Below are 114687 nucleotides of genomic sequence, written 5' to 3' on the forward strand. Positions count from 1 at the left end.
CCATTTGGGACCGCCCACGGAGCCGAACAGAACGGCGTCCGCCTCTTCGCAGGCACGAATGGTTTCTTCGGGAAGAGCCTTGCCGCAGTGGTCAATGCCCGCACCCCCTACAAATGCCTCCTTGCGGCTTACGGTAAAGCCAAACTTGCCGCTTACGGCATCCAGAACCTTCAGAGCCTGTGCCATGACCTCGGGCCCGATGCCGTCGCCGGCCAAGACAGCAATATGATGGTGATGTTCACTCATGTCGCTGAAAGTCTGGTCATTCTCCCTTCAAAGGTCAAGAAAACACCGTTGCCATGACCGCGCCGCGGAAGCCTTTTTGCGTCAAAAAGCCTGCAAGAGTAAAAAAGTACTTGCCAAACGCCCGTACCTCCAGTAAAAATCCCTCCGCGTTCCATGGAATGCAAACTCCCCTGTAGCTCAGCGGTAGAGCGGGTGACTGTTAATCACTAGGTCGTTGGTTCGAGCCCAACCGGGGGAGCCACTAATTTTCTAAGCCCTGTAATTTTAATGGATTACAGGGCTTCTTTTTTGTCTGTTTTGAGGCTGGAAAGGTGAAAAACCGCGGAAAAACAACCATAAGTGCTGACAAAATGTCATTTTTTGATTCCGTTCTGGCATGAAATTGGCGTTTCGGGGAAAATCATAAAACGCCTAAAGTCTAATCTGACGGCATGATTAAGGCGTGTACCGGCATATTCATGTTTGGACAGCATCCCGGATTGCAAAAAGGGAAACACGTTTATTTTTCCTTCAGGAAGGAAATGATGGATGTATCGTCTGCCTGGAAGATGCGGTTCCGGAAAGAGTATTGGGGGAAAGATGTTGGAACCGGAAAATGGCTCTGAGTCGTACATTTTTTCGTTCACCTAATTTTAAGCAAGTTATGATTTTTGTATCTCCGATTTTGAAACCGTGCATTCCAACGCAGCGTCTTGAATGCTGCACATAGCGCGGATGTTGCGGAGAAGGAAAGGAGGTCATGGCGCAATGCATAAGGCATTTCTGGAATGGTGTTGCTCGCTAAAAAGCGCAGGTATTTTGAGAAGGAGGGTGATGACAATAAAATTACTGAAATAATTGCAGTAAAAACATTGACCCGCCGCAATAATTCAGTAGGTTGGTATTGTTGACGGAAAATAACGGACGATAAGCTGCTGCGCATTTGAAAACATGAAAAAACATGATGTTGCTTATTTATGCAGAAATGAAGGCGTTGCAACCCTGTTTGAAAGAACAGGGGATATCCCTATGAGCTGCAAGCTGCAAGAGTGGTTTCAGGGAAAATGCATGGCTTCCGGCAATCATATCCGGGCCGACGTGTTCCCGTCCGGCAGGGGGCTGGCGGCGGATGGCGAAAGACAGGCTTTGGAAAAGTTGTGAAAACATATCTGGATAAAAATGTTTATGAGGCGGCTTTAGAACGCATAGCCTATTGTTTCCAAGAGTTTGACAATGTCCTGGTGTCTTTTTCGGGCGGCAAGGACAGCGGCGTCATGCTTAATCTCTGCTATCGTTACGCCGCCGAACAGGGCCTTCTGGATAAGCTGTCCATGTATCACCTTGATTATGAGGCCCAATATCAAATGACGACCGAGTATGTCACCAGAACATTTCTGGAGCAATTCCCCGGCATTCGTAAGATGTGGTACTGTGTACCGATCAGGGCCCAGTCCGCATGCTCCCTGGGGGAACCTTACTGGACGCCGTGGAGCGCCGCCCAGAAAAAACTGTGGGTGCGACCCATGCCGGAAAATCCCTATGTAATCAACGAAAAGAATCTGGACGTCCCGTTCCGGCACGGTATGGTGGACTATGAATTCCAGGATAAGCTTTCACGCCATTTTGCCAAAAAACACGGAAATACTGCCGTCATGGTAGGGTTGCGGGCGGATGAAAGCCTCAACAGATACGCCGCCGTTGCCCGCGGCAATAAAAGGACGTCTTATGAGGGAAGGAAGTGGATTACACGGGCTGATGCCGTGACCGTCAGCGCCTACCCTCTTTATGACTGGCGCGTCAGTGACGTCTGGACGGCTAACGCCCGTTTTGGTTTTGACTATAACCGCCTTTACGATCTCCTGTACCAGGCAGGCCTTACGATCGGGCAAATGCGGGTGGCAAGCCCGTTTAATGACTGCGCCCAGGAAAGCCTGAAGCTTTACAAAGTTATTGATCCTGCCAACTGGGCGCGCATGGTCGGGCGCGTCAACGGCGTCAACTTCACGGGTTTGTACGGAGGTACGACGGCCATGGGCTGGAAAACCATCAAACTGCCGCCCGGCCATACCTGGAAGTCCTATTATGAATTCCTGCTTTCCACAATGAACGAGAAAACGGCGGAACACTACAACAATATTTTGGAGAGGTCTAAAAAGTACTGGATGAAAGGGGGCACCGTCGATCCCGGAACTGCCGATGAAGTGCTGGCCGCCTATCCTCTGGCGACCGTGACGGGAAAGTCGGGCCGTTACGTCGACCGCGACGTCATTCAGTTTATGGGCTATCCCGACGACATGCCGGTCAGCAATTTCCGGCAGGTGCCTTCCTACAAGCGCATGTGCATCTGCATCATGAAGAATGATTACTTTTGCAAGTACGCCGGGTTCGGTCCAACCAAGGGAGCGATTGCCCGGCGCCGGGCCGCCGTCAATAAATACCGCAATATTTTATGAAAACCTCCTATCAATCCCCCGTTTACAAAATCCGGCGCGTTCCCCTGGACCAGATACGTTCCAATGCCTATAACCCGAACAGCGTAGCTCCCCCCGAAATGAAGCTGCTCTACCAGAGCATCAAGGAGGACGGTTATACGATGCCTATCGTTTGTTATAAGCTGGAGGACGGGACCTATGAAATCGTGGACGGGTTCCACCGCTGCCAGATCATGAAGACTTACCGCGATATTTACGAACGGGAGGGTGGCATGATGCCGGTGGCCGTAATCGACAAGCCTCTTGGAAACCGCATGGCTTCCACCATCAGGCACAACCGTGCCCGGGGATCTCATAATATCGCCCTCATGACCAATATTATCCAGGAGTTGACGGAGGCGGGCATGTCGGATGCGTGGATACTCAAAAATCTGGGGATGGACGCGGAAGAATTGTTGCGCCTCAAGCAGCTCAGCGGGATTGCCTCCCTGTTCCGGGACGAGGAATTCAGCCGGGCATGGGAATCGAAATAATATCAACCCGGAATCCATGAATAAATATGTCGCTCAACTGCTGGAAGTCATTCAGAAGAAAACAGGCTGTGACACGAGCGGCGCCGTGCGCTGGCTGGCGAATCAGGCCGGGGTGTCGGAAAGAACGGCATGGTACTGGAAACAGCAGGAGAAACTGAGAAAGGCAACGGAAAAGAACCTCGGCAGAATAGCCGAAGAATTGAAAAAATGAGTGAAATGCCTCACGCCATGCCATTGAATGTTGCAGGGCGCCCGGTTCTTCTTGTTTAACATGCAGCTTTTCTAAATGGCAGCATGATTGGATTGTTGGGTGCGCCGGCGGGATGTTCTTCCGCTCCCGGCACGGCAGCGAATAAAGATGTTCCGGAGCGGGGCAATGATACAGCCTGTTTACCGTTGTTCCGGACAGGTTGGAATAGGTTCGGGAATTGTGTTCCTTCATGCCGGAAAACATGATGGCCTGTTCCAGAACAGGCTGTCCACAGATGACCGCATTCATCTGTTTCCGGCCGTGTGAACAGTGCGGGAACGGTTTCTCTAAAGAGTAGTTGCATCCTGATATTTTTTGGATTATATCATTTTTCATGAAATGGCTTTTGATTTTCCTGATAAGTCCCTGCATGGCTTTTGCTGAAAGTATCAGGGGAGTCGTGATTAACGTGATTGACGGCGACACGGTCATCCTTCTGGAAAAGACGCCTGAACAAATGCGTACGCACCGGATACGGCTTGAGGGAATTGATACGCCGGAAAGGGGGCAGGACGGGTATGAAGGCGCCAAGAAATACCTGGAAAAGCTGATTTGGGGAGAGACGGTTACAGTCCGGTATACCGAGAATGACAGGTACGGCCGTATTTTAGGGGAAATATGGCATGGAAAAATGTTCGTCAACGAAGAGATGGTGAAGGAAGGATGGGCGTGGATTTATAAAAATTTTTCCGCCAGCCGGAAGCTCGTTTCTCTTGAAAGGGATGCCAGAAAGGCCCAAAAAGGCATCTGGTCTGACCCGAATCCCATATCTCCGTGGGAATGGAAAGCAGCAAAAAGAAAGGAAAAATCTAAGGGGAAAAATACTGGGGAGATCCCTTATTAAATCGTTTTCCGGGAAAATGCCTCGTTCGTGATGCTGCTGGACAGGGGATTTTCAATAAGCAGGAAAAACGGATGCTTTTAACGGCGGGCGCGGTTCAGGAGCATTTCCGTTGTGGCCTGCCCGCCTGCTCCGGTTCAAAGATGGCGGGCAGCGGAGTGTTTGCCCTGGAGCCTTGCCAGGGCCATGTTTCAGGGTTGGCGCGGTAAGGCAGGAGATAATCCACAGCTTTTTGAATGGAAGCCCCGGCGGGTGTTTTCCGGTAACGGTAGTTCTTGTCGCCCATGCGTTCTGCAAGATGCACCAGGTATCCCCATGCCTGAAGAGTGTAAACGCTGTATTGCCAGGGTTCCGCCCGTTTGAGTTCTTCGGGCTGGGATCCGTCGGGAGCGATGTGGCGGTCCATGTTGGCGAAGGCTTCCGCCAGCCATTGGGCCGCTTCATGACTGCGGCCCAGGAAGGATGCCAAATGGGCGCATTGCGCCACATAAAACAGATAATGGTTGTTGCTGCACGTGTGTGCATGCCTGCCCTGCCTGCTGGTAGTCAGCCATGTGTAATACTGGTTCAGCCACGCATCCACCTGCTTCCATTCCTCTGCCGTTAGGGCATTGGAGCATTTCAACGCCGTCAAAGCTTCCAGGAATTCGGGAATGCGGTAAAGGTCGATGATGCCTCCTCCGCCTCCTTCCGTCCGGTTTCCGGGGCGAATTTGGGCATATTTCAGATGGGGCTGCATGCGGGTTGCCGGAGCAATGAACCAGGCTTTCAGCCATTGCCCGGCCCGGGAGGCGGCCTGCGGATCCCTGTCGAGTTTATACTGCCGTCCCAGGCTGCAGACCGTGCCGATGAAAGCGGCCATCCTGCCGCTGTCGTCCATGCTGCGGAGCCGTTTGTTCTTTTTGCCGTCAATGGGTTTGTAAGGACCGTCCGGATTGGCGGGGTCCGGCCAGTAATAAAGGGCATAGCTGACATATTCATTGGCCTGCGCTTTTTCTCCGAACAGGCTTTTTTTCTCTCCAAGGGTGATGACGGGTGCGTTCAGAGGACTGCCATGCACCATGGAAAAGAGAAGCGCCGTGAAAGGGAAAAAGATGAACCAAAACCTCCAAAATGCCATTACCCTATTCAAGCAGGAACCTTTTGCCGGGACAACCGGGAAATGGAGCAATGCCCTGATTTCCTTGCAGAGCCGTTTCCGGCCGCTTTCCCGGTCATCCGGGGGTGTGGCGCTGCGGAAAGAGATTCCGGAAAGTCAGTCCGGCCCTTTTCCCGGATTGCGGGTTTCCGCATCAGGCCAGATGCATGCCGCCGGTAACGCCAAAGACCTCCGCAGTAATGAAGCTGGATTCCTGGGAGGCGAGAAAGACGTATAGTCCGGAGAGTTCCACAGGTTGCCCTGCCCTTTTGAGAGGTGTTTTCCGTCCGAATTCCGGCAGGTCCTTCTGCAGCTGGCCTCCAGTTACTTGCAGGGCTGTCCAGATGGGGCCGGGAGCCACCACGTTGACCCGGATGCCTTTGGGGGCAACCTGCTTGGCCAGGGAGCGGCTGAACGCGATGATGGCCGCTTTTGTGGAAGCATAGTCCACCAGGTTCTTGCCGGGCTGGTAGGCCTGAATGGAGGAGCAGGTAATGATGCTCGTCCCCGGCTTGAGATGCGGAAGGGCTTCCTTGGCAATCCAGAACAGGGAGAACACGTTTACTTCAAATGTCTTGGTTAATTGTTCCGTGGTAATGTCCCGGATATCTTCCACCGCCACTTGTTTACCGGCTACCAGGGCCATGATGTCCAGTCCGCCAAGTTTTTCCAAGGCATCCCTGATGAGTTTTTTACAAAAGACTTCATCGCTGAGGTCCCCCGGCAGTAGGACGGCCTTCCGGCCCTCTTTTCTGATGAGTTCCGCCACTTCTTCGGCATCGCTTTGTTCTTCAGGAAGGTAGTTCAAGGCTACGTCGGCTCCTTCGCGTGCGTAGGCAATAGCCGCCGCCCGGCCTATTCCCGAGTCTCCCCCTGTGACCAGGGCTTTTCGTCCACGGAGCCTGTTGCAGCCATGGTAGCTTTGTTCCCCGGAATCCGGCACGGGCTTCATTCCGGATTGCAGTCCGGGGGCTTTCTGCTGCTGCTTTTCATATCTTTCCTGTTGGAATTCACCGCGCGGGTCCTGTATTTCGTTAGTGCCTTTTGTGCTCATTTTTTCGTCAGTCATATTTTGATGCGGAGTTGACGGAAGGGGAAAAGCGCTGCCATGCGGGAAATAGCCGGCAGCATTCCCTTTTCCGGCATTCTTCATTCCTGTCGTGATGACCAGGCTTCGGACAGCCTGTTCAGGGAAAGACATGTTTTTATTTCAATATGCCATTGATATTTATTTATATAGGAATTTTCTAAATGTTGTTTTTATTGGCCGGAGAAAGTTATTTGATTTTCAGATTTCCTGAATTTCCCCAATCCACTTTAGGGGAAAAACATCCTTGGGATGATTGATGATTTTAGAATAATTTAATTTCTTCTTCTGTTTTACCACCGTTTTTGATGCCGTCCGTAAGTGAAATATCCGGCTGTATCCGCCAGGAGCGTCGGAAGGGTGGGAATGTCTTTCATTTCTACGGGGGTGCCAGCCGAAGGCGCCGCAGAAAGCCGGTATCTGGATGGTGTCAGCCCGTCCCCAAACGGTTAAGACCGGGGAACGAAGGGAAAAGATATTTCTTTCCTTCCTGTTTACAGGCGGAAAAAAAGAAATGAAAGAAAACGGAATCAGCTTTCTTCCTGTTCCAGTTTCGCTTTCCTGGCCAGGATTTTTTTCATGACGGCACGGCGATCTCCTTCCGGTATTTCCACGGGGTTGCCGCGATAGTCGCTGGTCATGGCGGCCAGGGCCCCTCCTACGTGGCGCATGTTGAAAATCGGCAGTTTCCAGGTGGAAGGCTTTTCCGGATCGGGTACGTAGGCAAAGTCGGAAGCGGGATGTGCCTCCCCGTCCACTTTTTTTGTTTTGGATTCATGGTTGCGGTCCATGAGTAATGGACAACCGCCTTTACCGGCCATGGTGGAAAAGCTCCGGGATAAGACACGGAAATCCGCCTGCCCAACTTAATCAATATGGGAAAGCAGTTTATTCCGGGCTGTTTTCTTTTTTCCGCAGAGCGTGCCGGCACCGCCCGTTTTCCGCTTCCGCGTTTTACCCTTTACAAGAGGGCTGTGATAGATAAGCATGTCCTTATCAATTTATAATAATTCTTATTTATGGAAAATACATATCGTCATGCCCAGCTTCCGGAAGGGCGCGTTCCCGCCCTGCGCGTGGAACCAATGCCTGCGGATACCAATCAGAGCGGGGAAGTATTCGGCGGCTGGGTGATGAGCCAGGTGGACCTTGCGGGAGCCAATACCGCCATGCGCTATGCATTGAGCCGCTATATTGTGACGCGTGCGGTGAGCAGCCTGACGTTTGAAGCTCCTGTGCTGGTGGGCGATGTAGTGTCCTTTTATACGGATATTATCAAGGTGGGCCGCACCTCCGTCACCGTGAAGGTGGAGGTATATGCGGAACGTCTGACGAAGCTTTGCAATAACATTGCCAAAATTACAGAGGCGGAGCTGGTTTATGTAGCCCTGGGGGAGGATAAGAAACCGATTACCCTGGAAGAGTCCCGCGCCCGGTTTGCGCAGTGCTGTTCTCTTGAGACGGGAGATTCCTCTTCCTGTTCCTGAACAGGGGCGGGAATTTTCCTCTTCAAGCTGCTTTTTTCCGTTTGCGGGTGATTCCCTTGTCTTTGTCCACCAGGGCGAAGATGAAGGAACTGGCCGCGGCAATGGCGCCGATGGTGGCGAAAGTGGTATGAAAGGCGGTTTCCACAGCCTTTCCGGAGGTAGCCGAATGGCCGCCGAAGCTGTCCAGCAGCAGGGAGGCCGCGGCAATACTGACAGCAATGGAGAGCTGCATGATCGTGGAAAGCAGGGAGTTTCCGCTGCTGGCGTCTGCATTGGGGAGGTCAATCAGCGTCAGGGTGTTCATGCAGGTGAACTGAATGGAGTTGGCCCCGCCCAGCAGCGCGAGCATGCCCAGGAGAATAAGTTCATGGGTTCCGGGGCCTACAAAGTGGAAAGAGGCCAGCAGCGCTCCTATGGTGAAGGTATTGACGACCATGATGTTCCGGTAACCAAATTTCCCGAGCAGACGCGGCGCAACCGTTTTTGCCAGCAGATTGCTCAGGGCCAGCGGAATCAGGGACATGCCGGACTGAAGAGCGGAATAACCAAGCACCACCTGGAAGAAAAGCGGCATCAGGTACGGCAGGCAGCTTCCGCCCAGGCGGCAGACGATGTTGCCGGCGATTCCGATGGCAAAGTTTCTGATGCGGAACAGGGCCGGGCTGAAGATGGGGGCTTTTGAACGGAACGCCAGCACCCAGTACAGAAGTTGAAGAATGCCTCCGGCAGACGTGAGGATGACCATGCGCGGCTTATCGGTTATGCCTCCTGCGGAAGAGAGGCCCATCGTAGCCAGGACGGCGGAGGAGGAGAAAAGGAAGAAACCCGGCCAGTCGAATTTCTGTTCCCGGACCGCTTTCAGGTCCGGCATCAGCTTCCAGGTGGCCCACAGGCCCGCCATGCCTACCGGGATGTTGATCAGGAATATCCAGTGCCAGGAAGCGTACTGTACGATGATACCGCCCAGCACCGGCCCCAGAAGGGGGCCCAGCAGCGCCGGAATCGTTACAATGTTCAGGACATTGACGAACATGGAGCGGGGATAGGAGCGCAGGATGACAAGGCGCCCGACGGGCATCAGGAAGGCGCCGCCTATTCCCTGGATGACGCGGCATACCGTCATCATGGTAACGGAGGCGGAAAGGGCGCACAGCAGGGAGCCTACGGAAAAAACGGAGATGGCCAGCAGGAAAGTACGGCGTGAACCCAGTTTGTCGGATATCCATCCGGAGGCCGGCATCAGGACGCAGACGGTGAGCATGTAGGCCGTTACCAGGGAGTGGAGCTGCAGCGGATGGCTGTTGAAGCTGCGGGCAATGGTGGGAATGGCCGTGTTCAGGATGGTGGCATCCAGCATCTGCATAAAGAATGCCGATGCCACAAGAAAGGGCAGGTAGCGCAGAGCTTTGGAGGATGTCGGCAGTTTTTCCATGAAAGACCGCTGACAGTATCCGGCCTGGCCCCGCCCGGGGCAAGGCAGATGTTTGTTCCGCTTTACGCCCCGGGTTCCGGAGGATGCCGCTTCAGCACGCGTTTGGAAAGCCATGCGCGCACGGGCTCGTCATAAAGCTTCAGGCACCCGTAGGCTACGGCAATGCAGAGGAATAAGACGCCTGCCGCTACGGGGAGCGCACGGGAAAGAGGGACTTCCGCATCGTGAACCCAGGCCAGGTAGAGATATACGATAGGATAGTGGGTGATATAAAGGGGATAGGAGATGTTTCCCAAAAACCGGCTGGCTCTGGAAGAGATGTCTCCAGGGATGTCACTGGCTCCGAGGAAGACTATCACGGGAAAGATGACAATGATGCAGAAGGCGTCATACAGACCGTTCAGGCGGAAATGTTCCGCGCCTCCTACATGGGGCGCCGCCAGGGTTCCCGCCAGAAGCAGGCTGCACCACCAGAAACCATGCCTGATCCGTCCAGGTTTGCACAGGCGGAACAGGAGCAGACCGCCGAAGAAAGGGAACATGAGCCGTGTAAGCCCCACACGGCACTGTTCCGCATCCAGAGTCCAGCCGCCGATGTTGTTGCCCTGCGTGTAGCACTGGTGAATGAGGGCGCAGCCCGCCAGAAAGACCAGGACCGCCAGCCATCTGCTGGTAAATTTTCTGATGAGCATGGCATAAAGGATATTGGCGACGTATTCGAAGAAGAGGGACCAGGCCGGACCGTTCAGCGGGTGCATTTCCGACCATCCGCGCACATCCAGGGAAACGGGAACGGGCAGCAGCGTGAATCCCACGGTCATGACCAGCAGCATTTTCCATACGGGGGTTTGCGCAAGGTTCGGGAAGATTTCAGACCCCTGGAAGTAAAAGAGGATTCCCCCCAGCAGCATCCCCATGACCACCATGGGTTGAAGGCGCACCAGCCGCCGCTTGCAGAAGTTCCACAGGTTCATTTTTTCCCAGCGGTCGTCATAGGCGTATCCGATGACGAAGCCGGACAGCATGAAGAAGAAGTCCACGGACAGGTAGCCGTGGTTGATGATCTGGTCCGTATGGAACTGGAAGTCCCTGGCGCTGCCTTCAAACATGTGGAACAGGACCACCATGACGGCGGCCACCCCGCGGAGGCCGTCCAGAGCGGCGTAGTGCGGTTTGGGAGCCAGGACGGAGGCAGGGGCTGGAGTGCTCATAGTATATAATACGGCGGGAAGTGGCGGCGCTTGCATAAAAAAGCTGCCGCCTTTCCCCGAATTCCGCCTTCTGTCCGGCAGAAGGCGGATGAGAAAGTCCCGGATTTCCGTAGAGCGCCCGCCGGGCACGTTCAGCGTGACTGAAGCGAGACTCGGTTGATCAGAGGTTTGCTTTCCAGAAAGTCCCGGATGTTGTGCAGGGTGACTTCCGCAATATTGTGCAGGGCTTCTTTCGTGAAAAAGCCCTGGTGGGAAGTCAGGATGACGTTGTTGAAGGAAAGAAGACGGGCCAGAGTATCGTCATCAATAATCCTGTCGGATTTGTCTTCGTAGAAATATTCTCCCTCTTCTTCGTACACGTCCAGTCCGGCAGCTCCCACTTTTTTTGATTTCAGGCCGTCAATCAGCATTTCCGTGTTAATCAGCTTGCCGCGTCCCGTGTTGATGATCATCACTCCATCCTTCATTTTTCCAATGGAATCCGTATTAATCAGGTGTTCCGTTTCCGGAGTAAGGGGACAGTGCAGGGAGATGATATCGGACCGGGCGTACAGATCGTCCAGGGTGGTGTACGTAATGCCAGCTTCTTCCGCAAAGCGCTGGTCAGGGTGCAGGTCATAGGCCAGGATGTTCATCCCGAAGCCTTTGAGAATGCGGATGAGGATTCTGGCGATTTTTCCCGTTCCGATGATGCCGGCCGTTTTTCCATTCATGTCAAAGCCCATCAGGCCGTGAAGAGAAAAATTGCCGTCCCTGGTGCGCCAGTAGGCGCGGTGTATTTTGCGGTTCAGGGAAAGCATCAGGGCTACGGCATGTTCCGCCACCGCATAGGGAGAATATTGGGGCACCCGCACGACGGGCAGTTCCGCTTCTTCCGCAGCTTTCAGATCCACATTATTGAATCCGGCGCAACGCAGAGCCAGCAATTTGACGTCATTTTCCTTCAGGTTCCGTATTACTTCCCGGTTTGCCGTGTCATTGACGAAAATGCACGCTACGTCCGTACCGCGGGTCAGGGGCACGCTGTCCGGAGTGAGGTGCCCTTTGAAGTAACGGATGTCGTAATGGAATTCGCGTTCATTGACAGAATTGAAGGAATCCCGGTCGTAGGGCTTGGCGTCAAAGAACGCAATGCGGCAGGAATGGGCGGTCATAGGAAAGGATAGTGAGGTTATTCCGCAGGCGTTTTTTTCTTTGCGCTTCCCTGGCCGGCGACGGCCGCCATGCGTTTGCGGATTTCTTCCGGATCCCCAAGAAAGTAGTCTTTTTCCAGGTTCAGGGAGTCGTCAAATTCAAATACATAGGGGGTGGCGGTAGGAAGATTAAGGGAAAGCAGCTGTTCGTCAGGAATGTTTTTCAAATACTTGATCATGCCCCGCAATGTGTTGCCGTGGGCTACGATCAGGATATTGTCCAGCGTCCGTAGAGAAGGGAGAACTGTTCCTTCCCAGTAGGGCATCATGCGGGCAATAGTTTCTTTCAGTGATTCCGTTCGCGGAAGTTCGCTGTCCGGCACTCCCTTGTAGCGGGGATCCCATTTGGGGTTGGCGGGATCGTCCTCCGCCAGGGGAGGAGGCGCCACGTCATAACTGCGCCTCCAGATCAGTACCTGTTCGTCTCCGTATTTTTGAGCCGTTTCACTTTTATTCAGGCCCTGGAGCATGCCGTAGTGCTTTTCATTCAACCTCCAGCTTTTGGAGACGGGCAGCCAGTCCTGGTCCAAACGGTCCAGCACGCAGTTGAGCGTTTTCACGGCCCTCTTGAGATAAGAGGTGTAGGCATGGTCAAAGGCCATTCCCCTGTCTTTCAGAAGGTCGCCCGCGTGGTTGGCTTCCTGTATTCCCAATTCCGTCAGATCCACGTCCGTCCATCCGGTGAATCTGTTTTCACGGTTCCACGTGCTTTCTCCATGGCGAAGAAGAACAATTGTTTTCATATTGATCAATTTAGACAGGCGTCCTCCGGTTTTCATACAAAGGGATGAAGATATATGACATGATCACATTCCACGGAACGGAAGGCCTCCGTTCCGTCCGGCCCCGTCAGATTTCTGGCGGAGGGGAAGGGTATTCCGAAGATTCGGAGAAGAGAGAAAAAAATTGTTATTGGCAACCGTCTTCAAATGAATTAACTGTTCAACATGATGAAGCAATATAGTTTCAGTTGGTCTGCCGCACTGATGGCCGTCGGAGTGGGAGCATTGGCATGGGCTGGCCCTGAGGCTGTCCAGAATGTACAGAAACCCGCTCTTTCCGGAGGACCCCCCGTTGTGTTCGGGTTCGGCGGGGAAGGGAACCAGGAGTTCATGCTGAACGGGAAACCCTTCCAGATCCGCGGCGCGGAGATGCATCCCCAGCGCATTCCCCGGGAATACTGGAGGCACCGCATCAGGACCGCCAAGGCTATGGGGCTGAATACTATTGCATTTTACGTGTTCTGGAATGACCATGAGCAGCCGGACGGCAGCTTTGACTTTAAGACGGGCAATCGGGATCTGGAAGGGTTCCTCAAGTTATGCCAGGAGGAAGGCATGTGGGTTTTATTCCGCCCCGGCCCCTATGCATGCGGGGAATGGGATCTGGGTGGGCTGCCTCATTATTTGCTGAAGGATCCCAAGGCCAAGTTGAGAACTACGGAAGACGCCAAATTCATGAAGGCGCAGACGCGTTATCTGGAGGCCGTGGCTCGTGTGGCGGAGCCTTTTTTAGCCAAAAACGGGGGCCCCATTCTGATGACCCAGCTTGAAAACGAATACGGGAGCTACCAGCGTAAAGACCGCAAGTATATGGAATGGCTGAAGGCGTTCTGGAGCAGGAAGGGTTTTGGCCCCTTTTACACCTCCGACGGCGCGGGAGAACATTTTCTGAAAGGCGTGGTGCTTCCAGGCGTGGCCGTAGGGCTGGATCCGGGGCTGAACGACGGCCATTGGGCAGTGGCTAATAAATGCAATCCGGGAGTTCCCGTTTTTTCCTCGGAAACGTATCCGGGCTGGCTGCGGCACTGGGGGGAGGGGAATTGGGCTCCCACCCCTGGAGTGGTCAACCACGTCCGCTGGTTTATGGACAAGGGGCGTTCCTTCAGCTTGTTCGTTTTCCACGGAGGCACCAATTTCGGATTCTCGGCCGGAGCCAACAACGGAGGGCCGGGAAAATACCAGCCGGACCTGACGAGTTATGATTACGGTTCTCCCGTGGATGAGCAGGGGCGGATGAATGAATATTATGCCCAGATGAGGGACATCATTTTGAAAAAGTTGCCTCCCGAAGCCGCTGTGCCGGAACCTCCCGCGGACATTCCGGCCATGGAAATTCCGGAGTTTACGCCCGCAGTGCATGCCGGCCTTTGGGAGAACCTGCCCAAGCCTTTCCGGTCCAAGTTCCCGCAGCCTCCCTATTTTGAACAATGGAACCAGAACCAGGGTATTGCCGTTTACAGCACGGCCGTTCCGTCAGGACCGCCTGAAACGCTGGAATTTACCAATGTCAATGACTATGCCCAGGTGTATCTGGATGGAGAGCTGGTCGGCACGCTGGATCGGCGGCTGGGGCAGAAGAGCGTGAAACTGCCGGAGCGCAGGAAGCCGGGGACGCTGGAAGTTCTGGTAGAGGCCATGGGGCATATTAATTTTCATATCAGCATGGAGAGTGACCGCAAGGGGATTTACGGTCCTGTGAAACTGGGAACGCGGGAGTTAAAGAACTGGACGGTGAGGGCGCTTCCCCTGAAAGCTGATTCCATTGTGCGGGCTCCCAAAGGAAAGGGGCCTTCCCAGAAACGGGAAGGGGCGCATTTCCGGGCCGTTGTAAATATTGAAGAGCCTCAGGACACGTTTCTGGATATGTCCCGCTATGTCAAGGGGTATGTATGGGTGAACGGAATCAACGTGGGGCGCTATTGGAATGTGGGACCTCAGTTAAGGCTGTATGTCCCGGCCCCATTCCTGAAAAAAGGGGAGAATGTGATTGATATTCTGGACCTGCACGAAAAGGAGCCCAAGCCTGTCCGCGGCATGAAGGAACGCAACAAGGAACCCGGAAAGATAAATACCAAAAACCTGGACAACCAGTGGTAATGCTGGTGCGTTTTCCGCTTGCGGTTCCGGATTTTCCATGAATTTGAACTATGGGAAAGACCGCAAGCGGGGAGTAGATTTCCTGGCGCCGCAGTTTCCCGGGAATTCCGGTTTGAACATTTCTCCAGCCAATGCCGCAGGGCGGAGTGGCGGAACCGGGCTTGCCCGAAACGTTCATCCAACAGTTCGCCAAACGCTTTTTCTATTGTTGCCGGGCTGTCCGGAAGAGTGCGCTCCTGACTGGCCCGGCAATGGTTCCTGGCGTTTTTATTTCCATGGGAACGGCGGTTCCCATGACGGTTTTTCGCAGGGCATGAGGAAGAGCCGCCGATGGAACGGCGAGTCTCACAGCGTTCCGGCTTATGGTTTTTTCAGGATTTTGACGGATAGCCGACACTCTGGGCGTACAGGACTTTTTTGAGGACGGGGAGCTTCAGGCACTGCTGGATATAATTGGCGTTAATCATGGCGCGGAACACGGTGCCGAGCCCTTCGGAAGCACAGAAAAGGTAAACGTTTTCTCCAATAAACCCCGCATCCGTGCAGGCCGTGACCAGCTTTCTCCTGGCATCAAAGTCTCCCGGCTGTTTGGACTGGTCTACTACATAGACCAGGTTTAACGGCGCGGTAGCCGCGAATTCCTGTGTTCCCGTAGCGGCCCGCATGTCGCCCTGAACCACTTTCTCCAGCCGGTGGGTTTCCGGCCTGTAAAGATAGGTGCCCTGCGGCAGAACGACATAGATTTCTATTTCATTGGAATTCCGGGAAGACGGCGCCGTGCGGTAGTCGGGATCGTCCCGGTTGACGCCTTGCGCCGCCCAGAGCAGGGAGGACAGGATTTCCACCGGGATAGGTTTGTCTGCAAAGGACCTGGTGGAATGCCGTTCATGAAGAACCTGCATGAGGGGCTTTCCTCCCTTTTTATCTGGCGGAGGCAGCACGATGTCGTTACAGAGAGCCGTTCCGGAGAAGAGGATTCCCGAAATGACGGCCAGAAACGGACTGAGATGAGAGAAAGTGTTCATAGGCAACGGGAAAAACATATGTCAGCCAGGAATAATCAGCAGGATACTTGTGTTTTTCTCATGTTTTTGGAAACATGAAGAGGCCTGATACTATAAAATGGCTATGAAAATACAAGGAAAAATACTCTGGTTTGATTCTTAACGGGTTCCGGGAAAACGAACCTTCAGCAAAAGACCATTGTTTCAAGTTGACCTCGGAAAGGTATTGCGCTTTTATGTCACACGGAACAGGGATAAAACCGTCTCATCCCCCACCCCAATTTGCTTCAACGCGTTCAAGCTGCATCCCCATGAATCCTGTCAATCCTCTGCGTCCCGGTTTTCCCAAGCATAAAAAATCCTCTTCCGGCGGAATTATTATGACTATTGTCCTGGTGCTGGCTCTTGCCGCCGGAGGGGTGGCTTACCACCGGGTTTCCGTTCAACGTAAGGCTGCTGCCGCTGAGCTGGCGGCCAGAAAGGAGGCGGAAGCGAAAGCGGCGCGTGTGCGGAAAGCCGCGGAACTGGAAGCGGCGCGCAGGAAGGCGGAGGAACGGGCGCGCGCGGAGGCGGAGGAAAAAGCCCGTCTTGAGGCGGAACGCCTGGCTGCTGAGGAAGCCGCCGGAAAACGGCGGAACAAGGAACAGGAAGTGGCGGAGCCTTCCCCTGAGGAACCGAAGGAAGAACCCGTGGTCCAGGAGGAAGATCCGCGGCTGGAGATTTTCAAGAAGCCTGTTCTTCTGGTCAGCCTGAAGGCCAATAACGCCGCCAACAGAAAGTTGTTTACGGATGCTTTCAATCTGGCCCTGGAAACGGGCCGCTATGACTTGTATGCCGATTTCCTGCGCTCCAATCTGGAACGGGATGCCGTGAAGGTCATCAAATTCGGCAAATTTGACGCGTCCATGTACGATCAGAGCCCGTACCTCATGCGCGCCAATGAGCTGTACCAGCTCATCAGCAAAGTGGGAGCGGAAACCATCCAGGAACAAATCAAGGAGAGTTCCCCCAGGTATTTCTATCCATGGCTTTTTTCAGACCCTTCCGATCCCCTGAGACTTTTCCTGCGCACGATGGCGCGGGAGCAGACACCCGGGGAGGAGTGGGGAGGGATTTTGAGGAAGTGGGCGGGATTCTGGATGAAAACCTCCGCCATGCCCCGGAGCAGGTATTCCTCCCTGGCGCTGGCCTGCGCCATGCTGAATCCCCGCATCGCTTCCAGCCCGTCCAAGCTGAGGGCGTCTTCTTCCACCAATATTTCCACCACGCCTTTGACGCTGGAACAGGTATTCGAGTACTTCATGGAGATGGATGAAGCCCGTGAGCTTCTCACGGACATTTCCAAATTAAGCCCTTCCGAGCTGTTGTTTGTGGTGGATGTGCGTCTGCCGAGGTCGGAGATGGATTGGGCGCGCAAAAAGGTACGCCTTACCCGGAAAGGATGGGGCGGAGCCTATTCCATGATCCGTTACCGGATGGACCGCGCCGCACTGGGCAAGGACCCTTATACTAATTATACCTTCCAGGAGATTCTGGATGAAGGCGGCATTTGCATGGACCAGGCCTATTTTGCGGTGAATACCGCCAAATGCAACGGCATTCCCTCCGCCTATGTTACCGGGGACGGCAACCGCGGGCCGCATGCCTGGGTCAATCTGCTGACGACGGATGAAACCTGGCAGTCCTACGGCGGGTACGGATATAATACGGGGCATTTTTCTCATCCGCACAACTGCAAGTCAAAGCATGAATCCACCCTTCTCCAGGGTATGGACAAGAAGGTGAATGGCGTCCGGCTGGATACTTCCCTGGATTATCTTTCCCTGGCGGACCTGTTTGAGGAGATGCAGAAGCCGGATTGCGCCCGGGTAATGCTAGAAGCCGCTACGCAGGCCGCTCCCGGCAGCCCTCTGGGCTGGGAACGCCTGATTGCCCTGATGAGCCGCCCGGAGAGCGGCACGAAGCTGGAGGAATGGGAGGAGCTGGTGACCATGATCAAGCGCAAGTTCCGTTCCCGTCCGGATTACCTGGCCATGGCCGCCCGCGTGGAAGATGAGTATATTTTCCCCATGAGGGACGCTTCCACCAATAAGCGCCATGTTGCCCGCGATTTGAAGAAGCTGGAAAAGGAGACGGACGAGGGGCGCAGCGACCTGACTTCCGCCGCCATCAAACGGCAGGCGGATCTCCTGATGGAAAACGGGGACAAGGCCGGGGTGGCTGCCCTGTACCGGAAGTCCATGAAGGATTATGCTCGCCGCGCGGAAGTATTTGAAGCGCTGATGGGGCAATATTACGAGTACGTTTCCCAGGATCAGGATGCCGTGCTTCAGCTGGCCAAGGAGGCGGAGTCTTCCTACAACCGGTATATCCGGACTAAATCGGGCGATTATTTCAAGGTAAAAAAAGAAGCCGCCATCCAGCGGAGGATAGCCGGGTATTATGAAAAGGGGGGTAATGGGAAAAAAGCCGACTCCCTGCGCAAGGATGCGGAGAAGCGGGAGAAGAACAGCAAGAAGGGCATCCGGGAAGAAAATTAGTGCGGAGGTGCCTGCGGCCTTTCATTTTCGGGTGGGTTCGGCCGTATTCGTTTCCGGCTGCGGCATACCCGCGGAATGAACGTTTTTAGACTGGAATGCTGTCTTATCTTCAATTAATACATGACTTATATGGCAAGAGAACCTTACGCGAACTTCTGGCCCAAAGTGGCGGATACCGCTTTTGTGGCGGAAAGCGCTGATCTGATTGGAGATGTTACCATTGGGGAACATGCCAGCGTCTGGTACCATACCACGCTGCGCGCAGATATCAATAAGATCGTCATTGGTGATTACTCCAATATCCAGGACAACAGCTGCATCCACCTGGCAGACGATTTCGGCTGCTATGTAGGCAAGTACGTAACCGTGGGGCACGGCGTGATTCTGCACGCCTGCACGGTGGAGGATAATTGCCTGATAGGAATGGGGTCCATTATTCTGGATGGAGCGGTCATCGGCCAGGGGTCTGTGGTGGGAGCGGGCGCGCTCATTACCAAAGGTACCGTCATTCCTCCCAATTCCCTGGTGCTGGGTTCTCCTGCCAAGGTGGTGAAGGACCTGGGGCCGGAATCCGCGGATAATAACCACAAATGGGCGGAAAAATACGTCAAGGTGGCTGCCCGCTATACGGAACGGGTTATTAATCCCGGTTTTTAACATGTGATTTCCGCCCGCCATGCCGGATGAACATTTGATTACTCTGGAACCTTACGCCCTGCTTTACACCCGGGCCGGGGCGGGTGTGTGCCTGCGTGATCCGCTGACCGGCAAGGTGGGCGTCATTTTCATGGAGCTGACAGACGGCATGGCCCTGGAACGCTGCCTGAACGGGGAACGCCCGGTACGGCCGGACACGTCTTCCCTGCTGGCTCACTTTTTATCCGCCATGGAATGCCGGGTGAGGCTGGTGCTTATCAACGGCCGCAAGGATGAAGTCTTTTATGCCCGCGTGACCATAGAGGCTGCCAATGAGGTGATGGACAAGCTGGTGGAGCTGGACGCCCGCCCTTCAGACGCCCTGATGATGGCAGTCCGGTTTGGAACCGCAATCAAGGTTGTTCCCTCCGTATGGGAGAGCATGGAGAACATTCTGCCCCAACTGGAGCAACTGGATGCGGATTCCCCGGACAGCCGCGCTCCGGTATATGTGGGAGATTCGTAAAAATTGCCTTTTCCGACTTTTTGTTCCTGCATCCGCTTTCCTTCCGGCGGCATGGCTGTTGCATATAGGGGTTCTGCTTCTGGGAGGACCTACTTTTTAGAAAAAAAACTTGCTAAGGCACGGGAATCCTTATACATTCGCCGCACATCACTTCAAGTGGGTAGATTCCCGAGCGGTCAAAGGGGGCAGACTGTAAATCTGTTAGCATTTGCTTTCGAAGGTTCGAATCCTTCTCTACCCACCACTTTTCATTTTATGGCGCGTTCTTTCAGAGAGCGCGTTTTTTATTGTTTCATCATCCCCATGATACCGGGAAAGGAAAGAGGAAGCGGGGTTCTCCGAGCAGGATGCACAAAGTGTTTTTTTCTGCCGGATGCCGGCGGAGAGACGGTTTTGTGAATGACTTGTTCAGCCTATCGACAAGACATGCCGGTCATGTTAGATATCCTCCCTTGCCATTTTTCCACTCCTGCCGTTTTTGCTATGTTGACCACGCTTCTCATTCTGGGAATATCCGCCGTTTTATTTGTCCAGGGGAGGATTCGTTCTGATCTTGTCGCGCTGTGTTCCCTGCTCTGCCTGATTATGTTCGGGATTTTGAGCCCGGAACAGGCGCTTTCCGGCTTTTCCAATTCCATTGTGGTGATGATGGTGGGGCTTTTCGTGGTGGGAGGCGCCATTTTCCGGACGGGCCTGGCCAAGATGATGGGCGGCAGAATCATGAAACTGGCCGGCAGGAGCGAGTTGCGCCTGCTGGTTCTGACCATGCTTGTTACAGCCGGCATAGGCGCCTTTGTCAGCAATACGGGGACGGTGGCGCTGATGCTGCCTATTCTGGTGAGCCTGGCTGCGGACGGAGGCATTCAGACGAGCCGCCTGCTCATGCCCATGGCATTTGCCAGCAGTATGGGCGGCATGCTGACGCTGATCGGCACGCCCCCCAACCTTGTCGTCAACAACCAGCTTCAGGAGGCCGGAATGGAGGGGCTGGGCTTTTTTGCGTTCACCCCCATCGGCCTTGTCTGCATCGTGACGGGCATCCTGGTGCTGATCCCCCTCAGCAGGAAATTTCTGGGACGTCATGACGACAGGGCGGAACACGAGGCCAAGGGGAAATCCCTCAGCCAGTTGATAGATGAGTACCAGATTATTAATAATCTTTACCGCCTCCGGGTGTTGGAGGATTCCCCTCTGACGGAACATCCTCTGCATGATCTTCAGATACCGGACCTTTACCGCGTGAATATTGTGGAGGTGCGCCGCAGGCATTCCGGCCGGCATTCCTTCCTGCAGACGGTCAGCCAGACTATGGCGGGTTCAGATACGAGGGTGGCCCGGGGCGACGTCATTTATGTAATGGGAGAGTTTGAGGACGTGGCCCGTTTTGCCCGGGAATATGGGGCGGAGATGATTAACCGGAAGACGTCGGAAGATACGGATTCCCTGTTGAAAAGCAAATTGAAGTTTGACGAGATAGGCATTGCGGAAATGCTGCTCATGCGGAACTCGGACCTTATCAACATGCCCGTGAAATCTTCGGGGCTGCGCGCCAAGTACGGGGTCAATATTCTGGCCATCCAGCGAGACAACCATTACATTTTCCATAATTTGAAGGATGTGAAGCTCCAGTACGGAGATACGCTGCTGGTTCAGGGAACCTGGACGGATATTGCGCGCCTGAGTGAGAAAACCTTTGAATGGGTTGTAGTGGGCCAGCCTCTGACGGAAGCCTCCAAGGTGACCCTGACGCATAAGGCCCCCCTGGCCGCAGGCATTATGCTGCTGATGATTGCGGCCATGGTGTTCAACTGGGTGCCTGCTGTGGCGGCGGTATTGATTGCCGCCGTCCTGATGGTGTTGTGCGGCTGTCTGCGCAATGTGGAGGAGGCGTACCGGACGATCAACTGGGAGAGCATCGTGTTGATTGCCGCCATGCTGCCGATGTCCGTAGCGCTGGAGAAGACGGGAGCCTCAGAGGCCATTTCCCACGGGCTGGTGGCCGGACTGGGGGGATTCGGGCCGTTTGCCCTGATGGCGGGCGTCTATTTCACGGCGTCCCTGCTGACCATGTTTATCAGCAATACGGCTACGGCGGTGCTTCTGGCGCCTATCGCGCTGCAATCCTCGGCGAGTATGGGCATCAGCCCCTATCCGCTGCTGCTGGCGGTTTCCGTAGGCACCAGCATGTGTTTTGCCTCTCCCTTTTCCACGCCGCCCAATGCCCTGGTCATGCCGGCGGGGAAATATACGTTCATGGATTACGTGAAAGTGGGCGTTCCCCTGCAGGTGATTATGGGGCTGGTCATGGTCGTGGTGATTCCGCTATTTTTCCCGTTCGGGAAGGCTTGACCGGGGGGAGTTCATGCGGCGGAAAAGGGGCATGGCCGGGTAATTTGCATGTATTGCTAAAAAAAGAGAGACAACCGGCACGTGCGGGAGTAGAAAAGGATTATTCAAAAACCCCATTTAATCATGAAGTATTTGCTTATTGTTCTGGCCGTTGCGTTCGCCATGCCTTCCATGGCGGAGGAAGACGCTCCCAAGAGAATGACTTCTGCGGAGAAGAAAGCCGCTCTCCTTGAAAAATATGATATTAACAAGGATGGAAAGCTGGATTCCGAAGAGAAGGCCAAGATGAAGGAAGACCTGAAGAAGCAGCGGGAGGAGGAACGGGCCAAGAGGCACGCTTCCCGCAAAGCGGATTAAGTTTTTTCCGTTTTAATGGCCTGTTTCCCGTCCGGTTTGAATCGGTTTCAGACCGGGCTGGGCCGTTCCGTCTGCCGCAAGGCAGTTGGCGGAATATTGGCCGCCTATTTTTTTTACCGGCAGGGGGAATTTGTTCCCTCCTGTTGGCACGCGCCCGGAATCCAGGTTACACGCCGGGGCCGGTTCCGCGTCTGCCGAACGATCTGATTTTATAGGCCAGGGTGTCTGCCAATTCCCGAAGGGCATTGAGCGGATTTTTCCGCAGGACGTGACGTCCTTTCAGCATGGCTCCGGGCCGTATGGTTCCCGTTTCCCTGTGGTTGTGAATGACTGCCGCTGTTTGAGCGAACATGTTGTATTTTTCCAGCACCAGGCGCCTTGCCTCACGGATGGCGGGGAGCCGTTTTTCATATTCTCCGTCCTCCATGGCCTTGCGGATGATTTCAAGGGCTTTTTGCGGGTTGTCCAGCGGGATGGGGATGAAGCTTTCCTGCGGGAAGCATTCCGTTGCCAACGGATCCCCGGCGTAAAAGGGAAGGGTCATGGCGACAAAGGCATCAGACAGTTTTTCCGTCCAATGGTGGGGTTCCAGATGGTTTTCCACGCATAGATGATATTTGTAGTCATCCATGGCGACGGTTTTATTTTCTATTTCCCGGATGCCGTGTCCGAACCAGTCCAGTTCCGGCAGACGGTCCGCCAGGTAACGCGTAAGATCATAGCGCTTTTTATGCATGGTATGCGTATGCTGCTTGGCGGAGCAGATGGTGGAGAGCATTTTTGTCTTCGGGAATTCCTTCTGGTCCAGAATTTCCTGCATGGGCTTGATGTACAGCCATTCAAGACATCCGCGGCCCAGGGTGTGCCCGGGGTGCGGAAGGTCCCGGGCGGAGTGGGTGGTGAGAACGGTGCCGAATTGGCTGGTGTATGCCCTGCTGTAGATTTTGATGGAAGGGGGCTCCACCGTAATCAGGATAGTCTGGTCCGGAGGGCAGAGAAGGGGTTCCGTTTCATTTCTGATGGTGCCCACGGGAGTTCTGGGAAATTCGTCGTATACCAGAACCCATTCGTAATCCGTCATGGCGGCGTCCGTGCAGAACAGGCAGTCGCCCCACAACAGGGATTCCGTTTGATCCGGAGAGGCCTTCATGGATTTTCTGATGACCTTGATGCGTGTGGGGCGGGGGGAATCCGTCATGGGAGTACAGGCGTTGAAGAGGGGGGCGCGGTATGGCCTCCATATTCCGGGCTTTTATCCGGGACCATCGCGAAGGCTTTGCTGCCTGGCGCCAGTGTAGGGGGCCTGCATGCCTTGTCAATGTCAAAGGATTGGATGTTTTTCCGTGCGGTACTTCCGTCAGTTGGCTGCTGTTCTTTCCATTCCCGGGAAAAGCTGGTCGATGATGCCGCCGACCATTTTTTTTGCCCCATAGGGGGAAAGATGGTTGTCGTCGCAGTACATTAATTGGCCGCCGTCTTCCGCCTGCCACCGCCCATTTTTATGGAAGGTGCCGTGGAGGGGAATGAAGCGGCACAGGCCTGTGGATTCCATGTGCTCCAACAGGGCGAATACCGGACGCTGCCGCGTGTTGAAATCTCCGCCCAGCAGGCGGTCTGTCCGGTTGGCGTTCAGCAGGGCATTGCGCCGCATGAGCTTGCGCGGGCCGAAAGTCCATTCGGGAACGGGACCCAGCAGCACGATTTGCTTGCCGGCTTTCCGAAGGCGCGCGCAGGTGTGGCGCAGGCCATCTGCAACCAGTTGTTTCAGGCGCGTATCCCGGTGGTTGTTGACCAGTTCAATCCAGCGGTTGTGGATGAATACGGTCTGTACCTGGGGGGTATTTTCCAGCCAGTCCAGGATTAGTTCCATATTGTGTTCCCAATGGGGGTACATCAGGCGCAGGAGCGTTAGGGAAGAGGAGTCTCCGGAGCTGGAAATGCCGCTCAGCGGACACAGGCGCGCGCGGTAGAACAGGCCCGAACGCTGAAGAAGCCGGGCGGCCTCGTCAAACCCGGGGGAACTGGCCATGGCATGACTGTCCCCCATAAGCAGGAAGGAAGGGGCCTGCCCGGTTTTTCCCAGCAGGACAAAGGGGTAATCCGTCACATCCCCCAGCTCTGGATGATGGTGCTGGATGGCGTTTCCCTTTTCCACTACCGCCCGGTCGGGAGGCGTGATGCCGAAGGAGGGAGGGAAGGCCGGCCCTTTCCAGTATTCAGGGAATTCCATGTTGTTGGCCGCTACATGCCAGTAATCCCGCGCGCCGTCCGTCCATTTGAGCCATTCGCCGGCAAGTCCCAGCATGAGGCACCCTGCTGCCGTGGCCAGAAACGCTTTTTGGGGATTTTGCCATGAGACGGTCGTCCTGAAGGGAGTTTCCACGAATTTCCAGGAGAGGAAACCCAGAAGAAGGGAGAGAAGGAACATTCCCGCATAATCCCAGGGAGCGCATTCGTCGAAACAGATGTACGTCCAGTACACGATAACCGGCCAATGCCACAGGTACAGGGAGTAGGAGATTTTGCCGATGCCTGTGCTGAGCGGGTGCCTGAGGATACGCCCGGACCAGCCATGGTTCCCGTAACGGATAAGCAAAGCCGCCCCCGCGACGGAAGGGATGGCCGTGTATCCGGGAAAAGGAGTGGAAGGCGTATAGCAGGCAAATGGGAGCAGGATTCCGGCCCATCCCGCCGTCCGCAGCCATCCGGTTCCCCGGTTCTGTTCTGCGGCGGGAGCCAGAGCCAGAAGGCAGCCGGCCAGAAGTTCCCAGGCGCGGCAGTAAAGCAGATAGAAGGCCTTGTTATGTTCCAGATGCCCTATGTGGAAGGCGGCGGCGAAGAAGGAGAGACCCAGCGCCCCCCATAGAACGGGTTTGACGGCTTTTTCCCTGAATTTCCAGAGCAGCCACAGGGTAAGCGGAATCATCAGGTAAAATTGTTCTTCCACGCTCAGGGACCACAGGTTCAGCAAAGGGTTTTCTTCCGCCGCCGGGCTGAAGTAATCCCCTGTGGTTCTGCTGAAGTAAGTGTTGGTGATGAAAAGGGCGCTGGATCTCACCGTCCGGCCCAGAGTCCGCAGGTCATCGCAGTCCAGAACGACGCAGCCGAAAGCCAGCACGGCCGCAATCAGGCAGAAGTAGGCGGGCATGATGCGCCTGATTCTCCGGAGGTAAAAGGAGGTCAGGGAGAACGTTCCCTCCTTCAGGCTACGGATGAGGCCTCCGCCAATCAGATATCCGGAGATGACAAAGAAGATGTCCACGCCTGCATAGCCTCCAGGGCAGATCCCTTCCTGCAAATGGTACAGGACGACGGCCAGCACGGCAAAAGTACGCAGGCCGTCAATGTGCGGGAAATAGGTTCCGTGGATGGCGTCTCCGGCTTGGTGGGGAGAAGGTGAACAAAAGGGTTCAGAAAAGCATTTGCTCATGAAGCGGAAGGAAGTGGATGGGGACGGGGGAAGGCGGGCAGAGGAAATCCGGCATGGGGTTGAATTGCCCGGAAACGTTGGTTAGCGGCGCAGGCGGTTTTTCAGCCGCCGCCATGCCAGCTGCATCCTGTGGCCGCGTTTTAAAAAGCGCTGGTAGTAGGATACCCATGTTCCGTCACCTTTGCGGCGCGCTTCTTCCGGAGATTGGTCGAATATTTTGTAAAGCTTGACCGTTTCCCTTTCCGTCTCTTCCAGAAAGCGGGCTTCCTGTTCCGGGGTTTTCCAGGGGCGCGACATGATTTCACACCACAGGTTGTCGTCTTCGTCCACTTTTTGCACATAGGCCGCGGCGTCGTCCAGGGTTGGGAAGTCGTGGCAGTTGATGAATGAGGCGGAATTGAATTCCCGGCTGATGTCCGGATTTCCCCAGTAAATGGGAATGGTGCCCGCAAGCATGCTGGTGACGATTTTTTCACTGGTGTAGCCGGGGTACCATGCATTTTCAAAGGCAATGGAGAATTTATACGGCTTTTTCATTCTGATGGAGGATGCGTACCAGTCTTCCGCCCGGTGGCCGTCGCCCGGGGTGTTGTTAAGATGGGGCCCCAGGGAATTGACGAACCGGAAAGCGGAGAGCTTGTGGAACATGGCATCCCGGTTGGGATGGGATTTGCGGTTGGCGTAAATGAAGTTGCAGAAACCCGTTTTGGAGGCCAGGAGAGCATGGGCATCCAGGCCTTCCTTTCCGCCGTGCACTTCCTGCAAATGGTGGCGAAGGTAGGGAAGTTTGACAGTGCGGTCGCTTCCGGGCACCGTATCGAGCCCGATGTAATAGTCAAACAGCATGAAATCCGGCGCAATGGCTTCATGACAGCCGTACATGACGGTGATGTGGCCGGGGGCCCGTTCCAGAAAATCGTAAAAAGCCTCCCGGTTGACGTAAAACCAGGGGGTGGCGACCAGGTAATCAAAATAGGAATCGTCTTCCACCACATGATACCGGCTTTTCAGAAGCTGAAGCATTCCTTCCCTGCCGAAATCCGGAGTGGACTGTAAAAAGGAGATTTTAAGCGTTTTCATGGGGAGAGAAGGGTTGAAACGGTGCAGAGTGTATGAGGCGTCTTTTTCTTGTCAATGACAAAGGAAGATGCGCCCGGATGTACAGGAACAGGCAGTCCGTCAGTTGAACGCCGGCCGTTTTCACTCTTCGTAACGGTATTCCCGGAGCGTTTCCTCATACAGGGCGGCGTGCCGTGCGGCAATGACGGGGTAGGAGAATGTTTGTTCCGCGTGCCGGCGGCCTTCCTCCGCCAGGGTTTGCAGGAGTTTTCCGTCCTGGATGAGCCGTTCGCAGTGGGCGGCCATTTGGTTCAGGTCCCCCTGCGGAGCGACCAGCCCCGTCCTTCCGTCCAGAACCGCTTCCGGAACTCCTCCCGTCCGGAAGGTAACGGAAGGGGTTTTGCAGGCCATGGATTCCAGCGCTACGTTGGAAAGGACATCCTGAAGCGTGGGGTTCAGGAAAATGTCCGCCGCGCTGTAAAGCCCGGCCAGCTTGTTCATGTCCGTAATGAATCCGGCGCTTGTGCTGGGGAAGGGGTAGTCCACGCTTTTTTCCTGGTTGCCGAAGAGCAGGAGATGAAGATTCCGGTGCCCGCGCCGGTATAGTTCCTCCAGCACCAGGGGGATGAAATGGCCGCCTTTGACCGGATTGAACAGGCCGGTTGCGCCGCAGGCGATGACGAACGCTCCGGGCGGGATGCCCAGGCCGGCCCGGATGGCATTCCGGTCTTCCGCCGGACGGAAAAGGTCCGTGTCCACAGGATTGTAAATCTGTACGATTTTTCTTCCAGGGAACATGCAGCTTCTTTCCACTTCCCTTTTTAACCAGAGGGAGGGAGTTACGAGGGTAAGGGACGGGATGCGGCCGAAGGCGCGGCGTTTGCGGGAAAACAGCCACGCTGGAATGTTGCGGAAGAGGCGGGGAGCGCCAAGCTGGGGACAGTTGCCGCGGCATTCGTTTTGGAACAGGCTGCAGTCCATGGTGCAGTGACATCCCGCGGTGCAGGCAAACATGTCGTGCAGGGTATAGACCAATGGACGGCGGATATGGCGCAGCTGCGAGAAATCCACGGTTCTGCCGCCTATCCAGTGCAGATGCACCACATCGGCTTTTTCCATTTGGGCCGTGTCAAATCCCATGCCCAGCACGTTCAGGGAGAAAGGCAGGTCTTTTCTTCTTTCCGGCAGCAGAATGTCAAATCCATGGGCCAGATGGCGTCGCAAGGCGTCCGTAGCCCTTCTGGCGGGTGTCCTGTGGATTTCCAGGCCGTCAATTTTTTTGCGCCTCCGGAGCAGCAGGGTGGATTTCAGGCCGGGAATATGCCGGTTCAGAGCGTCGCTCAACCGGTAAGGGGCGGAGCTGGCCGAGACGCTATGGGAGACTTGAAATATTGTTCGGCATTGAGGAGAAGCCACATAGGAAAGTATGAGGATTAGGAATCCGCCGTCAAGCCTACAAATCTGAAAGAAAAACGTTTTGAGGAAATCCAGGTTGCCAGTATTCCATGAACTGCGGCAGGCTGTTCCCAGCATGACGGCCTTTTTATTTTCATTCCGGTATGAATGGGGGAAAGCCGGATTCCGGTGACAGCATAACTGTGAATAGGGGTGGGAGAATGTCGGCGGAGGATAGTGCGGGTGCGGAGTTTTGGAATGGAGGGATGTTTGCTTTCATGAAGGCAAAACATTCCTGATCAAATGAAAAGAGCTTGTCCAAATAACCGTCATTACATTCCGGAAACGGCAGCCGAAGGGGAAAGGAATTCTCGGGATGAAGCTGTGGAAAAGGACGGGAAAATAGTTCATGGTGCGTCAGATTGCCCCGTTTGGAAACGTCGTGCAGCCCGGTTGTTCCGAATGGGGAAGCTTTACCGGATTCCTAATCCGTTTCTTTTGGAAGAAAGAAGGAGCTGCCTGCATTTTTCCAGCCATCCCTTTTTCCCGGCCCGTGGGATTCCCATGTCCCGTCTGTCCTGGAATGGAAACAAGGAGAGCTGTTCCCAGTTTTCCGCATAGGTTTCCGATCCGTCGAGGGTGGTGATGCCCCTCAGTTTGCATAGGATGGAAAAGATGCTCTGGTCATACCGGTTTTCCACAAAACCCGGCAGGTTGGGGGAGGCGGAAGGAGTGTTGTCCGCAAGATGCAGATGGTCGTAAAAGACATGGAGCCAATCCCGGATCAGGCTTTCCGTAAGCGGGTTTTTTTTCAGGAAAACATGGCCGCCCGCAATTTGCTGGGTATGCGTGATATGCCCGTCTTCTTGGGAAACGCCGAAGTGGCGGAAGATATCTCCTTTGGTCCATTTGTATTCCGGCTGTCCGTTGGTGAAAACCAGCATGCCGCGGCTGTCGCGGTCCAGCATATTTACGTATTCCCGGAAGCGCTCCGTTCCGTTGGCGTTGATATGGCAGCCTGCATCCAGATAAAGGAGGCGGTCGCCTTCCTCCATTTCTTGGAGGACATGGTGGATGGACCAGGGTTTCTAGGACCAGTATCCGAATCCCCGGCAGGACGGCGTCAGGTACCGGCCCATGCGGCTGGTGAATTCTGCGGAAAGGTCGTGTTCCGTGAAGAGCGTGATCTCATCAAAAAAATCCAGCGCTTCCGCCTGCCTGCCCAGCCGCTCCAGGGCGGCCGACATGCGGGAGTCTGCAAATGAGAGAAAACGGTTCATTGATCCGGAATGGGAGGATAAGGCAATTTACAGGGAAGGCGGCGATGTGTCAAACGGCTCTTCCAGAGAAGCGTTTTCTTTTTGAAACCCATTGGGGCAGACTTGGGAAAAATGTTCCGCAAGCATTTTTTTGCAGGAGTAATAACGTCCTTTTTGTCCGGGAAGCAGGGAGCAGGCTGCCAGCAGAATGCGCCCCCAGCCGTTGGGGACCGGTTCCGCCGAGTTCAGCAGGTCCGCCAGTTGCCTGTCCCGTCCCGCCAGCGCGGAGAGGAAACGTTCTCCTTCCGCTTTCTGGTAGAACAGCTTCCATAAGTTCAGCGCAGAACGTTGCTGGACAGCGGTCATTTGATGGAAAAGGGGATGCTTGGAAACAAAAAAGGGCCTGATTTTCCGAACACCGTAAGCGAACAGTCCTTCATTTTGCCATCCTTGTTTCTGCCAGTAGTCCACAATGTACAGCAGCCGCTGGAATTCCTGCACGCATTTGGAGTAGGTGGGAACGTTGCAGCGGCGGGAGAGGGAGCCGTTGCGCATAAGGCGGTAGTAATACAGGCAGTCGGGAATGAACAGGAGACGGGAGGCATGGGGAACGGCCATCAGCCGGAAGGTTTCATCCTCTGCACCGGATTTCAGATGTACGTTGAAGCGGAGGCGGTGGGCGTCCAGCATGCTTTTCCGGAACAGTTTGCTCCACACGCAGATATCCATTTTCCCCCAGATGGAATCCCGGAAGAAGCTGGCCGGAGAGGCGTTCTCTTCAAAATGCCGGGAGGGTGATCTTCTTTTGGCTTCGATAAGCCGGTCTGACGAGTCTTCAAAAACATGGTTTCCGCATTCCACAATGTCTGCGTCATATTCCAGAGCCGCCGAAAAAAGGCGGGAATACATTTCCGGATCCATGTAGTCGTCCGGATCCGCAAAGCCGACATAAAGGCCGCGGGCGGCATCCAGCCCTGCATTCCTTGCTGCGGAAACGCCCGCGTTCCGCTGGTTCAGAAGGATGATTCTGCTGTCCTTTTCTTTCCAGCGCAGCAGATGTATCCAAGTCTCATCCGTGGAGCCGTCGTTGATGCAGATAATTTCAATGTTCCGGAGAGTCTGGCGTACCAGGCTATCCAGGCAGCTGTCCACGTAGGCGGCTACATTGTAGCAGGGAACAATGATGGAAACATCGGGGATCATAGGGGGTGGGAATGTGTGTAACGGATTTACAATCCGTGGTCAATGATAATTTTTGCAAGACAGGTCTTACCGAAAGTTTTTAACGTTGCCAGTATGAAAAGAGGATTTGAGGGGCGCATCCTCCGCAGGCTGCGCGGGGATTGCGTTCCAATGGTTTTCCGCATGGAACGGTCAGGGTTTGGAGTGTCCGGATTGTAAATTCGTTGAAAATTGGGAGCCGGGGAACGCCTCAAATGGCAGTTGCCTAGGGACGGGTGGATGTGGTACAAAAGGCCGTACAACTTTTTCATTGATTCTTCTCTTATGATTATTGTCACGGGTGGGGCCGGGTTTATCGGCTCAAACATTGTCGCCGCTCTGGAAAAAGCCGGTAAAAAGGATCTTGTGGTGGTGGACGAGCTGGGCTCTTCCGACAAGTGGAGGAACATTGCCAAGAGAGAGCTGTGCGCCGTGGTTTCTCCGGAAGGCATGCTTGATTATATGAAGGCGCATGCGGATGAGGTGGAGGCGGTCATTCACATGGGGGCCATTTCCGCCACCACGGAGACGGACGCCGATTTGATTATCCGGACGAATTTCACGCTGAGCTGGCATTTGTGGGAGTTTTGTTCCCTGTACGGCAAACGGTTTATTTACGCCTCCTCCGCAGCCACGTACGGGGACGGTTCCATGGGGTTTGACGATGACGCCTCCCTGGAGCACGTCAACGCGCTGCGCCCCCTGAACGCATACGGCTGGAGCAAGGCCCTGTTTGACCGTAAAGTGGCCCGGGAAGTGAAAGAAGGGCGTCCGGTTCCCCCCCAATACGCCGGGCTTAAATTTTTCAACGTGTACGGCCCTAATGAATACCATAAGGGCGGGCAGAAAAGCGTGGTGGCCCATATATTCCCCCAGGTGAAGGCCAATGAAACGGTGAAGCTGTTTAAATCTTACCATCCCGACTACCGTGACGGATGGCAGCTCCGGGATTTCGTGTGGGTGGGCGACTGCGTAGATGTGGTGCTTTGGCTGCTGGAGCATCCGGAGGTGAGCGGCCTGTTCAACGTAGGTTCCGGGAAGGCACGTTCTTTCCACGATCTGGCGAAGGCGGCATTCCATGCGCTGGGCCTCCAGGAAAAGATTGCCTACCGGGAGATGCCTGAAGAGCTCAGGGGGAAATATCAGTATTATACGCAGGCGGACCTTTCCAGGCTGCGCGCTGCCGGTTATGCAGCTCCCATGACTTCCTTGGAGGATGGCGTGCGCCGATACGTGCAGGAGTATCTGGACAGGGAAGACAGTTACGTTTAACCCGCATTCCTTTTTTCTCCCATGCCTGCACAGCGCATTCTGATCATCAAGCATGGAGCCCTTGGCGATGTGGTGCTCGCCATGGGGACGATGAAGCGGCTCCGCGAACTTCATCCGGAGGCGCATATCACCCTGATGACCATGGGAATGTTTGTTCCCATGGCGGAGCAGCTCGGAGTGTTTGACGATTTTATTGTGGACAACCGCCTGCCTTACTGGAAGCTGGGCGCCACCTGGAGAGCCGTCCGTTCCATTGTGAAAGGGAATTTTGATGTGGTGTACGATCTTCAGGAATCTTCCCGCACCAGGAAACGCTATTATCCCGCCGTGCGCTTCCTGCTGAACCATGACATGGACTGGGTGGCCTGCAATTCCGGAGAACGGCGCAAATTGCTGAAGAAGAAATCCTTCCGGTGGGGGAAGGTGGTACGGGAGCCGTTCCGTTTGGAACGCGTTCTGACGGATCTTTCTTTCATGCACGGGGAGGGGCTGCATTTTGACGAGCTTCCGGAACGTTATGTGATGATGATTCCGGGCTGTTCCCCCAACCATCCCTACAAGCGCTGGCCCGTGGAAAATTTCTGTGCCCTGGCGAAACGCCTGGCGGCGCGGGGCGTGTCCTCCGTTGTCATCGGCACCCGGGCGGAGGCTGTGGAAGTGGAGGCTATTGCCGCCAGCTCTCCCCTGGCTGTCAGTTTTCTGGGCAAGTCTTCCCTGATGGATATTCCCCAGATGGCTTTGCGTTCCCTGGCTTGTGTAGGCAATGATACGGGGCCTACACATATGTGTGCCTATGCCGGGGTGCCCGTGACCGCCATTTTCTGCCACCGGACGCGCAACTCCGCCATTACTGCGCGGTGCATTTCCAACCTGGTTTCCCCCGGCGCCATTGAGGAAATTACAGTGGACCAGGTATGGTCCGCGCTGGAGCCTTTTCTGCCGCCGCAGGAAGGATTTGAACAAATAAGGGCGGCAGATTTTCCGCATGGCTTATGACGGCTCCCGTGAACATTTCCGTGCTGGTTCCGGTTTACAATGTGGAGCCGTACCTGGCCCAGTGCCTGGAAAGCATTTGCTCTCAGACGCTTCGTGAACTGGAGGTAGTTTGCGTGGATGACGCTTCCACGGACGGTTCCCTGTCCATTCTGCGGGAATTCGCGGAGCGGGACCCGCGGGTGAAAGTGGTGCAGGCCCCGGAAAACGGCGGTTTATCCCGTTCCCGGAATCTGGCGATGAACCATGCTGTGGGAGAATATCTGTTTTTGGTGGATTCCGACGATTGGCTGGAGACGGATTTGCTGGAGGAGATGTATTCCCGTGCGAAGGCGCTGGATGCCGACAAGCTGGTATGCGGGTTCCGGTATTATTACGAGGCCGACCCCGACAGGGAAGACCGGTTCCTGCCGGAGGATATGGCCTCTCCGGAAAAGGGGTGGATTCCCTGCTCTCCGGAGACCATTGGGAAAATACATCATGGAGCGGGAGGTATGATGATCAGGCGTTCCATTGTGGAAAAGCATGGCATCCGGTTCCCCGAGGGCGTTGCCTGTGAAGACCTGTATTTCCATTACGCCGTTTTTCCGTGGTGCAGGAGAGTTTGCGTCGTCAGCAGGGCGGCTTACGTTTACCGCAAGCGGGCCGGGTCCATTACCAGTGGTTTTGCGTCCGGCAGTTCCCTCCAGTCGCTGGATTACCTGACGGTGGCGGAGCTGGTGCTGAAGGAATGGAAAGAAGCCGGAATTCTGGAGGAATACAGGACGGCATTTTTGAAAATGCTGGTAATGGGCGTGAGGAATATCCGCAAATACGCCCCTCATGCCGTTCAAAAGGAGGTTACCCGGAAGGTGGCCGATATGCTTTGTCAGGAAAATCTGTACCGTCCCGGAGAGGATGATTCCAGTCTGTCCCGCCGGGAAGGAAAATTGCTGAAAACCTGGATGGGCGGAAAATCCGGCTTGGACTTTTCCTATTACTGGAAGAAAATACGCAAGGCGGGAGCCCGGTTGCTGCGCCGCTGACATCACCCGAATGAATAATCCGATGAAAAAGAATGAATTTGCCGTCGTCCTGGCCAGTGACAATCGGGGAATCCTGCCTTTGAGCGTTACTGTTTTTTCTCTCCTGAATACTGCCGGTCCGGAGACTTTTTACAAAATTTACGTGCTTTCCGACGGTATTGACGGAGAGAACCGGGCAAGCGTGGAGCGTCTGGCCGCTCCGTTCGATTGCCGTCTGGAATTCATAGACGTTTCCGGCATTTTGGAAGAGCACGACTTTCCCCATACGGAACAATGGCCGGTGCCAGCCTGGGGACGCGTGTTCATCCCGGAATTATTGAAGGAAGAGCGGGGCAATATTCTGTATCTGGACATTGACGTTCTGGTTTGCCGGGATTTGACGGAGCTGTTCCGGACGAATATGGACGGAAAAGCAGTAGGGGTGGTGTTTGAGAATTTTTCCAGACCCGGTTCCCATTTTAACGAACGTCTTGAGATGCCGCTGACCTGCACGGGATATTTCAATTCCGGCGTGCTGCTGATGAATGTAGATGTCTTCCGGGAGAGGAATCTGGTCAGGGCTGTGCTGGATTATGCCGTCACTCACCGGGACAGGCTGACGTGTCCGGACCAGGATGCCTTGAACGGAGCCCTGTGCGAGCTGACCGTGCCGCTGCACCCGCGCTGGAACTGGCATGACGGCTTGACGCGCCGCATTTTGAAAAACGATCCCCGGGAACAGTTTTGGCGCGGCGTTACGCCGCGCCAGGCGGTGGAAGCGGCTTTGGAACCGGGCATTCTTCATTACCAGGGGGTGCACAAGCCCTGGCGGTATAATTGGCGTTATGAAGGGGAACGTTACGAACGGGTTATGCGTGAAGCCGGGCTGCTGCGCGGTCCGCTGCCCGGAAGAACGCTCCCGGCCGTCTTGAAAAAGCACCTTTACCGGCCTGTTTACCGGATGACGGCCAGAAAGATTTTAAGGCTGAAGGAAGGGTTTGATAACCGGCTCCTTTGAAACTATGGAACCCGGCCGTTCTTTTCCGTTTTCCTTATGGATTGCCGCCGGCGTGGAGCGGAGGGGGAGGGCACCGGGAAGGAAGGGACTGTATTTTAACGGGAGGAATGGGTCAATGCAGTTCCAGCAGATAGATTTCCGGCGGGCAGTTGAAGCGGAGGGGGAGTGTGCTTGTCCCCAGCCCCTTGGTGATCAGGTAGGTATTGCCGCCGGAGATATGCCAGGGATAGGTGTAGGGTAGGGCATGGTCCGGGCTGGCTTCAAACCGCAGGAGGCCGAAAGGAAGGCAAACCTGGCCTCCGTGGGTGTGCCCGCTGATGACGATGTCCACGTCTCCATGGGAAAGTATGCGGTCCGTTTCCGGACGGTGGGAAAGCAGGAAATGAGGGATGTCCGGCGACTGGCGTTTGGGCAGCCGTTTTCTGACATTGCGCGTCGTATCCAATATTCCGGAAAGCTGAAGCTGCCTTCCGTCCTTGAACGTGACAAGCGCGCTCTGGTCTTCCAGCACGGTGATTCCCGCCTGTTTCAGTTCCCTGCTCCAGTTGTTCCAGCCGAAGGTGAAATCATGATTTCCCTGAATAGCAAAGACCTCGCAGGGAGCCGTCAGGCCTTTCAGCAGCCGGGCGGCCGTGGCGGGATCCATGCTGGCGTTTTCGCTGCTTCCCCGGGCATAGTCCCCAACCAGCAGAATCAGGTCCGGCCGGAGCCGCATGATCCTCTGAACATAGCGAAGGGCCCTCACTTCATCAAACGCGGTGGGCATCAGGTGCAAATCGCCGGCAATAACGACTTTAACGGGTGTTCCCTTCCCTTTCCACTGGGGGACACGGTAGTCCACTTTCCTGACAAACAGAAGATTGGGTTCTATCAGGTACGCCCAGGTCATGCTGGCCACGCCGAGCGCGCAGAGGCTCAGCAGGAGAATGCCGAAAAACCGGAGTATTTTGACGGAAAAGGGCATGAAAAGGATACAGCTTGGCAGAGATTATAATTACAGATAACCCCGGGCGAGCGATTTATGCGTCTTGCCATTTTGGGAAAGGCGTCTCCTTGGGAGATTTTCGCAAATTTGATTGACGGGCGCCCGCATGGTATGCTTTTATGCTCCAAGATATTTCCATATCCTTTATCACCCATCATTTAACCACGCATATGAAGAAGATTACCGTTATGGCTCTTGCCGCTTTTGCGGCGAGCATCATGGCTTCCTGCTGCTGCCAGGATCAGGGTGCTCCGCCCCTGACCCCCCTGCCCAAGTTCAATGACCTGAACCAGCCCGCCGTGGATGTGGCTCCGGTGGTCATGAAGTCCAAGAAGTAATCCTCTTCCGGGATTAAGTACGACTTTTCAAGCCGCACTTGGTGATTGTCCAGGTGCGGCTTTTTCTATAAAAACACGGCAGTACATATGGAAGATTGGAAACATTGTCCCCAATTTGCGCCTTTGGCGGATCTGATCCGCAGCCATGGCAGTTTTGCGGTAATTGCGCATGTTCATCCGGACGGCGACGCTATCGGCTCCACGCTGGCTTTGGGGGAAGCCCTGAAGCAAATGGGAAAGAAGGTGGTGATGATGAACGAGGACGGGGTGCCTTCCAATCTGGCCTTTATGCCGGGTGTGGAAAATATTATTCCCACGCCTGATGAGCCGGTGGATGTGGAAGTAGCCATTTCCGTGGATAACGGCGCGCTCAAGAGGCTGGGAGAACGCAGCCTGGAGGCTTTGGCGGGAGTGAAGGTGTGGGCGAACATCGACCACCATCGGACGAACGAACTGTTTGGAGATGTGCAGTGCGTTTTGCCGGACGAATGCGCCACGGGGGCGGTTTTATATTACTTTTTCAAGTATCTGGGCATTCCCGTTACTCCGGTGATGCGAGACGCCCTTTACGTGGCCGTCAGCACGGATACGGGGTCTTTCCAGTACCAGATGACGACGGCGGCCGTCATGGAACTGGCTGCGGATTTGATCCGGATGGGCGTTGACGTCCAGGACATCAACCGCCAGCTTTACCAGGAAAAGCCGTGGGTGAAAATGCAGTTGATGCGTGAGGCGCTGAACGGAATGAAGCTGACGCCGGACGGCAGGATTTGCACGTTTTGCCTGACGAATGAGGCAAAAGCCCGGATTGGAAGCCGTCCGGAAGATACGGAAGGCCTGATTGACCTCCTGCGTTCCGTGCAGGGAGTCTGGCTGGCCGCTTATCTGGAAGAAACGGAGGACGATCCCCGCATCCGTATTTCCCTGAGATCCAAGACGCCTGAAATATCCGTCGCGGAGCTGGCCTCCCGTTTCGGCGGCGGCGGCCATTCCATGGCCGCCGGAGTGCGTATCCGGGGGCCTATTGAAGAAGTGCGCCTTACTATCCTGAAGGCTATGCGGGAAGAAGTGGAACGAGTGCTCCGACAGAAGATTTCATGAATGTTTCAGATTCCATCCAGGTTCCTTCGGGCGTCCTGTTGATTGACAAGGCGCGGGACATGACTTCCCACGATGTGGTGGCGATTGCGCGGCGTTCCCTGGGAATTAAGAAAATAGGCCACTGCGGCACGCTGGATCCCATGGCCACGGGGCTGCTGATGCTGGTGGTGGGAAAGGCGACCAAGCTTCAGGACAAGTTGATGTGTGAACACAAGGAATACGCCGGAACTCTCATGCTGGGCGTGGAGACTTCCTCCCAGGATGCCATGGGAGAAATAGTGGCGGAGTATTCCGTGGACGGAGTGACGGAACAGGCCGTGCGCGAGGCGTTTGACCGGTTTGACGGCGCTTTTGAACAAATCCCTCCGATGGTTTCCGCTATTAAAAAGGGCGGGGTTCCGCTGTACAAGCTGGCCCGGAAAGGTCAGGAAGTTGTGCGGGAACCGCGGCCTGTGGAAGTGTTTGGCCACGGAATTTCACGCGTGGCCATTCCGGAAGTGGATTTTACCGTTCAGTGTTCCAAAGGTTTTTATGTGCGGTCCTATGCTTATGATATTGGGAAGGCATTGGGCTGCGGAGCGCATTTGAGCGCCCTCCGGCGCACCAGGTCCGGTTCTTTTACGCTGGACCGCGCCATTACGGTGGACACCCTGAAAACCGCTCCCAGGGAGGAACTGTTCCGGGCCATGCTTTCCCTGAAGGAGCTGGCGGATATTCTGATTGCCGGGTAGCATATGGTCATTTACCGGGAATTCAAGGGATTGAAAAGCCTTGCCGCCCCCGTACACTGGGCCATGGGGATGTTTGACGGGGTGCATCTGGGACACGCCGGAGTGATTGCCGCGGCGGTGAAAGGGGCTGCTCTTGACGGAGGAATTCCCGCCGTGCTGACATTCCGCACTCATCCGCTGGCCCGGGTGAGGCCGGAAAGCGTGCCGCCCGCCATCATTGGGGAAGATGCTGAAAAATTTGCCTTGATGAAAGAGCTGGGAGTGAAGGCAGTGCTGTCGCTGGAATTTTCTTCCAGGCTGGCGTCCATGAGCCCGGAAGAGTTTATCGGGGAACTTTGTTCCTCCTGCCTGGTGGCTCAGATTGCCGTGGGAGAGGACTGGCATTTTGGCCGCGGCAGGGCAGGGAATGTAGAAACCCTGCGCCTGCTGTCCTGCCGCTACGGGTTCCGGGTGACGGCCGTTCCTTCTATTCTGCAGGACGGGGAGCGCATAAGCAGCACCCGGATCCGCGAAGCCGTGCGCGCGGCGGATTTTTTACAGGCTGCCGGCATGCTTGGCCGTCCCTACCGCTGGAAGGGGCCGGTGATTCACGGGCGCCAACTGGGGCGCCTGCTGGACTACCCCACGGCCAATATAAGACCCGGTTGCGGGTTGCAGCCTCCCCATGGCGTTTACGCCGTGCGCGCCCGGGTGGCCGGCAAAAAATACGGAGGCGTAGCCAATCTGGGAGTGCGCCCCACCGTGGAAGGTGAGACGGGGGAACTTTTGCTGGAAACGCATTTATTCGGCCACCCGGGGGATATTTACGGGCGGGAGATGGAAGTGGAACCGGTCCGTTTCCTAAGGCCGGAAATCAAATTCCCTTCTTTGGAAGAATTGAAAAGCCAGCTTGCCCGGGATGCCGCCCATGCCGCGGAAGTGCTGGAGGAGGGGGAGTAAGACACAGAAAACCGTAAAATGGAGGATGACGGCTTGACCGGAGGGGCGATCGGGGGTTTGTTGTTCGAACGTCATGTTGGTTGAGCAGTTAAAATCAAAAATTCATCGCGCCATGATTACCCGTGGCGATGTTCAATATGAAGGCAGTATTGAAATTCCTGCCGATCTGATGGCCGCCGTGGATTTGTGGCCCGGGGAAAAAGTTCTCGTGGCGTCCGTCACGTCCGGGAACCGTCTGGAAACATATGCTCTCCAGGGGCCTGCCGGCACGGGGAACATCATCATGAACGGCGGTGCGGCCCATTTAATCAAGACGGGCGAACGGGTGGTCATCATGAGTTTTGCCTTGTCGGACAAGCCCATCATCCCCAAGAAAATCGTCTGCAACGAGCATAACGAAATCATTTCCTAGACTTTACAAACCGTTCGAATTCACACATACTCCCCGCGCTCATGAACCTTTTTTTAGCAGATTCACTCAATATCAGCATTCAGTTGCTTTTTGCCGTTTTGGTGATTGTATCACTTCTCCTTCTGGGCGTAGTGCTTATGCAGAGGCCCAAGCAGGAAGGGCTGGGAGCCGCCTTTGGCGCAGCCATTACGGACCAGGCCTTTGGCGCCCGGACGACGGATGTGCTGAAAAAAGCCACGGTGTACTTCGGAACCGCGTTCATGGTTCTTTGCCTAGGGTTGGGCATGCTGATCAACCGGCAGCACGTTAAGAGTTCGGAAAGCCTGTTGAGCCCGGAAATGATGAAGGCTGCCGCCAGGCAGGAAGCCTCCGTTCCCGCCAAGACGCCGGAAGAACTCCAGCAGGAGGAGCTGCGCAGGCGCGCCGCTGAGGCGGAAGCCGCTTCTTCTCAGGCTCCGGCTCCCTCCGTGACCGAAGCCCCGGCCCCTGCTTCCACAGAAACCCCTGTCCCCTCCAACTAAAGGAGCATTCTTTTTAAACACCCCGGCGCCTTCCGGCAGCCGGGGTGTTTGTGCACCGGGGTTATTCCGTCTGCTGCCGTTTCGGGAACAGGCTTTGAAATTGGCGGCACCGGTTGTTTTCCGCTTGCCCTGAACCGTAATTGCGCTACTCTTGGCAAAGTATGAAGACACCTTTTTTGAACCGTAAATCCAAGGGATTCACGTTAATTGAATTGCTTGTGGTGATCGCCATTATCCTGACGCTGGCCGGCATCGCCATGACGGTGGTGAACGGCGTGATGGAAAAATCCAAGGTTACCACGGCGCGGAGCGACTGCAACGGCCTGCAGACGGCTGTGGAAAATTACATGCTGGACAACGGCCGCGTTCCCGTGGCCTGGAGCGGTCGGGAAATGACCAAGCAGGCCCACAAGGACGGACAGTATTACGTGACAACCGCCGTGGACGATGATAGCCGCATCATGAGCATCCTGACCAATTATATGGACCGGGCGGATGAGGACAGAAAGCTGAACCCCAAGAAAACGGCTTATTTCAATACGACGACTACGGATGTGGAAGGTGCTCCCGGCCTGTTTTTTGAAAGCCGCGGCCGTGTGGGCCTGATGGATCCCTGGGAATCTCCCTATTACATTGTTTTGAATGCCAACCCTGACGACCGTACTCCCCGTGTCCAGGTAGGTTCCCGGATGGTGACCAAGAACGTGGCCGTTTACAGCACCGGCAAGGACAAGCAGGGCAGCACGGCGGACGGCCATATCAACAATCCGGAATTGACGGAAGACAATGTGACTTCCTGGTAATGCATGACGGCGCCTCTTGTCGGGAGGCGTGGCCGCTTCATTTTGCGGGGCTTCCGGCTTATGGCCGTGAGGCCCCGCGGTATATTCAGGCATAAAGCCCGCAAACCGTATTTTTTTCTTTTCAACTTCTCTCAAAAACCTCTCAATAAGCCCCAGACATGAACTGGTTCAAAACAGACGACATACGCATTCAAGACATTGAGCCCCTGATTTCCCCCGCCATTTTAATCAAGGATTATCCGGCAACCACGGAGATTGCCAAAATGGTGGCTACGACCCGCAAGAATGCGGAGAACATCATTTCCGGCCACGACGACCGCCTGCTGGTGGTGGTGGGGCCATGCTCCATCCATGATCCCCAGGCTGCCGTGGATTATGCCTCCCGCCTGAAGGAACAAATGGCGCGCTTTGAAAAGGACCTGGTGATCATCATGCGCGTGTATTTTGAAAAGCCCCGCACCACCGTGGGCTGGAAGGGCCTCATCAACGACCCGTTCATGAACCATACCTTTGACATCAACCGCGGCCTCCACATGGCCCGCGGGCTGCTGCTGCGCCTGGGGGATATGGGAGTGCCCGCAGCTACCGAGTTCCTGGACACCATCACGCCGCAGTACATTGCGGACCTGATCACGTGGGGCGCCATCGGCGCGCGTACCACGGAAAGCCAGGTACACCGTGAACTGGCTTCCGGGCTTTCCATGCCTGTGGGATTCAAGAATGGCACCAGCGGCAGCCTGCAAATCGCTGTAGACGCCATTGTTTCCTCCTCCTGTCCGCACTGCTTCCTTTCCGTGACCAAGCAGGGAGTTTCCGCCATTGTTTCCACTACGGGCAATAAATCCTGCCACCTGATCCTGCGCGGTTCCTCCTTGGGGCCGAACTTTGATGAAGATCATGTAAAGGAAGCGGAAGAAGCCTTGCAGAAGGCCGGCATCAATAACCGCATCATGATAGACTGCTCCCACGGAAACAGTTGCAAGGATTATCGCAAACAGCCGGCTGTGGCCGCCAATATCGCGGAACAGATATCCAGCGGGTCCGAACAGGTTGTTGCCGTGATGATTGAAAGCAACATTGTGGAAGGAGCCCAGCCGTTGAGTTCCGACCTGGTGTACGGCAAGAGCATCACGGACCAGTGCATTGGCTGGGAGACGACGGAGGAAGTGCTGGAAACCCTTGCCGCCGCTGTCCGCAAACGCCGTGCCAAACGGCAGGAAGCGTAAAGCTTTCTCATATTCCGGAGGCGGAGGATTATCAACGGAGTTGGAGGCTGGAACGGCTATGCCTTGGCTGACGGGGCAGCCGGACACTGCGGGGTTCATTTTTCATATCCGGATGATTTTATTGGCTCTTTGGTGTTTTTTGCCGAAGAGTCAATACTCGTCCCCCCACAGATAGGAATGGCGTTCGGAAATCGTTTTGCCGCGGTTGTCCTTCAGGACGAGTTTCCATGCGAGGATTTCCCCTTTTCCCTTGGCTTCATCCCCGATAAATTCGAAAACGGAGTTTTGCGTGCCGCCTTTTCTCCCGGCAGGATAGGAAATGGATTTCGTCAGGACGGCTGAACCTGTTTTTCCCTGGCGATACATCATGACCAGGGTTGCCGCCTGTTCCGGATTGGCATCGTTCCAGGTGACGAAGTAGTATTGGCCCAGACGCTGAAGACGCTGTTGCTGGGAGACGGCGCCGTGCAGCAGGTAAGTGGCCTGGGTATGGTGCATGCCTACGTCTTCCGCAGGAACCACCGTGGTTTTTAAGGGAACCTCCCGCACATGTTTAATCCGGGAAACCTGCTCCGCGCAGGAAAACAGGACCGGCAGCAGGGCGGCGCAGAAAGGAGCAGGAAATTTCATGGATTCCATTCAATACATATCTGTCCGGGGAGTCAACCCAAAGGTGGGGAAGCTTCAGCATGAAAATGTGGTATGGAGACGGAAAGAATGCGGATATTTCAGCAGTAAGATTGTTCCGCCGCCAAATCCTGCGGATCGGCTTTTGCCATCAGGGGGCGGGACATCGGAAACAAGACGGAGTCATTCGGAAAACCGGAGGATTTTGGGCAGGCGGCACGCTTCAGGCTGTCCCGGGATTGATGCCGTGGTTCCACCCGTTAATACAATGGTACGACCAGGATGGAACCCAGGGTCAGCCAGCAGGGCAGCGTGAGGAAGGAAGCCACCGTCGTTGTCAGCAGGATTTGAGTGCCCAGATCCGGATGACCGCCGAAACGTTTGGCCAGAATGACCGGAATGACGGCGGAGGGAATGGCTGCCTGGATGATGATGACGCGCTTGATATAATCATCCACTGGCAGGAAATAAGCCATCAGGAGCAGCAGCGCGGGGGCCAGCCCCAGGCGCGTCAGCAGGCCGCAAATGATGGGTTTGGGTTCCCATTTCATGTTATGCCACAAATCGCGCATGGAACAGCCGAACAGAATCAGGCAGAGGGGAGTGGCGCAGTTGCCGATCATTTCAAGAGTCTTCATCAGGGGCGGTTGGGCTACATAGGTTCCCAAACCGGACCAGGCAAGAGCCAGGCCCACGATAACGGCCAGCAGGGGGCCGCGGAAGAAAACGCCCATATTCAGATTGCCCGGGCCGCCCGCGATGATGATGACGCCGATGCTCCAGACGACCAGTTCACACCCCACATTGTGGACGAAAAGGACGCCCAGCGTGGGATCGTTGCCGGCGGCAAACAGCATCTGGATGATGGGAATGACGAAAAAAGCGTAGTTCTGCACTCCCGCCGTCAGGGTGAACGTACGAAGGCCCGTGCCGATGCGCATGCGCAGCATTTTCGCGACCAGCCATGCGGCCGCGATGCCCAGCAGAAGTTCCAGGGCCCCGGCTGCGATGGCCTGGAGGGAAAAGGAAACGCTGCTGAGCGTCTCATTTCCGGAGAGTACCATGTACTTCATGATGCTGTGGAAGACGAGGCAGGGATAGGCCACATCCATCGCGATGCGCATGATGGGCGCGTCATGGTCTGCCTGGATGACTTGCTTGTGGCGCAGATAGAAACCCGTGGCAAAGAAAAGATAAACGGGAATGGTGGAGAGAAAGGTGGTGAGGATGACGGCGCCGGTATCCATGGCAGAAGGAACTGTTTTTGCGTTAAATGAGCGTATAAAAAACAGGAATTTATTTCCTGTTCCAAGATAGAATCAGATGAATATAGTTATAGAAGATAACTCTATAATTTTATTTGCATTGATATTTTGTATGCGATTTTTCAAGTTTGTATTTTTCCGGAAAATCCTGAATGAGTTTATAAAATTTGGAATAGTATTCTTTTAAAGAAAAATCAGGTTGTTTATTTTTAATATAAGATGATGCCCGAGATAAGGCTACCCATCCTTCTTTTTTGTGCGTTTCAAATGCCTCCTTAAGTAATTTATGAATAGACTCAGGGATTTTTTTTCGTTTTTCTGATCCAGATTGAGAAGGCTTATTTTGTAGTGTATTATCTATTTTAGAGTCAGCAGTTTTTAATAAAATAAATTCATTGCAGCTTTTTTTAAAAGCCTCTGGAGTTTTCTTCTCTCCGATACCAATTACATAAACACCATGTTCCCTGACATATAGGGAAACGGGAGTGAAATCACAGTCGCTCGAAACAATGGCAAGGGCATCGTAAGATGACTGATACAATAAATCCAAGGCGTCAATAGTCAACGCCATATCCGTCGAGTTTTTTTTAGGAGTATAATTAAATTGCTGCTCCGCTTTTATGCCAAACCGGTTTAGCGAGTCTTTCCAGTTTTTTAAACTTTCCTTGCTCCAGTCGCCATAGGCTCTTTGAATCACAATACGGCCATATGCAGATATTTCCTGAATGACGCTTTCAAGCTTATCCAGAGCGACGTTTTCAGCATCAATCAGAAGGGCCAGTTTTTGAAATTTTCCCATCATGTTTTCCTTATCCAAGTGAGGAGTGTCTTCTAATTATTTCTCAATGGACAGGAATAATGTCAATTCCTTTATGCTGGGAAAAACCTTTGAGGGATTGGCTTTTTTCAATCCGCTGACGTCTGCGGTCGTTGCCCAGGCGGCGGACAGGCAGGTCACCCCCGCTTTGTTGCAGGCGGCCACATCTGAAACCGCATCCCCGATATAGTAAAATTCGTCTTTGTTCAAGTGGAAGTCGTGCAGAAGCTCTTCAATGGCTTCTGCTTTATTGGGCCTGTCTTTCGCTCCGGTTTTGACGGAACAGAATAAATCCCGCATGCCGAATTGCTCAAGCGTGATACGGCAGCTTTTGTCTCCCTTCCCGGTAATCAGGGCGACAAGCACGCCAGCCTTTTGCAGGGTTTCTATCAATTCGCGTATGCCTTCATACGGAGCCGGGCATGATTGATGCATTTTTTCATAAACCGGGTAGAAATCATAGAGAGCTTCCCGCCATTTTTCTCCGGCGACTTTCTTGATCATTCCTACTTCATTCAGGCCGAAAGTCTGCGTGATTTCCCGTTCGCTCAACGTGTGGCCGGCGTAGGGAGAAACCGCTTTTTCAAATGCCCTGATGCACATGGGGACCGTGTCCCCTATGGTTCCGTCCAGATCAAAAGCGATCAGCTTGATCATTGTTCCCGACTTCCGTTGATTTTACGAATAACCTTGCAGGGGTTCCCCGCCGCCAGACTGTCGGGAGGAATATTTTTGGTGACCACGCTGCCGGCTCCGATGACGCTTCCTTTTCCGATGGTAATGCCGGGCAGGATAATGACGCCGCCGCCAATCCAGCAGCCGTCTTCTATTGTTACCGGAAGAGCGTAGGTATGGCGGATGTATTCAATTCCTTCATCCGTTTCCACGGGAGTGAGGCGTTCATTCAGATCAATGGGGTGCGTAGCGGTGTAAATCTGTACGTTGGGGGCGATCAGCACATTGTTGCCGATGGTGATCCTGTTGCAGTCCACGAACGTGCAGCCCGTATTGACGGTGACGTTGTTTCCGATATGGATGTTGCGGCCGTAATCGCAGATGAAGGAATGGCCGATGGAGACCTTGGCGCCGACGCTGCCCAGCATTTCCTGCAGCACCTGCCGCTTTTCCTCCTTATGGTCGTAAGGCAGGGAATTGTATTTCATCAGGAGCCGGTGCGTCTTGTTCTTGAATTCCAGAAACACCTTGTCATGGCAGTCATACCATTCGCCCGCCATGCATTTTTCCAGTTCAGTCATTATTTTCTCCTTTCTTGATCCTTATTACCGGAGAGGAGGAGCGGGGCACCCTGCTTAACGAGCGTCAACAGGGCGCGGAAGCTTTACTCCCACTCAATGGAAGCCGGGGGCTTGGTGGAAATGTCGTAAAGGACGCGGTTGATGCCCTTTACTTCATTGAGGATGCGGTTGCTGGTTTCCCTCAGCAGGGCCGGGGGGAGTTCCACCCAGTCCGCCGTCATGGCGTCTTCCGACACGATGGCGCGCAGGTTGGTGGCCCATTCATAGGAACGTTCGTCCCCCTTCACGCCCACCGTTTTTACGGGAATGAGGCCGGCGTAGGCCTGCCAGACTTTGTCGTACCAACCGTATTTCTTCAGGTTGCCGATGAAGATGGCATCGCATTCCCGGATGATGTCCAGGCGTTCTTTGGTGACCACGCCGGGGCAGCGCACGGCCAGGCCGGGGCCGGGGAAGGGGTGGCGCCACAGAATGTCATGCGGGATGCCCATGGAGGCGCCCAGTTCCCGCACCTCGTCCTTGAACAGTTCCGCCAGGGGTTCCAGTACTTTCCCCTGCGCCTGGAGTTCCAGCACGCGTTCCACGCGGTTGTGGTGGGTCTTGATGACGGAGGCCTTGGATTTGGCGTTGGAGGCGCTTTCGATCACGTCCGGGTACAGGGTGCCCTGGGCGAGCATTTCCGCGTCTCCCACGGCATCCCAGAAAACGTCGATGAACAGGCCTCCGATGATGCGGCGTTTCTTTTCCGGATCGCTTTCTCCGTCCAGAGCCGCCAGGAAGCGTTCGGAGGCATCCACCGTTTCAATTTCCACGTTCATACGGGCGAAATTGGCCCGCACTTCCTCTGCCTCGTTTTTGCGGAGCAGACCGTTATCCACAAAGATGGCGCGCATGTTCACGCCCGCTTCATGCAACAGAACGGCCAGAACGGTGCTGTCCACGCCGCCGGAGACGCCGCAGACCACCTGCCTGTTGCCTACGCGTTCCCGGATTTCCCGGATGAGTTCCCTTTTAAAGTCTCCGATGTCGAACTTTTTAAGATTGGCCGCACAGGAAAGGAAGTTGCGCAGGATGGTGCGCCCTTCATGGGAATGAGTCACTTCCGGATGAAATTGGATGCCGAAGGTGGTTTCTCCCCATTGGAGGGAGACAGGGACGCCTTCCGCATTGCGGGCGATTACGCGGCAGCCTTCCGCCAGATGGTCCACCGTGTCCGAATGGCTCATCCATACCTGGGAGGAAGGGGACATGTCCCGGTACAGGCCCGCACAGGTTTCCGGCAGCAGGGCGGCGGGGCCGTATTCCCGCTTGTTGCTGGCTTTTACGGTGCCGCCGTGCTTGATGTTCAGCAGCTGCATGCCGTAGCACACGCCCAAGACGGGGACATTCAGGCTTTGGAGCCATTCAAAGTCAATGTCCGGGGCGTCTGCGTCCGTGGTGCTTTTGGGGCCGCCGGAAAGGATGACGGCGCCGGGTTCGTGAATCTGGTCCAGGTCTTCCAGCGCATACAGCTTGGCCATGTAGCCCAGTTCGCGCACGCGGCGTACGATGAGCTGGGTGTATTGGGAGCCGAAGTCAATGACGGCTACGAGGTGCTTGTCGTCCATGTGAGGGAGGAGTTAACAGGAATAATTGACGGGTTCTTCCGTGATGGTGATATCGTGGGGATGGCTTTCCTTCAGCCCGCCGGAGGTGATTTGAACGAACCGGGCCTTGTTCCGGAGTTCCTCCAGATTGTGCGCGCCCAGATAACCCATGCCGGAGCGCAGGCCGCCCATGAGCTGGAATACCACGTCCGCCAGCATGCCTTTATACGGAACGCGCGCTTCCACGCCTTCCGCAACGAGCTTGCCGGAGCTGTTCTGACCGTAGCGGTCGCCGGAGCCGCGGCGCATGGCGCCCAGGGAGCCCATGCCGCGATACTGCTTGAAGTGGCGGCCCTGGTAATGAACCACCTTGCCGGGGCTTTCTTCCGTACCTGCCAGCAGTCCGCCCAGCATCACCAGGTCGGCGCCTGCGGCCAGGGCTTTGACAATGTCTCCGGAATAGCGGATGCCGCCGTCCGCAATGACGGTGACGCCCGCGGGACGCGCCACGGAGGCTACCTCCTGAATGGCGGTGAATTGGGGCATGCCCACGCCGGATATGACGCGGGTAGTGCAAATGGAGCCGGGGCCCACGCCCACCTTGATGGCCTGCACGCCCGCCTTGATGAGATCGGCCGCTCCTTCCGCCGTAACCACATTGCCGGCCACGATGGGACGGTCCGTCAGCTTGCGGAGGTTGGAAACCACGTCCATCACGCGGGTCGTGTGTCCTGTGGCGGCGTCAATGAACAGGGCGTCCGCTCCGGCGGAAATCAGGGCTTTGGCTCGGTCCAGATAATCGGGGCCGACACCCACGGCGGCGCCGCAGCGCAGGTGGCCGTGTTCATCCTTGGAAGCGTCTGCAAACATGGCGCGCTTCTGAATGTCCGTTTCCGTGATAAGGCCGGCCAGCACGCCGTGTTCATCCACCAAAGGAAGCTTTTCAATGCGGTGGGTGTAAAGGATGTGGCGCGCTTCCTCAATGGTCGTGGTGGGAGCCGCCGTGATCAGGCGGGCAAGGGGGGTCATGACATCCTTGACCCGGACATTCTGGTAATCGTCCACGCCGCGCATGTCGCGGCCGGTGATGATGCCTTCCAGCTTGCGGTTGGCATCCACGACGGGGAAGCCGGAATAGCCTTGGTCCATCATGATCTGGTGGACTTCTTCCAGCGTCATGTCCTTGTTGACCGTGACGGGGTTCGGGATAACCGCGTTTTCAAAACGCTTCACGCGGGAAACCATGGCCGCCTGGATGTCAATGGGGTTGTTGCGGTGGATGACGGCCAGGCCGCCTTCCCGCGCCAGGGCAATCGCCAGTTCCGATTCGGAAACGGTATCCATGGCCGCGGACAACACGGGGATTTTCATGTCAAAGCCGGGAACAAGCTGGGAACTGATGTCCGCGTCGCCGGGAAGAATCGCGCTCAGGCGGGGCAGCAGGAGCACGTCATCAAAACTTAATCCAAGAGGGAAATCTGCCATGCGATAATCTACAGCCGGACATCCTTTAACGCAAGCCGAAACACAGGAGAATCTTATTTTTGAATGAGCGGCGCAGTTTCTTTCTTTGCCCCATGCCATATTCGCGGGCGTTTCCGTTTCCCGTGCAGAAACTCTTCCCTCTTGAAATGGGGAGGCCGCCTGCCTATCCTGAAAAAGAAATGACGTCCATGAGTGCTCCCGAACCTTACCGAGTCCTGTTTGTCTGTCTGGGCAACATCTGCCGCTCTCCTGCCGCGGAAATCATTTTCAAAAAAATGGTCGCAGAACAAGGTCTGGAACATTTGATTGAGAGCGATTCCGCCGGAATGATCGGTTACCATCGGGGCTGCCCTCCGGATAGCCGGATGCTGACGGTGCTGAAAAAATACGGATATGAGGATCCGGGGCTTAAGTCGCGCCCCGTGCGGAAAGAGGATTTGGAACAATTTGACCTGATTGTGGGAATGGACCGTGAAAATCTGCGGGATTTGAAACGGTTGGATAAAAAGGGACAGTGGGCAGGCAAGATAGCGCCCATGTGTTTTTTCACGACTCGTTTTCCGGATGAAGAAGTGCCTGATCCCTATTATGGGGGGCAGGAAGGCTTTGAATATGTGGTAAAACTGCTTCAGGACGGTTGCGGCAATCTGCTGGAGCGTTTGAAGGAGCAGCTTTCCTTGTAAATTCAGGCGTGGAGGCTGGGAAAGTGGTGGTTTATCCTGCTTTCTCTCCATTCAGACATGCCGGGGTTGCTGAACATGCCCGCAGGCGATAACCGTTTTTATGGATTTTGGATTTCTTTTCCAATTCAGGGAGATCATGCTTTTTCCGTTGAAGAGTTCATGAATCCATGTTAAATGAAAAATTGCCGTGTTTCATGGCGCGCAGTTAAAGGCCATTTGGATATGTTGCTTCCGGAATTTTCCATATGGGCCAGAGTTTTCCATTCGGAAGTGCAGAGAAGAAATTTTTACCATTTATTGAACCACGGCTGAGGCCAGGGGGCATCCCGTGTTGGACGTGTTGAAACAGGAGGTTTTGTTGTTATGGATAAGGAACGGATAAAAATTATTGCAGTTTTTCCAAGATTGGGATGATGCAATGTTTGCGTTTCAATAGCTAATCCGATTCAAACCATGAAAGAACAATCCTTTGATAACGATGTCAATTCCCTGACGGGCATGAGCAATTCCAATAGCGGAGCTCCCTCCGCGATCGACGAACAAGCGCCAACGGACGCTTTTGAAAGAAGCTGGGACTGGGATTTTGAAGTCAGGGAGCTGGGGCCTGATGAAACGGCCGAATGCAAGGTGACCATGGGCGCCGACGATCTGGCTAACTTGACCGTGGATGGAGAAGAACGGCTGGACATCGGCCCGCGCGGACAGTACGGAGGCGGCAGTTACGAGCCGCAGACGGCTTCTTTCATCATTGAGCCCGGAATGCATCGGGCGCATGTGGACTATAGCAATATTTCCATTCCCAATGCCAATAACAACATTGCCAAATTCTCCTTTGACCTGAAGGTGGAAATTACCAACCGGCAAACGGGTTCTTCTTCTTCCTATGTGCCCCCGGAGGCGGAAACGGAGCCAGTGGACAACAACGACGAGGGCGACGATGATCCATGCGGAGGCTCCAGCAGCGGAAGCAGCAGTTCTCCCAACAGCAGTTCCAGCAATCCATGCCCTAATGGCGACAACGGCGGGGATGAGGATGAGACTGATCCGGACAATCCTTTTTCCCCGGATGACTGCATGGACAACCGGGGCGGTTCCCCCAGTACGTCTGCCGTGCGCAGCCTGGTTTCCTCCGCCTCCGCATATGGAAGGTTCTCTTCCGCAGGCAGACGGGTAACTGCCCAGACGCGGAAAACCAGCATGGTATGGCGCACCAGCTTCGGTTCCTTCCGCGGTATGGAAGGCGTGCCGTACGGGATGCTGGAAATTGTGGCTTATCACTTCTCTTCCAGGTTGTGGACGCCCGCAGCCCTGCAATACCTGCATCCCATGGCCAGCTGTATTCTGCCCCCTTCCGGTCGGGAGTTGGGGGCTGACATGGCATTCCAGATCCGGAACGGAGGCACCCGCGCCAACTATTACTGCTATGCCGGCGCGGCTAGTGCAGGCTCCATCGGCGGCTCGCGGAAAAGGACGGGTTCCGTTTCCATGGCGTATGCCGCGGCAGAGGGGCGTGTTGTCTCGGCTTCCGCCAGCGCGGCGGAAATGAGGGTCAGCAACGCCGGGGGCAATACAGTCATCTACGGCGGTTCTTCCGTTTCCGCTTTGGGCGCGGCCTCCGGCTACCGGACCAGGCTGGGTTCTTCATGGACGGCTCAGGATTTTGCCAATTACCTGGACATCGTCCGAAGCGCAGATGATGTCATCCGCCAGGTCTGGAACCTGTGGGACGGTCTGGCCAATATTGAGAACGTGACGAATACGGGCTATGTGATCGCCTTTTATCTGCCCGAGCAGGTGGGGGCCAAAAACGTTTCCACCGGTCTTTACGCCGTTACGGGGACGCCTTTTAAAACCTTCACCATTGAGGGCAATGCGGAGACCGGCAAGCTCACCGTCACGGAGCAGGCGGAAGGGCGCGCGCCTTACGTCACCCGCTACTGGCAGGGAACGGGAGGGGCCTGGTGCATGTCCCAGGGGGAAGGGGAAGACGCGATTTACACGATCCGTGAAAGGCAGGAGGTGTCTTCGGGGATTTGGAAACTCTTCACTACCGTGCAGCGCGGGGAAAACGGCGCTCCTATTTCCCGGGTGTGCGAAACCTATGAACAGGGCCGCAGCGGCAACCTGTGCACCAGCCGTATTGAGGCTTATGGAACCGACTATGCCCGTGAAACGACTTACGCTTATAACGCCGCGGGCAAACTGATCCGGGAGACGGTCCCCGACGGAAGTGAAAAGACCTGGTCTTACGACGCCTTCGGGCGTGAAACCGTCCGGATGGAACCCTGGGCGGGCGGGGGAAGGAAGGGCACCTACACCTATTACCGCTGCTCCGACCATGCCGATCCGGATATTGCGCACCAGTACGTGGTGCTCACGATGAACGCTGCCCGGCTGACGGATACGCATTACGCCTATACGGAAGCCAACCATGTGCGCCGTGTGGAAAAACGCACCACGGCGTTGGGCGCGGAGGGAGAGCAGCTGGAAGTGACGGAAACGTGGTTGCCGGCGGCGCCTAACGAATACGCCCGGGGGAGGCTGAAGATGAAGCAGTCCGCCAGCGGCGTGCAGACGGTCTATGGCTATGAGGCGGCCAGCCAGTACGGCGCCCTCTACAGGGAGACCAGGGAAACGCAGATAGCGGGGCAGGCCGTGCCGGGGCACAGCACGAGGAAAGTCACGTACGTTTCCGCTCACGGAAATAACACGCGCGTTGAGAAATACGCCTTGCTGACGGATGGAACCTGGACGCTGACGGATACGGCGGATTACGAATACGACAAGGAAAACCGATGGATTAAGCGTACGCGCGGCAACGGCAGGGTGACGGAACGGGAGATGATGTGCTGCGGCCCCTTGTGGGAAAAGGATGAAGACGGCATCATGACTACTTACTCCTACAATACGGCGCGCCAGCTGGTGGAAGTCAGCCGGTCGGAAGTCACGGACGGAGAAACAATCGTCACGCCTGAAACCATCGTCAGCTACACGCGGGACGCCTTCGGCAGAATCCTGCAAACGCGCCGGGACGTCGGCCCCATGACGACGACGGAAAGCAGGGCTTACGATTTGCTGGGGCAGCTGGTGCAGGAAACGGACGTATTAGGAAGGAGCAATACGCATGCCTACAGTGCGGACGGCCTGACGGAAACCGTCACCACGCCGACGGGCGCGACGCTCGTCACTATCCGCCATGCGGACGGAACCGTACTGGAACAGAGCGGCACGGGGCAGAGGCATCTCCTCTACCGTACGGAATACTCCGCGGAAGGCGTGGTCCGTTCCACGCTGCTTCCCCGGGCGGAGGGAGAACCGGCGCTGGTGGAACAAACCGTCACGGACGGCAGGGGCAACATGGTGCGCGTCTCCCGGGCGAACGCCAACGGCGGCCTTATTCATGACCGGCGCGCTTTTGATCTGAACAACAGGCTTTTGCGGCAGCAGGTGGATGGAATGGCTCCATTGCTTTATGACTATGACCCGTTTGGCAATATCGTCAAAACCACGCTCAAGCTGGCCGAAAACCCCACATCCGCCAACTCCCTAGTCACGGAGTACGCCTATGCCCGCCGGCAGCGGGAAGACGGCGTGTACCGGGTAACCACAGTCACGCGCTGCAACAGCCAGGGAACAACATATACGGAAAGCACGGCCGAACTGGTTTCCTTCCTGTCCCCCTTGCTGGCCGGAAAAAACATCTCCACCGATCCGCGGGGCAATGAAACCCTGCAATGGACGGAATACACAGCTCCGGCCGGCCGGACGGTAAAAACGCAGTCTCCGGCTTCTTCCGTCATTGCGGAAACTGTCGTCATAGACGGTTACGCCGTATCCCGGAAAGACCATGCGGGAGTTCTGACCACCTCTTCCCGCGCTTATACGGCCAGCGGCAGCACGGAGACTTATACGGACGCCCGCGGCAATGCCGCCGTTACCGTCTTTGACATCGCCGGCCGTGAAACAGCCAGGACGGATGCCGCCGGCAATACGACCGCCATCCAGTATGACCCGTCCACGGCTTCTCCCTCCTGCGTCACGGATGCTTTGGGCAACACGGCCTGCTACGCTTACGACCCGCGGGGACGCAAAACCGCCGAATACGGTACGGCCCTTCAGCCCTCCGTCTTTGGCTACGATGATGCGGACAGGCTGGTATCCCTCATGACGTTCCGCGTTCCGGGAGAAACCATCGCTGCCGATCCGCGGGAACGGACGGACGGGGACGTGACGGCGTGGAGCTATGACGACGCCTCCGGCCTGATGACGGTTAAAACCTATGCCGACGGCCATGGGGAAAGCTACTCTTACGATGACTGGAACAGGCTGGCGGTTAAACGACAGGCCCGGACGGCGGACGGGCAGGGAACGCCTCTGGCGACTTCTTATGCCTACGATTCGCAGACGGGCAACCTGGTCTCCGTCACTCACAACGACGCGACTCCTTCCATCACCTGTACCTACAATCACCTTAACCTGCTCACGCAGGTCACGGACGATTCCGGCACGAGGACGCTGGCTTACAACCAATATAATGAAGCGGAATCGGAAACTGCGGCAGGGCTGGCGGCAAGCGCGCTCAACTATCTGCGCGACGGTTTGGGGCGGCCTTCGGGTTACAGTCTGCATTACGGGGAGGGCGTTGTCCAGCAGACGGCCTGGGAATATGACGGTTGCGGACGTCTTTCTACGGTTTCGCTCAATAACGGCGCCGATCCCTTCGTCTATGGTTACCACGCCGTCAACGGACTGCTGGAAACGCTTGATTACCCCAATACCCTCCGGAGATGGTACACCCGGGAAGAAAAACGGGATCTGCTGACCAGAATCGACTATATGCGTCCCGGCAGCGTCAACTACCCGGCCAAAACCGACTACGCCTATGACGCGCTGGGGCGGCCCACAGAAAAGAAGGACTACTTCAATACCCCTGCTCCTGACCTGACGCACAGCTACAGCTACAACGGCCGCGGCGAACTGGCCGCCGACGCGATGAGCCGGGGGGGAACATATTCCTATGTGTATGACAACATCGGCAACCGCGTCACCTCCCGGGAAGGTTCGGGTGCGTCAGCGGCGGCGTACACGGCCAACAGCCTGAACCAGTACACGGCCATCACCCGGGAGGAAGAAGCGCCTTTCGCGCCTGGCTATGATGCCGACGGCAACCAGACAAAGATTCAAACGTCCACAGGAGAATGGGAAGTTTCTTATAATGCCCTGAACCAGGCGGCAAGGTTTATTCAGGGGAACAGGCGGGTGGAGTGCCGCTACGACTATCTGAACAGGCGGATTGAGAAAGCCGTCTATGAAGGAGAAGTCCTGATGTCGAAAAAACGATTCATTTATCACGGCTACCTGCAAATCGCGGAACTGGACGCCGCCGACGCGACGGAAACAGCAATGCCCGTACTGCGAAAAACCTATCTGTGGGATCCGCTGGAACCGGTAGCTACGCGCATTCTGGCCATGAGCCTCTTTGATGAAACGGGAACCTGGGCGGAAGACCTGTACTATACGCACGACCTGTTGAAAAACGCTACGGCGCTCTTCGGCATCCGAGCGGGCCGCCGCGCCTTGTACGAATACGGCCCGTATGGGAATATTCTCAGGATGGAAGGGAATGCCGCAGAGGATAATCCGTTCCGGTTCTCCAGCGAATACGCTGATGACGAACTGGGGCTGGTTTACTACAATTACCGCTATTATAATCCCCAAAATGGCAGGTGGATTAGTAGGGATCTTATTCCTTCAAGAAATCCATATTGCTTTTCTGAAAACTCACCATCCACATGGTTTGATGTCTTTGGTTTATACAAAGACTCTACCGTTGAGTGGCTCAAAGAAAATTGTAAGCATATTGTCAAGTATTCTTCCTTGTATAAAGTTGATCCGTATGCTCTTTCAATGGCTATGGCAGAAGAATATGATGATTATCAAAGTTGGCCAATTAAATGGGCGACAGATTGGGTGCAAGATAATATTATTGAAAACATACTTCCTGATAACGCTTACTTTTTTAAGGGAGATATTGGTCCTGTCAATATTCACTTTGCAACCGCCATTCGGTATGGACGGGAAAGTTTATTAGGCTCTTCAGCAACGTTTGGACAGGTAAAGGATTATATTCGAACTAATCAAGGAGCCATAGAATTTTCTGCTCTTATTATGAGTCATGTCATTGATGATTTAGGAAAGGCGTCGAACGGTGTTGTATATCCGCAAAATTCTGACCAACAATTAAAAAAATTACAAATAAATCAAATTCATGTGAATGCATTCCGACAGGGAGTAGAGGATTACCTCAGAAAAGTTCGAAAGAACAAAAAAGGTAATCCACAGTACGTGACGGATCCAGGCGTTAATACAGAAGAATTAAAGAATCGATATAGTCAAATACAGAGTGCTATCTGTGAATGCATTAAAAATAATCAATCATGAAATCTTACACCCCTTCACTAATCGGATGGATAGTACTGTTTCCTATAGCTTGTGTAACACTATTCGACAAAAACATTCGCTTTCCTGTCTCTCTATCTATAACATTAGGATTGGTAATGTTCCTCGGTCAATTCACAAGCCTGTTTTGGGGATTGTGTGGTATCATCGTGAATTCAAACAGAAAAGACGATCTTATTGCACTTATATTGTCAGGTACATGGCTTGTCATCATGATCATAGGGTTCGCGATAGGTTCTTAACACGAAGTAGTCGGCAAAATTTATTAATCCGTCTATGAAAGAGAGATCCTGATGTCGAAGAAACGGTTCATCTATCACGGCTACCTGCAAATCGCGGAACTGGACGCCGCCGTTGCGACGGAAACAGCAATGCCCGTACTGCGGAAAACCTACCTGTGGGATCTGCTGGAACCGGTGGCCACGCGCATCCTGGCCATGAGCCTCTTTGATGAAAAGGGAACCTGGGCGGAAGACCTGTACTGCACGCACGACCTGTTGAAAAACGCTACGGCGCTCTTCGGCATCCGAGCGGGACGCCGCGCTTTGTATGAATACGGCCCGTATGGGAATATTCTCAGGATGGAAGGGAATGCCGCAGAGGATAATCCGTTCCGGTTTTCCAGCGAATACGCTGATGACGAACTGGGGCTGGTTTACTACAATTACCGCTATTATAATCCCCAAAATGGCAGGTGGATTAGTAGGGATCCTATTATAGAGAAACAGAAAGATAATGTTTATTCATATGCGTATAACACACCTTCTATTTTGATTGATGTGCAGGGGCAATTCGCGTTTGCGATTGCTCTATTTAATCCTATAGGAGCGGCGGTGGTAGCGGCAGCGGCAGTAGGTGTAGCTGTTGCGGTAGTGGTGGTAGTTGCCGAAAAAGTAATAGATGAAATAAGCTCGGATACTACAAAGAAAACAGTTCCAGAAACAGTTCCAATAGCAATTCCTCAAAAACCTAGATATGGAAATTGTTCAAAACAAAGACATAGTGAATTAAATAAAGAGGTTGGTCGTAAGTGCAAAGGTTCATCAATGCATTGTAAAAACAAAAATATGTGTAAAAATGAAATAGAAAGAAATATAAAAAGATTTCAAGACTGTATTGATGCAAGAACAAAAATAAATAATGAGTGTTTCAATGGTGGAGATAATGCACATAATGATGAAATTGAGCGCGCTTTAGCGGGTAAAAAACGTTGCCAAGATAAACTCAATCAATTATTATAAAAATTTCCACAGTCAAAAAATTCATAAAATTAAATTTTTATCTATCGTGAATACTAATTTCCTATCCTATCAATCCTTTATTGATGCAATGAAGGTTATATATCCTGTATTTCCGCTTCCGAATAATAAACAATTCGAAATATGCATTGATTTGATCAAATCAGAATCTTTTGCGTTACCTGCAATTGAATTTTGTGAATATGTTCATATTCATAAAATAAATTGGTTAAAATGCTCGTGGGAACATGATTTAATGCCACTTGAATACGATACAACAATTTTGCCGAATTATATATTTTCGACATCTTTTCTTAGATATTATTTCCCGGCATGTTTAAATTTAACTATCAAATATTTTTTTGGGGATTATCATAAATATGAAGTTGGGAATATCGATTCATTTGTAGAACATACAATTGATGCTGTTATTGAAAATTATAAGGATTTGAATGAAAGTGAAAGAACGTTGTTGGGAAGAATATTAAAGATAATAGAAAACAATCCATTTTACGATTATAAAAATGAATGCATAAAATTAAAAGATAAAATTATGAATAATTAGATATAATAATTTATATTGTCATCCTCTCTTCAAGATTGAGAATATAGGATTTCCTTTATTATATTCATCATCATATCTAATGACCGTGTGGCATATATCCGATTTGACGTTTCGAAAGAAGATGTTCAAGCGACCCTCTTCATGTTCTTTTCTAGAAGAAACTACATATCAAATTCTTTTTAATGATTAATATAATATGTGCAGATCTAAATTAGAACAGCAACATTCAATAAGAACGGTCAATGGTTTTTACAAGATCTTGAACTAATAGTATTGTGAAGTAATATTACAATATGATCGGACAACGGAAACGATAACGCCCGTATTAAGAAAAACCTATCTGTGAAATCCTCTGGAGCAGGTAGCCACGCGCATCCTGGCCATGAGCCTCTTTGATGAAAAGGGAACCTGGGCGGAAGACCTGTACTGCACGCACGACCTGTTGAAAAACGCTACGGCGCTCTTCGGCATCCGAGCGGGACGCCGCGCCTTGTACGAATACGGCCCATATGGGAATATCCTCAGGATGGAAGGAAATGCCGCAGAGGACAATCCGTTCCGGTTCTCCAGCGAATACGCTGATGACGAACTGGGGCTGGTTTACTACAATTACCGCTATTATAATCCCCAAAATGGCAGGTGGATTAGTAGAGAGCCTGCTGGAGAAATAGATGGATGGAATTTGTATTCTTTTGTCAACAATAAATTGACTCAACATATTGATTTTTTAGGATTTCAGGCAATAGATGCGTCTTTGCTTGGTACTGGCCCAACAAATTCCGTCGGCGCAGCTACATTGATAGAACCTGCCAAAGTGGCACTGGCAGCAGGAGTAATAGCAGCGGCTGGAACAGTAGCCATAGTCTCTAAAGAATCCCTTCAAAGATCTATGATGAGAAGCGGAGTCAAGGTTGAAGAAATATTAAAAGAATTAAAACATCGGAAAGGGATGTGGGTATGTTACGTTCGAGGAAGCACTCTCCCGACGAAAGAAAATAAAGGAACATGTTGTCCAGAAGTTATTCATGGTTATGGTGTAGGAAAAACTCAAAACATTGCTCATGAGGCTGCAAAGAGATACGCTTCCTCTAGAACTCCTAAGGGATGCACAGCCAAACATGAATCTAACAACTATAAATGTGCAAAATGGTAAAATATGATGGAGTCAATCACAAAATATGAATTAGTTACAACTTTGGAATTCCAACTTGTAACAGAATCTTCTTTGCCTGATTGGATTGTTAGGCTAGATTTGTATAAAACTAAAAAAAATAAGGAGGTTCTTTATTATCCGCGAATTTTTAGTCGGGAACTCTATATGATTTCAAGACATGGAAAACGCTCGGTGTCTCATTGGTTGTGGACAGAAGAATCGTTTAGAGATTTATGCTGGGATGCTCATATTCGGGCGAAGGATGAAGATCATGCAGTACAAATTCTGGAGAGCTACCTCAATCATTGGATCAATAACAGGGAAATCCCACCTAATGTAAAAAACTGTATTATAGATGAAAATCCATTAAACCATGGCTGAATTAATTAAATCAGGGAGAAAAATCAGAACGGATTATTATTGGTTCAAAGAATTTTGTTTTTTGCCAGATGCAGGAAGAGATATTGAACGATTAAAAATAGAGACATTTTTATCATGTAAACAAGAGTATTATGCCCGTTGTTTTGTAGAAATGGAAATGGATTTATTCATCATGCATCCCATGATGCATGCTAACGTATCAGAAGGTATTGAAGTTGAATGTTCTATGATAGGAAATCTGATAAGTTCAAGTAGAGTTTGGTCGTGCTATCAGGCTCGGATTCATAGTTGTATTCGCAAGGGTATATTTTTAAAAAATGTTCGTAATTTTAGCGATGTTGTAAAAAAACAGGCTCGTAAAAAACGACGAAATTCTCGTTTCTTCTTTTGCAAGTAGCAATTGAAACTGACGTATGTAGACAAAGAAAAAAATACTAAGATTAGTATCATAAATGAGAGTAGAAGTATATATTCCATTTGAAAATAAGGAATGACAGTTTGCTTCATTTGGTTGTTTAATAGGATAAATGCTTTCTTTAGATACAGTCTCCCGGGAAATTTTTACAATGATTTGAACTAATGATATTATGAATTTATATTAACGGAGTTGTTGTATCCAGTTGGATTGATGGTTACTGCTGTTGCAGTAACCACCGTAGCCATTACTGAAGTTATTGCCCCAGGAACGACAGAAAAAGTTATTAAAAAAATATCTGAGAATGTAATTCCTAAAGTCGAGCCAATTGCCGTGCCTGTTTCAAATACAGTTCCCAAAGCAGATTGTGAAGAATTAAAGCGGAAAAAGAAAGAAGCTAAAGAAGCATCTCGAGGTCAATCATGCAAAAAATTATGTATCCCAGAGCATCCAACAGCTTCTGTTTGTGATGAATTTAAGAGACGGGCTCAAAAATTAAAAAATGCTGAAGAAGCAAGAAAAATGTATGATTCAAATTGCTTTGATGGTGGAGATAATGGACATATAGAGCAGTCTGAAGAGATAGGAAAAGGTGCCGAAAGATGTTGGAATTTATATAAAGAATGCAGGAAAAAATTACTATAATGGTGAATTATTATACTCATAAAAATTTGAATGATATGATTCGGGAAGTGGAAAGAGAATTTCCTTTAGAAAACTCTTTTTTTCCAACAAAAAACATTCGCAATCTTATTGCAAATCCTGATTATCCGGATGATGAAGGACGAGAATGCGGGGAACCGTTTTTAAACCAGCGCTGGATTGATGTTCCTGCGATACAATGGTACGATAATGCCGAATTTGTGAGTTTTGCTACAAGCAGAGCCCTTGCATATTTCTTCCCTTCTATTATAAGGAATTCTTATATGGAAGAAATATCAAGGGTGAATAATTATATGGCTGACGCTGAGGAATGGATGATGAATAAACTTATTGTCGTTTGTTTTTCGGAGAGAATACGTACTTATGTGCAAAAAGAAGTAAATTATATATACCGTTCTTATACAAAAAATCAGCTTGAAATTGTAAGGAAGTGGATATTGTTTCAAAATAAAGATAATTATTTTGCAGATAGCTGTAACAACGCTCTTAAAATATTAGATTCGGAAATTAAAAATAAAAATTAATTATAAACATTATAATAAATTCATATAAATGAAAAATATTAAAAATGAAAGAAAATGTTAAAATTTTTTCAGTAGTAATAATTACGGTATTAGTAAGAGATCGGGATGATAATATGCGTATCCATCTCTATAACCCTAACAGACCTGCAGGAAAAACAAATGTAACATTTATTAATGGAATAAGACAGTGACTATGAATATTATTTATTTATTTTTATTATTTTTTATTTCGGCGGGTAATATTTTATTTGCGGGAAACAATAATATTACCCCGTTGGATGCAGCTGTAGAAACCGCTTTGCATAAGATAAAAGAAATCAGTTCAGATATTGAAATAATAAATAAAAGTCTGTCTACATACATTCCCTTTTTATGTGAAGAGAGAAGTATTTTGCCTTTTCTTGGTTATGAATGTTGGGTTGAAGAACATCCTTGTTTAAAGGCTGAATTTCCTGATAAGTATGATATTTTATTTTTGAAAGCAGATGAAGAAAGAAAAAAATATAATATTTTATTTTTGAATGATAATAAAATATATTTTTATTATATATGTCTTCTTGAAAATAAAATGATGAAACAATATTCTATTATGGTTTCCGATTCTGAAGACGTCGTCAGTAGCGCTTTGATGAAAATAATGAAACAATATAAATTATCAAATATGATTAATCAGCAAGTGTCGTTAGAAAATCTGGAGTTTATAATTAATTTATTTGGGGCATATGGAAATGAAGTTTCTGGAACTCCTCTGGTTGCATACGGATACAATTCAAAAATTTTTGGAGTAGTTTTTGGGGGACTGTTATTACCACGTGAGGATTCAACAGCCTTTAAAATTTATTCACTATTCAACTCAATGATGGCATATTTTGAGAATTTGAAAAATAATGATATACCTAGATGTGATTCGTTATTTATTAATGGATTAAATTCAAATATTGAAAAAATCATTTTGAATAGTTCTCTCTTTGGAACTGCTAAAACTTTGGATGGTTGTCCCGGGAGCCGATGATGGAAAGGCTTCAGGAAAATCTGTGTGGCTATGTGGGAAATTTCCCCAGCGCTTTTATAGACGTACAAGGAAAGTTTGGGTTTGCATTGCCGGCGTTGTTGAATCCAGTTGGATTGACAGTTGCAGCTGTTGCAGTAACCACCGTAGCCATTACTGGAGTTATTGCTCCAGGAACGGCAGAAAAAGTTATTAAAAAATATCTGAGAATGTAATTCCTAAAGTCGAGCCAATTGCCGTGCCTTATCCAGATATTCCAAAACTTGGTGATTGTTCTGCTTCCGAACAAAAATATTTACAAGACAAAGTGAATAGAGCAAAGAAAGAGGTTGGTAAAAGTGGAAAGTGTACGGGCCATGACTGTTGCTATATATTAAAAATGAAAAAGAAAGCATGGTTAATGCTTGCTAGTGCTAGGAGTCATATTAATAATAAATGTTTTAAGGGTGGAAATAAAACTCATCACGAACAAGCGAAAGATGCTTGGAATAATTTATCAAAATGTGAAAAATTCATAGAAGAAAAATGAAATTATTAAAAAAAGAATCTTTAGAAATAAATTTTCCGATATTGCCGATTCCAAATAACATTAAAGATGAAAATGAATTTGAAGATATAACATATATTCAAGGGAAATCGTGGATATCTTTGAAAGCTAGTGATTGTAAATATATATGGGATTTTTTTCCTGTTTTCAGCAACGAGGCTTTTAGATATTATTTGCCTGCTGTTATTTATATTTCATTTGAAGAGCTGATTAAATTTCAAAAATTGAAAGATTCAGATCTCTTAGTAGATTGCACATGTCAGAATATGATCGGTAGAATGCGTGACGATTTGGATATCTTTAAAAAATTTTCTTCTGTTCAGTTACGAACCATTTTGGAATGGCTACTTGATCTTGGCGAGGAGAATAGCGGACTTAATCCATATGACTATAAAGAATGCGTTACTTGGTTATCATTATTAATAGAGGAGAAGAGCATTGAAACTATATAGAGTAATATTGTAATTATTTTTTTCTTTGTTATCAATGGATCCGGTTTAAGAGTTATAAAAAATTACGGAATTGTTTACTTTAGTCTTGTTTTATTGATTTTTCCGAATCAATTTATTGATTGTCAATAGTTAAAGTGTTTTGGAAACCTTACGGCAAGACTATTCCATGCAGTTCCGGGGAAATATCATTCAGGCATGAATTAATTAATGACATATTCTCTCTACATCATTGGATTTCCTTCACTTTACGGCGGTGCGGGGGCCGAGCTTTATCACCAGATTAAGGTTTGGAAGCAGATGGGGGTGGAAATGCATCTTATCCCCACCCAGAAAAATGCACACGGCGCCGGACTTTATCCGGAGATGGTGAAATTGGGTGTTGCGGTGCATGAAGGCTATGATTGGGAGGCCATTCCGGCAGGGGCTCCCGTCATCAGTTTTTGTAATGAAGAGTTTCTGGCTGCTCTCCCGAAGATACGAAAACGGACGGGAAGGACAGTTTTCGTCAATTGCATGACCTGGCTTTTCGGCAGGGAAAAGGAAGCCATGAGGCGGGGAGATATTTCCCTGTTTCTTTATCAAAATAGCAACGTAATGGGAAACGTCATGCCTCGCCTGAGAGCTTTAAATCCCGACCCGGCCATCCGGTTCATGACGTTTAGGCCGTATTTTGATGCGGCAGATTTTCCTTTTGCTGCAGGGCGTTCCACGGACTGGTTTGGAGCCGGACACATTTCCCGGCAGGATGAAGATAAGTTCAGCAAGGATACGTGGCATATCTACGAGCATTTTGCTTCTCCTGTCCGGAAGAAGGGCACTTTTCTCGGTTTTGACCGGCGGAGCGAGGCGAAGACCGGCAGGCCTCCCGATTGGGTGGAGACTTTCCATGATCAAAAGTCTTTGTCCCAACAGGAGTTTTACCGGCGCTGCCACATCGTTTTGCAGCCCACCGATACGACGGAGAATTGGCCGCGTGTGGGTTTTGAGGCCATGGCAAGCGGGAGTGTGCTTGTTGTGGACAGGCGCGGGGGGTGGGAACAAATGGTGGAACACGGGAAGACCGGATGGCTGTGCGAATGCCCCGGTGATTTCATCACGTACGCCACTAAGATGGCTTGGGAGCCCCACTACCGGGAAGACATGGCCGCTGCCGCCCGTGAGCGGGGCATGGCCCTGGGCGGCCAGGAAGCTTCCATGGAAAGCTGGCAGGAGGTGTTTGAGGCAATCAGCCGGATACCGGATTCGTGAAGTGCCGCTTTTGCTCTGACCGGAATGCGAACCGTTTCTTCCCTGCGGGTCAGATGAGCCATGTGCCGTATTGGCGGAGGTTCTTCTGCCTGTGCATGCTGTAGGCGATAATGTATTTGAGGAGGTCCTCCTGGGAGTAGCCGTGTTCTGCGGCCGCCAGGCAGATGGAGCCGCTTTTGCCCAGGTGGCAGCAGATGTTCATTTCCAGAATGCGCCGTTCTCCCGTCTCGAAGTCGATTCTATAGTCGATGCGGAAATAGTCCATCGGCCCCAGAGCGCTCCAGATTTTCCGGACGTCACAGGCGATGTCCTGCTCCATATCCTGAACGGAGACCAGTTGGTAGCCCAGATGGTCGTGCAGTTTCAGGTCTTCCGTGATGATGCTGCCCGGTTTGTCGGATTTCGGCTGCACATATCCCAGGATGACGGGGTTTTCCCCGCCCAGTACGGGAACGGTGACGTCAATGCCTTCGCAGTATTGTTCCACGAGCACTTCGTGCCCTTCTTCCATCAGGCGCCGGGCGCATGAGTCCACGGCTTTCCAGGAGCTGCAGATGCTGTCTTCCCGGATGCCGCCTGAAGCGGCTCCAAAACGCTTTTTGACAAAATAGGGGCCTGGGAAAGGGGCCTGGGCCGGAATACCTTTTTCTCCGGAAAGTCCAATGCCTTCCGGAACGTTCAATTCCAGGGAGCGGAATACCATTTTGGTCAGCAATTTGTCTTCCGCTATGGCGCGGATGTTGGGAGGGGCGCCCAGGTAGGGAATCTGAATGAATTCGCAGTAGGAAGAAATGAATATTTCAGGTCTGGACATGGCGAACCTGTTCATCAGGGAGAATACATAGTCCACGTTTCCCTTGGCGAATTGGACGGAATAGGGTTTGGAGGAGGAGACGACGTCATAGCCTATGTCCTGGATGGCTTTATAAATGTTGTAGTGGTACTGAGGGTAGCCTCCATTGCCTGTGTAGGGTTTTTTGGAGAAATCGGGAGCGTCGGGGGCATATGGAGCCAGGAACATGATCCTTGCCGGCTTGCCATATTGATTGAGTTGGATGTCTGGTATTTCAAACATGGCTTATGGCTATTACGTGTAATGTTTCTTGGATTATGGAATGGGCCGCCATGTTCAAATAATATAAAAAAGAAGGGACGGCATAGCCGTCCCCGGAGGTGGTGGAATAGAAGAGGGAGAACTTCTTCCTTATTTTCTGGACATTCCCCTGGCGACGCGCTGAACATATTGTTCCATGGCCGGAAGTTCCTGTTCAATGCATTCCACCAGTTTGAGCTGCGTACGGCAGCGGATGAGATTGTGGTTCGGCCGTGAGACCTTGAAGTATGGGTCGCCTTCCAGATAGTCCGTTAAGAAACGGATGCCGATTTCCAGCGTGATGAGTTTTCCTGAGAAGGCAAGCTGGTCTATTTCCGCCTGGGTCAGGAAACCGTGGGCAGCAGACAGATACCCTTCTACAATGGATTGGAACATGGGCATGCGCATGCGCACCTTGTCCAGGTCTTCTTCGTCTTCTTCCGTAGGCGGAGTGACGGTGCGCACCATATCTCCGAAGTCGTACAACACCAGGCCGGGCATGACCGTATCCAGGTCAATGACGCAGACGGCGTGGTCTGTGTCCTCATCCAGCATGACATTGTTGATTTTGGTGTCGTTATGAGTGATGCGGGTAGGAAGCACGCCTCTTTCCTGGAGATTCAGCAACCGATCCACATCCTGCTCACGGGCTTTAATGAATTCCAATTCAGGCAGACAGGTGGAAAGACGCCCCTGCGGATCCAGTTCCGCCACTTCCATCAGGCGGTTGAAGCGGTTCCGGGTATGATGGAAGCCAGGTATGGTTTCCACGATGTCGTCCGGGTTCATGTCACTGATCAAATCCTGGAAGGAGCCAAAGGCAAATCCCGCCTGGTAGGCCTGGCGGGTGTTTTCCACCACGTCGTAGGTGTGCGTGCCGGCTAGGTAGTTGTAACAGCGCCAGATGCCGTCGCCGGGGATGTCAATGTAGTTGCGTCCTCCCCGGGCCGGGTAGAGGTTGAGGGTTTGGCCGGCGGAATCTTTCAGGCGGCGCAGGACTTTCCAGTTGATGTGACGCGTGACTTTTTCCACATTGCGCATGACGGCTTTGGGGTCTTTGAAGACGTAATCGTTGATGCGCTGGAGGATATAGGAATCTTCCGTCCCGTCGCTTTTACGGTAGGTGGCCTTGTAAGTGGTGTTGATGTGCCCGCTGGGGATTTCCTTCCCGGTGACGAATTCCCCTTCAATGGCGAAGAGGTCTCCAATTCCGGCGATACGGCACAGAAGCTGGTCGGGAGCTGTCGTTACGGAGAGAGGGGCTGTCATGTCAAAGGTTGAAAGAAAGTTGAATGAATAAGTTAACGGATGAATTTATAACCTACAAGCTCATCAAGCCTGTTCCTGAGCCGGGAAATACCGTCTCCATTGAGCGCGGAAATGGGGATGACGTCCACTTTCGGGAAACGCATGCGGAAGTTAACCAGATTTTCTTCCGCTCCTTCCAGGTCCATTTTGTTGGCGACGACGAACCAGGGCTGTTTGGCCAGGTCTTCGCTGTACAGTTTAATTTCCGTGCGGAGATTCTGAAGGTCTTCAATGGGGTCGCGGCCTTCGCTGCCGGCCATGTCCAGAACGAAGACGAGCACTTTGCAGCGCGTGATGTGGCGCAGGAATTCATGTCCCAGGCCCCGGTTGTTGTGTGCGCCTTCAATGATGCCGGGAATGTCCGCCACAATGCAGCGGCGAAAGCTGTCGAATTCCACCACTCCAATGATAGGCTGAAGCGTGGTAAAAGGATAGCTGGCTACTTTGGGCTTGGCTTCCGAAATGTCTCCCAGCAATGTGCTTTTGCCCGCGTTGGGGTAGCCTACCAGCCCGGCGTCCGCAATGCGGCGCAATTCCATAAAGAAGACTCCTTCCTCCCCCTCCGTTCCCATCTCGGCTTCCGTAGGCGCCTGGTTGGTCGCGGAACGGAAATGCCAGTTTCCCTTGCCGCCGAGGCCGCCCTGGCACAGCGTGAACCGGGTGCCGATTTCCGTCAGATCCGCTATTTTTTCCAGTTCAATGCCTTCACCTTCCCGTTCCAGCCAGGTCGCCTCCGCCATGGAAGAGGCATTGCTGCGGTAGATAATGGTGCCGGGGGGCACTTTCCCGATGACGGATTTGCCGTTCTTGCCATGTTTCTTGGCGCTTTGTCCGCCTACCCCGTCCGTGGCGATTAATTTTGGATCATAAAAAAAAGAACGCAGGTCATTCGTGTGCGGATCCACTTCCAGAATGACGCTTCCGCCATCGCCTCCATCACCGCCGTCCGGGCCTCCCTTGGGCACGAATTTGGCCCTTCGGAAGCTGACCAGCCCGTTTCCTCCCTTTCCTGCCCTGGCGAATATGCGGATGTTGTCAACAAACATGGTCTGAATATGAAACATTTTCCTTCAAAACGCAAGACATGTGCAGGGCTGCACGGTTTTTCCACGGTGTAGGCCGCTGACTTTCCCGTGAAAGAGGATTTCGAATCATTACGGGAACTCCGGATGTTTTTACGATGCCCCGGATTGATTTGTGCCATGCTGGCTGTCTTCACAGTAATAAATGAAGAGAAAAATTCCTCTTATTAAAATAATCAGGGACAGCGGCAGCGACATGCCGCTTTTATTGGTGTCATGCAGACGTCTGCATGTAACGGACGGGGAAGGGAACCCAGGGTGAATAAACTCCATGCCAGAAGAGGAGCGGCAGATGCCAGACAGCAGAAAAAATTTCAGTTGAGTTCTTTTGATTTAAGCCGCTCCAGGCAAATAAAAAAATTATCGAGATAGTGAAGGACATGTCCAAAGGCAGGACGGCAGTTTGCGCGTATATCCAATCCATGTTCCGGGAGGGCGGCCCTCCCGGAAAACGGTATGTTTGAAAATGGCCTGTTTAGCGATTCCCAACAAGTTGTCCCCCTTGAAGATTGTCGTTTGCGCAGTGTTCGTGTCCGGCATGATCCGTCGCAGTTTCGGAAGGTCTGTTTCCAATCAGGAAAAAAATTGATTCAGTATTTCATGTAATGTTTTAAAATGAGTGGATTACTTATGGAAAACCTCTCTGGAGGCCACTGTAATTGCTTAAAATATGTTTCGAAAGTCTGCGGGAAAAATAAAAATTGAGGAGTATGAACCCATATCATGAATTTGCATGGAATTCTGTCTTTCTGGGGAAAGGCGGATATTGCCATTTTTCTTATACGTGATGGGCAAACGGTCTTTTGGATTGAAAATGAGTATGGGCGTGGCATGATTTCCGGGAATCATGCCACGCCTTTCCATCCACCTTCCCGACGGTTCTGAAAAAACCATAGTTCTTCCAAAGAACGGTGAATATTTCGCACGCATCGGACGTGACGAGCATTGCGAGATCGTGCTTCCCTTTCAGTCGGTTTCCGGAGAGCATGCCTTGCTTCAGTTTAAGGAAGGGGGATATGTCCTGGAAGACCTTGGCTCCACTAATGGAACTAAAATCAACGGCCTGACGCCGATGGTCGCCGCGACCCTTTACGATGGCGATGAAATCGCTTTGGGGGATGCCAGGCTCCGGTTTGCGGAAGAGCCATCTCCGGGATTTTCTGCCGAATCATCCGGGAGAGAAGAAGATGCCGTCCCTTCGATCGCTATGCGGAACTTACAGCAGTTGGCGGATGAAGCCGCCCGCACGACCCGGAATCATTATTTATGGATGGCTCTTTATGCCGTCCTGATATTTTTTCTGGCTGTGTTTGCCGGATTAACCTACAAACATTACAGGGTAACGGGTGAATTGCTGCCTCTTCAATGGCTGGATATTGAATCCCCCAAGGCCGCCTTGAAATCCATGCCTCTTCCTCAGACGGAAAACGGTATGCAGCACTGACCGGAATTTTTCAGTCCTGCCGTTTTATGGACTGGCCGGAGTATTTCCGGGCATGCGTTCCACATCCGTGAATAATGTGAAAGGAGTGGCGGAGCCCTGTTCCAATTCCAACAGGTATTGTTTAATGGTCAGGCCGCTTGCATATCCGGTCAGTTTGCCGTCGGCTCCGATGACTCGGTGGCAAGGGATGATGATGCCGACAGGGTTCCGATTGTTGGCCTGTCCTACTGCCCGGCATGCTGATGGGCGTCCTATTCGCCGGGCAATGTCTCCGTAACTTCTGGTTTCTCCATAGGGGATGGCTTGAAGGGCTTTCCAGACCGTTCGTTCAAATTCGGTTCCCTGGGGAGAAAGCGGCACGTCAAATACGCGGCGGGAACCTTGAAAATATTCATCCAGCTGGTCAGCCGTTTGACGCAGCAGGGGTGTTTCCTCCCATTCCAAATGCTCCGGCTGTGCCATGCGGCTGAAGAAAAGATGGGTGACGGCTGTGCCGTTTTCCACAATCACGACAGCGCCTGCAGGCGTCTGGTGGAGGAGCGCTCGGGCATGGGGAGGAAAAGTGGTTTTCATATCATGACCATAGCATGTGCCGGGTTAAAAGTTCTATTCATTTTGCAGGATATTTCGCCATTTGACAGGGGAAAGGAGGTATGAGGTCCCGAATGATGTATTTTGTTTGAAAGGCTGCGGAACTAGGTGCAGTATTGCTCCGTATGAAGAAGAGCCTATTTGCCGTGTTATTGACTGCATGCCTTTGCATGTCTGTAAAGGGAGAAGATTCCAAACCTCCGAGGACCCTCCCCGGCGGATGGGTTTATGTCTGGGGTGACGAGTTCAACGGTTCCAGGATAGACGCCAAAAAGTGGAAACCGGAGTTGGGAGTAATCCGTAACCAGGGATCCCAGCAGACTTATACAGGCCGACCCAAGAATATGAGATTGGAGGATGGCTGCCTGGTTTTGGAAACCCATTTTGAAAAGTTCGCCAATATCAATTACAAAAAAAGTTCGGCGGATTGGATCAAGAATACCAAGTTCATGCCCTATACCTCCGGTTCCGTTACGACGATCAAGACAAAAAATTTCATGTTCGGCAGACTGGAAGTGCGTGCCAAGGTTCCCAAAACCAAGGGCATCTGGCCAGCCATCTGGCTGCTTGGCAAGAATAAATGGGGCTGGCCCACCAATGGAGAGATTGATATGCTGGAGAATATTTCCCAACAGCCGGATGTGGTTTATTCCACTTTCCATTTGAGTCCGGACGGCGTGTCCAAAAGGGATGCTTCCCGCGGAGGGACTGTGAAGATAGATAATCTTTCCGATGATTTTCATACCTATGTCATGGAATGGGACAAGGATTCCATCAAGTTGATGGTGGATGACAAGCTGGTGAAGTCCATTGACCTTAATACCACCAATTATGCCAATGGGGCGGGGAATCCGTTCCGTACGCCGTTCTATCTCATTCTCAATTCCGCCGTGGGCGGCACCTGGTGCGAGAAAGCTCCTAAAGACGGGCAAGGGTATCCTGTAAAATTCCTGGTTGATTACGTTCGGTTCTATCAGACGAAAGAACATGCCCAGCAGGCTAAGCAGTTTGACCCGGAAACCGGCCTGCCCAAGAAGAAATAGCCTTTTTCCAGGTTGAGACATGTCCGGCGTGGCGGCCGGACATGCAATATGTCACTTGCCTTGTCATTTCACAAATGGCGCGGCTTTTCATATTGGATTCTTCTGCAGTGTTTCGGAACGGGAGGCCGTGAAGGTCACAAGTCTGCATTTCCAGAGGAGATTGCTGTATAGCTCCGCGGGAATGTGCTTACCTGTGTTTTCTTTTTTATATTTAACGGAATAGCGCAAAAAAACGGCTCCGCCGGATGACGGAGCCGTTTTCGTTGGTCCAAAAAAGGGTTGGCTGATTTTAACAGGATGTTCCCGTGGTCTGGGCCAGTTCCTGGAAACGGGCCAGGATTCGAGCTGTAACAGGACCGATTTTTCCAGAGCCCAGCTGATAGCCGTCCAGTTTGGTCACGGGAACGCATTCCGCGGCAGTGCCGGTCAGGAAGCATTCGTCCGCACAAGTGATGGTAAAGCGGTTCATGGTCTTTTCCTGAGCCGGGATTTGCAGCTCCCGGCAGATTTCCAGCACTACCCGGCGCGTGATGCCGTCCAGGCAGCCGTCCGTAACTGGCGGCGTGAACACGGTACCGTCCTTCACGATGAAAATGTTGTCGCCCGTGCATTCGGCCACATTACCCAGGTCGTTCAGCATCAGGGCTTCCGCCGCACCCTGGCGCACAGCTTCCATTTTGGCCAGGATGTTGTTGAGATAATTGAGCGACTTGACCTGCGGACAAACAGTGTCCGGACGGTTGCGGCGCACGGAGCTGGTAATCAGGGCCAGCCCGTTTTCATATACATTCGGATCGTACAGGGAGATTTTATCCGCAATGATGAAGACGCAGGACCGTTTGCAGTTGAATGGGTTAAGTCCCAGATTGCCGACGCCGCGGGTAACCACCAGACGGATATAGCCGTCGTTCAGGCCGGAGGCCGCGACCGTTTCGCATACGGCGTTGGAGAGTTCTTCCTGAGTGTAAGGAATATCCAGCAACAGATAATGGGAGCAGTTGTACAGGCGGTCCATGTGGTCTTCCAGGCGGAAAACGCGCTTATTATAGAACCGGATACCTTCAAAAATGCCGTCTCCATAGAGTGTGCCGTGGTCGAAAACCGAGGTTTTTGCTTCCTCCTGTTCCACCAGCTTTCCATCTAACCAAATCTTCATTGTTATCTAGAATTGAGAAATTACTTATGCCGGAACAGAATACTCCTATTTGAGGAGGGGGGGAAGCTATAAATGCGCCGGAGGAAAATAAAAGTTCCATCGCTTGCGGCAATGGCGGCAGGGAGGCTTGCAACCGCTGAAAATATAGTCGGTATTCATGGAGCAGACTTGACATTTATTTTCCGGTGTTTTTAGCTCTCGCGCGCAATGTCAGATCCTTCCAAGTTCCGCAACCTCGCCATTATCGCTCACGTTGACCATGGGAAGACGACCCTGGTTGACCAACTTTTGCAGGCGGGAGGCGCCTACCGTGCTAACCAGGCCGTGCAGGAACGCGCCATGGATTCCATGGATCTGGAACGAGAAAAGGGCATCACGATTAAGGCCAAGAATACATCCATCCTCTGGAATGGATATACGATCAATATTGTGGATACTCCCGGACACGCGGATTTCGGCGGGGAAGTGGAGCGCGTGATGAAAATGGTGGATGGCGTGCTTCTGGTGGTGGACGCTTTTGAAGGGCCGCAGGCTCAGACGCGTTTTGTGCTCCGCAAGGCCCTTCAGGAAGGTCTGATGCCCATTGTCGTCATTAACAAGATCGACCGTCCGCATGCCGATCCCGCCGCCGTGCATGACCAGGTGCTGGAGCTTTTTCTGGAGCTGGGCGCCACGGATGAACAATTTGAGGCCCCTTTCGTGTACGGTTCCGCCCGCGACGGTTACTTCATGAATTCCATGGAGGGGGAACCTCCTGTGGACTGCACTCCTCTTTTATTCAAGATTGTGGAACATATCCCCGCTCCGAAGGATGCCGATCCGGAGGGTGAATTCAAGATGCTCGTTTCCAATATTGACTGGGACGATTATGTGGGCCGTGTGGCTATCGGCCGCATTACTTCCGGCACTGTGAAGAAAGGGGATACCGTGTGGCTCCATCAGAGCGACGGCTCCTGCATTTCCGGAAAAGTGACCCGCATGTTTGAATATTCCGGCCTGAGCACTACGGATTCGGCCATCGGCGTGGCAGGCAACATCGTAGGGGTGGCGGGGTTTGAAAACGTCAATATCGGGGAAACCTTGGGCGGTTCCGCGGATACGGAGCCCCTTCCATTCGTGGCGATTGATCCTCCTACCATTTCCATGGAATTTTCCATCAACAACGGGCCTTTCGGAGGGCGCGACGGCAAGAATGTGACTTCCCGCGTGATACGCGACCGCCTGATGAGGGAAATGCGGACGAATATTTCCATCCAGGTGGAGGATACGGACAAGGCCGGCGTTTTCTCCGTTTCCGCCCGCGGCGCCATGCAGATCGCCGTGCTGGTGGAGACTATGCGCCGTGAAAATTATGAACTGTGCGTTTCCCGTCCCACCGTGATCATGAAGAGGGATGAAAACGACCGCCTTACGGAACCGTATGAAACGATGTACGTAGAAGTTCCGGACGAACATGCCAACGGCGTCATGAAGCTTCTTCACGCCCGCAAGGGACAGATGGAAGACATGGTATGCAGGGAAGGCACGGGCCATACTTTTATTCAGGCTTATATTCCCACCCGCGGTATTATCGGTTTTGAATTTGAGCTGGTCAATCTGACGTCCGGCCACGGTATTTTCTCCCACCTGTTCCGGGATTACGGCCCCTATGCCGGGGACATCACCACGCGTACCACCGGCACCCTGGTTTCCATGGAGACGGGCGTTTCCACTCCGTTCGCGCTGGTAGCGCTGGAAGAACGCGGGCGTCTGTTTGTGGGGCCGCAGGAAGATATTTACGAAGGCCAGATTGTAGGCGAAAACCCGCGGCAGATGGATATGCCGGTCAACCCGTGCAAGGAAAAGCATTTGAACAATATCCGCTCAGCCACGAAGGGAGACGGCATCCAGCTTTCCCCTCCCGTCATTTTTTCTCTGGAACGTGCCATTGAGTACATTGAACCTGATGAACTGGTGGAGGCTACGCCTCATTTTATCCGTCTGCGCAAGCGCATCCTGAACGCCAATGACCGCGTAAGGGAATCCCGCAAAGCAGGAAATTAAGGTTCCTGGAGCGCTGGGGAAAGGCTCCTGTGTTCAAAGCGGCGCCGGGGTAGGGCCGCGCTGCCGGGTTCCCTGCGGTCCGCTGAGCGGAGGAATGGCCTTGTTCTGTTATGAATAATTCCGGTTTTTCCTGTGCGGCTATCGTTTTATTTGTCCGCAGCGGTTTCCTTGCGGAAGAATGCGGGTTAATGGTCCCGTAATCGGAGAAGCCCAGGGGACAGAAAAGAAGAAGACGGGGAACGGTTCGTTTTCCCGTCGTCTCAGAGGGATAAATACTCGGTGAAAGCGTTTCCCGCCTTACCCTGTTGGCGGGTTTTTCCAGAAAAAATGCCCGGTTTCTTTTAAGAAACCGGGCATGGCATTAAACTCGTTGAGGGAACTCTTTTTAGATTTTGCCAAAGAGGGTCTTGCCGGCGGACATAAGGTTGTCGGCGGCTTCCTGAAGGCGGGCGGCGACTCCCTTTTCACCCTTGGCAAGATAGGAACGGGGATCGTAATCCTTCTTGTTGCCCACTTCGCCATCAATCTTGAGCACTCCGTTGATGTGTTCGCACATGTGGGAGACGATCGGGCGGGTGAAGGCGTATTGCGTGTCGGTGTCGATGTTCATCTTGACGACGCCGTAGGAAACGGCTTCGCGGATATCGGAAAGTTCGGAACCGGAACCGCCATGGAAGACGAGGGGCATGCGAGCCGCTTCTCCGTGTTTGGCTACCACGGCTTCCTGACCGTCCCGCAGGATGCTGGGTTTCAGTTTGACGTGGCCGGGCTTGTACACGCCGTGCACGTTGCCGAAAGTGGCGGCCAGCATGAATTTGCCGAGGGGCGCGAGGGCTTCATACGTCATCAGCATATCTTCCGGAGAAGTGTAAAGCTTGTCGGCGGGATGGCCGGAGTTGTCCACTCCGTCTTCTTCTCCGCCCACAACGCCGATTTCGATTTCAAGAACGATGCCCAGTTCGGCGCATTCCTTCAGCAGTTCCCGGGAAAGCTTGAGGTTTTCCGCCATGGGAAGCGTGGAGGCATCCAGCATGTGGGAATTGAAGAGGGGGGCTTCACCGCGTTCCACGCGGCGGCGGGATTCGGCAATCAGAGGACGCAGGAAAGTATCCACATGTTCGGGCTGGCAGTGGTCCGTGTGAAGGGCTACGAGAACGTTGTGCTTTTCAGCCAGACGGCGCGTTGCTTCCGCCAGAACAATGGCGCCAAGGGCGGAATTGCCTACGGAGCTGCCGGAGGCGAATTTGCCGCCACCGATGGAAACCTGGATGATACCGTCGCTTTTGGCTTCGGAAAAAGCGCGGAGAGCGCCGTTGATGACTTCGATCGTGGTCACGTTAACGGCCGGATAGGCGTAGCCTTCCTTTTTGGCCGTTTCAAGCATGGTAATGTATTGTTCTGGTGTGGCTATTGGCATAACGGGGATATGATAGGTGTTTTTTTTCAGGAGGGCAAGGCTGAACTCAGGCGCACGCCGGGGTTGCAGCGCTCTTGCGGGACATGTTCATGTTCGAATCATTGTGACTTGCGGCCGGACTGGTCCACCGGAGCCCGTACGGCAGTAGCGTGCGGCGTCTCCGGAAAGAAGCTCCGCGTGGCTTGGCGGACTTGAAAATTCTACCTTGTTTTCCATTCAGTACGGTTGAAAGGAAATGCCCCTCCTTCGTTTTACCGCTGGAAGGGCATTCTAAAGATGGGCGGGATGGGGATGTTATTCCGGAATGGATTCTCCCCGGATGAGGTCTTCCCAGCTCTGGCGGCTGCGAATGACGTTCCATTGGTCCCCGTCCACCAGGACTTCTTCCGCCATAGGCCGTGAATTGTAGTTGGAAGACATGGAAAAACCATAGGCTCCGGCGGACAGTACGGCCAGGAGTTCTCCCTGGCGCACGTCCGGCATGTCCCTGTTTTGGGCGAGGAAGTCTCCGGATTCACAGATGGGACCCACAACATCCGCTGTGACGCAGGATCCGGAGGGGTGTTCTCTGACCGGGATAATTTCATGATAGCCCTGGTAGAGGGCGGGGCGGATGAGGTCGTTCATCCCTGCATCCACAATTTTAAAGGTTTTGGCTTTCCCGTTTTTTTCATACAGGCAACGCGTGATGAGTGCTCCCGCATTTCCTACGATAAGACGGCCCGGTTCCACAATGATGTGTAATCCCAGAGGTTGCAGGGTGGGGACGACGGCCTGGGCGTAAGTGCTCAGCGTGAGCTGGGCGCAGTCCTCATTCCACCATTCCTGAACGCCGGAATCCAGCGTGCCCTGGTAAACGATGCCAATTCCTCCTCCGATGGAGAAAAATTCAATGCCGTGTTTTTCTTTCAGGGAAGCAGCCAGGGGGGCGACTTTCCTGACGGCTTCCAGGAAGGGTTTCGCCTGGGTAAGCTGGGAGCCGATATGCATTTGCAACCCTTTCAGATGAAGGTTCGGAAGTTCGCGGGCCGCCATCTCATAAAGAGATTCAATGCGTTCGAAGTCCACGCCGAATTTATTTTCAGCCTTGCCGGTAGTAATGTATTTGTGCGTTCCCGCCTCTACGTTGGGATTGACGCGCACGGCCACCGGAGCCTTGACTCCCATGGAGGCGGCAATGGCGTTAATGGCCCGCAGTTCCGCTTCGGATTCCACATTGAAGCAATAAATGCCCTGCGCCAGGGCATAACGGATTTCCTGCTCGGTTTTTCCTACGCCGGCATAAGTGCATTTGGACGGATCTCCCCCGGCTTTGAGGACGCGGAAGAGTTCTCCGCCGGAGACGATGTCGAATCCCGCCCCGTTGCGGGCCATGAGGTTCAGGATGGCGATGTTGGAGCAGGCCTTGACGGCGTAGGCCACTTCCGCGTTAAGCGGTGCCAGAGCTTCCCTGAGGCGGTGAAAGTGGTTTAAAATGGTTTGTTTGCTATAAACGTACAGGGGTGTGCTTTCCTTGTCCGCCAGTTCCTGAAGGTTGACGTTTTCACAGTAGAGCGTGCCGTTTTTGTAAGCGAATGAATGCATGGATTATTCCTTGGTTGTGCTTTCGTTGGTTTTCCCGGAATGGAGAGGGGGGAGAGGGAATCTGGGAGTGGGAGGGTTGTCAATGAGCTGGGCGATCCAGGCGAGATCCTTGGAGCTTTCCAGCCCGAGTTTAATCAACATGGTAATGGGTACGGCCAGCAGCATGCCGATGGGGCCCCATACCCAGCCCCAGAAGATGACGGAGAGCAGAACCATACTGGTCACAATGCCGAATTGTCGTCCCAACAGCATGGGTTCCAGGCAGTTTCCCAAGGCTGTGTTGATCACCAGGTAGCCGCCGGCAACAATGATGCCCGCAGTAGGGCTGATCAGAAGCATGGCGAGAAGTGTGGGGGGGATAGCCGCGATGATGGAGCCGAAGGTGGGAATGAAGTTGAGGGCGAAAGCCACGATGCCCCACAACAGCGGAAAGTCCACGTTCATGTAATAGCAAAGCAGGAAAGCCAGAAGCCCTGTAACTGCGCTGATGAAGGTTTTAATAATGAGATATTTCTGAACTCCGGCCAGGGCCTTGGAGAATTTGCGGATGCCTGTGTCGCTGTTATGCCCCAGTTTATTGATGTTCGCCCGGAAGCGGGGGGCTTCCCCCAGGAAGAAAGTCATCAGGATCAGAATCAGGGTGGTGAAGGTCAGCATGGAAGCTAACTGCCCCATCACCCCTGTGGAAAACGCCACGATGCGCTGGCCGTTGAGCAGGTCCGGAAATTCCTGAAGCATCTGGTCAGCCAGGTTGTTCCAGTCCTGTTCAATCAGGAAAGCGCGGAGTTCATGGATTTTCTCCATCATAAGAGGCTGGTATTTGACCGTGACCGTTTTGGCCAGATCCTGCCCCAGGTATTGGGCCAGATAGCCCAGGCCCACCAGAATGCCAAAGTCCATGATGACCGTGAAAGTCACTGCCAGCCAGTGCGGGAAGCAAAGACGGCTCTTGAAAAAAGTCGTCAGCGGATAACTGACGATTGCCAGAAAGCCGGATAAAACGATGGGCAGGAGCACCGGTTTTCCCGCCTGCAGCCCGGCCGTGATGATAATGACGCTGGCGAGCATGAGCAGAATTTTCAGGCCCTCTTTTCCGGATTCTTTCTGAAAAGTCATGGAAGGATTGATATTAACGGGGTGGGTAATGGTAGCCTGTTTTCTGCAGGATTGCAATCTTAAAGGCCTTCATTTTCATGATGTTCCCGGAAGAAACGTTCCAGGTCTTCAAAACGGGTCAGGAGAAAGTCCGGCTTTTTTTCCCTGAGGCCTTTGATGTCCGCCTCCGCGGCCCATCCTGCGGAGAGAATGCGGATAGGGACAGAGCGGCATGCGTCCACGTCTGTGGGGGCGTCTCCAATATAGATGGCTTCTGAGGCGACGGCATTCAGACGGGACAAAGCCCGTTTGATGCGGTCCGGTTTTACGCCTCCCTCCGGGGAGCCTGTTTCCAGAATAGGAAAAAATTCGGACAGATGAAAAAACTGGAGGGATATCTCTGCGCTTTCCAGGCGTTTGCCTGTGACCATGGCCAGCCGAATGCCGAGGTTGCGGAGAGTGCTCAGCAATTCGGCTGTTCCGGGAAAGGGGGCGGGAGCCAGGTCTGCGTGCAGCTTGCGGTAATAGTGGATAAATAGTTCCCTGCCGCGTTCATGCAGTTCCGGTTTCCCGGGAATCAATTTCTGGATAACTCCCAGATCGTCCGGGCCGAATTGGCGTTCGATTTCTTCATCCGTCAATATTCTGCCGTCCAGCTTCTGGATAGCGCGGCGAAAAGCCTCCCGGCACAGGGGTATGGTGTCGGCAAGAGTTCCGTCAAAATCAAAAATGGCGGTTTTGATCATCAGCCGTACCCTACATGCCGACAACGGACGGTTCAAGGGGAAAGCCGTGCCGGAATAGTCATGATGGGGCTGCAGGACGGATGAATAAGCAGGACGTGTCATCCCGTGCGGAAAGGTCAACGTTTCATTCCTGTAGTATCTCTAAATCCCTTATGTACGGGAAGGCCCCAAAAGAATATCTGTCCCTGTGGAGCGTCATTGCATTAGGAATAGGGTCCATGGTGGGAGCGGGAATTTTCGCCCTCATGGGGCAGGCGACCCTGATGGCGGGAAAAAATGTATATTGGTCCTTTATTCTGGGAGGCGTTGCTGCCCTGCTTTCCGGGTACACCTACGCCAAACTGGGTTCCCGTTATCCCGGTTCCGGAGGAATTATGGATTATTTCAACGAGGCTTTTTCCCATAAGACCCTGTCCGGCGCACTGACCCTTATTTACCTGGGAACGCTGGTCATTACCGTGGCCCTGGTGGCCAAATCCTTTGGAGCCTATGCGTCCCGCCTGTTTTTACCGGACAGGGCAGTCACCATTTATTCCACGGCCCTTTTTGCCAGCGTGGCTATTTTGCTGCTGGGGGCATTGAATATGGGGGGAGCCAGGGCCGTTGGAAAGTCGGAAGTAATCATGGTGGCATTCAAATTATTGATTTTGACGGTTTTAATGCTTGCCAGCTTCGGTTCTTCCGTGCCTGTGGGCGCGGATCCCATTCCGGTGAAAGGGCTGGACGGTTTGCTGGGCAGCGTGGGATTGACATTTTTCGCATTTGCCGGCTACGGAATGATGGCCAATACGGCGGGCAATCTGAAAAATCCTTCCAAGACGCTGCCAAGAGCCATTTTTATGGCTATTGGCCTTGTGCTGGCCTTGTACCTGATACTCTCCTACGTAGTACTGTCCAACGTTCCCGCTACTTCCCTGGAAAGCCATACGGAAACGGCCGTAGCGCAGGCCGCCTATCCGGTTTTGGGCATGTGGGGCTTCATGGCCGTATCCGTAGCGGCTCTCATTGCTACGGCATCAGCCATTAATGCCACCATGTTCAGCATGCTGGACATTTCCCGGGCTCTGGCGCGCAACGGCCAGCTGGGAGCTATTTTTAAACAGCCTTTCTGGGGCCACGGAACGGAGGGTTTTTTCTATCTTTTGCTGGGGATTCTGGTGATGACGAATGCCTTTAACCTGGTAGCCATCGCCAATTTGGCGGGGGCCTGTTTTCTGATCAGCTACCTGGCGGTGTTCGTCGCCCATTGGCGGCTCCGGAAAGAGACTCAGGGAAATGCGCTGCTTATCATCCTGGGCTTTCTTCTGATGCTGTTTATTCTGGGGGCGTTCTTTTACCAGATGTTCTTCAGCCAGCCTTATCTGATTCCGTTGATTGTGCTGTTTGTAGCCGCCTGCTTCATCCTGGAATTCCTGATACGCAGGAAGATTGCGAAAAATGTTCCCGGAGTTTCTTGACCCATGGGTGCGGGAGAAAACCGGGGCTTTTTCCCGGCCTTTTAATGCAGGAAGGAAGTCAGGGGGCTGGTGGCTGTAGCTTGGGAGGAAACGGCGGGAAGGCCGGACAGATAAGCCATGCGTCCGGCACGGCATGCCAGGGCGAACGCCTCCGCCATGGCGGAGGGAGAGCCGGAGGCGGCGATAGCCGTATTGACGAGCACGGCATCCGCTCCCATTTCCAGAGCCTCCGCCGCGTGGCTGGGCGCTCCCAGCCCCGCGTCCACCACCACGGGGACAATAGCCTGTTCAATGATGATGTTAATCAACTCCCGGGTCAGTACTCCCTTGTTGGTGCCGATGGGGGCGCCAAGAGGCATGACGGCCGCCGCTCCGGCTTCCTGAAGGCGTTTGGCGAGCACGGGGTCCGCGTTAATGTAGGGAAGCACGGTGAAGCCTTCCCTGACCAGGATTTCCGCCGCTTTCAGCGTTTCAATGGGGTCCGGCATCAGGTACTGGGCGTCCGGGTGAATCTCCAGCTTGATCCAGTTGGGCAGCCCGGCTGCTGCCGCCAGGCGCGCCAGGCGTACGGCTTCTTCTGCCGTAGTCGCTCCGCTGGTGTTGGGGAGAAGGAGGTATTTTTCCGGATCAATGAAATCCAGAATATTGGCGGCGGGATCGTGGGAACCCGTCAGATCCGCCCGGCGCAGAGCCACCGTCACAATTTGGGCGCCGGAGGCTTCCAGAGCTTCTTTCATGCTCTCATTGGAAGGAAATTTTCCCGTTCCCACCATCAGGCGGGAGGTGAACTGGCGTCCGGCTATCTGCAAAGGTGTGTCTGTCATTGCGGGATGGAGGGTACCTCCGCTTACCTTTTCAGGCAAGGGAGAATGAATAAGAGGGGGGCAGCATGACGGCTGAACGGAACATGGCCCGGGAAGGGCCATTCTTTATTCACCGCTGAAGGATGCGCTTCGTAATGCTCTGGGTTTTCCAAGGATTTCCTGATAAAGAACAGCCGCTTTCAGGGATTTGGGGTGGTGAAGGGAATTTTTCAGGGAAGGAGATTCCACTGCGGCTGATGACGGAAGAAGGTCGGGCAGATGTTCCTTCATCTCCCTCTTTTGCAAACGTTGCAGAGCCGCCTGTTCCGCATCGGAAAGAGAGCGCATGGATTGCCGGGCTTCTTCCGTAGCTTTTACGTAGCGTTCCAGCACATTTTGCGCCGTCTGCCGGGCTGTTTCCTCGGGTTGTGCAGCCGCCGGCGCCGGGATCGGCTGCGGTTTGCGGGCCACGGCGGGGGAGGGAAGCTCTACAGGAGGGGCTGAGGGCCGCGGTGCGCGGGCCGGTGCGGCAGGTTGGGTTTGCTGTGGCTGCGGGGTTGCCCGGCGCATTTCCGCAATGACTTCCCTTACGCGTTTTTCATGATGGTTCTCCGTGTCCGGAACGGACGGTTCCTCATCTTTTTCATCCGGTTTCAACAATTCGATTGCTTTTTTGATGAGGAAAATCACCCCGACAATCAGCCAGAACCAGAGTTTCAGGCTATTGTCATCGCCTCCGGAGGCGAGCATGTATGCCAGTGAATCCATAAAGGATAAAGGTTTCCGGAAAAAGCAGGCCTTTCCGGAAACCAGGGAATTTATTTATTTGATGGAAGAGGGAGGCGTATCCGGTTGAGCGATGGAATCTCTCATTTTGGTGTCAGCCACCACGTTTTGGTAACGGGCGTAGTCCAGCACTCCCAGATTGCCGTTGCGGAAGGCTTCCGCCATGGCCATGGGAATCTGGGCTTCCGCTTCCACCACCTTGGCGCGCATTTCCTGCGTTTTTGCAGCCATTTCCTGTTCCGTGGCTACGGCGGCGGCGCGGCGGACTTCCGCTTTGGCCTGGGCGATTTGTTTGTCCGCTTCCGCCTGCTCGGCCTGGAGGCGGGCGCCCACATTGCCGGCTACATCCACATCCGCAATGTCAATGGAAAGCACTTCAAACGCCGTGGCGGCGTCCACCCCCTTGTCGCTTACGGTACGGGAGATCACCTCCGGTTTTTCCAGAACATCCTTGTAGGAGGGGGCGGAACCTACGGCGGAGACGATGCCTTCCCCGACGCGGGCGACCACCGTTTCCTCCGTGGCGCCCCCTACGAAGAGATCCAGGTTGGTGCGCACCGTTACGCGGGCGCGCACCGCCACTGCAATGCCGTCACGGGCCACCGCCGTCAGGCGCGTTTGGCCGGAGCTGGGGTTCGGGCAGTCGATGACTCGGGGATTGATGGAGGTGCGCACGGCTTCCAGCACGGTCTTGGAAGTGCCTTTCACGGCCAGGTCAATGGCGCAGGCGCGGTCGTAGCTCAGCGGAATGCCGGCTTTCTCCGCCGCAATCAGGGCAAGCACGCAGTCCACGATGTCGCCGCCGGCCAGGAAGTGGGCCTCCAGCTCATCCGTGCTGATGTCCAGGCCCGCCTTGGCGGCCGTAATGCGGGTGTCCACCACCAGGGGATAGGGCACTTTCCGGAGCCACATCCCCAGCATGTTGCTCATGGAGACGGGCGCTTTCGCCAGACGGGCGCGCAGCCATGTCTTGAAGAATTTGGCGATGATGGCGAAAAAGATGACCAGAAAGATGACGAGGACGACGACCAGAATGGTCCCCCAGGCGGTTGCGTTGGAAATGTTTGCTGACAGCAGGTTGTTCATGTATCCTTCCATACCATATGAACCGAAGCAGGGTAAAGATATAATTGTGTTACCTGCGGTTTAAAGATATTGACCTTTCGGAGGATTCGTGGCAATGCACTTGGCCGTGCGCACCATTGATTTTGATTATCCGCTGCCGGAAGAACTGATAGCGGACCGTCCCCTTCCGGACCGCTCCGCGTCCCGGATGATGGTCATTCACCGGGATACGGGCATGATTGAACACAGGCATTTTTGCGATTTGCCGGAATATGTGCGGGAAGGGGATCATTTTATCCTGAATGATACCAGGGTGGTTCCGGCAAGATATTTTTCCAACGACGGTTCCATTGAAATAGTACGCGCGGAGGTTCTTAATCCCCTGTTGTGGAAGTGCATGGTGCGCCCCGGACGCAAAATGAAGCTTGGGCGTACGGTTGCGGTCGGAGAGGCGGTGGGCACCGTGGAAGGCATTGATGAGGAAGGGTACCGCCTTATCCGGTTTGACCGGGAAGTGGATGAGGAAAAATACGGGCGTCTGGCTCTTCCCCACTATATGAACCGGGAAAGCGACCCATCCGACAGGGAGCGTTACCAGACCGTTTACGCCAGACATGAAGGGGCCATTGCCGCTCCTACGGCCGGGCTGCATTTTACGCCGGAGCTGCTGGCATCCGTCCCCCACGATTTTCTAACCCTGCACGTGGGGGTAGGAACATTCCGTCCCGTCAAGGCGGACAGGATAGAAGACCATCAGATGCATACGGAGCATTTTTTTCTTCCTGAAGCCGCTGCCCGGGCAGTCAATAACGCCAGAAGGGTCATTGCCGTGGGCACCACCAGCGTGAGGGTGCTGGAACATGTGGCAACGGCGGAAGGTCTGCCGTTGAGGGAGTGTTCCGGTTCAACGAACATCTTCATCTATCCTCCCTACAACTACAAGGTGGTGGACGCCCTGATCACGAATTTCCATTTGCCGCAGAGCACGCTGCTGATGCTTGTCAGCGCCTTTGCGGGCAGGGAGCTGGTCATGAAAGCCTATCTGGAAGCCATCCGGGAACGGTACAGATTTTTCTCCTATGGAGACTGCATGTTGATTTTGTAAGGTCCCGGCGGTTTTTTCAAGTATCCTTTGGAAAAAGCGCGGATGGTTTTAAAGACTGTCTTCGGGAGGGTGCTGCGGGCGGAGGGACGGCGGCGGAACGCCGCCCGGGGAAGAATTGGAGTTCCGGCTTCTTCTGAGTTCCAGCAGGTTTTTTCCGTGGTTCCTGAGTTGGTGGAGGGTAATCAGCATATGCAGTATTTCTTCCAGCAGGATGTTCATCACGTTGGCATAATGACGGTCCGTGCTGTTCTGGCACAACCGGAGGAAATAGGCGGCTTCCAGTTCCGGAGCGTTCCATTTGTTCCGGATGATGCGGCTTCTGCGGGAGGCCCTGGGCCAGCAGGGATATCCCCGGTCCCTCAAATAAAGAAGGTAGCAGTCTTTTAACATGTCAAGCTGGAAGGTTGCGCCGGCACGTGCCGGCAGGGAGATGAAGGGGTGCATGTCTTTTACTCCCTCCAGCGTCATGTGGATGGTTGTTTCCGCAAGCACGGTCCAGTAGAGAATGGGTTCCGTTACGGCCCGGCTCCTCCTGCGGAACCGCAGGTAGAAATGGCGGCTGAGCTCCAGGACGGAAAGGGCTTTAATGTAATGCGTCAGAACCGCCCGGCCGTATTGCCGGAAAATGAACTGTTCCAGCCTTTGCTGGAGATGAGCGTCTCCCATTGCCATCTCCTTCTTAAGAAGGTTCCACTGTTCCTTGAATATGGCATCTTCAGTCATAGATTTGAAAAAATCAATTATTTCCAATATAAAATAAATTAATTTCCTGGAAATTCAAATGGAATTGGGGGTATTTTATCAATTTTTCCAAGTTCAGGGGTATGGGCATGGAGCATGGAAGAGCCTGAAAACGAAAGTGTCTGCCCGGCGGGCGTTCCTGCTTTGGATTTTCCGGGCCGGCGGATTATTTCCGTTGTCCGGCAGCAGGATGTAAAAATTGCCGATGGTGATGTATGGGTATTTGTCCGACCGCCAGTGCGGGACAATGACCCGGCAGCTTCCCGGGAATGAACAGGACGAATTTTACTAACACATTTGATAGGAATCCCGTATGGGAAAATTTAATTAGAAGCGGTCGCAAATAGGGTATGATGAAAATTTGCCGGGACCATTTTTCATGCAAAAAGTGCGACTGCATTTCCATGCGGCGCAATGCGTTCTTGTGAGGGAAAATAAAACGCGATAGCGTAAAAACGCGATAGCGTAAAAACGACTTGGCGGTCAAGAATACCCCTTATCCCTGTCACGCGCGTATGGATCACGATTTCAGCCTTATTCTCACTTTTGTCGGCGGATTGGCCGCTGCCCTTCTTTTCGGCCTTATTGCCAGAAAACTGCATTTATCCCCGCTGGTGGGCTACCTGCTGGCCGGGGTGGTGGTAGGGCCGTACTCGCCGGGATTTGTTGCGGATTCCCATACGGTGGAACAATTCGCGGAGCTGGGCGTTATCCTGCTGATGTTCGGGGTGGGGCTCCATTTCCATTTGAAGGATTTGATTGCCGTGCAAAAAGTGGCCGTGCCGGGAGCCGTTGTGCAGATATCCGTGGCTACCGTGCTGGGGGTGCTGGTCGGGTGGATGTTCGGATGGTCCGCGATTTCCGGACTGGTTTTTGGCATGGCGATTTCCGTGGCGAGTACCGTAGTGCTGACGCGGGTGCTGGAAGACAACCAGAACCTCCATACGCCCGGCGGCCATGTGGCCCTGGGATGGCTGGTAGTGGAAGACCTGTTTACCATTCTGCTGCTGGTTCTCATCCCCGCCGTGATGGAAGCGCGCCAGAGCGGCGCCGGAGACTGGGGCGGCATTCTTTCCGAGCTTGGCTGGATGTTCGTCAAGCTGGCCCTGCTGGTGGCCCTGACGCTGTTTGCCGGGAAAAAAGTCATTCCGCTGGTGCTGCGGTACGTGGCCCGAACGGGCGCGCGTGACTTGTTTACGCTGGCTGTGCTGGTCATTGCGCTGGGCGTGGCGGTGTGCTCCGCGGAATTCTTTGGCGCTTCCATGGTTTTGGGGGCGTTTTTGGCGGGGATGGTTGTAGGCCAGTCGGACTTCTGCGCGCGCGCGGCGGCGGAAGCCATGTTGATGAGGGATGCTTTTGCGGTTCTCTTCTTCGTTTCCGTGGGGATGATGTTTGACCCGATGTCCGTGGGGGATTGCTGGCCTCTGGCCCTGGCAACGCTGGGGGTGGTGATGATCGGCAAGCCGCTGGCGGCTTATGTGGTTGTTCGTTGCCTGAGGCGGCCGGTGCCGCTGGCGCTGAGCGTATCCGTGGCCTTGGCTCAAGTGGGTGAATTTTCTTTCATTCTCGCCGGAATAGGTCTCATGTACAACATCCTGCCTCCGGATGCCAATCAGGCCATCATTCTGGCGGCTGTCGTCTCCATTTCCTTAAATCCCATCCTGTATCGGCAGATTGGACCTGCAGTCAAATGGCTGCAAAAACGCGGCATAGGGCTTGCGGACCCGGGGGGCGTGAACAGCATGGCCTTGCCCGCTCCGGATGCGCGGCGCGTGGTATTGGTAGGGTTTGGCCCCACGGGGCGCATTCTTAAGAGGATATTGAATGACAACGGGGTGGAAGTCATCATCGTGGAAATGAACATAGACACGGTTACCGCTATACGGGAGCAGGGAGGGGATATTGTTTACGGGGATGCCAGCCAGCGGGAAATTCTGCGCCATGCGGGCATTGAATATGCGGAAAGCCTGATTCTCTCCGCTTCCATTCCGGACGCCAAGGAGATAGTAGGCGTGGCTCTGGAGCTTAACCCTCATATTGACGTGATGATTCACACCAAGTACATGAGGGACGTGGATATACTGAAGGAAGCCGGCGCTTCCCAGGTTTTTTCCTCGGAATCGGAAGTAGCCCTGTCCATGGCGGAATATTTCCTGCGGGAAGGCGGTGCAGACGACGAACAGATCGTTTCCGAGCGCCAGCGCATTCGCGCGGAGCTGGACAGGGAAATGCCCGGAGTTTCCGTTGCGGGCCATTCATAATCGTTGGCTCCGCTTTGTCCGGGCAGAGGTTCCCATGCCCGGAATGGACACCGTTTCCCCTTCCTGGATTCGGAACATGTTTTTACGGGAATCCGGCAACAGTCATTCAACTTCTGCCCTGCTTGGACGGTTTAAGAATGACGGTAACGCGCCCCAGGTGGTGCAGTGCGTTTTCTATCTGGTTTTCCAGCTGCGAGGCGATTTGGTGGCATTCCCGGATAGTCAGGGAGGCGTCCACGGAACACACGCAGGTCAAGGTTGGGAAATTGTCCTCCCTGGTCAGGTCCAGCTTGAGGATCTTGCGGATGTTTCTGTGCTGCTGGAGAATGAGATTTACCTTCAGGCGCACTTCCTCCGGAGAAACCTGTTCCGCAATGGCGCCTGTTTCCATGTCGCGGCAATCCGGTTCAATGCGGCAAATTACCTTTTCCGGCTTGAGTTCATGCAGAATGGAATCCCTGAAAGCCTCCACCACATGGTAGCCGCGTTCCAGGGGCCAATCCGCCGGAATTTCCACATCCATGAAATAACAGGGGGCCTGTTTGCCGTGGCCTGCATAAAAACCGTGAATGCGGACATGGTGGCGCAAGGCCAGCCGGTGGATAATCATGTCCGGCTCCATATTGGAAAGATTCTCCCGCGCCGGTTCGATATGGACGATGACGTCCGCTTCCGGCAATTCATGCTTTACAATGCCTTCAATGGATTCCGCCACATCATGGGCGTCATCCACGTGCAGTTCCGCAGGCGCTTCCACATCCAGCTCTACAAAGATGCGCGAGCCTCCGTCACGCAGGCGGATGCGTTTGACCGGATAATCCGGGGCATTCTTTTTCATGGCGTCCAGCACCTGACGCGTCAGGGAGGAAGAACCGCCGTCCATCAGGGCGTGGATGGAACGTTTGGCAAGGCCGAAAGCCACGGAACAAACCAGAGCCGCCACAAACAGGGCCGCAATGGCATCCGCCCTCTCCAGGAGGCCGTGCCAGGCTGATTCCGCAGGGACCAGATGGGCCAGCCAGATGCAGAAAAGACCCAGGAGCACGACTGCGGAAGACCAGATATCCGTGGTAAAGTGAAGTGCATCCGCTTCCAGGGCCTGGCTTTTGTGCTTTTTGGCTATCCGGCGGAGCATGGCGGAACGGTTCACATCTACCAGCAGGGAGACGGCCACTACGGCAAAAGCCCACCAGGTGAGGGTAATCTCCGCCTCATTGTAGAACAGACGGTCCACAGCCTCCCAGACAATCCAGGCGCAGGTAACTAAAAGGAGGGCTGTTTCCGCCAGGGCGGAAAGATTCTCCACCTTTTCGTGCCCGTAGGGGTGGCTTTCGTCCGCAGGGCGGGACGCCACTTTTACGGCGTAAAAAGTCATGGCCGCAGCCATCAGGTCCAGCCCGCTGTGCAGGGCTTCGGAAATGATGCCGAGGCTGCCGGTTACAATGCCGGCCCAGAGCTTGATGACCGTTAAAAAGGCGGACCACAGGACGGAGGAAAGGGCCGCATGTGATTTTTCCTGGTGCGCTGCTTGTTCCATAAGACAGGGAAAAAGAAAGAAGGGCATATCTAAGCCCGCCTCCCTTTCTTAGTCAATGATAACAGAGGCGGCGTTAGAACTCAGGCTTTGGCCCATGACGGAATCACCCCCTGCACCATCAGGGCTGGATGCGTAACAGGAGCCTGCTGTGCGGATATATTTTTTTATTTTCACTATTAAAGAAACAGTATTTATTATTTTAAATAATCAAAATATATTAAAAATTAATTGAAGGCGGTAGAAGATAACTCTGAAAGCAGCCGGTTGCCGTGACCTAAAAAAGTATTGCCAATGCTGGGGAATACGTTATTTTGCGTGTGTTGAGAGTGACTGCCAAGAGGTAGCCGGAGCTCCTGAAGGTGCGCGGCGTGTTCCCCGGCAGAGTATCCGGTACCTGTAATATATTTACGGATGGCCGCACCCTGATTCCCTTCCTGCGTGGTATTTGCAAATGACAATGTGTTCCCCGGGTTGTAGAACAGTTCCACTTGTTAGTTTGTCTCTTTTCACCTACACTTACTATTATTCCCAATTCTATGTCAGGACATAATAAATGGTCTAAGATCAAGTACGTTAAGGCTAAGGAAGACGCCAAGAAGGGCAAGGTTTTTGCCCGCTTTGCCCATGAAATCATGCTGGCCGCCAAAAGCGGCGGCGGAGATCCTGATCTGAATCCGCGCCTGCGCGCCGCCATTGACGGAGCCAAGGCCGTGTCCACCCCCAAGGAAAATATTGAACGCGCCATCAAAAAAGGCACCGGGGAACTGGGAGGAGCTACCATCCAGGAGATTACCTATGAAGGCTACGGCCCCTCAGGCACGGCTTTCCTGATTGAAGTGGCGACGGACAACACAAACCGTTCCGCTTCCGAGCTGCGTACCCTGTTCACCAAAAACGGAGGCAGCATCGGTACGCCCGGTTCCGTGGCTTACCAGTTTGAACGCAAGGGAGAGGCCCGCATCATGGCGGAAGGTCTTACGGAGGATTCCGCCATGGATCTGGCGCTGGAATGCGGCGCGGATGATGTGGAACAGGGGGATTCCGACAATGAATGGGTGTTTGTTACGAGCCCAACGGAGTTGAACAACGTGTGCGCCGCCCTGCGTGAAGCCGGGCATACGGTAATTTCCATGAAGCTGATTTCCGTGGCGCAGAATGCTTCCGTGATTAATGATCTGGAAACGGCGAAGGCCGCCCTGCGCCTGTATGAAGCGCTGGACGACTATGATGACGCGCTGAACGTCTTCTCCAATTTCGATGTGGCGGAAGAAATCCTTGAGCAGCTTGGTTAACGCTGTTGTCCTTCAGGAGACGCCTGTTGTTGCAGTTCAATTTTCTTTTCCATGTCTGATACCCCCCCAGATTTGACTCCGGAACAGGTTTCTCCGGAGCCGGCGCCCAAAAAACGTATTATCCGCAAAACCAAGTCTGCGGCGGAAGCTCCGGTAAAGCCCCAGACTGCTGCGGAAGTGCCCGGGACGGAACAGGATTCTTCCCCGGCTCCCCGCAAGAGGACGATAAGGAAGAAGGTTGCTGAATTGGCGGATGATGGGATGGAAAGTGTCGATATGCCGGGGAAGAAGACTTCCCGTAAGAGCAGTGCTGAAATCCCGGTGGAAGAAGCGCAGGATGTTCCTGCCAGGCCCCGGCGCGGACGCCCGCGCAAGAAGCCTGTGGAGGAGGTTCCGGAAACTGACGGCTCTGCGATTGCCTCCGGAACGGAAGCCGCCGTCAAGCCGGTGCGCAGGCGTGTTGCCAAGGCTGTTGCTCCGGAGAACGGTGATTCAGCCGGCCCTGAGGCGGAAATTGCCGTTCATGCAGCGCCCGCCGAGCCGGCTTCCGATTCTTCCGATTCTGTTCCGGAGCAGCCCGCAGAAGGCAGGCCGAAGGTTATTCGCCAGAGATTTGTGAGGAAACCGAGGGAACAGGAGCCGGAGGCGGATGCTTCCGTTCCGTCCATCAAGGTGGTGCAGGAAGGTGCGGCGGATTTTTCCGAAGATGCCGCCCGGGAGCCGCGTCGGACAAATGAGCCGCAAAGGCAGCGTTTTGACAGGCAGAACCGCCGGAATAACAACGACCGTTTCAACAAAAACCGGAATAACCGCCAGGATGGCCGCAATGGCAGAAACGGCAATGACCGGGTTAAAAACCGCTGGAATAATAATCAGGAGGGCGGAACCCCACAGAACAGCGCCCCCCGTGAACTGGCGCCGCCGGAACCGGTGGACGGGTTGCTGGAAATTACGAATAAGGGGTTCGGCTTTTTAAGGAAGCCGGATAATGATTTTGACGCTTTTGCGGAAGCCGTTTATGTGCCGCAGGATATGATCCGCAGGTTCGGTCTGCGTCCTGCCGTGTGGGTGCATGGGCAGGCCTGCCGTCATGACCGCGGCATTCTTCTGACGGAAATTGCCTCCGTTAACGGGGTTGCTCCAGAGAAAGCGCGCAAGAACCCGCACTTTGAAGAGCTCAAGGCGGTCAATCCTAATAAGCGCATTTCTTTTGAAACCCGGCCGGAGCGTTACACCACCCGCACATTGGATCTGATTGCTCCAATCGGGCGCGGCCAGCGCGGCCTGATTGTCTCTCCGCCCCGCGCAGGGAAGACGACGCTGCTTCAGCACATGGCGGAAGCCATTCTGGAGAATTACAGGGATTCCATTCACCTGATGGTGCTTCTGGTAGACGAGCGTCCGGAAGAAGTGACGGAGTTTAAACGTTCCCTCCCGGGAGCTGAAGTATACGCCTCTTCCAATGATGGAAGGGTGCGCGATCACTGCCGCATGGCGGAACTTTGCATTGAACGCGCCAAACGGCTTGTAGAGGCGGGGCAGCATGTTTTCCTGCTGATGGATTCCATTACTCGCCTGGCCCGCGCCTACAATAACGCTGACAAGGGAAGCGGCCGCACGATGTCCGGCGGCATTGATGCCCGCGCTCTGGAAATGCCCCGGCGCCTTTTTGCCGCCGCCCGCAATACGCGCCAGGCCGGTTCCCTGACTATCATTGCCACCGCCCTGGTGGAAACCAACAGCCGCATGGATGACCTGATTTTCCAGGAATTCAAGGGGACGGGCAATATGGAACTGGTGCTGAACCGCCGCATTGCGGAGCAATATATCTTCCCGGCCGTGGACATTCTGAAATCGGGGACGCGGAGGGAAGAGCTCATTATGCCGGAAGCATGGCTGTACAAGATGAATCTGATCCGCCGCGCTTTAGCCGGGCATAAACCCGTAGAAGCCATGGAACGGTTCCTGTTTTTCCTGAACAAATACCCCAGCAATACCCAGATGCTGCTGGATTTGAAACAGAAAGCGTAGGTTCCCCGATGGCGCAGAGCCTTGGAGGCTTGCGGAATTCCGGCCGGAAAAGCGGGAAGCATTTGTCTTTCCTGATGAGTCAGGAGCGTGCTTAAACGCCTTTTTTGCTGTTCCAGATGGCGATATGCAGACGGTCTGAAAAACGAAGACCGTAGCGGAGACACCATTCCACCGCCTGCGCACGCATGGCGTTCAACTCATCCCGTGTGGAGGCCAGGGGCATGATCAGAATTCGTTCCGGGGGAATGTCCGCTTCGGAAGCCCGCCGCAGAACGGCCCTGACATCGTCCTCGCACGCCACGACGAATTTGAACCAGGCTTTCTCCGTACCCGCCAGACAGCGCAGGATATCCGGTTTCCAAGTCTTAACGTCGTTATTGCCTGAATGGGGGAGTTTGGGAGATACGTTGAATTGCGTGACGCGTTTCAGCAGTTCCGTATCCGGCATGATGGTGCCGTTGGTTTCCATTTCCACGGCATGATCCGGCAACAGGCGCAGCAGGGCGGGAAGCGCCTTTTGCTGAATGAGCGGCTCCCCTCCGGTCAGGACCAGGCGGCGGCATGGATAATGGAGCACCAGTTCAGCCGCCTTTTCAGGCGCGAGGCGCATTCCGGGAACCGTTCCGTTCCAGGAATACGCCGTATCACACCAGGAACAGGCCAGATTGCAGCCTGCCAGACGCAGGAAAACGCAGGGTGTTCCCTGGGAGACTCCTTCCCCCTGAATGGAATGGAAAATTTCCGGTTGTCCGTGAATCTGGGCCAGTGTGAGCATGATCAGGCTGGCCTGAGACTATCATATCCCTGCCGTCCGTCAACGACTCCCTGAGGGAAGGCGGGTGCTTCCTTGTTCTCCGTGCATTTCATTTTCCGGCAGATGTTCAACTGTTGCTGCTGCGGAAGGCCGCACCCGTGAACAGGAGCAGGATAAATCCCGCGACGGAGGCTGCACCCGTGAACAGCTTCTGAAAGGAGGCATGGTCTTTTTCCTTCTTTGCCAGCTTTTTCACTTCTTCCCTGGAAGCTTTCCGCATGGCCGCGCGGGCTTCGTCATAGGCCCGGGATGCCTGTTCTTCTTTTTTACGGGCCTGTTCCAGAGTTTTCCGTACATCTCCGGACAGCTCCCTGTATTCGGCCACCGCCAGCAAGTCTTCATCGCCCGGTTCCGGGACAGCGGATTCGTCCCGGTCATCGTCGGCCAGAACCTTGTTTTTCTGTTCGGTGAGTTTCTCCTCCGCCTTCTGCATCAGGCGTTCCTGTTTGCCAGACTTTTCTTCCAGAGTTTCCAGCGCCGCATCTACGGCTTTTATTTTTTCCTTAGCAGCTGCGGTTTTCTGGCGGATAAGGTTCATCTGTGCCTGAAGTTCGGAAATATTTCCCTTCTGAGGGGCAATCCCGGACAATTTCTTCCTGCTTTTGGCCTCTTCCCGTTTTTGGGCCAGTTCGCGTTCCGCCTGTTCCAGTTCCGCCTGAATGCTCCTCTGCTGATCGGTCAGCCTGTCAAGCTGGGTTCTCATTCCCTCCTTTTTCCGGAGCAGTTCCTCCCTGGCGGATTTGGTGCTTTCCCTTTGCCTTTTCATGCGGCGGCGCAGCCGGTCAATCTTTTGGTCGTGTTCCTTCACTTCTTCCTGCTGGTCCGCCACGCTTTTTTGGTAGGCGGAATCCTGGATTTCCTGATGCTGTTGCCTTTTTTGTTGGAGATAAGCTTGCTGGAATCTCTCTATGTCTTCTTCCGCCGCCCGGGTGGCATCCTGGGCATCATCCAGCTTCTTTCGGGATTGGATAACGGCTTTTTCCAATATTGCGGCCTCCTGTTCCAATGTTGTTTTTTGGGCGGCCAGTTCCTTTCCTTCCGGGGAAATGCGGTTTTGATAGTACCAGACGGAAAATCCGGCGGTTAACAAGGTCAGGAGAAGCAGTACGTAGCGCATGGATATGTTCCGACGATTCGGTCAATGATATAAAAATGGGTAAGCCTTGTCAACATGGCAGAAATAAGAACCGCCCGCTTCCCTCCGGAGATGAAGGAAGCGGGCGGTCTGAAAAGCAGGTTTCCGGAAATGCGTCTTTCCCTGTTAAAGATTCAGGGAAAACGCAGAGATGGCATCTATCTCTTTCGCGATTTTATCCAGCAGTTCATCGGAAACCGGCTGGTTGGTCTTAATCACGGTCAGGGCCTCCCTGGTGGCGTGGTCGGCCGGGGCGGCGATGTTGTCAATGTTGATTCCATTGGAAGACAGGGCGGAGCCGATGAGGGCGATAATACCCGGGCGGTCCTTGTAGCGCAGGCATAATGTCGTGCCGCGCAGGTCCGCGTACAATCCGTTGAAATTGTTCAGGCGGGAGACCATGGGGATGCCTTCCGTCACCACGCCGCGCACGCTGGTGTGGAAATATTCCTCTTCCTCTTCCATGGCCACGTCCAGCGTGATGGAATCTTCATAAGGTTTGTCGTCTTTGGGTTCCCTCGCTTTGAAAACGATGCCGTGCTCCCGCAGGGATTCTTCCGCGGCGGCAGGCATGAGCCCTTTTTCCGCATGCGGCAGAAGGCCTTCCAGAATGGGGGCCGTAAACCATTTGCGGAAAATGCGCAGGTTGCCGTAAAAAGTGCATTCCACGCGGCGGATGGGCTTGTTGCCGCCGGCCTTGCGCGCCAGGGAGGCGAGCAGAAACGCCAGTTGAAGATGGGCCGGATTGAGGCCGCTGGGGGATTCCCCGTTCACCACGCAGGAGGTGTCGCCGTCGGAAAAGTAGGCGATCATCTGTTCTGCGGCGCGTTTGGCCGCTTTCGTATTGGCCTCCCGGGTGTTGGCTCCCAGGTGGGGAAGAATCAAATCCGCAATGGGGGCGGAAGGCTTCTCTCCGGGCGCGTCCTTGGGATGTACGTCCGTCAGGTAGCCGATGTTTTTGCCTGCGGCCTTGGCGGCGGCCAGCGCTTCTTCATCCACCACGCCGTAGCGGGAGCAGTTGATGAGCACTGCTCCGTCTTTCATTTTTCCAATGAGCTCCGCGTTCACCATGTGGTGGGTGGAGGGGCCGCCCGGAACGTGCAGGGTAATAATGTCGCACTGGGAGAAAATATCTTCAATGCTGGTAGGGGTGACGCCGATGTTCAGGGCGCGCTGGCGTGCCAGAAAGTGGTCGTAGCCCAGCAGAATGGGTTCAAATCCCTGAAGGCGCTTGACGAGGTTGCGGCCGATGTTGCCCAGGCCGATGATGCCCACCGTCTTTTTGGTCAGCTCGCTGCCCATGTATTTTTTCTTTTCCCACAGGCCTTCCCGGGTGGTGGCGTCCGCCTGGACGATGTGGCGGTAGTAGGCCAGAATCATGGCCATGACTTCTTCCGCCACAGCATTGGAGTTGGCCCCGGGGGTATTCATGACGTCCACGTTTTTTTTGCGGGCGTACACAATGTCAATGTTGTCGTAACCGGCTCCGGCGCGGACGACCAGCTTCAGGGAAGGAAGGGCGTCCATGATTTCCGGAGTGACTTTTTCGCTGCGGACGATCAGAGCCACGGCATCCGGATGGGCGGCTACCTGTTTTTCCAGAGGCGTATCAGCGTCCTGGATGACTTCATAGCCGGCCGTTTTAAGCGTGTTGGCCGCTACGTCGGAGAGTTTGGTAGGAATAAGGACCTTGTTCATGTTGGTACGGTGGAAAAGATTATTGTTCAATGGTATGGATAAAAAGCCCGCTGCGCAGCTTGGGTTCAAACCAGGTGGATTTGGGAGGCATGATTTCTCCGGCGTCCGCTACGCGGAAAAGGTCGGCCATGGTGACGGGATACAGGGAGAAAGCCAGCGCCATTTCCCCGGAACAGCGGCGTTCCAGTTCTCCCAGACCGCGGATTCCTCCTACGAAGTCGATGCGGTCGCTCGTGCGTGGATCGTCAATGCCCAGAATGGGAGCCAGCACATTCGCCTGGAGGATGGCGCAGTCCAGGCTTTCGATGGGATGGCCGGCCGGGAAGGTTCCCGGTTTGGCCGTGGCGGAATACCAGCGTCCATTCAGATACATGCCGAACTCATGCTTGGCGCGGGGGGCGTAGCCTTCTCCGGGAATGGTATCCACAGGATTTATGTCAAAGGAGGTACGGAGTTTTTTCATGAATTCCTCTTCAGTCAGGCCGTTCAGGTCGCGTATGACGCGGTTGTAGTCCATGATGAAAAGGTCTTCATCACAAAAGACGACAGCCATCAGGTAGTTGAATTCTTCCTGTCCCGTGTAGTCCGGGTGTCTCTGGCGGCGCCTGGCGGAAACGGCGGCGCTGGAAGCCGTGCGGTGGTGCCCGTCCGCAATGTAAAGGGCGTCCACTTCCTCAAAGCTTTTGCGGATGTCTTCCACCGTGCCGGGCTCGGAAACGGGCCACAGGATATGGGTGACGCCGTCCTCCGTGGTAAAATCATATTCGGGTTTGTGGAATTTAATCCATTCCCGGATGATGGCGGAAAGACCTTCATGTTTGCGGTAGGCCAGGAATACCGGTTCCGTCTGAGCGGAGCAGGCGTCAAAATGCTCAATCCGGTCAAGTTCCTTTTCCCTGCGGGTCAGTTCGTGTTTTTTAATGGCGCCGCTGGCATATTCATCCACGGAGGCGCAGCCGACGATGCCCGTCTGTACGCGCCCCCACATGATTTGTCGGTAGATGTAGAAAGACGGCCGTTCATCCCGGAAGAGGTAACCTTCGCGGACAAACCTTTCCAGGTTTTCCCGGGCCTTGGCGTAGGTTTCCGGGGCATGGATGGCGGCTTCGCTCGTGTCGATGTCGGAACGGCAGATATGGAGGAAAGAGGCGTCATTTCCGGAGGCCATTTCCTCGGCTTCCCGGTGGTTCATGACATCATAGGGGAGGGAGGAGACCCGCGCGGCCAGTTCCCGAGGAGGGCGCAGGGCGGGGAAGGGATGGAGAGTGGACATGGAAGGAAGAGTTCGGAAAGTCAGTAATGGGAAGGATGATATAGCGCACGAATGCTGGAAACAAGCCCGGCCAAAATGCATGCCGCAATGAACAGCAGCAAATAACGTGAAATGGAGTCCTGAAAGAACGGGTTGTCCCGGAAAGACCGTGCCTGATTGAAAGTTTGGACGATGACGAATGCCGCCGGGATGCGGAAAAGATCAAAGATGAACAAGTTCCGGGATATCCGCGATGTATCCTGTTCCCGGCGATTGTTCCGTTCATGTTCCGGCGGAGGCGTTCCGCCCTCTTTTCCGGACGGAGCCGGAAAAGAGGGCAGGGGCCTGGCTTATTTGAGCTTCAGGATATCCACGATGCTGGACGTGATGGAGCGCATGTCATCCATTGTCAGCTCGCCCATGTGGGCAATGCGGAACGTTTTGTTCTTCAAGTCCCCGTAACCGTTGCCGAGCTGCATGCCGCGTTCAATCAGGGAGTTGTTCAGGGCGGCGATGTCAATGTCCCTCGTGTTGCTGATCACCGTCAGGGTGCGGGAAAGGTGATCCCGGTTGGCAAAGACGCTGAAATATTCATCCGCCCAGGAACGCACGAATTCGGCCATGGCTTCATGACGCGCAAAGCGGTTTTCCACACCTTCCTGCATGATGCGCTGGAGCTGGAGGTCCATGGCGTACATGATGGAGATGCAGGGAGTGTTCGTGTACTGGTAGTCCTTCTTCTGAATAGTGTCGTAAATGGAACGCAGGTCAAAGTAGCAGCCGCGGTTGGGAACGGAGGCGGTGCGTTCGTACGCTTTTTGGGATAGCGTGCAGACAGCCATGCCGGGGGGAAGGGCAAGCGCCTTCTGGGTGGAGGTCACCAGTACGTCCACGCCCAGCTTGTCCGTTTCAATCCGGGAGCCGGCGGCGGAACTCACGGCGTCCATGCACCACACGACATCCGGGTATTTTTTAAGCACTTCCGCAATTTCCTCCACCGGGTTCTGGATGCCGGTGGACGTCTCATTGTGCGTGATGCAAATGGTGTCGTATTTGCCGGTGGAGAGGGCGGCGTCCACCATTTCCGGGGTAGTGGGCTGCCCCAGTTCGCTCTTGAAAATATCGGAGGGCACGCCGTTGCCCGTAGCGATCTTGTACCATTTGTCGCCGAAGGCGCCCACGGAAAAAATGGCGGCGCGTTTGGCGGTGCAGGAACGCACGGCGCCTTCCATCAGGCCCGTACCGGAGGAAGTGGAAAGCAGAATTTCCTGTTCTGTCAGCAGGATGCGGCGCAGATTGTTGGAAATGCGGCGCTGCAGGGCGGAGGCCGCTTTGGATCGGTGTCCCATCATTGGGCCGCTCATGGCGGCAAGTACTTCAGGTGCTACTTCAGTGGGTCCGGGAATGAATAATTTGGTTGCCATTTGTTTTTAAGAACTGGGTACGCATACTATAGCGTCTCCAAACGGTTTGACTATGAATTTTTGTTGAGCCTTACCGGGAAAACCTGCCGCAGCAGCGGAGAAAGCAAAGAGAGGATGTCTGTATTGGGCGGCACAGGTGGCCAGTTGGGAGTAATGCGGGCAGGATGCGGCGCTCCGCATGTTCCGTCATCCCATGCCGGCATGGTTCCTCCGGTGATCCTTTTCAACCGGATTTTCTGGCAGGAAATCAGGATGGAACGAGGCGGTGAACCTGTGCTGAAACGGTTCTCACGTTCTGCCGGTGAAACGGCTTTTTTCTCCTGTTCGGAAAGGCAGGGCGCAGGACTTGCCCTCTTTCCGCAGGAGGAATGTTTTTGAAATTTAGAGGCTGATCAGCTTGACGAGCCAGTAACCTCCGAAGAAAAGCCAGATATACAGGAAGCCTGCAAGCAGGAAAGGCCGCGCTCCGGCTTTCTTAAACTTCTCAAAGCTGGATTCCGCGCCCAGGGCCGTCATCGCCATGGTCAGCAGGAATGTATCCAGGGTGTTTATGGCGTCCACAAGTCCGGCAGGCAGCAGGTGCAGGGAATTAAAGCCAATGACGGCAAGGAACAGGAAGGCGAACCAGGGAATGGTAATTTTCCGTTTTTCCCCGTTTGCGCCGGAAGAGGGATCCCTCCGGGCCAGGACAATGCTCAGGACGACCAGCACCGGGGCCAGCATCATTACCCGGATCATTTTGACGATAATGGCCGGATCGGAAATAGCTTGCCCCATGGCGTTGCCGGCGCCCACCACATGCGCCACTTCATGAAGGGTGGCTCCGGTAAAAAGCCCCATTTGTTCCGGCGTCAGATCCAGTATTCCGGCCCGGTGCAGGGCTGGATACAGAAACATGGAGAGCGTGCCGAAGATGACCACGGTGGAAACGGCCACAGCGGCTTTGTAAGGTTTGCTTTTGACGACGGGTTCCGCCCCCAGAACGGCTGCTGCCCCGCAAATGGAACTGCCGATGGAGGTCAGCAGGGCCGTGTCCCTGTCCATTTTCAGCAGGCGCCCCAGCCCGGCTCCCAGAAGAATGGTGAGAGTGACCACAATAAGGTCGAGCGCCAGGGCGGAGCCGCCGATGTCGATGACACTTTGAAAAGTCAGTTTGAATCCGTACAGGACAATGCCTGTTCTCAAAACCTGCTTGGTGCAGAACTGAATGCCGGGAACCCATGTTTCCGGAAGGTGGTTGCGCAGGCTGTTGGCGTAAAGCATTCCCAGCACGATGCCGACGATCAGCGGGCTGAGGGAAAGATGTTTCACCCATTCAAAATCAGCAATGTAAAAAGCGGAAAAGGAAAACAGAACAATAAGCAGGATGCCGTGGAGGGGATTGGCTAGATGTTTGGGAGACATGGTCGGTAAATGATGGTTGCGGCTGCCCGTTGTATCTGGCCGGGAGCGTACCGGATTGGCTGCGGAATAATATACGATGCAGCCATTATAAAATCTAATTAAAAATTGTTATAGCCAATTAAATTTTGTTATAATAATATCGGCAGAACTTGATGAACAGTTCATTGATTCTGCTGTGGTCTCCATGTCCTGAGACGAAGTGGAAGGTGCGGCGAATTTCCAGGTGGCGGAGATGTATTTTCTTCAAACTTCCGCGTTTGAATTCTCCCCGGACAGCAAGGGAGGAGAGAAAAGAGCACGCCGGAGAATGCTCCAGATACATTTTGATGCTTTCCGTATTGCCCAGCATCATCAGAACATGGAGGCCGGAAACGGAGATCCCGTGTTTTTTCAGCGCTTCCTCCACCACCCGACGCGTGCCGGACCCCGGTTCACGCATGATCAGGGGCACATGGGAGAGTTGCGGGAGGGAAAGCCCTTCACTGGGCACGGCGGCCTGCATGCCTCCTGCCAGAATAATTTCGTCCTCCATAAATGGCTGGTAATGCAGGTCCGCGCGCGTTGCCGTGCCTTCCACGATGCCAAGCTGCACGGATTCATCCTGGACGGCCTGTTCTATTTCCTCCGTATTGCCGCTTTTCAGCCATATGCGTATTTCCGGGTAATGGCGGTTGAACAGGGCCAGCAGCGGAGGCAGCACATACTGGGACATGGTGGAGCTGGCTCCCAGGCTCAATTCGCCGGAAACAGGGGAATTGCGGCCAAAGGATATTTCTTCAGCCAGCGTTTCGTATTCCTTGAGGATGCGGCGGGAATGGGCCAGCAGGCGCACGCCTTCCGCCGTCAGGGCAATCCCTCGTCCCTCCCTTTTGAACAGACGGGCATCCAGCAGACGTTCCAGTTCCTTGATATGCCGGGTGACGGCCGGCTGCGTGATGAACAGTTCTTCCGCCGCGCGCGTAAAATTCAGGCGCCGTGCGACGGTTTCAAACACTTTCAGCCGGAAATCCGTAATCATGGAGAGGAAATAATATTCAACCATGCCGCCGGGGGGACGGCAAGCTCCTTTCCTCCGCATGATGGCGTACGGCGCTGGGAATGGCGCTCAAGCGCAAGACGCGCGGGTGCCCGTAATATTCCGGAACCGTACATCCTCTGAACGGCAGGTGGCGGAAGAGAGTCCAATGCCTATATGAAACTGCATTCCATGATTATTGCCGGCGGAGCCGGCCTTTTGTTGTTGGGGGCCTGTTCCCCCTCTTCCTATCAGACCACATTTCCGGAACCGGCCTATGTAAAGGTTTCCACCAATAACGGAGCTTATGCTCCTTATCCGGACGATCCTGTCGGCCAGCAGGAACTGGTGTACTGGTATAATTCCCTTGCCGCTCCAATGACGGTGGTTGCGGAGGTTCCTCCCACTCCCATTGTCACGACAGGTTCGGGGCCGGTTGTTCTTGATTCCAGCGATTTCTCCGCGAAATTGTACCGCGACAGAACGGAAATCAAAAAGAAGGATAAGGACGGCAATTGGGTTACCAGCGTGCGCCCCACCACCCCCGCAGACCAGCGCATGAGGAATTACGTGATGGCTTCCAAAAAAGCCCGTTAGATTTTTCCTCCGTTGACGAAAGACCTTTCCGGCCTGCGTTCCTCTCCGGAGGAAGCGGGCCCGGCTTGTTTACGGGCAGATTTTTCTTCCCATTCTTCCGGGCAAGTGGGGCGCCGGCGGATAATTTTTCCCGGCCAGGGCAAATAGGCGTCCGTGTAAAAGGTGGAACCGCAACCCCGGCATTCCAGCATGATGCCTGTATCCGGCCTTCTTTGTTCTTCCGGAGTTTGCGGAGCAGAATAAAGCCCGGCGTTTCCGCAGTGCGGGCAGCGGATGGAAAGGGGAATGGTGTGTTGAACAATCAGCGTTGCCGCGTAAGCGAGTGCCCAGGCAATGTAGCCCGCCCAGAAAGGCCATTCCGGATGAAGCAGCCAGACTGCTGCAACAAGGAGAGCGGAGCACAAGGCATACAGAAGGCTCCGCTTCTGCCTTCCGGCAAGGAGATGGAAGCAATAAACCGTATCCTGCATAAAAAGGAAGGAGATGAATTTACAGGTCATCCAGCGTCCATTCATCCTTCCATTCCAGGATAATCTGGTCACCCTCCCATTTCATGGGCAGCCACAGGTAACGGCCGTCAATGGCGTTTTTGGGTCGCCAGATGTCCGCCATGAAGATGAATTTTCCGGGTTTGCCCTGTACAGGCAGGATGAAAGTGCTCTGGCCGCCGAACGTGATGCCTGCCTTGGGCCCCACGCAGGGATTTTTCAATTCCATCCATGGGCCGGCGATGTTTTTGGCCACGGCGCTGCGGGCGGCGTTGGGAGCCCAGCCCGTGCATCCGGAAGCGATAAGATAGTATTTGCCCTTGTGTTTGCAAATAGCAGGAGCTTCCATGTAGCGGTTGATGAACGCCCGGACATATTTTCCCGTATGCCCCGTGTAATCCGGCGTCAGCTCCGCGATGTGAAGGGTGATATTGCCTTCCGAGGAATAGATGTGGTAGGCTTTTCCATTGTCGTCCACAAAAATGGTCATGTCCCGGCTCATCTGCCCGCCGGGATAGTCCCTGCGGATGATGCGGACGTAGTCGGGCATTTCCTTGGTGAATTCGGTCGTCTGATCCTTTTTATCCATGTTCAGGGGCCATTTGCCCGGATTGACTCGCCCGGCTTTCAGGAACTTGAATGGCCCTGTGGGTTTTGTTGCCGTTGCCACCCCCGCGTAAGCGGATCCATATCCTTTCCCCTTGAGTTCCAGGTGAAACCACATCACGTACTTTCCGGTCTTTTTGTTGTAAACCACTTTGGGGCGTTCCAGGATGCAGCCCTTGGCGATGGGGTGGGAATGGTCCCCCTCCACCACCTTCAGGGCGATTCCTTCGTCCTTCCAGTTATAGAGGTCTTTGGAGGAATAGCAGTGAACCCCTACCTGGGCATAGTTTCCTGCGTCCCCCTCCACCTTGTGTTCTCCGTACCAGTAATAGGTTCCCTTGTCGTACAGGATGCCGCCGCCGTGGGCGTTGATGTGCGCGCCGTTGTTGTCCGTCCAGATTTCTCCGGGTCTGAAGGAAGTATGTTTAATTGGGGTTTCTGCGGTGGAGACGGAAGCCGCACTGTAAAACAGGCAGAGCGCCAAAAGCGATTTCATGGTATTTATCATGGCCGGGATAGTGTGGAAATAGAGGATGGAGAAGGTTCCGGTTGGCCGTACAGCTTGTCCCAGGCGCGGGAAAGAGCGTACAGGGCATATCCGGTGCCGTAGAATTTGTGGTAATTATACAGGGGGTAGTCCCACCAGGCCCCGTCTGTTCCCTGGCGGGTGAGAATATCGTCCGCCAACAGGGATGCATGACGCTTTACCTGGTTTGGCGCCAGCATGTCCAGGCACATTCCTGAATAATAGTATCCGTAATAGAAAAAATAGCCGGAATTCTGGGCGAAACTCTCGTGGGGAGTTGGTTTATGCAGGGCCATCGTCAGCCATCCCCTGCGGCTCCACAGGCGGTCCAGGCCGTCCACAAGCTGGCGCAGGGAGATGTCCTCCGGTTCCCAGAGCCTGATGGCGTAATCACAGGCGGGAGTCCGGGCCAGGCTGCCGGTATGGCGGTTGATGGGCCTGCCGGGATAGAAGGAATGGGAAAGGGAATAAACATAGGTTCCCGCAGGCGTCCTCTGGGATTTGAGGAATTTCAGCGCGCGGGTGAATATCTTATCATCAAGGGAAAGGCCGAATGATTTTCCTGCCATCCAGGCGGAGATAAGGACGGTTCCCGTCAGGAAAGAGGTAGGCTGGGCCGCAGGGCGTTTGCTGAAGCCGGAATAAGTGAGGTAGCCCCAGCCCCCCATGGCGGAAGCCAGTTCATTAAGTTTTTTTACCTGGGAGCGGGCGCATTCCTTCAGTTCCCGGTAGCGAAGGCTGTCCGGGGCCAGTCTTGCAGCCCTCATGCTCATGGCATCCAGCACGTAAGTATGCGCCCAGGTGTTGTAAACGCACAGAGCGTCGCCGCGTTTCAGATGGGGCATCGTACGGATTAGATAGTCTTCAGCACGGGTCATGGCTTCCTGCACGGCGGGTTCATGATGCAGGGGGCTGGCGTTGAGCCCTGCAATGCACAGGGCGGTACTGGCTGTTTTGAAGGTGAGGGGCCCGTCCGGGTAGGGGCAGAGGATATTCCAGGTGCCGATTACCCGGTGGTCGCCCCAGGAGCCGTCCTTATTTTGCGTTTTCAGCAGGAAATCCACGCCGCGGCGGAATGCCCTGTCAAATTGTCCGGGTTTTGCGGGGGAAATATCCGGGATTTTGGCGATTGGAATAACATCCGTTTTTTCCTTTGGCACGGATTCCCCCTGCGCTGCGGGAAGATGCAGGCACAAGGTGGCGAGAAAAATGGTCGTCAGCGGGCGGAACATGGGTCATGAAGTTGTTGCCGCATCAGAGGGATACAGGGATTCTCTGACGCGGGAGACGGCATATAAGGCATATCCGGTGCCGTAGAATTTGTGGTAATTGTACAGGGGGTAATCCCACCAGGACCCGTCTTCTTCCTGCATGGGCAGGAGGTCGCTTGCCAGATGGGCCGCATGGCGCGCCAGGTGTTCCGGCGCCACTTCCTCCAGGCAGCGGGCGGCGTAATAATACCCGTAATAGAAAAAATAGCCCGCGTTCTGGGCAAAGCTTTCATGGGGAATGGGCTTCTTTACAGCCAGCGAAAGCCAGCCGCCGCGGCTCCAGATGCGTTCCAGGCCGTCTTCCAGCTGACTCCTGGAAATAAAGGACGGGTCATACCGCATCAGAGCCAGATCCCCGGCGGGAGTGCGGGCCAGGCTGCCGGTGTGACGGTTGATGGGCCTGCCGGGATAAAAGGAATGGGAAAGGGAATAGACGTAGCTGCCGGCGGGCGTCCTCAGTTTTTCCAGGCAGGCGACGGCGCGTTTGACGACGCGGGGTTCCGCTTTGAGGCCAAAGGCCTGTTCCGCGTCCTTGTAGGCAAGAAGGACTGTAGCCGTCAGGAAGGAAGTGGGTTCCCCAATGGGACGCTTGGAAAAAGTTTCAAATGTGTAATAGCCCCAGCCGCCCTGGACGTCCGCCATCTGGTCCAGCGCTTTGACTTGGAGGGAGGCCACCTTTTTGAGTTCTTCGCGCAAAGGGGCGTCCGCAGGAAGGTTCCGCGCCGCCCGGCTCAGGGCGGAGAGGCCGTAGGCATGGCCCCATACGCCAAGCACGGTACGAGTGTCTCCCCGTTTCAGGGTGGGCAGCGTGGTTAGCAGGTACTGCAGCGCCTTGTCCAGGGATGCCTTGACGGTGGGGTCTTCTTTCAGGGGACTGGTCAGGAGGCCGATCACGCACAAAGAGGTGGAGGCTGTCCTGAATGATCTGGGGCCTTCCGGATAAGGGCAGAGAACATTCAGACCCTTGGTGCGCGTATGGTTTCCCCAGGAACCGTCCCTGTTCTGTTCTTTCAACAGAAAGTCAGCCGCCTTCCGGATAGAAGCGTCCAGCGTTTCCCGGGAGGGAGGCGGAACATCCGGAACCCTGGCAATGGGAATGGTATCCCTTTTTTCCGTTTTTTCCGCCGGAACAGGAGCGCAGAGCGCCGTACTGGCTCCAAGGGCGGCAAGGAAAAGGACGGCTTTATTCATGGGGATCCGTTAAGGGAAATCAGGCCTGTTGGTCCTTGATGGTCACCTGGACGGGAAGGCCGGGGGCGAAAATCTGGCTGGCGGGAACCTTGGGCGTGATGATAATGCGGCGCTTGCCGTCTGCTCCCGGAATGGGGCTGGCTTCCGTAATAACGCCGGGAATCTGCATGTTCGTTATTTTGATGACGACGGTTTCCCCCACCTTGGGCGTAGCGGTGGAGTCCGGAAGAGTAGCCTGGACAATCAGTTCCGAGTCTGGCGGAACGATGGTGGCGATTTTGTCAAAAGCTCCCAGTTTGCCGCCGGGTTTCAGCTTTTCCGCCACCGGAATGGCCACCCACTTGTCCGCCACATATCCGCCGTACAGCAGGATGCCGTTTTCCGGGGCCTTGAAAGAGGCCATTTCCCGGTCTGCTTTCAGTTCATTGTACTTATTCTGAAGGCGTCTCAGGGAGACTTCCGCCTCCGTCAGGGCTATCTTTTTCTGTTCCAGGTCAAAATCCGCCTGCTTCCTTGCCTGTTCCAGATCCATCTGCTTTTCCTTGACTGCCGTAGCATAGTCTTCCCCCAGGCGATGAATATTGCGCAGCTTGGCCAGTTCCGCAACGAGTTTGGCTCCCTGAACGGCAAATTCGCTTTCCCCAAGTTCATTTTTCAGGCGTTTCAAAATGATCTCTTCCGTTTCTTCCGCCACCTGGTCATCCTTGTACATCTTGGTAAGCTGGTTCAGCTCTTCCTGTTTGTAGGACATGTGGCGCAGGGCTTTGTTGACGCGTTCCTCTTCTTCCGCCAGCATGCGGGCCTTCCGTTTTTCCAGAAAATCCTTTTGATCCTCTTCCGTCCGTGTCAGGGCCGTCTGATATTTTTGCAGGGCCAGGGCGGAACGTTCCTTCTGCTGGTCCAGGGCGTACCGGAGTTTCAGCACCTCCAGGTTCTTGCTCTTGATGGCGCGTTCATAATCTTCGATGCTATTGTCCAGTATGCGGAAGTCCGCCTGAGCTACGGATTCCCCTTTCTTGACGGAACTTCCCTGCGGCATGATGCCGAGCAGGAAAATGTCCGAGGTCCCCTTGGGGGAGAAGGAAATGGATTTGGTATTTTTTTTGGGAAGAAGAATGCCCGGGGCAATGGAATCCGCCAGGGAGGGCATTCCCAGGGACAGGGCGGCCAGAAGTCCGGCCATGGTAAGGGATGTGCAGTTCATAATAATAGGATGGAATCAGGACTGGTGAGCGGAGAAGGGGACGAAACGTCCCTTCTTTCCAAGAATAACGGTGTGAAAAGCGGTTTTCTTTCCTTTATGTGAGGCCGGAACGGCTTCCGTGCTTACTTCGAACCCCGCTTTTTGCAGTGTCCGGGAAAGTCGGGTGTCCGGGCGGGCTACCGTAATGACCAGCAGACCGCCCTGCTTGAGTGCGGCAAAATAGTCGGAAGCTTCGGCTACGCTCAGGTTCATGCGTTCGTGCGTGGAATGGGACAGAATGGCGTGGAAGCTTTTCGGATTCTTGCGGGCGATTTGAAGCGCCGGGGTAAATTCCACGCTGACGCGGGGATCGTGCAGGAATCCGGGCCGTTCCTGGTTCATCAGTTCCTTGTGCCAGTCGATAAGCGGTTTGCAGGGTTCCGCCACGATGAAGCGGGCCTTTTCCCTGCGAATTTGATCCATCAGGGCGAACAGGGTGAATCCCAGGCTGAGGCCGTCGAGAAGGAAGGAGGGCTGGTTGGCTCTTTTAACCGGAGCCGCCGCCATGGCTGCCGCCGCTTCATTGCTTCCGTGGGAAAAGCTGGACGCTGTCTGTACGCCGTCGCGCAAAAGAAAGTGGAAACCGTCCCGTTCCCATAGGTCGAGAACGGAGCCGTCGGGCAGGGTGGAGGAAGCTAGTTTGGTAATGGGTTTCATATGAGATAATGCCGGATACACAGCGTAGGAAAGAACGCTTTTCAGGGCAAGTCCGGACAGCGTGTTTGAGATAGAATACGCTTCAAATTAAAAAAAATTGCACGGAATTCAGGTTCTACGCATTCTTTTTCTTGATTTACGGGCTGAAATAAGCGAGAGCTATCGTTCAGCACAGTTATTTTTCCGATATGAGCAATCCACCTCCTCCCTCCATTCCGGGCGGTACTCCGCCTCCGCCCAGCATTCCGACTCCGCCGGCTGCTCCTTCCGTGCCCAAGGCTCCTGCCGCTCCTGCCGTTCCTCCGGTAGCCGCCGCTCCTGCGGCACCTGCTGCTCCGCCTGCCGCCGCTGCGCCCACTATTCCCCTTCGTCCCGCCGGTCTTGGCGGAGGCATCAAGCTTGGCGGAGGATTAAAGACGGTTGCCCTCGGCTCCGCCACTACGCCTGTGGCCCCCGTGGTTCCGCCTGCTGGCGCGGCGCCTGCCGCTGCCGCTCCTACTGTTCCTCTGACTCCTCCCGGAGCAGGCATGGCGACAGCACAGCTTCCGCAGGCCACCATCGGGCTGAATACCGCACCCGCAGCCTCTCCGGTTTCTTCCGCCTCCTTTACGGCCAGGAAGTTTCAAGAAGATACGGATGCGGCTCCCAGTACGCTGCTGAATGTCCTCTCCTTTGTGGCTCTTGCCTTTGCGCTTATTTTCGTCGGTTATCAATACGCTACGGACACCTTGGAAGCCCGCAGCATGGTTGGCTGGCTGGGCGGAGACTCCAAGCCTGCCGCCGCTGCTCCCGCCGCCGATGAAGAAACGGTCGATGACGTTTCTTCCGAAACTTCTGCCGAAGAGCCTTCCGATGATGGCGCCGATGCGGAAGAATAAGTGAACGTAATGATTATTGAAATACTCTAAGCGGTACTATGGCAAACGTATTTTCTGAAGCAAATTTTGAGGATGAAGTTCTGAAGTCCGACATTCCTGTGCTTGTCGATTTCTGGGCTACATGGTGCGGGCCCTGCCGCATGATCGCCCCGATTATTGACCAGCTTTCTACGGAATTGGCCGGTAAGATCAAAGTGGGCAAAGTGGATGTGGACGCCAATAACGGACTGGCCGCCACCTATGGTGTGCGCACTATCCCCACTCTTCTGATTATCAAGGACGGGGAAATCATGGATACGATGGTGGGAGCTTCTTCCAAGGACGCTATCATGCAGCGTTTGCGTCCGTTCATGTAAATCATCGGACTGGTTTATTCATTAAGCCGGCCTGCTGCGGGTTTACTGCGGCAGGCCGGTTTTTTTACCGGGCAGCATTATTAGAAAAGGACGGATGGGAGAGGATAAAGAAGGAATGGTTCGCTGGAGGAAGATTCATTTTTTCTTGGCAGAACCGTCGTGGGAGAATACATTACCAGCGTAGATTCCGAGCAGCGGGGCTATTCCCCGCCCCTTTTTTCGTTATGCGATTTATCTCTGCCATTCTGCCTTTCCTTTCAGTCTGCTGCCTTCTTCCCTCCGCCTGGGGAGCGGGCGACATGGCGCCGGATTTAAAGTCTGGTGCGTTCTGGAAGTTGCCTCAGCCGGATTTGTTCGGAAAGTATTTTAACGGAGAGCCCGGCGGCTGGGTGGATAAAGGCAAGACCCAGCTCCGGATTGCGAAGCCCTCCATCAAGATTGGGGACATGTCCCTGGGGGAAATGCTGGTGAACTGGAAGGACGGAGCCCCCCAGTCAATGACTGTCATGATGTACAACAAGGGGGATAACGGGGCCATTGGCAAGGATGAATTTGACAAGCGCCTGGAGCTCATCAAGGAATCCCTGACCGCTCTTACCGGGATTCAGCCCAAGGAGTACCGGGCCTCCCGTAAGGAGGCGGTAGTCAAAGTCAACGGCTGGTCCTGGATTTGGGAGAACGGGGCGATTACCCTGGAGATCAATACATCGCGGGAGGGCAGGGAGTTTGAAGCGGAATTTATCCGGATGAAGGCCGGTCCCACGGAAGATTCCATCGCGAGAGGAGATGCTTCTTCCCGGGCCAGAAAGGCGGATATCAAGCAGCACGTCAGGAAAGAAGGAAAGCGGGTGGTGATTCAGGATATTCCCATGGTGGACCAGGGCCAGAAAGGTTATTGCGTGGTGGCTACCGCCGCCCGTATTTTTGCCTATTATGGAATGGATTATGTGGATCAGCATGAACTGGCTTCCCTGGCCAATACCTCTGCGGACGGAGGCACTAATACGGCGGCAATGGCGGAAAACCTGAAAAAAATCGGGACGCGCTTCCAGATACGGATCAAAGTGCTGGATTCCCTGGCGAATTCCCGTGATTTCAGGAATCTGCTGAAAGCCTATAACCGCGCCGCCTCCAAGCTGAAAAAGGAGAAGGTGGAAAATGAACATGACTGGTCCGGTTTCTGGGACAATGCGGACGGAGAAGTCCTGAAGCTGGCGCGTGCCGGATCACCGTCCCAGGTGGACAGGTGGCTCAATGCCATCAAGCCCTATATCATGGCGGGCATCCCCGTGTTCTGGTCCGTGCAGCTTGGCATTGTTCCGGAACCGCTGCGTTTGTCCCAGACGCGCGGAGGCCATTTGAGGCTGATTACCGGTTTTGACGAGGAAAAGAAAACGCTTATCTTTTCAGATTCCTGGGGGGCCGCCCATACGGAGAAGGAAATGCCGCTGGCAGATGCCATCGCCATTACGACGGGACGGCAGGTCATGCAGCCTTCCAAATAACAGGTGCGGCATATCCCCTCCTTCTCTGCCGGAAAATCCGGAATATTCTCTCCGTGGTGAAGCAATTCTGCTGGCATGGGCAAGGCGCTGTATTATACTTGCGTCATGATGAACAGAACATTGGTGAAACATGTCCTGGACAGTGAGGTGGAAATGCCGGACGTACTGATTCAGGGATGGGTGCGTACGCGCCGTGATTCCAAGACTTTTTCCTTTCTGGAGGTGAATGACGGTTCCTCCGTCGCCTCCCTGCAGGTAGTGGCGGATGAGGGTATTCCCGGCTATGAACGGATTGGAGAAATGGCTACGGGGTCTGCCGTGAGCATCCGTGGCGCTCTGGTTGCCGGGCAGGGAAGGCAGCGATGGGAATTGCGCGCCGCTTCCCTGGAGCTGGTGGGGGCTGTTCCGGATTCCTATCCCTTGCAGAAAAAGGGGCATACGCCGGAGTTTCTGCGTTCCATCGCCCATTTGCGCCCCCGCACCAACCTGTTTGGTGCCGTGTTCCGCATGCGCAGCAGACTGGCCTTCGCCATCCACCGCTTTTTCCAGGAAAGGGATTTTTCCTGGGTCAGCACTCCCATTATTACCGCCAGTGACTGCGAAGGGGCCGGAGAAATGTTCCGCGTGACGACTTTGGATGTGGGAGACGCTGCTTCCCGTGACGCCTCCCGGGATTTCTTCGGCAAGGCGGCCTACCTCACGGTAAGCGGCCAGCTGGAAGGGGAAGCGTTCGCGTGCGCCCTGAGCAACATTTATACTTTTGGCCCCACGTTCCGGGCGGAGAACTCCAATACTACGCGCCATGCGGCGGAATTCTGGATGGTGGAGCCTGAAATGGCGTTCTGCGACCTGTATGGAGACATGGACATGGCGGAAGAGTTTGTCCGTTTTCTCGTCGGCGATGCCTTGGCAAACAGCGCGGAAGAAGTGGAATTCCTGACCCGTTTTGTAGACAAGGGGCTGTGGGAACGCCTGGAACATGTGAAGGAAACGCCGTTTGTGCGCTGTTCCTATACGGAAGCCGTGGATATTCTGCTCAAGAGCGGCAAAACATTTGATTACCCCGTTTCCTGGGGCATCAATCTGCAGAGCGAACACGAACGCTTCCTGACGGAGGAACATTTTAAATGCCCCGTTATCGTGTACAATTACCCGAAGGAGATTAAACCCTTCTACATGCGCCTAAACGAAGACGGGAAGACCGTCACCGCCATGGATGTGCTGGTGCCCGGCATCGGCGAGATCGTGGGAGGCAGCCAGCGTGAGGAACGGCTGGACATTCTGGAGGAAAACATGCGCCGCATGGGCATGAATGCGGAGGCGTACCGCTGGTATGCGGATCTGCGCCGCTACGGCACGGTGCCGCACGCCGGATTCGGAGCCGGGTTTGAGCGTCTGTTGATGTTCGTGACCGGAGTGACCAACATCCGCGACGTGCTGCCTTTTGCCCGTACTCCGCGGAATTGCGAGTTCTGACCTGCCGCGGGAAACGGTTTTTCCCGTCTGGAAGGATGTCGTATGGTTCCGCAGGATAAATGTTGCGGTATAAGGGGAGAGACGTGCGCAAACCGGGCCGGCGGCAAAAGAAAACCCCGGCTTTCCTTTAGGAATAAGCCGGGGTGAAGTCAGTCGTGCGGAAGAGGTTATTGTCTCTTTCTTCTCAGCAGCAGTCCGCCCAGTCCCAGGAGGCCCAGCGTGGCCGTTGCGGGTTCCGGAACGGTTTCGTAGTTAATCAACACCTTGGTGACGCCGTTTTCCGTGACCTGTGCCACGCTCGTTTGAATTTTGGGGTCGCTGGTGGAAATATCCAGGCCGAACAGATCCAGATAGAGATTTCCTCCCAGTTGAGCGGATTTGATGGAAGCCAGTTCAATAGTTCCGCTTCCGGAAAGGCTGCTCGTATCCAGTATGCCGGCGAAGACGACTGTTTTTCCGTTGGTCCAGAAGCCGGAGATATCCGTAGCGGTCAGGGTGCCGTGTTCTTCCGCCGTAAACGTGCCGAAATTCAATGTGAAGTTACGTCCCAGCCCAAGGGCATTGCTGGATTCAAATATCAATTGGGAATTGCCTTCCAGCGTGAAAGAATCGACGTTGAGGTCTCCTACAGTCGTTGTGCAAAGCAGGGTGCTTCCAGATTCTATGATGACTTGTCTGGTGGCTCCGAAATAGGATTGGGAGGTGGACCAGGTGACCGTTCCGGCATTTTTTCCGATGATGGCATTATCGCTATTGCTTTGCGGATAATAGCCGTTCGGCGTGCCATTTACCGTCCAGTTGTTGGCGTCTCCGTAAATTCCGTTTCCTGCCGCTCCGCTCCAGATGTAGGTGGCAGCCTGGGAAAGACTCGTGGAAAGGCAGCATAAGATGCAGAATGTAGATAATTTCATGTGTATCAGGTACTTCAAAAAAGCACAGGTAACGGATTCCCAATCCGATATCTTTTTATTCAACAACAAATATTTAATAATAAAAATGTTATGATTAAATTCATTCTCATATTCTTCTTTTCATTTGAGTAGTAATAAAAATATTTCTGCCCGATAGGTTCCCTTTTCAGATATTTACATTGACAACGGATTGGGAATCCGGTATGAACATGATGTCTTATATGTAAACGGGGAAGAGCAATATTCCTTTCGTTTTTTTCACTTCCTTTTCTGCACTTTTTTTCATGAATTCTTCGCGACTCCCTTCCATCAGCATTATCCTGACCGGGCATAATCAGGAGCATTGCATCCGGGATGCCATCCGGAGCGTATTTGGGCAGGATTATGAAGGGCCGGTTGAAATCATCCTTTCGGATGACGGATCTTCCGACGGAACCTTCGCCGTCATGCAGGAAATGGCGGCTCAATACAGGGGGCCGTACCGGGTAATCTTGAACCGGAATGAAACGCCGCTGGGGCGCGGGCCTCATATCCGGCAGGCGGTTGGTCTGGCTTCCCATGAATGGTTTCTCCGTCAGGATGGGGACGATTGTTCCTTCCCCTGGAGATGCAGGTTTTTTGCCTGGGCAGTGATGGAGTATCCGGATGCTGTGGCTGTAGTCAGCCAGATGATTAACGTCTATGAGGAACCGGGAGTTGCGTTTGAATTCCCGGCATTTCCCTCCGTTCCACGGGAAATGCCGGCTGTCGTGCTCCAACAAGGGGCTTTTTCTTCTTCAGCTCATTATGGATCTGCTATGATCATCAGAAAAAGTGCATACGAGTGGGGAAATGCTTTTCCGATAACGGCTAATTTTGAGGATGATCTAATGGCATTTCACGCATGGTTGCAGGGTAATATTTATGAATTGCCGGATACGGCTCTGTGTTATTACCGTTTTGCAGCACAAAATATCTCCGCTGTCAGTAGCGCATTCCGGTTTGCCGACATGCAGACGGCAGAGGCTTTTGAAAGGAAGGACTTAGTAATGTTGGAGCAGTTGAAAGAAAGCGTAGAAGCGGGGATGAAACTGTGCGGTGAGTTGCTGGAGAGCTTTGTTCTGGTCTTTCGTTCGCGGAAAGAATTGCTTGCTGAAATAGAGGAGAGGAGAAAAAAGATAAGCTATATTGATCAGTTGCAGAATTGGTGGAATTATTCCTTTTCTCAAAGATGGTCCTTAAAAGGACCAGGAAAAAGGGGTATAGCCCGTTGTTTGCCGCAAAAGCTGTATTTATTTTGCATGGTCTTCTTTTTCAAGCTTAGGAAAGTGAAACGGGCCGTTTGCGGCGCCCGGCAGGATTTGGAATAAGGGTAAGGAAACGCTTGAAGAAGGAGGGGAACTTTTGCTCGGACGGGTTCTCTCCGGTCCGGCGTTGTTTTTGATGGAGAGGGGGGCGGAAGATGGCTTCTCCGGCTCGAAAGAAGCTGGATTGATACGTGGCGGTTTTTCTCCGGAAAAAGAAAAAGCGCCTTTCCAGAAAAGATGGAAAGGCGCGGTGACAGGTTCAAGGGGGAGATCCCGAATTAGTACACGTCCCGCTGGTAACGGCGGTGCTGTTTCATGTCCGCCACATATGCCGCGGCTTCCTCCGGAGTTTTATGGCCCCAGGTCTGGATGACTTCATGAAGGGCGTTGTCCACGTCCTTCGCCATGCGGGAGGCGTCCCCGCAGACGTAGAAGCAGGCGCCGGCTTCCAGCCATTTCCAGAGCTCTTCGCCTTCCTGGACCATGAGGTGCTGCACATACACCTTCTTTTCCTGGTCGCGGGACCAGGCCACGGACAACTTCAGTTTGCCGGTGCCGGTCAACTGGTTCAGCTCGTCTTCATAACAGAAGTCGGTGGCCCTGTACGGATTGCCGAAGAACAGCCAGTTGCCGCCCTTGGCGCCGGAGGCGATGCGTTCCTCCCAGAATGCCCGGAAGGGAGCGATGCCGGTGCCGGGGCCTACCATGATGATGGGAGTGTCCCCGTCTTCCGGCAGACGGAAATTCTTGTTGGTATGTACGAATACCCTGGCCGTATGGCCTGGCTGGAGGCGGTCCGCCATGTAGGTGGAACAGACGCCGCCGCGCTTGCGGTCACGGGCCGTGTAGCGCACCGCGCCCACGCACAGATGAACCTGTTCGGGATGGGCGTTCGGGCTGGAGGCGATGGAATAAAGGCGCGGCATGATCTTTTTCAGAATGCCGGTGAAAGCTTCCGCGGATTCGAAGGAAGCGGGATATTCCGTGGCCAGATCCAGCATGTCCCGGCCCCACAGGAAATCGTTGAGGGCGTCTTTATCCCCGGCCAGAAGCGCGTCCAGCTCCTGGCTGCCG

Annotated in this window: 107 protein-coding genes and 2 tRNA genes (1 of these 109 running past the window's edge); 54 read left to right on the plus strand and 55 right to left on the minus strand. The window is 53.8% G+C overall.

Going from position 1 to position 114687, the window contains the following annotated elements:
• Nucleotides 1-246, minus strand: a 246-nt coding sequence (locus WW58_RS06860) for an isocitrate/isopropylmalate family dehydrogenase (RefSeq protein WP_288143427.1), incomplete at its 3' end; no start/stop codon positions are given.
• Nucleotides 247-412: 166 nt separating this feature from the next.
• On the opposite strand from WW58_RS06860, the gene WW58_RS06865 reads away from it, so the two are divergent.
• From WW58_RS06865 to WW58_RS06880, 4 genes are all read left to right on the plus strand, one after another.
• Nucleotides 413-487 (plus strand) — tRNA-Asn (locus WW58_RS06865).
• A gap of 689 nt (nucleotides 488-1176) precedes the next feature.
• Nucleotides 1177-1386, plus strand: coding sequence for a hypothetical protein (locus WW58_RS06870; RefSeq protein WP_022198111.1), 210 nt, complete (start codon nucleotides 1177-1179; stop codon nucleotides 1384-1386).
• Nucleotides 1383-2678, plus strand: coding sequence for a phosphoadenosine phosphosulfate reductase (locus tag WW58_RS06875; RefSeq protein ID WP_022198110.1), 1296 nt, complete (start codon nucleotides 1383-1385; stop codon nucleotides 2676-2678). The genes WW58_RS06870 and WW58_RS06875 overlap by 4 nt, the downstream gene beginning before the upstream one ends.
• Nucleotides 2675-3190, plus strand: a complete 516-nt coding sequence (locus tag WW58_RS06880; RefSeq protein ID WP_012419831.1) for an IbrB-like domain-containing protein — start codon at nucleotides 2675-2677, stop codon at nucleotides 3188-3190. Before WW58_RS06875 ends, WW58_RS06880 begins: the two co-directional genes overlap by 4 nt.
• Here the strand turns inward: WW58_RS06880 and WW58_RS13210 are convergent.
• A complete protein-coding gene (locus tag WW58_RS13210) occupies nucleotides 3165-3812 on the minus strand; it encodes a hypothetical protein (RefSeq protein WP_164907837.1) in 648 nt (215 codons plus the stop codon). The genes WW58_RS06880 and WW58_RS13210 overlap by 26 nt on opposite strands.
• Between WW58_RS13210 and WW58_RS06890 the strand changes: the two genes are divergently transcribed.
• Nucleotides 3811-4284 (plus strand): thermonuclease family protein, encoded by a 474-nt coding sequence (locus WW58_RS06890; RefSeq protein WP_180974330.1) that lies wholly within the window; start codon nucleotides 3811-3813, stop codon nucleotides 4282-4284. The two genes, WW58_RS13210 and WW58_RS06890, sit on opposite strands and share 2 nt — an antisense overlap.
• A 94-nt stretch (nucleotides 4285-4378) precedes the next feature.
• On the opposite strand, the gene WW58_RS06895 is transcribed toward WW58_RS06890, so the two are convergent.
• The 3 genes from WW58_RS06895 to WW58_RS06905 all read right to left on the minus strand — a co-directional run bounded on the left by WW58_RS06895 (nucleotide 4379) and on the right by WW58_RS06905 (nucleotide 7297).
• Nucleotides 4379-5344, minus strand: a complete 966-nt coding sequence (locus tag WW58_RS06895; RefSeq protein WP_215833653.1) for an alginate lyase family protein — start codon at nucleotides 5342-5344, stop codon at nucleotides 4379-4381.
• A 229-nt stretch (nucleotides 5345-5573) separates the two neighbouring features.
• Nucleotides 5574-6473, minus strand: coding sequence for an SDR family oxidoreductase (locus WW58_RS06900; RefSeq protein WP_102758762.1), 900 nt, complete (start codon nucleotides 6471-6473; stop codon nucleotides 5574-5576).
• A gap of 563 nt (nucleotides 6474-7036) precedes the next feature.
• Complete coding sequence (locus WW58_RS06905) at nucleotides 7037-7297, minus strand: hypothetical protein (RefSeq protein WP_022198106.1); 261 nt, start codon at nucleotides 7295-7297, stop codon at nucleotides 7037-7039.
• Between the two features lie 228 nt (nucleotides 7298-7525).
• On the opposite strand from WW58_RS06905, the gene WW58_RS06910 reads away from it, so the two are divergent.
• The gene (locus tag WW58_RS06910) at nucleotides 7526-7993 is read left to right on the plus strand and encodes an acyl-CoA thioesterase (protein WP_012419825.1); all 468 of its coding nucleotides are present in this window, start codon (nucleotides 7526-7528) and stop codon (nucleotides 7991-7993) included.
• A gap of 22 nt (nucleotides 7994-8015) precedes the next feature.
• Here WW58_RS06910 and WW58_RS06915 read toward each other — a convergent pair whose 3' ends face one another.
• From WW58_RS06915 to gpmA, 4 genes are all read right to left on the minus strand, one after another.
• The gene (locus tag WW58_RS06915) at nucleotides 8016-9425 is read right to left on the minus strand and encodes a DHA2 family efflux MFS transporter permease subunit (RefSeq protein ID WP_046436644.1); all 1410 of its coding nucleotides are present in this window, start codon (nucleotides 9423-9425) and stop codon (nucleotides 8016-8018) included.
• A 62-nt stretch (nucleotides 9426-9487) separates the two neighbouring features.
• The gene (locus tag WW58_RS06920) at nucleotides 9488-10636 is read right to left on the minus strand and encodes an acyltransferase family protein (RefSeq protein ID WP_046436645.1); all 1149 of its coding nucleotides are present in this window, start codon (nucleotides 10634-10636) and stop codon (nucleotides 9488-9490) included.
• A gap of 131 nt (nucleotides 10637-10767) precedes the next feature.
• On the minus strand, nucleotides 10768-11790 hold the full coding sequence (locus tag WW58_RS06925; RefSeq protein WP_046436454.1) for a 2-hydroxyacid dehydrogenase: 1023 nt from the start codon (nucleotides 11788-11790) through the stop codon (nucleotides 10768-10770).
• A gap of 17 nt (nucleotides 11791-11807) precedes the next feature.
• Nucleotides 11808-12572 carry a 2,3-diphosphoglycerate-dependent phosphoglycerate mutase gene (gene gpmA, locus WW58_RS06930; RefSeq protein WP_046436647.1) on the minus strand — a complete coding sequence of 255 codons (765 nt, stop codon included), beginning with the start codon at nucleotides 12570-12572 and terminating at the stop codon, nucleotides 11808-11810.
• A 204-nt stretch (nucleotides 12573-12776) separates the two neighbouring features.
• Here gpmA and WW58_RS06935 point away from each other — a divergent pair, with 204 nt between their 5' ends.
• Nucleotides 12777-14708 (plus strand): beta-galactosidase, encoded by a 1932-nt coding sequence (locus WW58_RS06935; protein WP_215833652.1) that lies wholly within the window; start codon nucleotides 12777-12779, stop codon nucleotides 14706-14708.
• A 371-nt stretch (nucleotides 14709-15079) separates the two neighbouring features.
• On the opposite strand, the gene WW58_RS06945 is transcribed toward WW58_RS06935, so the two are convergent.
• Nucleotides 15080-15733, minus strand: a complete 654-nt coding sequence (locus WW58_RS06945; RefSeq protein ID WP_102737705.1) for a nitroreductase family protein — start codon at nucleotides 15731-15733, stop codon at nucleotides 15080-15082.
• A gap of 290 nt (nucleotides 15734-16023) precedes the next feature.
• Between WW58_RS06945 and WW58_RS06950 the strand changes: the two genes are divergently transcribed.
• The 6 genes from WW58_RS06950 (at nucleotide 16024) to WW58_RS06975 (ending at nucleotide 22120) form a co-directional block, all read left to right on the plus strand.
• Complete coding sequence (locus WW58_RS06950) at nucleotides 16024-18252, plus strand: hypothetical protein (RefSeq protein WP_046436456.1); 2229 nt, start codon at nucleotides 16024-16026, stop codon at nucleotides 18250-18252.
• Nucleotides 18253-18381: 129 nt separating this feature from the next.
• Nucleotides 18382-18909 (plus strand): gamma carbonic anhydrase family protein, encoded by a 528-nt coding sequence (locus WW58_RS06955; protein ID WP_232051467.1) that lies wholly within the window; start codon nucleotides 18382-18384, stop codon nucleotides 18907-18909.
• Nucleotides 18910-18928: 19 nt separating this feature from the next.
• Nucleotides 18929-19414 (plus strand): bifunctional nuclease family protein, encoded by a 486-nt coding sequence (locus WW58_RS06960; protein ID WP_046436458.1) that lies wholly within the window; start codon nucleotides 18929-18931, stop codon nucleotides 19412-19414.
• 158 nt (nucleotides 19415-19572) lie between these two features.
• Nucleotides 19573-19658: transfer RNA gene (locus tag WW58_RS06965), tRNA-Tyr, on the plus strand.
• Between the two features lie 239 nt (nucleotides 19659-19897).
• Nucleotides 19898-21763 (plus strand): SLC13 family permease, encoded by a 1866-nt coding sequence (locus WW58_RS06970; RefSeq protein ID WP_046436653.1) that lies wholly within the window; start codon nucleotides 19898-19900, stop codon nucleotides 21761-21763.
• A gap of 123 nt (nucleotides 21764-21886) precedes the next feature.
• Nucleotides 21887-22120, plus strand: coding sequence for a hypothetical protein (locus WW58_RS06975; protein WP_046436460.1), 234 nt, complete (start codon nucleotides 21887-21889; stop codon nucleotides 22118-22120).
• A 166-nt stretch (nucleotides 22121-22286) separates the two neighbouring features.
• Here WW58_RS06975 and WW58_RS06980 read toward each other — a convergent pair whose 3' ends face one another.
• From WW58_RS06980 to WW58_RS13225, 7 genes are all read right to left on the minus strand, one after another.
• Nucleotides 22287-23318, minus strand: coding sequence for a glycosyltransferase family 10 domain-containing protein (locus WW58_RS06980; protein WP_046436462.1), 1032 nt, complete (start codon nucleotides 23316-23318; stop codon nucleotides 22287-22289).
• Between the two features lie 159 nt (nucleotides 23319-23477).
• Nucleotides 23478-25550, minus strand: a complete 2073-nt coding sequence (locus tag WW58_RS06985) for an acyltransferase family protein (protein WP_046436463.1) — start codon at nucleotides 25548-25550, stop codon at nucleotides 23478-23480.
• An 81-nt stretch (nucleotides 25551-25631) separates the two neighbouring features.
• Nucleotides 25632-26630 carry a glycosyltransferase family 10 domain-containing protein gene (locus WW58_RS06990; protein ID WP_046436465.1) on the minus strand — a complete coding sequence of 333 codons (999 nt, stop codon included), beginning with the start codon at nucleotides 26628-26630 and terminating at the stop codon, nucleotides 25632-25634.
• Nucleotides 26631-26750: 120 nt separating this feature from the next.
• Entirely contained in the window at nucleotides 26751-27953 is a 1203-nt protein-coding gene (locus WW58_RS06995; RefSeq protein WP_164907835.1) for a glycosyltransferase, read from the minus strand.
• A 524-nt stretch (nucleotides 27954-28477) separates the two neighbouring features.
• Nucleotides 28478-29059 (minus strand): hypothetical protein, encoded by a 582-nt coding sequence (locus tag WW58_RS13215; protein ID WP_215833648.1) that lies wholly within the window; start codon nucleotides 29057-29059, stop codon nucleotides 28478-28480.
• Nucleotides 29060-29092: 33 nt separating this feature from the next.
• Nucleotides 29093-29284 carry a hypothetical protein gene (locus WW58_RS13220; RefSeq protein WP_215833264.1) on the minus strand — a complete coding sequence of 64 codons (192 nt, stop codon included), beginning with the start codon at nucleotides 29282-29284 and terminating at the stop codon, nucleotides 29093-29095.
• 27 nt (nucleotides 29285-29311) lie between these two features.
• On the minus strand, nucleotides 29312-30466 hold the full coding sequence (locus WW58_RS13225; RefSeq protein WP_094140634.1) for a glycosyltransferase family 2 protein: 1155 nt from the start codon (nucleotides 30464-30466) through the stop codon (nucleotides 29312-29314).
• A 303-nt stretch (nucleotides 30467-30769) separates the two neighbouring features.
• On the opposite strand from WW58_RS13225, the gene rfaD reads away from it, so the two are divergent.
• From rfaD to WW58_RS07025, 4 genes are read left to right on the plus strand one after another with little or no spacing between them, the layout of a single operon-like run.
• Nucleotides 30770-31756 (plus strand): ADP-glyceromanno-heptose 6-epimerase, encoded by a 987-nt coding sequence (gene rfaD, locus WW58_RS07010; protein ID WP_022197784.1) that lies wholly within the window; start codon nucleotides 30770-30772, stop codon nucleotides 31754-31756.
• Nucleotides 31757-31777: 21 nt separating this feature from the next.
• Nucleotides 31778-32752 (plus strand): glycosyltransferase family 9 protein, encoded by a 975-nt coding sequence (locus tag WW58_RS07015; protein WP_046436469.1) that lies wholly within the window; start codon nucleotides 31778-31780, stop codon nucleotides 32750-32752.
• A gap of 8 nt (nucleotides 32753-32760) precedes the next feature.
• Nucleotides 32761-33774: a glycosyltransferase family 2 protein gene (locus tag WW58_RS07020; protein ID WP_180974158.1), complete on the plus strand. Its 1014-nt coding sequence runs from the start codon at nucleotides 32761-32763 to the stop codon at nucleotides 33772-33774.
• Nucleotides 33775-33784: 10 nt separating this feature from the next.
• Nucleotides 33785-34771 (plus strand): glycosyltransferase family 8 protein, encoded by a 987-nt coding sequence (locus WW58_RS07025; protein WP_081863609.1) that lies wholly within the window; start codon nucleotides 33785-33787, stop codon nucleotides 34769-34771.
• A gap of 112 nt (nucleotides 34772-34883) precedes the next feature.
• Here WW58_RS07025 and WW58_RS07030 read toward each other — a convergent pair whose 3' ends face one another.
• Entirely contained in the window at nucleotides 34884-35735 is an 852-nt protein-coding gene (locus WW58_RS07030; RefSeq protein WP_046436473.1) for a metallophosphoesterase, read from the minus strand.
• Nucleotides 35736-35926: 191 nt separating this feature from the next.
• Here WW58_RS07030 and WW58_RS07035 point away from each other — a divergent pair, with 191 nt between their 5' ends.
• The 8 genes from WW58_RS07035 to WW58_RS07070 all read left to right on the plus strand — a co-directional run bounded on the left by WW58_RS07035 (nucleotide 35927) and on the right by WW58_RS07070 (nucleotide 41827).
• Nucleotides 35927-36094, plus strand: a complete 168-nt coding sequence (locus WW58_RS07035; protein WP_022396399.1) for a hypothetical protein — start codon at nucleotides 35927-35929, stop codon at nucleotides 36092-36094.
• An 87-nt stretch (nucleotides 36095-36181) separates the two neighbouring features.
• The gene (locus WW58_RS07040; RefSeq protein WP_102739148.1) at nucleotides 36182-37195 is read left to right on the plus strand and encodes a DHH family phosphoesterase; all 1014 of its coding nucleotides are present in this window, start codon (nucleotides 36182-36184) and stop codon (nucleotides 37193-37195) included.
• The gene (gene truB, locus WW58_RS07045; RefSeq protein WP_046436477.1) at nucleotides 37192-37926 is read left to right on the plus strand and encodes a tRNA pseudouridine(55) synthase TruB; all 735 of its coding nucleotides are present in this window, start codon (nucleotides 37192-37194) and stop codon (nucleotides 37924-37926) included. The genes WW58_RS07040 and truB overlap by 4 nt, the downstream gene beginning before the upstream one ends.
• A gap of 3 nt (nucleotides 37927-37929) precedes the next feature.
• The gene (gene ribF / locus WW58_RS07050; protein WP_046436479.1) at nucleotides 37930-38865 is read left to right on the plus strand and encodes a riboflavin biosynthesis protein RibF; all 936 of its coding nucleotides are present in this window, start codon (nucleotides 37930-37932) and stop codon (nucleotides 38863-38865) included.
• Nucleotides 38866-38938: 73 nt separating this feature from the next.
• Complete coding sequence (locus tag WW58_RS07055; RefSeq protein WP_012419798.1) at nucleotides 38939-39277, plus strand: aspartate 1-decarboxylase; 339 nt, start codon at nucleotides 38939-38941, stop codon at nucleotides 39275-39277.
• Nucleotides 39278-39318: 41 nt separating this feature from the next.
• On the plus strand, nucleotides 39319-39798 hold the full coding sequence (gene secG, locus WW58_RS13230; protein WP_102733775.1) for a preprotein translocase subunit SecG: 480 nt from the start codon (nucleotides 39319-39321) through the stop codon (nucleotides 39796-39798).
• A 161-nt stretch (nucleotides 39799-39959) separates the two neighbouring features.
• A complete protein-coding gene (locus WW58_RS13235; protein WP_102737665.1) occupies nucleotides 39960-40601 on the plus strand; it encodes a type II secretion system protein in 642 nt (213 codons plus the stop codon).
• 158 nt (nucleotides 40602-40759) lie between these two features.
• On the plus strand, nucleotides 40760-41827 hold the full coding sequence (locus WW58_RS07070) for a 3-deoxy-7-phosphoheptulonate synthase (protein WP_046436482.1): 1068 nt from the start codon (nucleotides 40760-40762) through the stop codon (nucleotides 41825-41827).
• A 150-nt stretch (nucleotides 41828-41977) separates the two neighbouring features.
• Here the strand turns inward: WW58_RS07070 and WW58_RS07075 are convergent, their stop codons facing one another.
• From WW58_RS07075 to guaB, 7 genes are all read right to left on the minus strand, one after another.
• Nucleotides 41978-42457: a hypothetical protein gene (locus WW58_RS07075; RefSeq protein ID WP_215833646.1), complete on the minus strand. Its 480-nt coding sequence runs from the start codon at nucleotides 42455-42457 to the stop codon at nucleotides 41978-41980.
• 257 nt (nucleotides 42458-42714) lie between these two features.
• Nucleotides 42715-43701 carry an AEC family transporter gene (locus tag WW58_RS07080; protein WP_046436486.1) on the minus strand — a complete coding sequence of 329 codons (987 nt, stop codon included), beginning with the start codon at nucleotides 43699-43701 and terminating at the stop codon, nucleotides 42715-42717.
• A gap of 109 nt (nucleotides 43702-43810) precedes the next feature.
• Nucleotides 43811-44536 carry an NYN domain-containing protein gene (locus WW58_RS07085; protein ID WP_215833645.1) on the minus strand — a complete coding sequence of 242 codons (726 nt, stop codon included), beginning with the start codon at nucleotides 44534-44536 and terminating at the stop codon, nucleotides 43811-43813.
• Nucleotides 44537-44554: 18 nt separating this feature from the next.
• The gene (locus tag WW58_RS07090) at nucleotides 44555-45193 is read right to left on the minus strand and encodes an HAD family hydrolase (protein WP_046436488.1); all 639 of its coding nucleotides are present in this window, start codon (nucleotides 45191-45193) and stop codon (nucleotides 44555-44557) included.
• Entirely contained in the window at nucleotides 45190-45795 is a 606-nt protein-coding gene (locus WW58_RS07095) for a sugar O-acetyltransferase (RefSeq protein WP_046436489.1), read from the minus strand. The genes WW58_RS07090 and WW58_RS07095 overlap by 4 nt, the downstream gene beginning before the upstream one ends.
• A gap of 80 nt (nucleotides 45796-45875) precedes the next feature.
• Nucleotides 45876-47399, minus strand: coding sequence for a glutamine-hydrolyzing GMP synthase (gene guaA, locus WW58_RS07100; RefSeq protein WP_031930479.1), 1524 nt, complete (start codon nucleotides 47397-47399; stop codon nucleotides 45876-45878).
• Nucleotides 47400-47411: 12 nt separating this feature from the next.
• Nucleotides 47412-48863 carry an IMP dehydrogenase gene (guaB, locus tag WW58_RS07105; RefSeq protein ID WP_046436491.1) on the minus strand — a complete coding sequence of 484 codons (1452 nt, stop codon included), beginning with the start codon at nucleotides 48861-48863 and terminating at the stop codon, nucleotides 47412-47414.
• Nucleotides 48864-49051: 188 nt separating this feature from the next.
• On the opposite strand from guaB, the gene WW58_RS07110 reads away from it, so the two are divergent.
• From WW58_RS07110 to WW58_RS07155, 14 genes are all read left to right on the plus strand, one after another.
• On the plus strand, nucleotides 49052-49546 hold the full coding sequence (locus tag WW58_RS07110; RefSeq protein WP_046436662.1) for a low molecular weight protein-tyrosine-phosphatase: 495 nt from the start codon (nucleotides 49052-49054) through the stop codon (nucleotides 49544-49546).
• Between the two features lie 453 nt (nucleotides 49547-49999).
• A complete protein-coding gene (locus tag WW58_RS07115) occupies nucleotides 50000-55987 on the plus strand; it encodes an RHS repeat domain-containing protein (protein ID WP_046436493.1) in 5988 nt (1995 codons plus the stop codon).
• A gap of 311 nt (nucleotides 55988-56298) precedes the next feature.
• The gene (locus WW58_RS07120) at nucleotides 56299-57246 is read left to right on the plus strand and encodes an RHS repeat-associated core domain-containing protein (protein ID WP_046436495.1); all 948 of its coding nucleotides are present in this window, start codon (nucleotides 56299-56301) and stop codon (nucleotides 57244-57246) included.
• A 46-nt stretch (nucleotides 57247-57292) separates the two neighbouring features.
• A complete protein-coding gene (locus tag WW58_RS13240) occupies nucleotides 57293-57808 on the plus strand; it encodes a hypothetical protein (protein ID WP_022197474.1) in 516 nt (171 codons plus the stop codon).
• 382 nt (nucleotides 57809-58190) lie between these two features.
• On the plus strand, nucleotides 58191-58961 hold the full coding sequence (locus tag WW58_RS13245; RefSeq protein WP_182916531.1) for an RHS repeat domain-containing protein: 771 nt from the start codon (nucleotides 58191-58193) through the stop codon (nucleotides 58959-58961).
• Between the two features lie 3 nt (nucleotides 58962-58964).
• Nucleotides 58965-59342, plus strand: coding sequence for a hypothetical protein (locus tag WW58_RS13250; protein ID WP_143247096.1), 378 nt, complete (start codon nucleotides 58965-58967; stop codon nucleotides 59340-59342).
• Nucleotides 59335-59739 carry a hypothetical protein gene (locus tag WW58_RS13255; RefSeq protein WP_148038581.1) on the plus strand — a complete coding sequence of 135 codons (405 nt, stop codon included), beginning with the start codon at nucleotides 59335-59337 and terminating at the stop codon, nucleotides 59737-59739. Before WW58_RS13250 ends, WW58_RS13255 begins: the two co-directional genes overlap by 8 nt.
• A gap of 231 nt (nucleotides 59740-59970) precedes the next feature.
• On the plus strand, nucleotides 59971-60402 hold the full coding sequence (locus tag WW58_RS13260; RefSeq protein WP_215439491.1) for a hypothetical protein: 432 nt from the start codon (nucleotides 59971-59973) through the stop codon (nucleotides 60400-60402).
• Nucleotides 60402-60944, plus strand: coding sequence for a hypothetical protein (locus WW58_RS07135; RefSeq protein WP_102735614.1), 543 nt, complete (start codon nucleotides 60402-60404; stop codon nucleotides 60942-60944). Before WW58_RS13260 ends, WW58_RS07135 begins: the two co-directional genes overlap by 1 nt.
• Before the next feature lie 193 nt (nucleotides 60945-61137).
• Nucleotides 61138-61956 carry a hypothetical protein gene (locus tag WW58_RS07140; RefSeq protein WP_046436502.1) on the plus strand — a complete coding sequence of 273 codons (819 nt, stop codon included), beginning with the start codon at nucleotides 61138-61140 and terminating at the stop codon, nucleotides 61954-61956.
• A complete protein-coding gene (locus WW58_RS07145) occupies nucleotides 61953-62168 on the plus strand; it encodes a hypothetical protein (RefSeq protein ID WP_046436504.1) in 216 nt (71 codons plus the stop codon). The genes WW58_RS07140 and WW58_RS07145 overlap by 4 nt, the downstream gene beginning before the upstream one ends.
• A 23-nt stretch (nucleotides 62169-62191) precedes the next feature.
• Nucleotides 62192-62482 (plus strand): hypothetical protein, encoded by a 291-nt coding sequence (locus WW58_RS13265; RefSeq protein ID WP_182916529.1) that lies wholly within the window; start codon nucleotides 62192-62194, stop codon nucleotides 62480-62482.
• Entirely contained in the window at nucleotides 62479-62952 is a 474-nt protein-coding gene (locus WW58_RS07150) for a hypothetical protein (protein ID WP_046436506.1), read from the plus strand. The genes WW58_RS13265 and WW58_RS07150 overlap by 4 nt, the downstream gene beginning before the upstream one ends.
• A 207-nt stretch (nucleotides 62953-63159) precedes the next feature.
• Nucleotides 63160-64200, plus strand: coding sequence for a glycosyltransferase (locus tag WW58_RS07155; protein WP_046436508.1), 1041 nt, complete (start codon nucleotides 63160-63162; stop codon nucleotides 64198-64200).
• A gap of 49 nt (nucleotides 64201-64249) precedes the next feature.
• On the opposite strand, the gene WW58_RS07160 is transcribed toward WW58_RS07155, so the two are convergent.
• The 4 genes from WW58_RS07160 to WW58_RS13815 all read right to left on the minus strand — a co-directional run bounded on the left by WW58_RS07160 (nucleotide 64250) and on the right by WW58_RS13815 (nucleotide 67956).
• Entirely contained in the window at nucleotides 64250-65275 is a 1026-nt protein-coding gene (locus WW58_RS07160) for a hypothetical protein (protein ID WP_046436510.1), read from the minus strand.
• A gap of 129 nt (nucleotides 65276-65404) precedes the next feature.
• Nucleotides 65405-66562, minus strand: a complete 1158-nt coding sequence (locus tag WW58_RS07165) for a phosphotransferase enzyme family protein (RefSeq protein WP_102732028.1) — start codon at nucleotides 66560-66562, stop codon at nucleotides 65405-65407.
• A gap of 32 nt (nucleotides 66563-66594) precedes the next feature.
• Nucleotides 66595-67647: a GTPase ObgE gene (gene obgE, locus WW58_RS07170; RefSeq protein ID WP_046436512.1), complete on the minus strand. Its 1053-nt coding sequence runs from the start codon at nucleotides 67645-67647 to the stop codon at nucleotides 66595-66597.
• A 129-nt stretch (nucleotides 67648-67776) separates the two neighbouring features.
• Entirely contained in the window at nucleotides 67777-67956 is a 180-nt protein-coding gene (locus tag WW58_RS13815; RefSeq protein WP_081429107.1) for a DUF805 domain-containing protein, read from the minus strand.
• Between the two features lie 574 nt (nucleotides 67957-68530).
• Between WW58_RS13815 and WW58_RS13270 the strand changes: the two genes are divergently transcribed.
• Nucleotides 68531-69127 (plus strand): FHA domain-containing protein, encoded by a 597-nt coding sequence (locus WW58_RS13270; protein ID WP_102734957.1) that lies wholly within the window; start codon nucleotides 68531-68533, stop codon nucleotides 69125-69127.
• A gap of 24 nt (nucleotides 69128-69151) precedes the next feature.
• On the opposite strand, the gene WW58_RS07185 is transcribed toward WW58_RS13270, so the two are convergent.
• Nucleotides 69152-69700 carry a methylated-DNA--[protein]-cysteine S-methyltransferase gene (locus tag WW58_RS07185; RefSeq protein WP_046436516.1) on the minus strand — a complete coding sequence of 183 codons (549 nt, stop codon included), beginning with the start codon at nucleotides 69698-69700 and terminating at the stop codon, nucleotides 69152-69154.
• 362 nt (nucleotides 69701-70062) lie between these two features.
• On the opposite strand from WW58_RS07185, the gene WW58_RS07190 reads away from it, so the two are divergent.
• A complete protein-coding gene (locus WW58_RS07190; RefSeq protein ID WP_288143428.1) occupies nucleotides 70063-70761 on the plus strand; it encodes a glycoside hydrolase family 16 protein in 699 nt (232 codons plus the stop codon).
• A 289-nt stretch (nucleotides 70762-71050) separates the two neighbouring features.
• On the opposite strand, the gene ilvE is transcribed toward WW58_RS07190, so the two are convergent.
• On the minus strand, nucleotides 71051-71917 hold the full coding sequence (gene ilvE / locus WW58_RS07195) for a branched-chain-amino-acid transaminase (RefSeq protein WP_046436520.1): 867 nt from the start codon (nucleotides 71915-71917) through the stop codon (nucleotides 71051-71053).
• A 207-nt stretch (nucleotides 71918-72124) separates the two neighbouring features.
• Here ilvE and typA point away from each other — a divergent pair, with 207 nt between their 5' ends.
• A complete protein-coding gene (gene typA, locus WW58_RS07200) occupies nucleotides 72125-73960 on the plus strand; it encodes a translational GTPase TypA (protein WP_012419774.1) in 1836 nt (611 codons plus the stop codon).
• A gap of 385 nt (nucleotides 73961-74345) precedes the next feature.
• Here the strand turns inward: typA and fbaA are convergent, their stop codons facing one another.
• The 4 genes from fbaA to WW58_RS07220 all read right to left on the minus strand — a co-directional run bounded on the left by fbaA (nucleotide 74346) and on the right by WW58_RS07220 (nucleotide 78802).
• On the minus strand, nucleotides 74346-75377 hold the full coding sequence (gene fbaA, locus WW58_RS07205) for a class II fructose-bisphosphate aldolase (protein ID WP_012419773.1): 1032 nt from the start codon (nucleotides 75375-75377) through the stop codon (nucleotides 74346-74348).
• 294 nt (nucleotides 75378-75671) lie between these two features.
• Nucleotides 75672-76961, minus strand: coding sequence for a diaminopimelate decarboxylase (gene lysA / locus WW58_RS07210; RefSeq protein ID WP_012419772.1), 1290 nt, complete (start codon nucleotides 76959-76961; stop codon nucleotides 75672-75674).
• A 3-nt stretch (nucleotides 76962-76964) separates the two neighbouring features.
• Nucleotides 76965-78077 carry an AI-2E family transporter gene (locus WW58_RS07215; protein ID WP_128153451.1) on the minus strand — a complete coding sequence of 371 codons (1113 nt, stop codon included), beginning with the start codon at nucleotides 78075-78077 and terminating at the stop codon, nucleotides 76965-76967.
• 59 nt (nucleotides 78078-78136) lie between these two features.
• Nucleotides 78137-78802, minus strand: coding sequence for an HAD family hydrolase (locus WW58_RS07220; RefSeq protein WP_046436524.1), 666 nt, complete (start codon nucleotides 78800-78802; stop codon nucleotides 78137-78139).
• Nucleotides 78803-78954: 152 nt separating this feature from the next.
• On the opposite strand from WW58_RS07220, the gene WW58_RS07225 reads away from it, so the two are divergent.
• Nucleotides 78955-80259: an APC family permease gene (locus WW58_RS07225; protein ID WP_046436526.1), complete on the plus strand. Its 1305-nt coding sequence runs from the start codon at nucleotides 78955-78957 to the stop codon at nucleotides 80257-80259.
• 41 nt (nucleotides 80260-80300) lie between these two features.
• Here WW58_RS07225 and WW58_RS07230 read toward each other — a convergent pair whose 3' ends face one another.
• From WW58_RS07230 to floA, 3 genes are all read right to left on the minus strand, one after another.
• Nucleotides 80301-81083, minus strand: coding sequence for a thiazole synthase (locus WW58_RS07230; protein ID WP_046436528.1), 783 nt, complete (start codon nucleotides 81081-81083; stop codon nucleotides 80301-80303).
• Between the two features lie 105 nt (nucleotides 81084-81188).
• A complete protein-coding gene (locus tag WW58_RS07235) occupies nucleotides 81189-81830 on the minus strand; it encodes a hypothetical protein (RefSeq protein ID WP_143247098.1) in 642 nt (213 codons plus the stop codon).
• 54 nt (nucleotides 81831-81884) lie between these two features.
• Nucleotides 81885-82934, minus strand: a complete 1050-nt coding sequence (gene floA, locus WW58_RS07240) for a flotillin-like protein FloA (protein ID WP_012419766.1) — start codon at nucleotides 82932-82934, stop codon at nucleotides 81885-81887.
• 94 nt (nucleotides 82935-83028) lie between these two features.
• Here floA and queA point away from each other — a divergent pair, with 94 nt between their 5' ends.
• Nucleotides 83029-84018, plus strand: coding sequence for a tRNA preQ1(34) S-adenosylmethionine ribosyltransferase-isomerase QueA (queA, locus tag WW58_RS07245; protein WP_012419765.1), 990 nt, complete (start codon nucleotides 83029-83031; stop codon nucleotides 84016-84018).
• A 48-nt stretch (nucleotides 84019-84066) separates the two neighbouring features.
• On the opposite strand, the gene WW58_RS07250 is transcribed toward queA, so the two are convergent.
• Nucleotides 84067-84741 (minus strand): hypothetical protein, encoded by a 675-nt coding sequence (locus WW58_RS07250; protein ID WP_046436532.1) that lies wholly within the window; start codon nucleotides 84739-84741, stop codon nucleotides 84067-84069.
• A 114-nt stretch (nucleotides 84742-84855) separates the two neighbouring features.
• On the opposite strand from WW58_RS07250, the gene WW58_RS13275 reads away from it, so the two are divergent.
• Complete coding sequence (locus tag WW58_RS13275) at nucleotides 84856-85032, plus strand: hypothetical protein (RefSeq protein WP_153816446.1); 177 nt, start codon at nucleotides 84856-84858, stop codon at nucleotides 85030-85032.
• A gap of 242 nt (nucleotides 85033-85274) precedes the next feature.
• Nucleotides 85275-87020 carry a cation:proton antiporter gene (locus WW58_RS07255; protein ID WP_031930458.1) on the plus strand — a complete coding sequence of 582 codons (1746 nt, stop codon included), beginning with the start codon at nucleotides 85275-85277 and terminating at the stop codon, nucleotides 87018-87020.
• Between the two features lie 106 nt (nucleotides 87021-87126).
• Here the strand turns inward: WW58_RS07255 and WW58_RS07260 are convergent, their stop codons facing one another.
• A complete protein-coding gene (locus WW58_RS07260; RefSeq protein ID WP_046436668.1) occupies nucleotides 87127-88557 on the minus strand; it encodes a cation diffusion facilitator family transporter in 1431 nt (476 codons plus the stop codon).
• A 536-nt stretch (nucleotides 88558-89093) separates the two neighbouring features.
• On the opposite strand from WW58_RS07260, the gene WW58_RS07265 reads away from it, so the two are divergent.
• Nucleotides 89094-89849, plus strand: coding sequence for a YebC/PmpR family DNA-binding transcriptional regulator (locus WW58_RS07265; RefSeq protein ID WP_012419761.1), 756 nt, complete (start codon nucleotides 89094-89096; stop codon nucleotides 89847-89849).
• Between the two features lie 51 nt (nucleotides 89850-89900).
• Entirely contained in the window at nucleotides 89901-91880 is a 1980-nt protein-coding gene (gene rho, locus WW58_RS07270) for a transcription termination factor Rho (RefSeq protein WP_046436535.1), read from the plus strand.
• Nucleotides 91881-91971: 91 nt separating this feature from the next.
• Here rho and WW58_RS07275 read toward each other — a convergent pair whose 3' ends face one another.
• The 7 genes from WW58_RS07275 to WW58_RS07315 form a co-directional block, all read right to left on the minus strand.
• A complete protein-coding gene (locus WW58_RS07275) occupies nucleotides 91972-92655 on the minus strand; it encodes a 7-carboxy-7-deazaguanine synthase QueE (protein WP_094140676.1) in 684 nt (227 codons plus the stop codon).
• Nucleotides 92656-92761: 106 nt separating this feature from the next.
• Nucleotides 92762-93811: a hypothetical protein gene (locus WW58_RS07280; RefSeq protein WP_046436540.1), complete on the minus strand. Its 1050-nt coding sequence runs from the start codon at nucleotides 93809-93811 to the stop codon at nucleotides 92762-92764.
• Nucleotides 93812-93955: 144 nt separating this feature from the next.
• Nucleotides 93956-95527, minus strand: coding sequence for a 3-phosphoglycerate dehydrogenase family protein (locus tag WW58_RS07285; protein ID WP_012419757.1), 1572 nt, complete (start codon nucleotides 95525-95527; stop codon nucleotides 93956-93958).
• A 19-nt stretch (nucleotides 95528-95546) separates the two neighbouring features.
• Nucleotides 95547-96800 (minus strand): DUF1015 domain-containing protein, encoded by a 1254-nt coding sequence (locus WW58_RS07290; protein WP_046436542.1) that lies wholly within the window; start codon nucleotides 96798-96800, stop codon nucleotides 95547-95549.
• A 329-nt stretch (nucleotides 96801-97129) separates the two neighbouring features.
• The gene (locus tag WW58_RS07300; protein WP_046436546.1) at nucleotides 97130-98203 is read right to left on the minus strand and encodes a pyridoxal-phosphate-dependent aminotransferase family protein; all 1074 of its coding nucleotides are present in this window, start codon (nucleotides 98201-98203) and stop codon (nucleotides 97130-97132) included.
• A gap of 381 nt (nucleotides 98204-98584) precedes the next feature.
• A complete protein-coding gene (locus tag WW58_RS07310) occupies nucleotides 98585-99607 on the minus strand; it encodes a YeiH family protein (RefSeq protein WP_012419754.1) in 1023 nt (340 codons plus the stop codon).
• Nucleotides 99608-99725: 118 nt separating this feature from the next.
• On the minus strand, nucleotides 99726-100649 hold the full coding sequence (locus tag WW58_RS07315) for a LysR substrate-binding domain-containing protein (RefSeq protein ID WP_197736724.1): 924 nt from the start codon (nucleotides 100647-100649) through the stop codon (nucleotides 99726-99728).
• Nucleotides 100650-100799: 150 nt separating this feature from the next.
• Between WW58_RS07315 and WW58_RS07320 the strand changes: the two genes are divergently transcribed.
• Complete coding sequence (locus WW58_RS07320; RefSeq protein ID WP_022197120.1) at nucleotides 100800-101219, plus strand: hypothetical protein; 420 nt, start codon at nucleotides 100800-100802, stop codon at nucleotides 101217-101219.
• Here WW58_RS07320 and WW58_RS07325 read toward each other — a convergent pair.
• Genes WW58_RS07325 through WW58_RS07350 form a run of 6 tightly spaced genes read right to left on the minus strand, consistent with a single transcriptional unit; the run spans nucleotide 101216 to nucleotide 107201 of the window.
• Nucleotides 101216-101689: a hypothetical protein gene (locus WW58_RS07325; RefSeq protein WP_128804767.1), complete on the minus strand. Its 474-nt coding sequence runs from the start codon at nucleotides 101687-101689 to the stop codon at nucleotides 101216-101218. The genes WW58_RS07320 and WW58_RS07325 overlap by 4 nt on opposite strands.
• A 19-nt stretch (nucleotides 101690-101708) precedes the next feature.
• Complete coding sequence (locus tag WW58_RS07330) at nucleotides 101709-102809, minus strand: glycoside hydrolase family 43 protein (RefSeq protein ID WP_232051463.1); 1101 nt, start codon at nucleotides 102807-102809, stop codon at nucleotides 101709-101711.
• A gap of 8 nt (nucleotides 102810-102817) precedes the next feature.
• The gene (locus WW58_RS07335) at nucleotides 102818-104071 is read right to left on the minus strand and encodes a prenyltransferase/squalene oxidase repeat-containing protein (protein ID WP_046436552.1); all 1254 of its coding nucleotides are present in this window, start codon (nucleotides 104069-104071) and stop codon (nucleotides 102818-102820) included.
• A 3-nt stretch (nucleotides 104072-104074) separates the two neighbouring features.
• A complete protein-coding gene (locus WW58_RS07340; protein WP_046436553.1) occupies nucleotides 104075-105301 on the minus strand; it encodes a prenyltransferase/squalene oxidase repeat-containing protein in 1227 nt (408 codons plus the stop codon).
• 19 nt (nucleotides 105302-105320) lie between these two features.
• On the minus strand, nucleotides 105321-106505 hold the full coding sequence (locus WW58_RS07345; RefSeq protein ID WP_128252196.1) for a hypothetical protein: 1185 nt from the start codon (nucleotides 106503-106505) through the stop codon (nucleotides 105321-105323).
• A 15-nt stretch (nucleotides 106506-106520) separates the two neighbouring features.
• Nucleotides 106521-107201, minus strand: a complete 681-nt coding sequence (locus WW58_RS07350; RefSeq protein WP_102738361.1) for a hypothetical protein — start codon at nucleotides 107199-107201, stop codon at nucleotides 106521-106523.
• A 188-nt stretch (nucleotides 107202-107389) separates the two neighbouring features.
• Here WW58_RS07350 and WW58_RS07355 point away from each other — a divergent pair, with 188 nt between their 5' ends.
• From WW58_RS07355 to asnS, 4 genes are all read left to right on the plus strand, one after another.
• Complete coding sequence (locus WW58_RS07355) at nucleotides 107390-108079, plus strand: hypothetical protein (RefSeq protein ID WP_046436558.1); 690 nt, start codon at nucleotides 107390-107392, stop codon at nucleotides 108077-108079.
• Nucleotides 108080-108117: 38 nt separating this feature from the next.
• On the plus strand, nucleotides 108118-108435 hold the full coding sequence (trxA, locus tag WW58_RS07360) for a thioredoxin (protein WP_012419743.1): 318 nt from the start codon (nucleotides 108118-108120) through the stop codon (nucleotides 108433-108435).
• Nucleotides 108436-108659: 224 nt separating this feature from the next.
• Entirely contained in the window at nucleotides 108660-109940 is a 1281-nt protein-coding gene (locus WW58_RS07365; RefSeq protein ID WP_046436560.1) for a C39 family peptidase, read from the plus strand.
• A 108-nt stretch (nucleotides 109941-110048) separates the two neighbouring features.
• Complete coding sequence (gene asnS, locus WW58_RS07370) at nucleotides 110049-111416, plus strand: asparagine--tRNA ligase (protein ID WP_046436674.1); 1368 nt, start codon at nucleotides 110049-110051, stop codon at nucleotides 111414-111416.
• Between the two features lie 167 nt (nucleotides 111417-111583).
• Here the strand turns inward: asnS and WW58_RS07375 are convergent, their stop codons facing one another.
• Complete coding sequence (locus WW58_RS07375; RefSeq protein ID WP_046436562.1) at nucleotides 111584-112327, minus strand: PEP-CTERM sorting domain-containing protein; 744 nt, start codon at nucleotides 112325-112327, stop codon at nucleotides 111584-111586.
• Between the two features lie 284 nt (nucleotides 112328-112611).
• On the opposite strand from WW58_RS07375, the gene WW58_RS07380 reads away from it, so the two are divergent.
• Nucleotides 112612-113676: a glycosyltransferase gene (locus WW58_RS07380; protein WP_046436564.1), complete on the plus strand. Its 1065-nt coding sequence runs from the start codon at nucleotides 112612-112614 to the stop codon at nucleotides 113674-113676.
• A gap of 215 nt (nucleotides 113677-113891) precedes the next feature.
• Here WW58_RS07380 and WW58_RS07385 read toward each other — a convergent pair whose 3' ends face one another.
• A protein-coding gene (locus tag WW58_RS07385) for a sulfite reductase subunit alpha (protein WP_215833641.1) crosses the window boundary here: on the minus strand, nucleotides 113892-114687 show its 3' portion. It continues 335 nt past the right edge of the window; the window shows 796 of its 1131 coding nt (coding positions 336-1131); its start codon lies beyond the right edge, outside the window; it ends in the stop codon at nucleotides 113892-113894.

Source organism: Akkermansia sp. UNK.MGS-1, assembly GCF_000980515.1.
GTDB classification, from domain to species: Bacteria; Verrucomicrobiota; Verrucomicrobiia; order Verrucomicrobiales; family Akkermansiaceae; genus Akkermansia; species Akkermansia muciniphila.

Bases quoted from the DNA above. Each gene is read 5' to 3' on its own strand.
- WW58_RS06870 (WP_022198111.1), top strand. From the start codon at position 1,177: ATGAAAAAACATGATGTTGCTTATTTATGCAGAAATGAAGGCGTTGCA.
- WW58_RS06880 (WP_012419831.1), top strand. From the start codon at position 2,675: ATGAAAACCTCCTATCAATCCCCCGTTTACAAAATCCGGCGCGTTCCC.
- WW58_RS06890 (WP_180974330.1), top strand. From the start codon at position 3,811: ATGGCTTTTGCTGAAAGTATCAGGGGAGTCGTGATTAACGTGATTGAC.
- WW58_RS13210 (WP_164907837.1), bottom strand. From the start codon at position 3,812: ATGCAGGGACTTATCAGGAAAATCAAAAGCCATTTCATGAAAAATGAT.
- WW58_RS06895 (WP_215833653.1), bottom strand. From the start codon at position 5,344: ATGGTGCATGGCAGTCCTCTGAACGCACCCGTCATCACCCTTGGAGAG.
- WW58_RS06900 (WP_102758762.1), bottom strand. From the start codon at position 6,473: ATGAGCACAAAAGGCACTAACGAAATACAGGACCCGCGCGGTGAATTC.
- WW58_RS06905 (WP_022198106.1), bottom strand. From the start codon at position 7,297: ATGGACCGCAACCATGAATCCAAAACAAAAAAAGTGGACGGGGAGGCA.
- WW58_RS06910 (WP_012419825.1), top strand. From the start codon at position 7,526: ATGGAAAATACATATCGTCATGCCCAGCTTCCGGAAGGGCGCGTTCCC.
- WW58_RS06915 (WP_046436644.1), bottom strand. From the start codon at position 9,425: ATGGAAAAACTGCCGACATCCTCCAAAGCTCTGCGCTACCTGCCCTTT.
- WW58_RS06920 (WP_046436645.1), bottom strand. From the start codon at position 10,636: ATGAGCACTCCAGCCCCTGCCTCCGTCCTGGCTCCCAAACCGCACTAC.
- WW58_RS06925 (WP_046436454.1), bottom strand. From the start codon at position 11,790: ATGACCGCCCATTCCTGCCGCATTGCGTTCTTTGACGCCAAGCCCTAC.
- gpmA (WP_046436647.1), bottom strand. From the start codon at position 12,572: ATGAAAACAATTGTTCTTCTTCGCCATGGAGAAAGCACGTGGAACCGT.
- WW58_RS06935 (WP_215833652.1), top strand. From the start codon at position 12,777: ATGATGAAGCAATATAGTTTCAGTTGGTCTGCCGCACTGATGGCCGTC.
- WW58_RS06945 (WP_102737705.1), bottom strand. From the start codon at position 15,733: ATGAACACTTTCTCTCATCTCAGTCCGTTTCTGGCCGTCATTTCGGGA.
- WW58_RS06950 (WP_046436456.1), top strand. From the start codon at position 16,024: ATGAATCCTGTCAATCCTCTGCGTCCCGGTTTTCCCAAGCATAAAAAA.
- WW58_RS06955 (WP_232051467.1), top strand. From the start codon at position 18,382: ATGGCAAGAGAACCTTACGCGAACTTCTGGCCCAAAGTGGCGGATACC.
- WW58_RS06960 (WP_046436458.1), top strand. From the start codon at position 18,929: ATGCCGGATGAACATTTGATTACTCTGGAACCTTACGCCCTGCTTTAC.
- WW58_RS06970 (WP_046436653.1), top strand. From the start codon at position 19,898: ATGTTGACCACGCTTCTCATTCTGGGAATATCCGCCGTTTTATTTGTC.
- WW58_RS06975 (WP_046436460.1), top strand. From the start codon at position 21,887: ATGAAGTATTTGCTTATTGTTCTGGCCGTTGCGTTCGCCATGCCTTCC.
- WW58_RS06980 (WP_046436462.1), bottom strand. From the start codon at position 23,318: ATGACGGATTCCCCCCGCCCCACACGCATCAAGGTCATCAGAAAATCC.
- WW58_RS06985 (WP_046436463.1), bottom strand. From the start codon at position 25,550: ATGAGCAAATGCTTTTCTGAACCCTTTTGTTCACCTTCTCCCCACCAA.
- WW58_RS06990 (WP_046436465.1), bottom strand. From the start codon at position 26,630: ATGAAAACGCTTAAAATCTCCTTTTTACAGTCCACTCCGGATTTCGGC.
- WW58_RS13215 (WP_215833648.1), bottom strand. From the start codon at position 29,059: ATGGAGGAAGGCGACCGCCTCCTTTATCTGGATGCAGGCTGCCATATC.
- WW58_RS13220 (WP_215833264.1), bottom strand. From the start codon at position 29,284: ATGAACCGTTTTCTCTCATTTGCAGACTCCCGCATGTCGGCCGCCCTG.
- WW58_RS13225 (WP_094140634.1), bottom strand. From the start codon at position 30,466: ATGATCCCCGATGTTTCCATCATTGTTCCCTGCTACAATGTAGCCGCC.
- rfaD (WP_022197784.1), top strand. From the start codon at position 30,770: ATGATTATTGTCACGGGTGGGGCCGGGTTTATCGGCTCAAACATTGTC.
- WW58_RS07015 (WP_046436469.1), top strand. From the start codon at position 31,778: ATGCCTGCACAGCGCATTCTGATCATCAAGCATGGAGCCCTTGGCGAT.
- WW58_RS07025 (WP_081863609.1), top strand. From the start codon at position 33,785: ATGAATAATCCGATGAAAAAGAATGAATTTGCCGTCGTCCTGGCCAGT.
- WW58_RS07030 (WP_046436473.1), bottom strand. From the start codon at position 35,735: ATGCCCTTTTCCGTCAAAATACTCCGGTTTTTCGGCATTCTCCTGCTG.
- WW58_RS07035 (WP_022396399.1), top strand. From the start codon at position 35,927: ATGAAGAAGATTACCGTTATGGCTCTTGCCGCTTTTGCGGCGAGCATC.
- WW58_RS07040 (WP_102739148.1), top strand. From the start codon at position 36,182: ATGGAAGATTGGAAACATTGTCCCCAATTTGCGCCTTTGGCGGATCTG.
- truB (WP_046436477.1), top strand. From the start codon at position 37,192: ATGAATGTTTCAGATTCCATCCAGGTTCCTTCGGGCGTCCTGTTGATT.
- ribF (WP_046436479.1), top strand. From the start codon at position 37,930: ATGGTCATTTACCGGGAATTCAAGGGATTGAAAAGCCTTGCCGCCCCC.
- WW58_RS07055 (WP_012419798.1), top strand. From the start codon at position 38,939: ATGTTGGTTGAGCAGTTAAAATCAAAAATTCATCGCGCCATGATTACC.
- secG (WP_102733775.1), top strand. From the start codon at position 39,319: ATGAACCTTTTTTTAGCAGATTCACTCAATATCAGCATTCAGTTGCTT.
- WW58_RS13235 (WP_102737665.1), top strand. From the start codon at position 39,960: ATGAAGACACCTTTTTTGAACCGTAAATCCAAGGGATTCACGTTAATT.
- WW58_RS07070 (WP_046436482.1), top strand. From the start codon at position 40,760: ATGAACTGGTTCAAAACAGACGACATACGCATTCAAGACATTGAGCCC.
- WW58_RS07075 (WP_215833646.1), bottom strand. From the start codon at position 42,457: ATGAAATTTCCTGCTCCTTTCTGCGCCGCCCTGCTGCCGGTCCTGTTT.
- WW58_RS07080 (WP_046436486.1), bottom strand. From the start codon at position 43,701: ATGGATACCGGCGCCGTCATCCTCACCACCTTTCTCTCCACCATTCCC.
- WW58_RS07090 (WP_046436488.1), bottom strand. From the start codon at position 45,193: ATGATCAAGCTGATCGCTTTTGATCTGGACGGAACCATAGGGGACACG.
- guaA (WP_031930479.1), bottom strand. From the start codon at position 47,399: ATGGACGACAAGCACCTCGTAGCCGTCATTGACTTCGGCTCCCAATAC.
- guaB (WP_046436491.1), bottom strand. From the start codon at position 48,863: ATGGCAGATTTCCCTCTTGGATTAAGTTTTGATGACGTGCTCCTGCTG.
- WW58_RS07110 (WP_046436662.1), top strand. From the start codon at position 49,052: ATGAGTGCTCCCGAACCTTACCGAGTCCTGTTTGTCTGTCTGGGCAAC.
- WW58_RS07115 (WP_046436493.1), top strand. From the start codon at position 50,000: ATGAAAGAACAATCCTTTGATAACGATGTCAATTCCCTGACGGGCATG.
- WW58_RS07120 (WP_046436495.1), top strand. From the start codon at position 56,299: ATGTCGAAGAAACGGTTCATCTATCACGGCTACCTGCAAATCGCGGAA.
- WW58_RS13245 (WP_182916531.1), top strand. From the start codon at position 58,191: ATGAGCCTCTTTGATGAAAAGGGAACCTGGGCGGAAGACCTGTACTGC.
- WW58_RS13250 (WP_143247096.1), top strand. From the start codon at position 58,965: ATGATGGAGTCAATCACAAAATATGAATTAGTTACAACTTTGGAATTC.
- WW58_RS13255 (WP_148038581.1), top strand. From the start codon at position 59,335: ATGGCTGAATTAATTAAATCAGGGAGAAAAATCAGAACGGATTATTAT.
- WW58_RS13260 (WP_215439491.1), top strand. From the start codon at position 59,971: ATGGTTACTGCTGTTGCAGTAACCACCGTAGCCATTACTGAAGTTATT.
- WW58_RS07135 (WP_102735614.1), top strand. From the start codon at position 60,402: ATGGTGAATTATTATACTCATAAAAATTTGAATGATATGATTCGGGAA.
- WW58_RS07140 (WP_046436502.1), top strand. From the start codon at position 61,138: ATGAATATTATTTATTTATTTTTATTATTTTTTATTTCGGCGGGTAAT.
- WW58_RS07145 (WP_046436504.1), top strand. From the start codon at position 61,953: ATGATGGAAAGGCTTCAGGAAAATCTGTGTGGCTATGTGGGAAATTTC.
- WW58_RS07150 (WP_046436506.1), top strand. From the start codon at position 62,479: ATGAAATTATTAAAAAAAGAATCTTTAGAAATAAATTTTCCGATATTG.
- WW58_RS07155 (WP_046436508.1), top strand. From the start codon at position 63,160: ATGACATATTCTCTCTACATCATTGGATTTCCTTCACTTTACGGCGGT.
- WW58_RS07160 (WP_046436510.1), bottom strand. From the start codon at position 65,275: ATGTTTGAAATACCAGACATCCAACTCAATCAATATGGCAAGCCGGCA.
- WW58_RS07165 (WP_102732028.1), bottom strand. From the start codon at position 66,562: ATGACAGCCCCTCTCTCCGTAACGACAGCTCCCGACCAGCTTCTGTGC.
- obgE (WP_046436512.1), bottom strand. From the start codon at position 67,647: ATGTTTGTTGACAACATCCGCATATTCGCCAGGGCAGGAAAGGGAGGA.
- WW58_RS13815 (WP_081429107.1), bottom strand. From the start codon at position 67,956: ATGGAGTTTATTCACCCTGGGTTCCCTTCCCCGTCCGTTACATGCAGA.
- WW58_RS13270 (WP_102734957.1), top strand. From the start codon at position 68,531: ATGCCACGCCTTTCCATCCACCTTCCCGACGGTTCTGAAAAAACCATA.
- WW58_RS07185 (WP_046436516.1), bottom strand. From the start codon at position 69,700: ATGAAAACCACTTTTCCTCCCCATGCCCGAGCGCTCCTCCACCAGACG.
- WW58_RS07190 (WP_288143428.1), top strand. From the start codon at position 70,063: ATGAGATTGGAGGATGGCTGCCTGGTTTTGGAAACCCATTTTGAAAAG.
- ilvE (WP_046436520.1), bottom strand. From the start codon at position 71,917: ATGAAGATTTGGTTAGATGGAAAGCTGGTGGAACAGGAGGAAGCAAAA.
- typA (WP_012419774.1), top strand. From the start codon at position 72,125: ATGTCAGATCCTTCCAAGTTCCGCAACCTCGCCATTATCGCTCACGTT.
- fbaA (WP_012419773.1), bottom strand. From the start codon at position 75,377: ATGCCAATAGCCACACCAGAACAATACATTACCATGCTTGAAACGGCC.
- lysA (WP_012419772.1), bottom strand. From the start codon at position 76,961: ATGCATTCATTCGCTTACAAAAACGGCACGCTCTACTGTGAAAACGTC.
- WW58_RS07215 (WP_128153451.1), bottom strand. From the start codon at position 78,077: ATGACTTTTCAGAAAGAATCCGGAAAAGAGGGCCTGAAAATTCTGCTC.
- WW58_RS07220 (WP_046436524.1), bottom strand. From the start codon at position 78,802: ATGATCAAAACCGCCATTTTTGATTTTGACGGAACTCTTGCCGACACC.
- WW58_RS07225 (WP_046436526.1), top strand. From the start codon at position 78,955: ATGTACGGGAAGGCCCCAAAAGAATATCTGTCCCTGTGGAGCGTCATT.
- WW58_RS07230 (WP_046436528.1), bottom strand. From the start codon at position 81,083: ATGACAGACACACCTTTGCAGATAGCCGGACGCCAGTTCACCTCCCGC.
- WW58_RS07235 (WP_143247098.1), bottom strand. From the start codon at position 81,830: ATGGATTCACTGGCATACATGCTCGCCTCCGGAGGCGATGACAATAGC.
- floA (WP_012419766.1), bottom strand. From the start codon at position 82,934: ATGAACAACCTGCTGTCAGCAAACATTTCCAACGCAACCGCCTGGGGG.
- queA (WP_012419765.1), top strand. From the start codon at position 83,029: ATGCACTTGGCCGTGCGCACCATTGATTTTGATTATCCGCTGCCGGAA.
- WW58_RS07250 (WP_046436532.1), bottom strand. From the start codon at position 84,741: ATGACTGAAGATGCCATATTCAAGGAACAGTGGAACCTTCTTAAGAAG.
- WW58_RS13275 (WP_153816446.1), top strand. From the start codon at position 84,856: ATGGAAGAGCCTGAAAACGAAAGTGTCTGCCCGGCGGGCGTTCCTGCT.
- WW58_RS07255 (WP_031930458.1), top strand. From the start codon at position 85,275: ATGGATCACGATTTCAGCCTTATTCTCACTTTTGTCGGCGGATTGGCC.
- WW58_RS07260 (WP_046436668.1), bottom strand. From the start codon at position 88,557: ATGGAACAAGCAGCGCACCAGGAAAAATCACATGCGGCCCTTTCCTCC.
- WW58_RS07265 (WP_012419761.1), top strand. From the start codon at position 89,094: ATGTCAGGACATAATAAATGGTCTAAGATCAAGTACGTTAAGGCTAAG.
- rho (WP_046436535.1), top strand. From the start codon at position 89,901: ATGTCTGATACCCCCCCAGATTTGACTCCGGAACAGGTTTCTCCGGAG.
- WW58_RS07275 (WP_094140676.1), bottom strand. From the start codon at position 92,655: ATGCTCACACTGGCCCAGATTCACGGACAACCGGAAATTTTCCATTCC.
- WW58_RS07280 (WP_046436540.1), bottom strand. From the start codon at position 93,811: ATGCGCTACGTACTGCTTCTCCTGACCTTGTTAACCGCCGGATTTTCC.
- WW58_RS07285 (WP_012419757.1), bottom strand. From the start codon at position 95,527: ATGAACAAGGTCCTTATTCCTACCAAACTCTCCGACGTAGCGGCCAAC.
- WW58_RS07290 (WP_046436542.1), bottom strand. From the start codon at position 96,800: ATGTCCACTCTCCATCCCTTCCCCGCCCTGCGCCCTCCTCGGGAACTG.
- WW58_RS07300 (WP_046436546.1), bottom strand. From the start codon at position 98,203: ATGGCAACCAAATTATTCATTCCCGGACCCACTGAAGTAGCACCTGAA.
- WW58_RS07310 (WP_012419754.1), bottom strand. From the start codon at position 99,607: ATGTCTCCCAAACATCTAGCCAATCCCCTCCACGGCATCCTGCTTATT.
- WW58_RS07315 (WP_197736724.1), bottom strand. From the start codon at position 100,649: ATGGTTGAATATTATTTCCTCTCCATGATTACGGATTTCCGGCTGAAA.
- WW58_RS07320 (WP_022197120.1), top strand. From the start codon at position 100,800: ATGAAACTGCATTCCATGATTATTGCCGGCGGAGCCGGCCTTTTGTTG.
- WW58_RS07325 (WP_128804767.1), bottom strand. From the start codon at position 101,689: ATGCAGGATACGGTTTATTGCTTCCATCTCCTTGCCGGAAGGCAGAAG.
- WW58_RS07330 (WP_232051463.1), bottom strand. From the start codon at position 102,809: ATGAAATCGCTTTTGGCGCTCTGCCTGTTTTACAGTGCGGCTTCCGTC.
- WW58_RS07335 (WP_046436552.1), bottom strand. From the start codon at position 104,071: ATGTTCCGCCCGCTGACGACCATTTTTCTCGCCACCTTGTGCCTGCAT.
- WW58_RS07340 (WP_046436553.1), bottom strand. From the start codon at position 105,301: ATGAATAAAGCCGTCCTTTTCCTTGCCGCCCTTGGAGCCAGTACGGCG.
- WW58_RS07345 (WP_128252196.1), bottom strand. From the start codon at position 106,505: ATGAACTGCACATCCCTTACCATGGCCGGACTTCTGGCCGCCCTGTCC.
- WW58_RS07350 (WP_102738361.1), bottom strand. From the start codon at position 107,201: ATGAAACCCATTACCAAACTAGCTTCCTCCACCCTGCCCGACGGCTCC.
- WW58_RS07355 (WP_046436558.1), top strand. From the start codon at position 107,390: ATGAGCAATCCACCTCCTCCCTCCATTCCGGGCGGTACTCCGCCTCCG.
- trxA (WP_012419743.1), top strand. From the start codon at position 108,118: ATGGCAAACGTATTTTCTGAAGCAAATTTTGAGGATGAAGTTCTGAAG.
- WW58_RS07365 (WP_046436560.1), top strand. From the start codon at position 108,660: ATGCGATTTATCTCTGCCATTCTGCCTTTCCTTTCAGTCTGCTGCCTT.
- asnS (WP_046436674.1), top strand. From the start codon at position 110,049: ATGAACAGAACATTGGTGAAACATGTCCTGGACAGTGAGGTGGAAATG.
- WW58_RS07375 (WP_046436562.1), bottom strand. From the start codon at position 112,327: ATGAAATTATCTACATTCTGCATCTTATGCTGCCTTTCCACGAGTCTT.
- WW58_RS07380 (WP_046436564.1), top strand. From the start codon at position 112,612: ATGAATTCTTCGCGACTCCCTTCCATCAGCATTATCCTGACCGGGCAT.